The organism is Lentzea sp. NPDC037011, from assembly GCF_055607425.1.
In genome coordinates this window covers 1-115,083 of the sequence record NZ_JBVJRT010000011.1, presented here as the reverse complement: position 1 = coordinate 115,083, position 115,083 = coordinate 1, and the positions used below count along the sequence as shown (strand labels likewise).

General features: G+C 69.3%; 101 protein-coding genes, 3 tRNA genes, 1 rRNA gene, 1 other RNA gene and 2 pseudogenes (1 of these 108 only partly in view). 44 read left to right on the top strand and 64 right to left on the bottom strand.

The window, feature by feature from the left end:
- Positions 1-202: the 5' portion of a hypothetical protein gene (locus ACZ7CH_RS30855; protein WP_360397996.1), read on the bottom strand. It extends 224 nt beyond the left edge of the window; the window shows 202 of its 426 coding nt (coding positions 1-202); its start codon is at positions 200-202; the stop codon falls past the left edge of the window.
- 168 nt (positions 203-370) lie between these two features.
- Here ACZ7CH_RS30855 and ACZ7CH_RS30850 point away from each other — a divergent pair, with 168 nt between their 5' ends.
- Positions 371-1,237, top strand: a complete 867-nt coding sequence (locus ACZ7CH_RS30850; RefSeq protein WP_470375547.1) for a serine hydrolase — start codon at positions 371-373, stop codon at positions 1,235-1,237.
- On the opposite strand, the gene ACZ7CH_RS30845 is transcribed toward ACZ7CH_RS30850, so the two are convergent.
- Together ACZ7CH_RS30845 and ACZ7CH_RS30840 are read right to left on the bottom strand one after the other, a co-directional pair.
- Complete coding sequence (locus ACZ7CH_RS30845; RefSeq protein WP_470375642.1) at positions 1,234-1,566, bottom strand: MmcQ/YjbR family DNA-binding protein; 333 nt, start codon at positions 1,564-1,566, stop codon at positions 1,234-1,236. The two genes, ACZ7CH_RS30850 and ACZ7CH_RS30845, sit on opposite strands and share 4 nt — an antisense overlap.
- An 85-nt stretch (positions 1,567-1,651) precedes the next feature.
- The gene (locus tag ACZ7CH_RS30840; protein WP_470371376.1) at positions 1,652-2,542 is read right to left on the bottom strand and encodes a DMT family transporter; all 891 of its coding nucleotides are present in this window, start codon (positions 2,540-2,542) and stop codon (positions 1,652-1,654) included.
- A gap of 43 nt (positions 2,543-2,585) precedes the next feature.
- Between ACZ7CH_RS30840 and ACZ7CH_RS30835 the strand changes: the two genes are divergently transcribed.
- Genes ACZ7CH_RS30835 through katG form a run of 3 tightly spaced genes read left to right on the top strand, consistent with a single transcriptional unit; the run spans position 2,586 to position 6,702 of the window.
- Positions 2,586-3,950 carry an aminotransferase-like domain-containing protein gene (locus ACZ7CH_RS30835; RefSeq protein ID WP_360397990.1) on the top strand — a complete coding sequence of 455 codons (1,365 nt, stop codon included), beginning with the start codon at positions 2,586-2,588 and terminating at the stop codon, positions 3,948-3,950.
- A 37-nt stretch (positions 3,951-3,987) separates the two neighbouring features.
- Positions 3,988-4,422: a Fur family transcriptional regulator gene (locus tag ACZ7CH_RS30830; RefSeq protein WP_360397988.1), complete on the top strand. Its 435-nt coding sequence runs from the start codon at positions 3,988-3,990 to the stop codon at positions 4,420-4,422.
- An 18-nt stretch (positions 4,423-4,440) separates the two neighbouring features.
- Entirely contained in the window at positions 4,441-6,702 is a 2,262-nt protein-coding gene (katG, locus tag ACZ7CH_RS30825; RefSeq protein ID WP_458434182.1) for a catalase/peroxidase HPI, read from the top strand.
- A gap of 62 nt (positions 6,703-6,764) precedes the next feature.
- On the opposite strand, the gene ACZ7CH_RS30820 is transcribed toward katG, so the two are convergent.
- Positions 6,765-7,802 carry a DUF6461 domain-containing protein gene (locus ACZ7CH_RS30820; protein WP_470375546.1) on the bottom strand — a complete coding sequence of 346 codons (1,038 nt, stop codon included), beginning with the start codon at positions 7,800-7,802 and terminating at the stop codon, positions 6,765-6,767.
- Positions 7,803-8,014: 212 nt separating this feature from the next.
- Between ACZ7CH_RS30820 and ACZ7CH_RS30815 the strand changes: the two genes are divergently transcribed.
- Together ACZ7CH_RS30815 and ACZ7CH_RS30810 are read left to right on the top strand one after the other, a co-directional pair.
- A complete protein-coding gene (locus tag ACZ7CH_RS30815) occupies positions 8,015-9,517 on the top strand; it encodes a glycoside hydrolase family protein (protein WP_470375545.1) in 1,503 nt (500 codons plus the stop codon).
- A gap of 47 nt (positions 9,518-9,564) precedes the next feature.
- Positions 9,565-10,866 carry a hypothetical protein gene (locus ACZ7CH_RS30810; protein WP_470375544.1) on the top strand — a complete coding sequence of 434 codons (1,302 nt, stop codon included), beginning with the start codon at positions 9,565-9,567 and terminating at the stop codon, positions 10,864-10,866.
- 145 nt (positions 10,867-11,011) lie between these two features.
- On the opposite strand, the gene ACZ7CH_RS30805 is transcribed toward ACZ7CH_RS30810, so the two are convergent.
- The gene (locus tag ACZ7CH_RS30805; protein ID WP_360397978.1) at positions 11,012-12,052 is read right to left on the bottom strand and encodes an NAD(P)-dependent alcohol dehydrogenase; all 1,041 of its coding nucleotides are present in this window, start codon (positions 12,050-12,052) and stop codon (positions 11,012-11,014) included.
- A 142-nt stretch (positions 12,053-12,194) separates the two neighbouring features.
- Between ACZ7CH_RS30805 and ACZ7CH_RS30800 the strand changes: the two genes are divergently transcribed.
- Positions 12,195-13,070 carry a helix-turn-helix transcriptional regulator gene (locus ACZ7CH_RS30800; protein ID WP_470375543.1) on the top strand — a complete coding sequence of 292 codons (876 nt, stop codon included), beginning with the start codon at positions 12,195-12,197 and terminating at the stop codon, positions 13,068-13,070.
- Positions 13,071-13,120: 50 nt separating this feature from the next.
- On the opposite strand, the gene ACZ7CH_RS30795 is transcribed toward ACZ7CH_RS30800, so the two are convergent.
- Positions 13,121-13,897, bottom strand: coding sequence for an SDR family NAD(P)-dependent oxidoreductase (locus tag ACZ7CH_RS30795; RefSeq protein WP_470375542.1), 777 nt, complete (start codon positions 13,895-13,897; stop codon positions 13,121-13,123).
- A 76-nt stretch (positions 13,898-13,973) separates the two neighbouring features.
- On the opposite strand from ACZ7CH_RS30795, the gene ACZ7CH_RS30790 reads away from it, so the two are divergent.
- The 6 genes from ACZ7CH_RS30790 to ACZ7CH_RS30765 all read left to right on the top strand — a co-directional run bounded on the left by ACZ7CH_RS30790 (position 13,974) and on the right by ACZ7CH_RS30765 (position 21,816).
- Positions 13,974-14,561, top strand: coding sequence for a TetR/AcrR family transcriptional regulator (locus ACZ7CH_RS30790; protein WP_470375541.1), 588 nt, complete (start codon positions 13,974-13,976; stop codon positions 14,559-14,561).
- A gap of 207 nt (positions 14,562-14,768) precedes the next feature.
- Complete coding sequence (locus ACZ7CH_RS30785) at positions 14,769-18,656, top strand: non-ribosomal peptide synthetase family protein (RefSeq protein WP_470375540.1); 3,888 nt, start codon at positions 14,769-14,771, stop codon at positions 18,654-18,656.
- Positions 18,653-19,573 carry a pseudouridine-5'-phosphate glycosidase gene (locus ACZ7CH_RS30780; RefSeq protein WP_470375539.1) on the top strand — a complete coding sequence of 307 codons (921 nt, stop codon included), beginning with the start codon at positions 18,653-18,655 and terminating at the stop codon, positions 19,571-19,573. Before ACZ7CH_RS30785 ends, ACZ7CH_RS30780 begins: the two co-directional genes overlap by 4 nt.
- Positions 19,570-20,235: an HAD family hydrolase gene (locus ACZ7CH_RS30775; RefSeq protein WP_470375538.1), complete on the top strand. Its 666-nt coding sequence runs from the start codon at positions 19,570-19,572 to the stop codon at positions 20,233-20,235. The genes ACZ7CH_RS30780 and ACZ7CH_RS30775 overlap by 4 nt, the downstream gene beginning before the upstream one ends.
- Complete coding sequence (upp, locus tag ACZ7CH_RS30770) at positions 20,232-20,897, top strand: uracil phosphoribosyltransferase (RefSeq protein ID WP_458434191.1); 666 nt, start codon at positions 20,232-20,234, stop codon at positions 20,895-20,897. The genes ACZ7CH_RS30775 and upp overlap by 4 nt, the downstream gene beginning before the upstream one ends.
- A 13-nt stretch (positions 20,898-20,910) precedes the next feature.
- Positions 20,911-21,816, top strand: coding sequence for an EamA family transporter (locus ACZ7CH_RS30765; protein ID WP_360397962.1), 906 nt, complete (start codon positions 20,911-20,913; stop codon positions 21,814-21,816).
- On the opposite strand, the gene ACZ7CH_RS30760 is transcribed toward ACZ7CH_RS30765, so the two are convergent.
- On the bottom strand, positions 21,798-22,370 hold the full coding sequence (locus ACZ7CH_RS30760) for a dihydrofolate reductase family protein (protein WP_458434192.1): 573 nt from the start codon (positions 22,368-22,370) through the stop codon (positions 21,798-21,800). The two genes, ACZ7CH_RS30765 and ACZ7CH_RS30760, sit on opposite strands and share 19 nt — an antisense overlap.
- Positions 22,371-22,549: 179 nt before the next feature.
- Here ACZ7CH_RS30760 and ACZ7CH_RS30755 point away from each other — a divergent pair, with 179 nt between their 5' ends.
- Positions 22,550-22,753 (top strand): hypothetical protein, encoded by a 204-nt coding sequence (locus ACZ7CH_RS30755; RefSeq protein ID WP_360397958.1) that lies wholly within the window; start codon positions 22,550-22,552, stop codon positions 22,751-22,753.
- Positions 22,754-22,822: 69 nt separating this feature from the next.
- Positions 22,823-23,446, top strand: a complete 624-nt coding sequence (locus ACZ7CH_RS30750; protein WP_470375537.1) for a leucine-rich repeat domain-containing protein — start codon at positions 22,823-22,825, stop codon at positions 23,444-23,446.
- Positions 23,447-23,487: 41 nt separating this feature from the next.
- Here ACZ7CH_RS30750 and ACZ7CH_RS30745 read toward each other — a convergent pair whose 3' ends face one another.
- Genes ACZ7CH_RS30745 through ACZ7CH_RS30725 form a run of 5 tightly spaced genes read right to left on the bottom strand, consistent with a single transcriptional unit; the run spans position 23,488 to position 29,356 of the window.
- On the bottom strand, positions 23,488-24,105 hold the full coding sequence (locus ACZ7CH_RS30745; protein ID WP_470375536.1) for a thioesterase II family protein: 618 nt from the start codon (positions 24,103-24,105) through the stop codon (positions 23,488-23,490).
- Complete coding sequence (gene asnB / locus ACZ7CH_RS30740; RefSeq protein ID WP_360397952.1) at positions 24,083-25,840, bottom strand: asparagine synthase (glutamine-hydrolyzing); 1,758 nt, start codon at positions 25,838-25,840, stop codon at positions 24,083-24,085. Before asnB ends, ACZ7CH_RS30745 begins: the two co-directional genes overlap by 23 nt.
- Entirely contained in the window at positions 25,840-27,432 is a 1,593-nt protein-coding gene (locus ACZ7CH_RS30735) for a non-ribosomal peptide synthetase (RefSeq protein WP_470375535.1), read from the bottom strand. Before ACZ7CH_RS30735 ends, asnB begins: the two co-directional genes overlap by 1 nt.
- 37 nt (positions 27,433-27,469) lie before the next feature.
- On the bottom strand, positions 27,470-28,306 hold the full coding sequence (locus ACZ7CH_RS30730) for a fumarylacetoacetate hydrolase family protein (protein WP_470371389.1): 837 nt from the start codon (positions 28,304-28,306) through the stop codon (positions 27,470-27,472).
- A gap of 12 nt (positions 28,307-28,318) precedes the next feature.
- Positions 28,319-29,356: a beta/alpha barrel domain-containing protein gene (locus tag ACZ7CH_RS30725; protein ID WP_360397946.1), complete on the bottom strand. Its 1,038-nt coding sequence runs from the start codon at positions 29,354-29,356 to the stop codon at positions 28,319-28,321.
- Positions 29,357-29,550: 194 nt separating this feature from the next.
- On the opposite strand from ACZ7CH_RS30725, the gene ACZ7CH_RS30720 reads away from it, so the two are divergent.
- Entirely contained in the window at positions 29,551-30,324 is a 774-nt protein-coding gene (locus tag ACZ7CH_RS30720; protein ID WP_470375534.1) for an SDR family oxidoreductase, read from the top strand.
- A gap of 24 nt (positions 30,325-30,348) precedes the next feature.
- Here ACZ7CH_RS30720 and ACZ7CH_RS30715 read toward each other — a convergent pair whose 3' ends face one another.
- Complete coding sequence (locus ACZ7CH_RS30715; RefSeq protein ID WP_360398254.1) at positions 30,349-30,900, bottom strand: LmbU family transcriptional regulator; 552 nt, start codon at positions 30,898-30,900, stop codon at positions 30,349-30,351.
- Between the two features lie 576 nt (positions 30,901-31,476).
- Between ACZ7CH_RS30715 and ACZ7CH_RS30710 the strand changes: the two genes are divergently transcribed.
- Positions 31,477-33,582, top strand: a complete 2,106-nt coding sequence (locus tag ACZ7CH_RS30710; protein ID WP_360397942.1) for a M6 family metalloprotease domain-containing protein — start codon at positions 31,477-31,479, stop codon at positions 33,580-33,582.
- Positions 33,583-33,640: 58 nt separating this feature from the next.
- Positions 33,641-34,300, top strand: a complete 660-nt coding sequence (locus tag ACZ7CH_RS30705) for a DNA alkylation repair protein (RefSeq protein WP_470375533.1) — start codon at positions 33,641-33,643, stop codon at positions 34,298-34,300.
- Between the two features lie 97 nt (positions 34,301-34,397).
- Here the strand turns inward: ACZ7CH_RS30705 and ACZ7CH_RS30700 are convergent, their stop codons facing one another.
- A complete protein-coding gene (locus tag ACZ7CH_RS30700; protein ID WP_360397938.1) occupies positions 34,398-35,285 on the bottom strand; it encodes a VldE C-terminal domain-containing protein in 888 nt (295 codons plus the stop codon).
- Between the two features lie 124 nt (positions 35,286-35,409).
- On the opposite strand from ACZ7CH_RS30700, the gene ACZ7CH_RS30695 reads away from it, so the two are divergent.
- Complete coding sequence (locus tag ACZ7CH_RS30695) at positions 35,410-38,220, top strand: hypothetical protein (protein WP_470375532.1); 2,811 nt, start codon at positions 35,410-35,412, stop codon at positions 38,218-38,220.
- 11 nt (positions 38,221-38,231) lie between these two features.
- Here the strand turns inward: ACZ7CH_RS30695 and ACZ7CH_RS30690 are convergent, their stop codons facing one another.
- Positions 38,232-38,978 (bottom strand): AfsR/SARP family transcriptional regulator, encoded by a 747-nt coding sequence (locus ACZ7CH_RS30690; protein ID WP_360397934.1) that lies wholly within the window; start codon positions 38,976-38,978, stop codon positions 38,232-38,234.
- A 395-nt stretch (positions 38,979-39,373) separates the two neighbouring features.
- Between ACZ7CH_RS30690 and ACZ7CH_RS30685 the strand changes: the two genes are divergently transcribed.
- Entirely contained in the window at positions 39,374-40,312 is a 939-nt protein-coding gene (locus ACZ7CH_RS30685; protein WP_360397932.1) for a hypothetical protein, read from the top strand.
- A 324-nt stretch (positions 40,313-40,636) separates the two neighbouring features.
- Complete coding sequence (locus ACZ7CH_RS30680; RefSeq protein ID WP_470371393.1) at positions 40,637-42,559, top strand: RICIN domain-containing protein; 1,923 nt, start codon at positions 40,637-40,639, stop codon at positions 42,557-42,559.
- 137 nt (positions 42,560-42,696) lie between these two features.
- Here ACZ7CH_RS30680 and ACZ7CH_RS30675 read toward each other — a convergent pair whose 3' ends face one another.
- Positions 42,697-43,548: an HD domain-containing protein gene (locus tag ACZ7CH_RS30675; RefSeq protein ID WP_470375531.1), complete on the bottom strand. Its 852-nt coding sequence runs from the start codon at positions 43,546-43,548 to the stop codon at positions 42,697-42,699.
- A gap of 237 nt (positions 43,549-43,785) precedes the next feature.
- Between ACZ7CH_RS30675 and ACZ7CH_RS30670 the strand changes: the two genes are divergently transcribed.
- The 4 genes and pseudogenes from ACZ7CH_RS30670 to ACZ7CH_RS30655 form a co-directional block, all read left to right on the top strand.
- A complete protein-coding gene (locus ACZ7CH_RS30670; protein WP_360397926.1) occupies positions 43,786-44,571 on the top strand; it encodes a hypothetical protein in 786 nt (261 codons plus the stop codon).
- Positions 44,568-45,872 (top strand): aminotransferase class V-fold PLP-dependent enzyme, encoded by a 1,305-nt coding sequence (locus tag ACZ7CH_RS30665; protein ID WP_458434212.1) that lies wholly within the window; start codon positions 44,568-44,570, stop codon positions 45,870-45,872. The genes ACZ7CH_RS30670 and ACZ7CH_RS30665 overlap by 4 nt, the downstream gene beginning before the upstream one ends.
- Positions 45,869-46,297, top strand: coding sequence for a Fe-S cluster assembly sulfur transfer protein SufU (gene sufU, locus ACZ7CH_RS30660; protein WP_360397922.1), 429 nt, complete (start codon positions 45,869-45,871; stop codon positions 46,295-46,297). The genes ACZ7CH_RS30665 and sufU overlap by 4 nt, the downstream gene beginning before the upstream one ends.
- Before the next feature lie 592 nt (positions 46,298-46,889).
- Positions 46,890-47,369 (top strand): annotated as a pseudogene (locus ACZ7CH_RS30655) (C40 family peptidase); the annotation flags it as partial.
- Here ACZ7CH_RS30655 and ACZ7CH_RS30650 read toward each other — a convergent pair.
- From ACZ7CH_RS30650 to ACZ7CH_RS30580, 15 genes and pseudogenes are all read right to left on the bottom strand, one after another.
- Entirely contained in the window at positions 47,327-47,953 is a 627-nt protein-coding gene (locus ACZ7CH_RS30650; protein ID WP_470375530.1) for a hypothetical protein, read from the bottom strand. The pseudogene ACZ7CH_RS30655 and the gene ACZ7CH_RS30650 overlap by 43 nt on opposite strands.
- A 76-nt stretch (positions 47,954-48,029) precedes the next feature.
- Positions 48,030-48,263: a hypothetical protein gene (locus tag ACZ7CH_RS30645; protein ID WP_470375529.1), complete on the bottom strand. Its 234-nt coding sequence runs from the start codon at positions 48,261-48,263 to the stop codon at positions 48,030-48,032.
- Positions 48,264-48,378: 115 nt separating this feature from the next.
- Positions 48,379-49,158 carry a transposase gene (locus tag ACZ7CH_RS30640; RefSeq protein ID WP_470375641.1) on the bottom strand — a complete coding sequence of 260 codons (780 nt, stop codon included), beginning with the start codon at positions 49,156-49,158 and terminating at the stop codon, positions 48,379-48,381.
- Positions 49,159-49,302: 144 nt separating this feature from the next.
- Positions 49,303-49,677, bottom strand: a pseudogene (locus ACZ7CH_RS30635) (polymorphic toxin-type HINT domain-containing protein); the annotation flags it as partial.
- 145 nt (positions 49,678-49,822) lie between these two features.
- Positions 49,823-50,239: an Imm10 family immunity protein gene (locus tag ACZ7CH_RS30630; RefSeq protein WP_470375528.1), complete on the bottom strand. Its 417-nt coding sequence runs from the start codon at positions 50,237-50,239 to the stop codon at positions 49,823-49,825.
- A gap of 23 nt (positions 50,240-50,262) precedes the next feature.
- Positions 50,263-57,096 carry an RHS repeat-associated core domain-containing protein gene (locus tag ACZ7CH_RS30625; protein WP_470375527.1) on the bottom strand — a complete coding sequence of 2,278 codons (6,834 nt, stop codon included), beginning with the start codon at positions 57,094-57,096 and terminating at the stop codon, positions 50,263-50,265.
- A gap of 24 nt (positions 57,097-57,120) precedes the next feature.
- The gene (locus ACZ7CH_RS30620; protein ID WP_470375526.1) at positions 57,121-60,543 is read right to left on the bottom strand and encodes a LamG domain-containing protein; all 3,423 of its coding nucleotides are present in this window, start codon (positions 60,541-60,543) and stop codon (positions 57,121-57,123) included.
- Between the two features lie 429 nt (positions 60,544-60,972).
- Positions 60,973-61,197, bottom strand: a complete 225-nt coding sequence (locus ACZ7CH_RS30615) for a hypothetical protein (RefSeq protein WP_470375649.1) — start codon at positions 61,195-61,197, stop codon at positions 60,973-60,975.
- Entirely contained in the window at positions 61,140-61,649 is a 510-nt protein-coding gene (locus ACZ7CH_RS30610; protein ID WP_470375525.1) for a transposase, read from the bottom strand. Before ACZ7CH_RS30610 ends, ACZ7CH_RS30615 begins: the two co-directional genes overlap by 58 nt.
- 94 nt (positions 61,650-61,743) lie before the next feature.
- Positions 61,744-62,589, bottom strand: coding sequence for a DUF4365 domain-containing protein (locus ACZ7CH_RS30605; protein WP_470375524.1), 846 nt, complete (start codon positions 62,587-62,589; stop codon positions 61,744-61,746).
- Between the two features lie 598 nt (positions 62,590-63,187).
- Positions 63,188-63,260 (bottom strand) — tRNA-Ala (locus ACZ7CH_RS30600).
- A gap of 274 nt (positions 63,261-63,534) precedes the next feature.
- Positions 63,535-64,311, bottom strand: coding sequence for a DsbA family protein (locus tag ACZ7CH_RS30595; protein ID WP_470375523.1), 777 nt, complete (start codon positions 64,309-64,311; stop codon positions 63,535-63,537).
- Between the two features lie 46 nt (positions 64,312-64,357).
- Positions 64,358-65,644 (bottom strand): MFS transporter, encoded by a 1,287-nt coding sequence (locus ACZ7CH_RS30590; protein WP_470375522.1) that lies wholly within the window; start codon positions 65,642-65,644, stop codon positions 64,358-64,360.
- Between the two features lie 52 nt (positions 65,645-65,696).
- Complete coding sequence (locus tag ACZ7CH_RS30585; protein WP_360397916.1) at positions 65,697-66,506, bottom strand: GNAT family N-acetyltransferase; 810 nt, start codon at positions 66,504-66,506, stop codon at positions 65,697-65,699.
- Positions 66,499-67,548: a glycosyltransferase family 2 protein gene (locus ACZ7CH_RS30580; RefSeq protein ID WP_470371446.1), complete on the bottom strand. Its 1,050-nt coding sequence runs from the start codon at positions 67,546-67,548 to the stop codon at positions 66,499-66,501. Before ACZ7CH_RS30580 ends, ACZ7CH_RS30585 begins: the two co-directional genes overlap by 8 nt.
- A gap of 26 nt (positions 67,549-67,574) precedes the next feature.
- Here ACZ7CH_RS30580 and hrpB point away from each other — a divergent pair, with 26 nt between their 5' ends.
- Both hrpB and ACZ7CH_RS30570 read left to right on the top strand, forming a co-directional pair.
- Positions 67,575-69,848, top strand: coding sequence for an ATP-dependent helicase HrpB (gene hrpB, locus ACZ7CH_RS30575; protein ID WP_470375521.1), 2,274 nt, complete (start codon positions 67,575-67,577; stop codon positions 69,846-69,848).
- A gap of 94 nt (positions 69,849-69,942) precedes the next feature.
- Positions 69,943-70,545 (top strand): HD domain-containing protein, encoded by a 603-nt coding sequence (locus ACZ7CH_RS30570; RefSeq protein ID WP_470375520.1) that lies wholly within the window; start codon positions 69,943-69,945, stop codon positions 70,543-70,545.
- Here ACZ7CH_RS30570 and menC read toward each other — a convergent pair.
- Genes menC through ACZ7CH_RS30550 form a run of 4 tightly spaced genes read right to left on the bottom strand, consistent with a single transcriptional unit; the run spans position 70,530 to position 74,712 of the window.
- The gene (gene menC, locus ACZ7CH_RS30565; protein WP_470371448.1) at positions 70,530-71,633 is read right to left on the bottom strand and encodes an o-succinylbenzoate synthase; all 1,104 of its coding nucleotides are present in this window, start codon (positions 71,631-71,633) and stop codon (positions 70,530-70,532) included. The genes ACZ7CH_RS30570 and menC overlap by 16 nt on opposite strands.
- Positions 71,630-72,349 (bottom strand): hypothetical protein, encoded by a 720-nt coding sequence (locus tag ACZ7CH_RS30560; RefSeq protein WP_470375519.1) that lies wholly within the window; start codon positions 72,347-72,349, stop codon positions 71,630-71,632. The genes menC and ACZ7CH_RS30560 overlap by 4 nt, the downstream gene beginning before the upstream one ends.
- On the bottom strand, positions 72,327-73,739 hold the full coding sequence (locus ACZ7CH_RS30555; RefSeq protein WP_470375518.1) for an amino acid permease: 1,413 nt from the start codon (positions 73,737-73,739) through the stop codon (positions 72,327-72,329). Before ACZ7CH_RS30555 ends, ACZ7CH_RS30560 begins: the two co-directional genes overlap by 23 nt.
- Positions 73,740-73,767: 28 nt before the next feature.
- Positions 73,768-74,712: a GlxA family transcriptional regulator gene (locus tag ACZ7CH_RS30550; protein ID WP_470375517.1), complete on the bottom strand. Its 945-nt coding sequence runs from the start codon at positions 74,710-74,712 to the stop codon at positions 73,768-73,770.
- 53 nt (positions 74,713-74,765) lie between these two features.
- Between ACZ7CH_RS30550 and ACZ7CH_RS30545 the strand changes: the two genes are divergently transcribed.
- Positions 74,766-75,683 (top strand): saccharopine dehydrogenase NADP-binding domain-containing protein, encoded by a 918-nt coding sequence (locus ACZ7CH_RS30545; RefSeq protein WP_470375516.1) that lies wholly within the window; start codon positions 74,766-74,768, stop codon positions 75,681-75,683.
- Between the two features lie 189 nt (positions 75,684-75,872).
- Here the strand turns inward: ACZ7CH_RS30545 and ssrA are convergent.
- Positions 75,873-76,245: a transfer-messenger RNA gene (gene ssrA / locus ACZ7CH_RS30540) on the bottom strand.
- Between the two features lie 121 nt (positions 76,246-76,366).
- Between ssrA and ACZ7CH_RS30535 the strand changes: the two genes are divergently transcribed.
- Both ACZ7CH_RS30535 and ACZ7CH_RS30530 read left to right on the top strand, forming a co-directional pair.
- Complete coding sequence (locus tag ACZ7CH_RS30535) at positions 76,367-77,605, top strand: sensor histidine kinase (protein ID WP_470375640.1); 1,239 nt, start codon at positions 76,367-76,369, stop codon at positions 77,603-77,605.
- Complete coding sequence (locus ACZ7CH_RS30530) at positions 77,593-78,234, top strand: response regulator transcription factor (protein WP_360397896.1); 642 nt, start codon at positions 77,593-77,595, stop codon at positions 78,232-78,234. The genes ACZ7CH_RS30535 and ACZ7CH_RS30530 overlap by 13 nt, the downstream gene beginning before the upstream one ends.
- A gap of 73 nt (positions 78,235-78,307) precedes the next feature.
- Here ACZ7CH_RS30530 and smpB read toward each other — a convergent pair whose 3' ends face one another.
- The 5 genes from smpB to ACZ7CH_RS30505 form a co-directional block, all read right to left on the bottom strand.
- A complete protein-coding gene (smpB, locus tag ACZ7CH_RS30525) occupies positions 78,308-78,784 on the bottom strand; it encodes an SsrA-binding protein SmpB (RefSeq protein WP_360397894.1) in 477 nt (158 codons plus the stop codon).
- Positions 78,785-78,814: 30 nt separating this feature from the next.
- Positions 78,815-79,717: a permease-like cell division protein FtsX gene (gene ftsX, locus ACZ7CH_RS30520; RefSeq protein ID WP_360397892.1), complete on the bottom strand. Its 903-nt coding sequence runs from the start codon at positions 79,715-79,717 to the stop codon at positions 78,815-78,817.
- A gap of 40 nt (positions 79,718-79,757) precedes the next feature.
- Entirely contained in the window at positions 79,758-80,447 is a 690-nt protein-coding gene (gene ftsE, locus ACZ7CH_RS30515) for a cell division ATP-binding protein FtsE (protein WP_030470385.1), read from the bottom strand.
- Positions 80,448-80,632: 185 nt separating this feature from the next.
- Positions 80,633-81,736, bottom strand: a complete 1,104-nt coding sequence (prfB, locus tag ACZ7CH_RS30510; RefSeq protein WP_360397890.1) for a peptide chain release factor 2 — start codon at positions 81,734-81,736, stop codon at positions 80,633-80,635.
- A gap of 118 nt (positions 81,737-81,854) precedes the next feature.
- Positions 81,855-82,355 (bottom strand): PadR family transcriptional regulator, encoded by a 501-nt coding sequence (locus ACZ7CH_RS30505; RefSeq protein ID WP_360401364.1) that lies wholly within the window; start codon positions 82,353-82,355, stop codon positions 81,855-81,857.
- 340 nt (positions 82,356-82,695) lie between these two features.
- Between ACZ7CH_RS30505 and ACZ7CH_RS30500 the strand changes: the two genes are divergently transcribed.
- Positions 82,696-82,956, top strand: coding sequence for a hypothetical protein (locus ACZ7CH_RS30500; RefSeq protein WP_360401367.1), 261 nt, complete (start codon positions 82,696-82,698; stop codon positions 82,954-82,956).
- Positions 82,957-83,040: 84 nt separating this feature from the next.
- On the opposite strand, the gene ACZ7CH_RS30495 is transcribed toward ACZ7CH_RS30500, so the two are convergent.
- The 3 genes from ACZ7CH_RS30495 to ACZ7CH_RS30485 form a co-directional block, all read right to left on the bottom strand.
- Positions 83,041-83,114, bottom strand: a tRNA-Met gene (locus tag ACZ7CH_RS30495).
- 294 nt (positions 83,115-83,408) lie between these two features.
- Positions 83,409-83,482, bottom strand: a tRNA-Met gene (locus tag ACZ7CH_RS30490).
- A 53-nt stretch (positions 83,483-83,535) separates the two neighbouring features.
- The gene (locus ACZ7CH_RS30485) at positions 83,536-86,550 is read right to left on the bottom strand and encodes a UPF0182 family protein (protein ID WP_470375515.1); all 3,015 of its coding nucleotides are present in this window, start codon (positions 86,548-86,550) and stop codon (positions 83,536-83,538) included.
- A 94-nt stretch (positions 86,551-86,644) separates the two neighbouring features.
- Between ACZ7CH_RS30485 and ACZ7CH_RS30480 the strand changes: the two genes are divergently transcribed.
- Positions 86,645-87,184 (top strand): PPA1309 family protein, encoded by a 540-nt coding sequence (locus tag ACZ7CH_RS30480; protein ID WP_458434226.1) that lies wholly within the window; start codon positions 86,645-86,647, stop codon positions 87,182-87,184.
- A 104-nt stretch (positions 87,185-87,288) separates the two neighbouring features.
- Here ACZ7CH_RS30480 and ACZ7CH_RS30475 read toward each other — a convergent pair whose 3' ends face one another.
- Positions 87,289-88,368, bottom strand: coding sequence for a YlbL family protein (locus tag ACZ7CH_RS30475; RefSeq protein ID WP_470375514.1), 1,080 nt, complete (start codon positions 88,366-88,368; stop codon positions 87,289-87,291).
- A 44-nt stretch (positions 88,369-88,412) separates the two neighbouring features.
- Between ACZ7CH_RS30475 and ACZ7CH_RS30470 the strand changes: the two genes are divergently transcribed.
- Positions 88,413-89,756: a zinc-dependent metalloprotease gene (locus ACZ7CH_RS30470; protein ID WP_458434227.1), complete on the top strand. Its 1,344-nt coding sequence runs from the start codon at positions 88,413-88,415 to the stop codon at positions 89,754-89,756.
- Between the two features lie 73 nt (positions 89,757-89,829).
- On the opposite strand, the gene ACZ7CH_RS30465 is transcribed toward ACZ7CH_RS30470, so the two are convergent.
- Positions 89,830-90,357 (bottom strand): M48 family metallopeptidase, encoded by a 528-nt coding sequence (locus ACZ7CH_RS30465; protein ID WP_360401378.1) that lies wholly within the window; start codon positions 90,355-90,357, stop codon positions 89,830-89,832.
- 195 nt (positions 90,358-90,552) lie between these two features.
- Between ACZ7CH_RS30465 and ACZ7CH_RS30460 the strand changes: the two genes are divergently transcribed.
- From ACZ7CH_RS30460 to ACZ7CH_RS30445, 4 genes are all read left to right on the top strand, one after another.
- Positions 90,553-90,708, top strand: a complete 156-nt coding sequence (locus tag ACZ7CH_RS30460; RefSeq protein ID WP_360401381.1) for a DUF5679 domain-containing protein — start codon at positions 90,553-90,555, stop codon at positions 90,706-90,708.
- A gap of 44 nt (positions 90,709-90,752) precedes the next feature.
- Positions 90,753-91,553 carry a TOMM precursor leader peptide-binding protein gene (locus tag ACZ7CH_RS30455; protein ID WP_360401384.1) on the top strand — a complete coding sequence of 267 codons (801 nt, stop codon included), beginning with the start codon at positions 90,753-90,755 and terminating at the stop codon, positions 91,551-91,553.
- The gene (locus ACZ7CH_RS30450) at positions 91,550-92,863 is read left to right on the top strand and encodes an ABC1 kinase family protein (RefSeq protein ID WP_360401387.1); all 1,314 of its coding nucleotides are present in this window, start codon (positions 91,550-91,552) and stop codon (positions 92,861-92,863) included. The genes ACZ7CH_RS30455 and ACZ7CH_RS30450 overlap by 4 nt, the downstream gene beginning before the upstream one ends.
- Before the next feature lie 101 nt (positions 92,864-92,964).
- Complete coding sequence (locus ACZ7CH_RS30445) at positions 92,965-93,546, top strand: type IV toxin-antitoxin system AbiEi family antitoxin (protein ID WP_470375513.1); 582 nt, start codon at positions 92,965-92,967, stop codon at positions 93,544-93,546.
- A gap of 744 nt (positions 93,547-94,290) precedes the next feature.
- On the opposite strand, the gene ACZ7CH_RS30440 is transcribed toward ACZ7CH_RS30445, so the two are convergent.
- The 4 genes from ACZ7CH_RS30440 to ACZ7CH_RS30425 all read right to left on the bottom strand — a co-directional run bounded on the left by ACZ7CH_RS30440 (position 94,291) and on the right by ACZ7CH_RS30425 (position 98,333).
- The gene (locus ACZ7CH_RS30440; RefSeq protein WP_470371457.1) at positions 94,291-95,163 is read right to left on the bottom strand and encodes a class I SAM-dependent methyltransferase; all 873 of its coding nucleotides are present in this window, start codon (positions 95,161-95,163) and stop codon (positions 94,291-94,293) included.
- 287 nt (positions 95,164-95,450) lie between these two features.
- Positions 95,451-95,777: a WhiB family transcriptional regulator gene (locus ACZ7CH_RS30435; RefSeq protein ID WP_360401396.1), complete on the bottom strand. Its 327-nt coding sequence runs from the start codon at positions 95,775-95,777 to the stop codon at positions 95,451-95,453.
- A 99-nt stretch (positions 95,778-95,876) separates the two neighbouring features.
- A complete protein-coding gene (locus tag ACZ7CH_RS30430; protein WP_470375512.1) occupies positions 95,877-96,119 on the bottom strand; it encodes a hypothetical protein in 243 nt (80 codons plus the stop codon).
- 138 nt (positions 96,120-96,257) lie between these two features.
- A complete protein-coding gene (locus ACZ7CH_RS30425) occupies positions 96,258-98,333 on the bottom strand; it encodes an ATP-dependent DNA helicase UvrD2 (RefSeq protein ID WP_470375511.1) in 2,076 nt (691 codons plus the stop codon).
- Between the two features lie 63 nt (positions 98,334-98,396).
- Here ACZ7CH_RS30425 and ACZ7CH_RS30420 point away from each other — a divergent pair, with 63 nt between their 5' ends.
- Complete coding sequence (locus ACZ7CH_RS30420) at positions 98,397-99,125, top strand: DUF4191 domain-containing protein (RefSeq protein WP_360401405.1); 729 nt, start codon at positions 98,397-98,399, stop codon at positions 99,123-99,125.
- A gap of 115 nt (positions 99,126-99,240) precedes the next feature.
- On the opposite strand, the gene ACZ7CH_RS30415 is transcribed toward ACZ7CH_RS30420, so the two are convergent.
- Complete coding sequence (locus ACZ7CH_RS30415) at positions 99,241-99,714, bottom strand: RDD family protein (RefSeq protein WP_360401408.1); 474 nt, start codon at positions 99,712-99,714, stop codon at positions 99,241-99,243.
- A 169-nt stretch (positions 99,715-99,883) separates the two neighbouring features.
- Between ACZ7CH_RS30415 and glnA the strand changes: the two genes are divergently transcribed.
- The 4 genes from glnA (at position 99,884) to ACZ7CH_RS30395 (ending at position 102,712) form a co-directional block, all read left to right on the top strand.
- A complete protein-coding gene (glnA, locus tag ACZ7CH_RS30410) occupies positions 99,884-101,308 on the top strand; it encodes a type I glutamate--ammonia ligase (RefSeq protein WP_360401411.1) in 1,425 nt (474 codons plus the stop codon).
- A gap of 151 nt (positions 101,309-101,459) precedes the next feature.
- Positions 101,460-101,771, top strand: a complete 312-nt coding sequence (locus tag ACZ7CH_RS30405) for a DUF5919 domain-containing protein (protein WP_470375510.1) — start codon at positions 101,460-101,462, stop codon at positions 101,769-101,771.
- A 146-nt stretch (positions 101,772-101,917) separates the two neighbouring features.
- The gene (locus ACZ7CH_RS30400) at positions 101,918-102,121 is read left to right on the top strand and encodes a hypothetical protein (RefSeq protein ID WP_470375509.1); all 204 of its coding nucleotides are present in this window, start codon (positions 101,918-101,920) and stop codon (positions 102,119-102,121) included.
- A gap of 27 nt (positions 102,122-102,148) precedes the next feature.
- On the top strand, positions 102,149-102,712 hold the full coding sequence (locus ACZ7CH_RS30395) for an inositol monophosphatase family protein (RefSeq protein WP_470375639.1): 564 nt from the start codon (positions 102,149-102,151) through the stop codon (positions 102,710-102,712).
- Positions 102,713-103,075: 363 nt separating this feature from the next.
- Here the strand turns inward: ACZ7CH_RS30395 and ACZ7CH_RS30390 are convergent, their stop codons facing one another.
- The 4 genes from ACZ7CH_RS30390 to ACZ7CH_RS30375 form a co-directional block, all read right to left on the bottom strand.
- Positions 103,076-103,996: a hypothetical protein gene (locus tag ACZ7CH_RS30390; protein ID WP_470375508.1), complete on the bottom strand. Its 921-nt coding sequence runs from the start codon at positions 103,994-103,996 to the stop codon at positions 103,076-103,078.
- Positions 103,997-104,392: 396 nt separating this feature from the next.
- Positions 104,393-104,641 carry a hypothetical protein gene (locus ACZ7CH_RS30385; RefSeq protein ID WP_470375507.1) on the bottom strand — a complete coding sequence of 83 codons (249 nt, stop codon included), beginning with the start codon at positions 104,639-104,641 and terminating at the stop codon, positions 104,393-104,395.
- Positions 104,642-104,713: 72 nt separating this feature from the next.
- Positions 104,714-105,238, bottom strand: a complete 525-nt coding sequence (locus ACZ7CH_RS30380; protein WP_360401426.1) for an NADAR family protein — start codon at positions 105,236-105,238, stop codon at positions 104,714-104,716.
- A 50-nt stretch (positions 105,239-105,288) separates the two neighbouring features.
- Positions 105,289-105,864 (bottom strand): hypothetical protein, encoded by a 576-nt coding sequence (locus ACZ7CH_RS30375; RefSeq protein WP_470375506.1) that lies wholly within the window; start codon positions 105,862-105,864, stop codon positions 105,289-105,291.
- 102 nt (positions 105,865-105,966) lie between these two features.
- Here ACZ7CH_RS30375 and ACZ7CH_RS30370 point away from each other — a divergent pair, with 102 nt between their 5' ends.
- Positions 105,967-106,200 (top strand): hypothetical protein, encoded by a 234-nt coding sequence (locus ACZ7CH_RS30370; protein ID WP_360401432.1) that lies wholly within the window; start codon positions 105,967-105,969, stop codon positions 106,198-106,200.
- A gap of 67 nt (positions 106,201-106,267) precedes the next feature.
- Here ACZ7CH_RS30370 and ACZ7CH_RS30365 read toward each other — a convergent pair whose 3' ends face one another.
- From ACZ7CH_RS30365 to ACZ7CH_RS30340, 6 genes are all read right to left on the bottom strand, one after another.
- Positions 106,268-107,200 (bottom strand): NADP-dependent oxidoreductase, encoded by a 933-nt coding sequence (locus ACZ7CH_RS30365; RefSeq protein WP_458434238.1) that lies wholly within the window; start codon positions 107,198-107,200, stop codon positions 106,268-106,270.
- Positions 107,197-110,091 carry a bifunctional [glutamine synthetase] adenylyltransferase/[glutamine synthetase]-adenylyl-L-tyrosine phosphorylase gene (locus ACZ7CH_RS30360; RefSeq protein WP_360401438.1) on the bottom strand — a complete coding sequence of 965 codons (2,895 nt, stop codon included), beginning with the start codon at positions 110,089-110,091 and terminating at the stop codon, positions 107,197-107,199. Before ACZ7CH_RS30360 ends, ACZ7CH_RS30365 begins: the two co-directional genes overlap by 4 nt.
- A gap of 32 nt (positions 110,092-110,123) precedes the next feature.
- Positions 110,124-110,309, bottom strand: a complete 186-nt coding sequence (locus ACZ7CH_RS30355) for a hypothetical protein (protein WP_360401441.1) — start codon at positions 110,307-110,309, stop codon at positions 110,124-110,126.
- Complete coding sequence (locus ACZ7CH_RS30350) at positions 110,306-111,439, bottom strand: inorganic phosphate transporter (RefSeq protein ID WP_360401444.1); 1,134 nt, start codon at positions 111,437-111,439, stop codon at positions 110,306-110,308. Before ACZ7CH_RS30350 ends, ACZ7CH_RS30355 begins: the two co-directional genes overlap by 4 nt.
- Before the next feature lie 86 nt (positions 111,440-111,525).
- The gene (locus tag ACZ7CH_RS30345; RefSeq protein ID WP_360401447.1) at positions 111,526-112,281 is read right to left on the bottom strand and encodes a type 1 glutamine amidotransferase; all 756 of its coding nucleotides are present in this window, start codon (positions 112,279-112,281) and stop codon (positions 111,526-111,528) included.
- 25 nt (positions 112,282-112,306) lie between these two features.
- Positions 112,307-112,738 (bottom strand): rhodanese-like domain-containing protein, encoded by a 432-nt coding sequence (locus tag ACZ7CH_RS30340; RefSeq protein ID WP_470375505.1) that lies wholly within the window; start codon positions 112,736-112,738, stop codon positions 112,307-112,309.
- Between the two features lie 80 nt (positions 112,739-112,818).
- Here ACZ7CH_RS30340 and ACZ7CH_RS30335 point away from each other — a divergent pair, with 80 nt between their 5' ends.
- Entirely contained in the window at positions 112,819-113,268 is a 450-nt protein-coding gene (locus ACZ7CH_RS30335) for an Lrp/AsnC family transcriptional regulator (protein WP_458434242.1), read from the top strand.
- On the opposite strand, the gene ACZ7CH_RS30330 is transcribed toward ACZ7CH_RS30335, so the two are convergent.
- The 3 genes from ACZ7CH_RS30330 to rrf all read right to left on the bottom strand — a co-directional run.
- The gene (locus ACZ7CH_RS30330) at positions 113,265-114,080 is read right to left on the bottom strand and encodes a GNAT family N-acetyltransferase (protein WP_470375504.1); all 816 of its coding nucleotides are present in this window, start codon (positions 114,078-114,080) and stop codon (positions 113,265-113,267) included. The two genes, ACZ7CH_RS30335 and ACZ7CH_RS30330, sit on opposite strands and share 4 nt — an antisense overlap.
- Entirely contained in the window at positions 114,068-114,895 is an 828-nt protein-coding gene (locus ACZ7CH_RS30325) for a GNAT family N-acetyltransferase (RefSeq protein WP_470375503.1), read from the bottom strand. The genes ACZ7CH_RS30330 and ACZ7CH_RS30325 overlap by 13 nt, the downstream gene beginning before the upstream one ends.
- A gap of 106 nt (positions 114,896-115,001) precedes the next feature.
- A 5S ribosomal RNA gene (rrf, locus tag ACZ7CH_RS30320) occupies positions 115,002-115,083 on the bottom strand; the annotation flags it as partial.

The window sequence follows — 115,083 nt, the reverse complement described above, 5'->3', positions numbered from 1 at the left end:
GCCGGGACGCGATCCCGAACCAGATGCCCGCCACGATGCCGGCGACGATCCCCGACCCGATCGTCCACAACGCCGCGCCGACGTACGGCGCTTCGGCCAACGGCCGTCCATCGGCACCTGTCAGCACCAGCACCACGTACACCGCGTACCCGACCAGGGCGACGATCCCCATGGCCCACGCGCGCTTCTCCTCCACCGCCACGGTCCCGCTCCTGATGTCAAAGAAACCTGACATCATCAAGGTAAAACGAACCCGACACCGTGTCAAACATCTTTGACTCGAAGTCGGGTTCAGCCACAAAACGCGCAGATCGGACGGTCTGCCGTCCGGCGGTCGACGCCACCTGGCCGGGTGTCTAGGGTGCGGCTCATGCTCCGGCCGATCCTCGTTGCGTGCGCGCTCGCCCTGACGGCCTGCGGCGCCGCCGTGACGGCCGAGACCCCGCTCCCCGCTCCCCCGACCGGCGCCGCCCACACCCCTGCCGCGGCGCCGCTCGTGGCCACGCCCCCGGCGTGCCCGCTGCCCGACAGCGGCTTCGAATGCGCGTTCCAGCAGCGCATCCAGGCCGCTCAGCAGTACGCCGAGACCCGGCCCGGCACCGTCGGCATCGTCCTGCGCGACCGTGAGAAAGGTGTGGTCTGGCGCAACGACCACGCCGGTGACGAGGTGTGGACGGCCTCGACCATCAAGCTCGCGATGGCCGTGAACCTGCTCGAACGCCACCGCGCCGGCAAGATCCGCCTGAGCAGCGAAGACCGCCGCCTGATGACGGCGATGCTGCACAGCTCCGACGACGACGCGACCGACGCGCTGTGGAAGCGCTACAGCGGCACGACCTTCAACGCCGCGTTCCCCCGGTACGGCATGACCGGCCTCGTCGCCCAACGCGGCTACACGAGCGCGTTCCCCTACTGGGGCTTTGAGAAGTGCACCGCCGACGACCTGGACCGCCTGGTCAACCACGTCCTCGACCAGGTGAACCCGGATGACCGCGCCTACCTCGTCGAGCAGATGCGCGGCGTCGGCCCCGAACAGCAGTGGGGCGTCTGGGGCCCCGACTCCGGTGTGAAGAACGGCTGGTCGGAGGAGGACAGCGGCTGGGTGATGAACTCCGTCGGCTTCGTCGGCCCCGGCCAGCGGTACACGCTGGCCATCATGAACGACCTCGGCCGCGAGGGCGGCTACGACGAGGGCCGCGCCACCGACACGGAGATCACCCGCATCCTGTTCCGCTAGCCCGCGCGGACACCGCCCGCGAGGTCGGGGACCTGCGCGACCAGCTCCTCCGGCGCGGACAGCCGCCACGCCTCGAAGACCAGCTCGGCCAGCTCGTCGGCCTCGACGCCCTCCAGGTGCACCACGACCCAGCCGAAGCCGCCCGAGGTGAACTGCACCTCGAACACGTCCGGGCGTTCGGCGACCAGCGCCTGCTGCTCGGACAGCGTCTGCCGCAGACCGGCGGTCCGCGTGCGCGGCCAGTAGTAGCCGAACACCTTGCCCCGCACGCGGAAGGTGTCGTACTGCTGCCCCTGCGAGCGGTGCGCCTCGGTGAGCGCGCCCGCGATGTCCAGGAACTCGTCCGGTGTAGCCACTGCCGACCCCCAAAGCCGAAGGGGTGCAGTATAGGGCCGCGGTACGACACCCAGGCGGTCAGCGCACGGCCGGCTCCGGCACGGACTTCGTTGACACCACACGGCTTCGTTGCGTCAGCACCACGCACACGAGCACCACGGCGGCGGTCACGAGCGCGGGCCAGCCGACCGGTTCGCCGAGCACCAGCGCGGCCCAGCCCAGCGACAGCACCGGCTGCGCCAGCTGGAGCTGGCCGATCTTCGCGACACCGCCCGCGGCCATCGCGGCGTACCAGGCGACGAAACCGAGGAACATCGAAACCGTTGTCACGTAACCGAAGTTGAACCACACGGTGCCGGTGGCACGGGAGAAGTCCGCTGTGCACAGCGTGACCGGGATGGTCACGGGCAGCGCGACGACCAGCGCCCAGCAGATCGTGCGGGCGCCGCCGAGCTCGCGGGACAACGCGCCGCCTTCCGCGTAGCCGAGGCCGCACACCACAACCGCGATCAGCAGGTACGCGTCGGCGGTGCCGAACGACCCGGAGAAACCACCGCCGGCCGCCAGGAACGCAAGCACGGCGAGCAGGCCAGCGCCGCTGGAGAGCCAGAACGCGACGGGTGGGCGTTCGTGGGCGCGCAGGACGGCCCAGATCGCGGTCGACATGGGCAGCACGGCGATGACGACGGCGCCGTGCGCGGAGGTCTGCGTGGTGAGGGCCAGGGACGTGAAGAGCGGGAAGCCGACGACGATGCCGGCGGCGACCACGGCGAGACGGCGCACCTGCGCCCTCGACGGCAGCGGCGCACGCGATAACGCGAGGTAGCCGATCGCGAGCAGGGCGGCACCGGCGGCACGGCCGAACGCGACGAACCACGGGTCGAGTCCCTGCACGGCCAGCCGGGTCGCGGGCAACGAGTAGCTGAAGCCCAGCACGGCGAGTGCGCCGAGCGTTACCCCCGGAGGCACGATAACGTTACTCTTGGCTCTCATGAATGAGGATAACGCAGCGATGCGCGTTATCGAGGACCTGAGGGCGGCGGCACGGTCAGGGCGCGCGGGCGACCGGATGCCGTCGGTGCGCGAGCTGATGGCGCGGCACCGGGCGTCGCCGGCGACCGTGCAGCAGGCCATCCAGCGCGTCGCGGCCGAAGGGCTCGTCGAGGTCCGGCCGGGCCGCGGCAGCTTCGTCGCCGCACGCGCGAGCGGGCCGGGCGGGCAGGACCTGTCGTGGCAGTCCGTGGCGCTGGGCGAGGGACGGCCGGGCGAGGACCTGGTGGCGAACCTGGTCGCGGTGCCGAGGCCCGAGGTCATCCAGCTCTCCAGCGGGTACCTCGACCCGGACCTGCAACCCGTGGAGGCGCTCGGCGCCGCGCTCACCAGGGCCGCGCGCCGGCCGGCCGCGTGGGGGCGGGTGCCGGTCGAGGGCAGGGAGGAGCTGCGCGCCTGGTTCGCCAGGGAGGCGGGCGGCGAGCTCAGGGCGGGCGACATGACGGTGTGCGCGGGCGCCCAGGAAGCGCTCGCCACGGTGTTCCGCGGGCTCGGCGGACGGGGTGACACGGTGCTCGTCGAGTCGCCCACCTACCTCGGGGCCATCGCGGCGGCCAGGGACGCGGGGCTGAAGGTCGTGCCGGTGCCCGCCGACGCGGACGGGGTGCGCCCGGACCTGCTCCAGGCCGCTTTCGCGCACACGGGCGCCAAGCTCTTCTACTGCCAGCCGTTGCACGCGAACCCGCACGGCGGCGTGCTGTCCGCCGAACGACGGCCCGAGGTCATGCGGATCGTGGCCGCGGCCGGGGCGTTCCTGGTCGAGGACGACTGGGCGCGCGGCTTCACCGTCGACGGCACGGCGCCGCCCACACTGGCCTCGCAGGACACCGACGGCCACGTCGTGCACGTCCGCTCGCTGACCAAGATCGCCGCACCGGGGCTGCGGGTCGCGGCGATCGGCGCGCGCGGACCGGCCGGGCGGCGGCTGCGGACCACCCGGTCGCGGCAGGACCTGTACGTCGCGGGACCGTTGCAGGAGGCGGCGATCGACTTCGTGACGTCCCCGGCGTGGCGGCGGCACCTGCGCTCGCTCCAGCAGTCGCTGCGGTCGAGGCGGGACGCCCTGCGGACCGCGCTCGCCACGCACCTGCCCGACTTCACGGTCGCGCCCTCGTCGGGCGGCTTGCACCTGTGGGTGGGGTTGCCGGAGGGGCTCGACGACGTGGAGCTGACGACCGCCGCCGCAGCCCGTGACGTGGTGGTCTTCCCCGGACGGCCGTGGTTCGCGGCTGAACCGCCCGGCAACTTCCTGCGTTTGACCTACGGGGGCGCACCGGAGCACGCGCTGGTCGAGGGCGTCCGGCGATTGTCTGACATCACTCAATAACTTGACTCATTCCAGAAAAGCGGGCAGGGTGGCGTTCGTGCCCACGGCTTCCGAATTCGAGCGCATGTTGCGCGGGGCGTCACTGCGGGTGACGGCTCCGCGGATGGCTGTGCTGTCCGCGGTGCACACCCACCCGCACGCCGACACGGACTCGATCATCGGTGTCGTGCGCCAGAACCTCGGCGCGGTCTCCCACCAGGCCGTGTACGACGTGCTCCGCGCGCTGACCGGAGCAGGACTGCTGCGGCGGATCGAGCCGCAGGGATCGGTAGCGCGCTACGAGGCCCGCGTCGGGGACAACCACCACCACGTCGTATGCCGTTCCTGCGGCGCCATCGCCGACGTCGACTGCGCCGTCGGCCACGCGCCGTGCATGGACGCGTCCGACGACCACGGTTTCGTCATCGACGAGGCCGAGGTCATCTACTGGGGCACCTGCCCCGAGTGCACGACCGCCGCGAAGAGTTCCTGAACACCCGGAAGGATTCCTGTGTCAGACAGCACTGACGCCAAGGTGAGCGAGCTGAACGAGGAGGAGGCCGGCGGCTGTCCCGTCGCGCACAGCCGGCGCAGCCACCCCACCGAGGGCGGTGGCAACCGCGACTGGTGGCCCAAGCAGCTCAACCTGCGGATCCTGCGCAAGCACCCCGTGCAGGCCAACCCGATGGGCGGGGACTTCGACTACGCGAAGGAGTTCCTGACCGTCGACCTCGACGAGCTGGCGCGTGACGTCGACGCCGTGCTCACCGAGTCGAAGGACTGGTGGCCGGCCGACTTCGGCCACTACGGCCCGTTCATGATCCGCATGGCGTGGCACAGCGCCGGCACCTACCGCACGCACGACGGCCGCGGTGGCGCGGGCGCGGGCATGCAGCGCTTCGCCCCGCTGAACAGCTGGCCGGACAACGGCAACCTGGACAAGGCCCGCCGCATCCTGTGGCCGGTCAAGAAGAAGTGGGGCCGCAGGGTCTCGTGGGCCGACCTGATGATCTTCACGGGCAACCGCGCGCTGGAGACCATGGGCTTCCAGACCTTCGGCTTCGCCGGTGGCCGCGCGGACGTGTGGGAGCCGGACGAGGACGTCTACTGGGGCCCGGAGACCGAGTGGCTCGGCGGCGACACCCGTTACAGCGGTGAGCGCGACCTGGAGTCCCCGCTGGCCGCGGTCCAGATGGGTCTGATCTACGTCAACCCCGAGGGCCCGAACAGCAACCCGGACCCGTTAGCCGCCGCCCGCGACATCCGCGAGACGTTCGGCCGCATGGGCATGAACGACGAGGAGACCGTCGCGCTGATCGCCGGTGGCCACACCTTCGGCAAGGCGCACGGTGCCGGTGACCCGTCGCTCGTCGGCGCCGAGCCCGAGGGCTCGCTGATGGACGCGCAGGGCTTCGGCTGGATCAGCACGCACGGCACCGGCAAGGGCCGCGACGCCATCACCTCGGGCCTCGAGGTGACCTGGACGCAGCAGCCGACCAAGTGGACGAACCTGTTCTTCAAGAACCTGTTCGAGTTCGAGTGGGAGCTCACCAAGTCCCCGGCCGGCGCCCACCAGTGGAAGCCGAAGGGCGACGCGGGCGCCAACACCGTGCCCGACCCCGAGGACGGCACGCTCAACCGCCAGCCGATGATGTTGACCACGGACCTCTCGCTGCGGGTCGACCCGGTCTACGAGCCGATCTCGCGCCGGTTCGCCGAGGACCACGAGGCGTTCGCCGAGGCGTTCTCGCGTGCGTGGTTCAAGCTGACCCACCGCGACATGGGCCCGATCCAGCGCTACCTCGGCCCGCAGGTGCCGCAGGAGGAGCTGCTCTGGCAGGACCGCGTGCCGGTCCGCGACCACGAGCTGATCTCCGCCGAGGACGTCGCCGCGCTCAAGGCGAAGGTCCTGGAGACCGGCCTGTCCGTCTCGCAGCTGGTCAAGACCGCGTGGGCCTCGGCCTCCACGTTCCGCCAGAGCGACAAGCGCGGTGGCGCCAACGGTGCCCGCATCCGCCTAGAGCCGCAGCGCGGCTGGGAGGTCAACGAGCCCGACCAGCTCGCGCAGGTCCTGCGCACGCTGGAAGGCGTGCAGGAGGCCTTCAACAGCTCCGCGACCGGCGGCAAGAAGGTCTCGCTGGCCGACCTGATCGTCCTCGGCGGTGCCGCGGCGATCGAGCAGGCCGCCAAGGCCGCCGGCCGCGACGTCGAGGTCCCGTTCCTCGCCGGCCGCACCGACGCCACGCAGGAGCAGACCGACGCCGAGTCGTTCGCCGTGCTGGAGCCCAAGGTCGACGGTTTCCGCAACTTCGGCAGCAAGGCCAACCCGCTGCCGTCGGAGTACCTGCTGATCGACAAGGCCAACCTGCTCGGCCTCTCCGCGCCGGAGCTGACCGTGCTGGTCGGCGGCCTGCGCGTGCTCGGCGCGAACCACGGCGGCTCGACGGCCGGTGTGCTCACCGCCAAGCCGGAGACGCTGACCAACGACTTCTTCGTCAACCTGCTCGACATGGAGACGGAGTGGAAGTCGGTCACCGAGGACGAGGAGAACTTCGAGGGCCGCGAGCGCGCCACCGGCGCGGTGCGCTGGACCGCGACCCGCAACGACCTCGTGTTCGGCTCGAACTCCGAGCTGCGCGCCGTGGCCGAGGTCTACGCCAGTGACGACGCCGCCGACAAGTTCGTCGCCGACTTCGTCGCCGCGTGGAACAAGGTCATGAACGCGGACCGCTACGACGTCCACGAGGGTGTCACCCAGCCCGAGAACGGCTGATCGTTCCCACCACACCCGGTGCCCCCGGCCGACTCCGGCCGGGGGCACCGGCGTGTCCGGGGTCAGCCGGCGTGCTGCGGCGGCACCCGAGGCCGTGGATGCCGCAACCGCAGCGCCCGGTGGGCGTTGTAGCGGGCGCCGGCCAGCGCCGCGAGCGGGTCGTCCGCCCGGAGTGCGACGACAGCGGCCCGTGTGTGGGCCCGCGCCTCGACCTCGCGTTCCGCCACGGGTTCGGTGTCGCGCTGACGGACCGCGGCCTGGAGGCGGGCGACCGGGTCGAGGTCCGGGTCCGGTGGTGCGGCGCGGTCCCAGCGCAGCTCCATGACCCGTCGGTAGTCCCGCAGCACGTCGTCGGCCGTGGCCTCGGGTTTGACATCCGCCGCCGCGCAGGCGGTGCGCGCGACCTCCTCGGCCGCGGCGCGGACCTCGGCCTCCCGCGCGGTGGTTGCCCACGCCAGCAGGCCGGGTTCGTTGACGTCGAGCCACTGTCTCGGATCGCTGGGCCGGAACCGCCGCAGGTCGACGACCACGGACGCGAAGTGCGGTCCGGCCGCCCACTGCTCGGTGAGCCGCACGCCCGACACCCGTTCCACGAACGCGAGCGACTCCGCGCACATGCGGTGCGCGTCGTCGAACTCCAGGCCTTCCAGGTACGGCACGAGCGCGGCGGGCCGTTCCTGCCGCAGGACGAAGTCGAACGCCCCGAGCAGCTCACCGTCGTGCGCGAGGCTCAAATTGCTGACCAGATTGACGTTCCAGAACGCCGAGGCCGCCACCGTGCCGGTGGACAGGCGTTCCAGCACCTCCCGATCCGCACCGTGCCACCCGTTGTCCTCGACCAGCAGCACCCAGCCGTCCACCTCGTCGGCGAGGACCACCGGCAGCTCGTCGGGGTGAGCGCCACCGGAGCGCGCGTTCACCTCGACCAGGTCGGCCCTGCGTTCGCCGGGGAGGCCGTCGAAGCGGCGCAGGGCCTCGCCGACGGACAGGCCGCGCACCGCGGTGAGGCAAAGCGCATCGGACGGCAGCAGGCCGCAGGACAGCACCCGGTCGTAGTGGTCGGTCGCGTCGGCGCGGACCACCGGCTCTGGCAACGACATGGGAGCCACGCTGGCACACCGGCGCGGCTCCCGGCTAACCCCGCTGCGCACCCGGTGGTCCCGCAGGCCGTCCGGATCACGGTGTTGCGCAGCGGCGTTGCCCGCGGAACACGGCCTCGCACCCGCTAACCGCAGGTGGACCGGCCGGGCGGGAAACAGCCCGCTACCAGGTTCTTCACCCGTCTGGAGGACTTGATCACTATGATGGGTGCGTGCCCCTGAGTCGCCGACCTCTTCCGCTGCTCGCTGCGCTGGCGCTCCTCGGCGCGGTCACCGCGTGCACCGATGCGGCCGCCGGCGACCCCGTGGCGGTCACGAGCGAGGGCAGGCCGACGCAGACCGGCGCGACGCGCAAGGCACCACCGCCGAGGAACCAGCTGGACCTGAAGACGGAGAACGCCCGGCAGAGCCCCGGTGTCGTGATCGCCGGCTCCGGTGACGCGCCGTACAACTACGGGCCGGCCGTGATGCTCGACGGCGGCAAGGTGCGCGCGTGGTGGTGCAGCCAGCTCAGCGCCGCGCCCCCCGGCGGCGACGACGTCCTCTACAGCGAGGGCGGGGCGCTGGACGGGCCGATGAGCACCGCGGTCCCGGTGTTCTCCGGCAGCGGCACCAGCTTCGACGCCATGCACACGTGCGACCCGTCGCTGATCAAGATCGGCGGCACCTACTACATGTACTACACCGGGGCGGCGCGCGACAACCACGCGAACGGCAGCTCCGTCGGCGTCGCCACCAGCCCGGACGGCCTGAGCTGGTCACGTGCGAACAACGGCCAGTCGATCATCGGGCCGGCCGGTGACGTGATCCGGGAGAACACCTACGGCGCCGGCCAGCAGTCCGCCGTCTACCTCGACGGCTGGGTGTACCTGATGTTCACCGACACCACGGGCCTCGCCTCGCACCAGAACGGCGCGGGCCAGTACGTGCTGCGGTCGAAGGACCCGACGTTCGCCACCGGCGTCGAGGCGCTCGGCCAGTCCGGGTTCCAGCCGGTGCCGGCGACGAACAAGCCGCGCACCCGGTCGGTCGTCGAGGCGTTCAGCGCCGACTGGATGTGGATCGACGCGGCCTCGACGTGGGCCATCGCGCACTCCACCGACGACGGCACGACCGTGACGTTCTGGAACAAGGACTTCACCCGGCACCCGTTCAAGCCGGTGCTCATCCCCGGCATCTGGCGTGAGGGCCCCGGCCTGGTGCGCACGCCGCAGGGCCACGCACCGGTCAACGGCGCCGACCCGTGCGGCCGGGTGGCGCTGGACGTGCTGCGGTCCACGGTCGACGGTCCCGGGAACGCGCCCACGAACATCATCCGCTTCGGCCTCGACGCGGTCGGCCTCAAGGGCTGCACCACGGCGGACGAGGCGAGCGCGCTCAACGGCTTCGCGCTGCCGTCACCGGAACGCACGGTCGACGTGGTCATGGGCGGCAAGGTCGTGCGGTTCGAACGCCGCTCGGTCGCGGAGAAGTTCGCCCGCGCCGTGCTGCCGGACCGCCCGGTCGGCGTCGACCAGCTGAAGGTCGCGGCGCAGGTGCCCGCCGGTGCGCCCGCGGTCGCCAACCCAGAAGGCGTCGTCGGGCTGCTGCTCGAGAACAAGCTGTGGGTGATCGGCTCGGTGGAGGTGGCGACCCTCAACTCGTCGGCGGTCAAGCAGGTGTCCGCTGAGCAGTGGGAGCGCTACGAACGCCACCAGGACCTCGCCGCGCGCTGACCGGTACCTTCACCCCCTGGATTCGGACATGGGGGACAAGAGTGACGGTGACGACGGACAGACCGCGGGCGCTCGCGGACAGCGTGTTCCCCGAACCGGAGGGCGGGCGCGCCGTCACCGGGTACGTGGCCGGTTTCCTGGCCTCGGTGGCGTTCCTGCTGCTCGTCCCGGCCGGCTGGGCGCGCTTAGACCACCTGTGGGCCGAGGACGGCGCGCGGTTCGCCGTCGACGCCCTCCGCTCCCCCGCGCTGCAGAACCTGGCCGACCCGTACGGCGGCTACCTGCACGTGCTGCCCCGGCTGGTGGCCGAACTGGTCGCGCTGCTGCCGCTGCCGTGGACGGCGGCCGGGTTCGCGGTCGCGGCGGCGGTGCTGCGGGCGGTCGTCGCGCTCGTCACGTTCGCGGCGTCCGGCGCGTACCTGCGGTCGACGGCGCTGCGGTTCGTGCTGGCCGCGCTCGTGGTCGTGGTGCCGGCGGGCAACTCCGAGACGTTGAACAACATGGCGAACCTGCACTGGTTCCTGCTGTACGGCGTGTTCTGGGCGCTGCTGTGGCGGACCGCGCCGCGCGTGCCGGTCGCGGTGTTCGTGGTCCTGGCGACGCTGTCGAGCCCGCTGGTCCTCCTGCTGGTCCCGATCGCGTTCGTCCGGCTGTTCCTGCCGCGCCGGGAGGTTCCGGTCGTGTTCCTGGCCGGTGCGCTGGTGCAGGGCGCGGTGGTGCTGTCCGCTGAACGCACGCCGTACTCGCACGACCCGGTCGACACCGTGCAGGTGCTGCTCGCGGCCCTGCTGCGGGTGCCGGTGGTGGCGCTGACCGGGTCGGAACGGCTCGGCCTCTTCTACCCCGCGCACGGCAACCTGGTCGTCCTCGGCGCGCTGCTGGTGACCGGTCTGCCCGTCCTCGCCGCGCTGTGGTGGGGCGACCGCGCCGGGCGGGCGCTGGCCGCGGTCGCCACCTGCTGCAGCGTGCTCCTGATCGGGCTGAGCCTGGTGCTGAACTGGAGCGCGGCGCTGCAGGTGCAGCAGCCGGGCGTGGTGCTCGCCGGGCAGCGCTACAGCGTCGCGCCGGTGCTGTTCCTGTTCACGGCGGTCGCGGTGGGGCTCGACGCGGCGCCTCCGGCCGCGTGGCAGCGGTTCGCCGTGCGGGCCGGGCAGTGGGTGCTCGGCATCCTGCTGGTGTCGAGCGTCATCGGACACCTCCAGGAGCCCGGCACGGTGCTGCGCGGTGTGCCGTGGGACGCGAGCGTGGAACAGGGCCGGGCGCAGTGCGCGGCGAACGCGCCGGAGGCACGGCTGGAGCACGAGCCGGCGGGCTGGTTCTTCGTGCTGCCGTGCGACCGGCTGGGGTGAGGACGCCGGGGTTCAGTGCGCGCCGGCCTGAGCGCCTCCGGCCGGGAGTCTTGCCCGCCCCCGCACCCTCCTTGCTGCTCAGGTCACCCTCGAACAACGCACCCGATCATGAGGATGGAAAAGGCTCGGTACTCGCAGATGCCGGTCAGATCGTGGCGGCGTCGATCACGAACCGGTACCGCACGTCGCTGGCCTGCACCCGGTCGTAGGCCGTGTTGATCTCCTCGGCGGTGATCAGCTCGATCTCCGCGCCGAGGGAGTGCTCCGCGCAGAAGTCCAGCATCTCCTGGGTCTCCGCGATGCCGCCGATCATCGAGCCCGCGAGGGTCTTGCGACCGCCGAGCAGGCCGAACAGGTTGATCGAGACCGGCTCCTCGGGGGCACCGACGTTGACCAGCGCGCCGTCGGTCTTGAGCAGGCCGAGGTAGGCGGTGAGGTCGAGCGGCGCGGACACCGTGGAGACGATGACGTCGAACCGGCCCGCCAGCTCGGAGAACGTGGCCGGGTCGCTCGTGGCGCGGTAGTCGTGGGCACCGAGCTTGAGGCCGTCGTCCTTCTTGCGCAACGACTGCGACAGCACGGTCACCTCGGCGCCGAGCGCGGCGGCGATCTTCACGCCCATGTGGCCGAGACCGCCCAGGCCGACGATCGCGACCTTCTTGCCGGGGGCCACGCCCCAGTGCTTGAGCGGCGAGTACAGCGTGATGCCCGCGCACAGCAGCGGCGCGGCCACGTCCAGCGGCAGGGCGTCCGGGATGCGGACGACGAAGTTCTCGTCGACCACGATCTGCTGCGAGTAGCCGCCGTGGGTAGCCTGGCCGTCCCGGCCGATGGCGTTGTAGGTCATGGTGTTGCCGTTGGCGCAGTACTGCTCCAGGCCGCGCAGGCAGTAGTCGCACTCGCGGCACGAGTCGACCATGCAGCCGACGCCGACGCGGTCGCCGACGGCGTGCCGGGTGACCTCGGAGCCGACCTCGACGACGACACCCGCGATCTCGTGGCCGGGGACCATCGGGAAGATGGCCTCGCCCCAGCCCTCGTTGACCTGGTGGATGTCGGAGTGGCAGATGCCCGCGTACTTGATGTCGATCAGGACGTCGTGCGCGCCGACGGCGCGACGCTCGATCGTGGTGCGCTCCAGCGGTGCCTTGGGTGCCGCAGCGGCGTAGGCAGCGACGGTGCTCATCAGGTTCTCCTCGTCTCGTCGTGTCACCGAGAACACTGCCCCGGTCGCCGGTCGCTACCCAGACACCTGGTTTTCGTACGTCCGCTGTGCCTACCACTGGCAGTAGCAGGCACGGTTCACGCAGGTCAGGGATACTCGGGGCATGACAGTGGACCCACGCACCGAGCTGAGCGAGTTCCTGCGCAGCCGCCGGGCGCGGCTGTCACCCGACGACGTGGGGCTGCCGCGGTTCGGCCGCGCCCGCCGCGTCCCCGGTCTGCGCCGCGAGGAGCTGGCCCAGCTGGCGGGTGTCTCGGTCGCGTACTACACGCGGCTGGAACAGGGCAACGGCCGCAACGTCTCGGCCGAGGTCTGGGACTCGATCGCCCGCGCCCTGCGGCTGTCCGACGCCGAGCACGCGCACCTGCGCAACCTCACGCGCAGCCGCACCGGCACGAAGAAGAAGGCGCAGCGCTCGCACGTGCGCCCGGCGTTGCAGCACCTGCTCGACAACGTCGGCGTGCCCGCGTACATCGGCGGCCGGCGTTCGGACGTCCTCGCCTGGAACCCGATGGCCGCGGCGTTGTTCGGCGACTGGTCCGAGCTGGAGCCGCGCGAGCGCAACTGGGGCCGGCTGATCTTCCTGCACCCGTCCTACCAGGAGCTGTTCGCCGACTGGCAGAGCAAGGCCGCCGACGTCGTCGCCTTCCTGCGGATGGACGCCGGGTGCTACGCCGACGACCCGGAGCTGGCCGCGCTGGTCGGCGAGCTGTCGTTGAAGAGCGCGCTGTTCCGCAAGCTGTGGGCCAAGCACGACGTGAAGGAGAAGTCCTTCGGCACCAAGGTGTTGCGGCACCCGCTGGTGGGCGAGATGACGCTGGCGTACGAGACGCTGCGGATGCCCAGCGAGCCGGAGCTGTTCTTCACCACCTACCACGCGGAACCGGGTTCGGCGTCCGCGGAGGCGTTGCAGCTGCTCGCGAACTGGGGCCGGGACGCGACCAGGGCGGGCACGTCGGTGCACCACCACCAGTCGTGAAAAGGCTGCCGCGCACCGGAACCGTCGCCTGGCCGCAGGGCACCTGAGCCTCAGGCCGACAGCGCGGCCATCGCCCTGACCGCCTGCCGCCTGCTGACCAGGCGCGACAGGCTCACCAGGACCCGGTTCGCCCGCCCGACCGCGATGCTCGGCGGTGGGTTGCGCCGGTCCAGCGCCCGCAACGCCGTGCGCACCACCAGCTCCGGCCCGACCTTGCGCGCACCGCCCGAGGCCTGCTCGCCGGCGACGGCGAAGAACTCCGTCTCGGTCGCGCCGGGTGAGAGCGCGAGCACCCGCAGGCCGCTGCGCCGGTGCTCCTGCCACAGCGCCTCGGTGAAGCTCAGCACGAACGCCTTGGCCGCGCCGTAGACCGCCATCCGCGGCGTCGGGTGGTAGGCGGCCATGCTCGCGACGTTGACCAGCACCCCGCGCCCGGACGCCACCAGCTCGCCGAGGAACGTCCTGGACAGCTCGACCACCGCGGAGACGTCGAGCGCGATCTCGGTGCGCAGCCGTTCCACGTCCTCCTGCGCGAACGGCCCGTACGTGCCGAACCCGGCGTTGTTGACCAGCCCGGTCAGCGTGAGCCCGCGCGCCCGCAGCCCGGCGGCCAGCTCCGGCACGGCGTCCGGCTGGGTGAGGTCGCACGGCAGCACGGTGACCTCGACACCCTTCAGCTCGGCGGCCAGTGCCTCCAGCCGCTCCGCCCGGCGCGCCACCAGCACCAGGGCAGCGCCCCTGCGGGCGAGCTCACGGGCGAACTCCGCACCGATCCCGGCACTGGCACCGGTGACGAGGACGCGAGCACCTCGGTAGTCGATTGTCACTTCTGGGCCTCCCTGGCATCGAGTGCCAAGCTAGCACCAGATGTCAGGAGTGCGCCACGGCACTAGGGTTGGCGGCATGTCAGAGCGCCTGTGGGACCGCACCCGCCGCCGCGTCCAAGAGGAGGTCGTGGACGCCGCGCTGGCGTTGTTCCTGGAGCAGGGCTTCGAGGAGACGACGGTCGACCAGGTGGTGGCGGCGACCGGGATCTCCCGGCGCTCCTTCTTCCGCTACTTCGGCTCGAAGGAGGACATCGTCTTCGGCGACCTCGCCGAGCAGGGGCCGGTGATCCTGGCTGCGCTGCGCGCGCGTCCCGACGACGAGCCGATCTGGGAGGCGCTGGCGCACGCGTTCGAGGTGATCGGCGAGCACACGAGCCCCGAACGCGGCGCCGCGATCGGGCGGCTGGTCGCGACCACCCCCGCGTTGCGCGCCGCCCACCTGGAGAAGCACCTGCGCTGGCAGGAGGCGCTGGCCCCGGAGGTCGAACGCCGCGTCGGCACCGGTGGCGCCCCGGCCGGCCTCGTCGGCGAGGCGATCGTGGCGACCCTGCTGGCGTGCCTCGACGCGGCCAGCACGGTGTGGCTGCGCCAGGGCGGCGGCGACCTCGACGAGCTGCGCCGGCTCACCTGGCAGGCGCTCGACGCAGTCCGAAGTGGACGATGACCGGGCCTTCCACGTCGGCTTGACGCCCTCACCGGCCCGCACGGGCCGGACCGACCGTCCTCAGTGGAACGACCCTGGGCCCGACGTGCCGTGACGGCCTCGTCTCGGCACGTCCTCCAGACGGATTCGAGGCGCCGTTCGTACGTTTTCCACCGCACTGGGCTCTCGTACCCATTGGTCACCACCGACGCCTTGGGGGCTTCTCGCATGCCGAACGCAGCTTCAGTCGACGGGACGCAGCGCGACGGCGGGTGCCTGCCCGACCTGCTGCGCAAGCAGGTCGAGGAGCACCCCGACCGCACGGCCGTGGTGTTCGGCGACAGCAGCCTCAGCTACGGCGAGCTGTTCGAGCAGAGCTCCGCGCTGGCGACGCACCTGCGCAGACTGGGCATCACGGCCGACGACTGCGTGGGCATGTTCGTCGAACCGTCGCTGGACCTGGTGGTCGGCGCGTGGGGCATCCTCTGCAGCGGTGGCGCGTACCTCCCGCTGAGCCCCGAGTACCCGGAGGAACGCCTGCGGTACATGATCGAGCACTCGCGCACGAACGTCGTGCTGACCCAGCCGGAGCTCAAGGCCCGCCTCGCGGAGCTCGCGCCGAGCGGCACCAGGATCGTCACGCTCGCCGACTGCGACGAGGCGTTCGACGACGGCTTCAGCCCCGCGCACGACAGCCTCGCCTACATCATCTACACCTCCGGCAGCACCGGCAGGCCCAAGGGCGTGATGATCGAGCACCGCAGCATCGTCAACCAGATGCTGTGGCTGCACGACGCGCACGGCATCGACGGCACGAAGCGCGTGGTGCAGAAGACGCCGATGAGCTTCGACGCCGCGCAGTGGGAGATCCTCGCACCGGCGGTCGGCAGCACGGTGGTGATGGGACGGCCCGGCATCTACCGCGACCCCGAGATGCTGATCGGCACGATCCGCGAGCACGACGTCACCACGCTGCAGTGCGTGCCGACGTTGCTGCAGGCGCTGATCGACACCGAGGAGCTCCACACCTGCACGAGCCTGCGGCAGATCTTCAGCGGCGGTGAGGCGTTGTCCCGCACGCTCGCGGTCAGCGCGACCGCCACCATGCCGGACACGCAGCTCGTCAACCTCTACGGGCCGACCGAGACGACGATCAACTCGTCGTCGTTCACCGTCGACCCGGCGCAGCTGGCGAACGCCCCCAAGTCCATCTCCATCGGAGCGCCGGCCGCGAACACCACCTACCTGGTGCTCGACGAGAACCGCGACATGGTGCCGCTGGGCGAGATCGGCGAGCTGCACATCGGCGGCCTCCAGGTCGCCCGCGGGTACCTGCACCAGCCGGAGCTGACCGCGGAGCGGTTCGTGGACGGCATGTTCCGCACCGGCGACCTGGTCACGCAGAACCCGGACGGCACCGTGCAGTTCGCCGGCCGCGCCGACAGCCAGGTGAAGCTGCGCGGCTACCGGGTGGAGCTCGACGAGATCCGGCTCGCGATCGAGACGCACGACTGGGTGCGCAACGCGGCGGTCGTCGTGAAGTCCGACGAGCGCACCGGGTTCCAGAACCTGATCGCGTGCGTCGAGCTGAACCCCAAGGAAGCCGCGCTGATGGACCAGGGCAACTCCGGTGCCCACCACCAGTCGAAGTCCTCCCGGCTGCAGGTCCGCGCGCAGCTGTCGAACCCCGGCGTGCGCGACGACCTCGGCGGGCGCGAGGCGTTCGAGCTGCCCGGTGAGGAGGCGTCCTGCCTGCAGCGCAAGGTCGTGTTCTCGCGCAAGTCCTACCGGTTCTACGAGGGCGGCGCGGTCACCGCGGCCGACCTCGCCGCGTTGCTGGGCCGCCAGGTCGACGCGACCGGCTCGAAGGACCCGAAGTCCGTGCGGTTCGCGGAGCTGGGCGAGATCCTGCGCTACTTCGGCGCGCACTACAGCGACCAGCGGCTGCTGCCCAAGTACGGCTACGCCTCTCCGGGTTCGCTCTACGCGACCCAGATCTACCTGGAGCTGCACCACATCGCGGGCCTGCCGGCGGGGTTGTACTACTACCACCCGCTGCGCCACCAGCTCGTCCGGATCGCCCAGGTCGAGGAGCAGGAGCCGCAGGTCAAGCTGCACTTCATCGGGCGGAGGGCCGCCATCGAGGGCGTGTACCAGAACAACGTCCAGGAGGTCCTGGAGATCGAGACCGGCCACATGGTCGGCCTCTTCGAGGAGGTCCTGCCCGGCTACGGCCTCGACCTGCGGGCCGCCGCGCACACCCCCGAGATCAAGGACCTGCTCGACGTCGCCGACGAGGACCACTACCTCGGCACGTTCCAGCTGACCGCCCACACCGGCCCGCGCACCGACGACGCCGTCGACGTCTACGTCCAGACCCACCCCGGCAAGGTCGCGGACCTGCCCGCGGGCCAGTACCGCTACCGCGACGGCGAGTTCGAGCGCGTCTCGGACGAGCTGGTGCTGCGCAAGCACGTCATCGCCATCAACCAGGCCGTGTACGAGCGGGCCAGCTTCGGCGTCACGGTCGTCAGCCGCACCACCGAGCCGTGGCGCGAGTACGTCGACCTCGGCCGGACCATGCACCGGCTGTCCGCCAACGACGTCGACCTCGGTTTCATGTCGTCGGGCTACAGCTCCAAGTCCGGCAACGACCTGCCGTCGGCCAAGCGCATCAACGGCGTGCTGGCCGACCTCGGTGAGGCGCCCGGCCCGTCGTACTTCTTCCTGGGCGGCAAGGTCTCCTACGCCCAGCGGCGCAGCCCCGGCATGAACGAGGACGTCGTGCACATGAAGGGACCGGCCGAGCTGATCCGCGACGACCTGGTCAACTTCCTGCCCGACTACATGATCCCGAACAAGGTCGTGGTGCTGGACGCGTTGCCGGTCACCGCGAACGGCAAGATCGACGTCAAGGCGCTGGAGAAGTCAGACAAGACCAACGCCGACGACAACGACCGCCCGTTCGTCGCCCCGCGCACCACGACCGAACGCCGCGTCAGCGAGCTGTGGAAGAAGCTCATGAAGCGCGAGACCGTGTCGACGCACGACGACTTCTTCGAGACCGGCGGCAACTCGCTGATCGCGGTCGGCCTGGTCAACCGGATCAACAAGGACTTCGGCACCTCGCTGCCGTTGCAGGTGCTGTTCGAGTCGCCGACGATCGAGCAGCTGTCCCGCCGGGTCGACGGCGTCCACGAGGGACCGATCTCCCGGCTCGTGCCGATGAGCTCCGGCGGCACCGGCGCACCGGTGTTCTGCTGGCCCGGTCTGGGCGGCTACCCGATGAACCTGCGCACGCTGGCGAGCAAGTCGGAGAAGACGTTCTACGGCGTGCAGGCGCACGGCATCAACGAGGGCGAGACGCCGTACCGCACCATCCGCGAGATGGCCGCCGCCGACGTCGAGGCGATCAAGAAGGTCCAGCCGGAGGGCCCGTACACGCTGTGGGGCTACTCGTTCGGCGCGCGGGTCGCGTTCGAGACGGCGCACCAGCTGGAGCAGGCCGGGCACGAGGTGCGCACCCTGTTCCTGATCGCGCCGGGCTCGCCGAAAGTCCGCGACGAGCGCGACAGCAACGAGGCCGCGTACGACAACAGGGCGTTCGTGACGATCCTGTTCTCGGTGTTCGCGGGCAGCATCACCGACCCGCGGCTGCAGCGGTGCCTGGAGGTGGCGCGCGACGAGGAGAGCTTCGCCGGGTTCGTCAGCGCCGAGTTCCGCGACCTCGACCCCGAGCTGGTGCGGCGGATCATCCGGATCGTCACCGAGACGTTCTCCTTCAAGTACACCTTCAGCGAGCTCGCCGAACGCACGATCACCGCGCCCATCACCATCTTCAAGGCGCGGGGCGACGACTACTCGTTCATCGAGGGCAGCGAAGGTTTCTCTGCAGTGCCCCCCGTCATCGTCGACCTGGAGGCGGACCACTACAGCCTGCTGCGCGAGCCCGACATCGACGAGCTGATGACCGCCATCGGCCAGTCGCAGGTGCGCCGGCAGGTCGAGCTGCACGCCGCCGCGCACGTGCCGGTGCTGCTCACCGACGAGCAGATGTCCGAGCTGATCGAGGCCGTGACCAAGGCGGTCACGCTGGCGATCGGAGGTAGTTCGTGAGCATTCCCCTGGTGTACAGCGAGGAAGTGGCCGAGGCGATCACCGCCGGACAGCCCGTGGTGGCGTTGGAGTCCAACGTCATCACGCACGGCCTGGACTACCCGGACAACGCCGAGACCGCCCGCAGCGTGCAGGACGCCGTGCGCGCGGGCGGCTCGGTGCCCGCGACGATCGGCATCGACGGCGGCCGCATCCTCGTCGGCATGACCGACACCGACATCGAGCGGTTCGCGTCCACACCGAAGATCCCGAAGGTCAGCAGCCGGGACCTGCCGATCGTGCTGGCCCGCGGCGGCATGGGCGCCACGACCGTCGCGTCGTCGGTGATCGCCGCCGAGCTCGCCGGCCTGAAGTTCTTCTCCTCCGCGGGGATCGGCGGTGTGCACCGCGGCGCCGAGCGGACGATGGACGTGTCGTCGGACCTGATCCAGTTCACCCGCTCGAAGGTCGCCGTGGTGTGCGCGGGCGCGAAGAACATCCTGGACCTCGGGCTCACCCTGGAGTTCCTGGAGACGCACTGCGTGCCGGTCGTGTCCTACCGCTCCGACGACTTCCCGGCGTTCTACTGCACCTCCAGCGGGTTCCGCAGCCCGCACCGGATCGACGACCCCGCGGTGCTGGCGCGCGCGGTCGAGAACCACTGGTGGCTCGGCGGCCCCGGCTCGTTCCTCGTCACCACACCCACGAAACCGGGGGACGCGATCGACGGCGATGAGGTCGAGTCGGTGATCGCCGAGGCGGTCGAGCGCGCCGAACGCGAGGGCGTGACCGGACAGGCGATCACGAAGTACCTGATGAAGGCCGTCGAACGCGCCACGGAAGGCCGTTCCGCCAAGGCGAACACCGCGGTGCTGGTCAGCACCGCCGAGGTCGCCGGCGAGCTGGCCGCCGCCCACGCGAGGGAGTTCAGCCGATGAGCCGCCGCTGCGTGGTGTTCGACCTCGACGGCACGCTGGTCGACACCCCGACCGGGATCGTCACGACGTTCGCCGCCGTGTTCGCCCAGCTCGGACTGCCCACTGCGGACTCGGGCGCGATCCGGTCCACGATCGGGCTGCCGCTGCCGGCGGCGTTCGCGAAGCTGCTGGGCGTCGCGGCCGACGACCCGGTGGCCGCCGACTGCGTGGAGCTCTACCAGTCGACGTTCCGCCGGATCGTGCTGCCGATGGCCACCCGGCTCGTGTTCCCCGGCGTGCACGACGGGCTGGAGGAGCTGGCGGACGGCGGTGTCCTGCTCGCCGTGGCCACCAGCAAGTTCATCGCCAACGCCGAGGCGCTGCTCACCGCGGCCGGGCTGCGCGAGCACTTCGCCGTCGTCGTCGGCGCGGACCAGGTGTCCGCGCCGAAGCCCGACCCCGCGTCCGGGTTCGTGGTGCTCGACGCGCTGGACGTGGCCGCGGCGAACGCGGTGATGGTCGGTGACACCACCCACGACGTGCTGATGGCGCACGCCGCCGGGATGGCGTCGATCGGCGTGACCTACGGCGTGCACAGCGTCGAACAACTGCTCAGCGCCAACCCCACCTGGCTCGTCGACTCGTTCGCCGGGGTCGTGGCCGCTGCCAAGGAGTGCCCGTGATCTCCATCGAGGCCTACCTCGAGAAGAACGTCCACCTGTTGCCGCAGACCAACCAGCTGCGCGCGATGCACACGATCGTCCGCGACCGCGAGGTGTCGCGCGAGGAGTTCGTCTTCTACACCGAGCGCATCATCCGGCTGCTCGTGGAGGCCGGGCTCGACCTGCTGCCGTTCACACCGCGCGACGTCACCACCCCGGTCGGCGCGACCTACCACGGGTTGCGGTTCGCGGAGGACCTCGTCGGCGTCCCGATCGTGCGGGCGGGCGAGAGCATGGAGGCCGGGCTGCGGGCGGTGGTCAGGGGCGTGCGGATCGGCAAGATCCTCATTCAGCGCGACAAGGTGACCAAGCTGCCGAAGCTGTACTACTCGGCGTTGCCGGAGGACATCGCGTCCCGCCAGGTGCTGTTGCTCGACCCGATGCTCGCGACCGGTGGCACCGCGCTGGCCGCGGTTCAAGTGCTGCTCGACCACGGGGTGCTAGAAGAGAACATCGTGTTCGTCACCTTCATCACGGTGCCCGAGGGCATCGAGGCGGTGTGCTCGCGCTACCCGCGGGTGCGGATCGTGACGTCCGCGATCGAGGAACGGCTCAACGAGAACGCCTACATGCTGCCCGGCATCGGTGACTTCGGGGATCGGTTCTTCGGCACCGACAAGTGACGGGGGCAGTGCCATGAAGGGCAACCGACTGCTGGCGGACTCGGCGACCACCGCGCTGGCACCGATGATCTGGGGCAGCACCTACCTCGTCACCACCCAGCTGCTGCCACCGGACCGGCCGCTGCTGGCCGCGGTGGTGCGCGCGTTGCCGGCGGGGCTGATCCTGTTGCTGTTCGGGCGCATCCTGCCCACCGGCATCTGGTGGTGGCGCGCGCTCGTGCTGGGCACGCTGAACATCGGCGCGTTCTTCTTCCTGCTCTTCGTCGCCGCCTACCGGCTGCCCGGCGGGGTCGCGGCGCTCGTCGGCTCGGTGCAGCCGATGGTCGTGCTGGTGCTCGCCGCGCTGCTGCTGGGCGACCGCGTCCGGCTCCCCCACCTGCTGGCGTGCCTGGCCGCTTCGGCGGGGGTGGCGCTGCTCGTGCTGAAGGCGACGGCGCAGCTGGACGTCGTCGGCGTGCTGGCGGCGCTGGGCGGCGCGGTCTGCATGGCGTCGGGCATCGTGCTGACCAAGCGGTGGCAGCGGCCGGCCGAGGTCAACGTGCTGCTGTTCACCGGCTGGCAGCTCACCGCGGGCGGGATCGTGCTGCTGCCGGCCCTGTTCCTGCTGGAGGGCCTGCCGAGCACGATCAACGGCACCAACGCGCTCGGCTTCGGCTACCTGATCGTGCTCGGGTCGCTCTTCGCCTACTCGGTCTGGTTCCGCGGCACCGACCGGGTGCCGGCGATCGGGCTGTCGTTCCTGGGGTTCTTCAGCCCGCTCGTCGCCACCCTGCTGGGGCTGGTGTTCCTCGGTCAGACGCTGTCGCTGCTCCAGCTCATCGGCGCGCTGGTGCTGATCGGCTCGATCGTCCTGGTCCAGCTCACCCCGGCACGACCGGTGGCCGTGCCGGAGCGCGAGCGTCAGCGCGTGACGTCGTAGACCAGCTTCTGGATGCCGTTGGAGTAGGACTCGCTCTCGACCAGCGTCAGCAGCTGCTTGTCCTTGTCGGTCTCGCTGAACAGCCGCTTGCCCGCGCCGAGCAGCACCGGGAACACCAGCAGGTGGTAGCGGTCGATCAGGCCGGCGTCGGACAGGCTGCGGTTCAGCGTCGCGCTGCCGTGGATCGAGATCGGGCCGCCGTCGGTCTCCTTGAGCGCGGCCACGTCGTCGAGGGAGCGCAGGATCGTGATGTCGCCCCAGTTGCCGACGAGCTGGTCCTCCTCCAACGTGCTGGAGACGACGTACTTCGGCATCGCGTTGTACCGCGGGAAGTAGTCGAGCGCCGGCCACACCGGGGAAAACGCCTCGTAGCTGACCCGGCCCATCATCATGGCCGCGGCCTCCTCCTGCTCACGGCCCTTGATCTCGTAGGCGGCCTCGTCGAACGCGATGTCCTTGAAGGTCCAGCCGGAGCTGCGGTGGCCCGGCTCGCCGCCGGGGGCCTCGACGACGCCGTCGAGCGAGACGAACGCGGTGGCGATCAGGGTGCGCATCGATCTTCTCCTCAGGTGCTCCGGTGTGCTCTCACCAGCACGTCGATCGGGAGCGGCCGCGATCGACACGCGAATCCTGCCTGATTTCCCCGTGAACGACCGGTCAGGAATCGAGAAGCGCGGACCGCACCCGTGCTCATACCGTTGACCTCGACAAACACCCGACTGGGAGGTTCGAGATGAGCAAGCGGATGCGCCGGTTCCACCGCGTCGTGAGCATGGTCTTCATGGTCACGGTCGTCTTCACGGCAGTCGCGCTGACGGTGGACAGCTCGGTGGTGTGGGTGTCGTACGTGCCGCTGCTGCCGTTGTTCGTGCTGATGGCCACCGGCGTCACCATGTGGTTCCGCCCGCGCCGCCGAGCCGCCCAGGCCCAGGTCTAGCCGTTCGGCGTGCAGGGCAACCCGGTTGATCCCGACGGGCCGAACGGTGGCAGCGATACCCTGCCCGTCATGGGGGAGACCGAGGACGGGTGCCGGTGCGTCGACAGGACCCGGCAGCTCGTGCGCTTCCACCCGGACCGCCAGAACCCGGCGTCACCGGGCTGGCTGCACCTGCTGGAGGTGGTCGAGGAGGCCGCGGCAGACGGGCGCGCGTTGTTCCGGCCGTTGCGCGAGCTGAGTCCCGTGGAGCAGCACCAGATCATCACCCTGCCGCCCACGATCGCGAAGCTGACGGCGGTCGAGGTGCTGGACCTGCGCGGGTCGAACCTGGTCCGCGTGCCGCCGGAGATCGGTGCCATGACGAGCCTGCGGCGGTTCGACCCGCACACCTCGCACCGGCTGCACTGGTTCCCGTACGAGCTGACCCGCTGCCGGAACCTCACCGAGAGCCGGGTCAGTGTGGACGCGCTCTACGCGGGCCACGTGTTCCCGGTGCTGGTGCCGCCCACGACCGACCTCTCCCGCCTCGACCCCGGCACGCACGGCACCGAGCACGTCCGCGCGTGCAGCGTGTGCGACGGCCCCGTGACCGAGCTGCACCAGCGCTGGGTCGTGCGACACGTCGCCGAGGTCCTGGTGCCACTGCTGGCGAACACCTGCTCGCCCGCCTGCGCAGCCAAAACCTCCCCCTAGCCCCTCCCTTGCTGCCCAGGCAGATGCCAGGAGAGGGCTGGTCAGAGCAGGTCGGGGGCCTCCAGCAGGGCTGAGTGGCCGCCGGGGAACTCGGTGCGGGTGAACACGCCCGTGGTCACCTCGGCCCATGCGGCGACACCGGCCGGGGACGTCAGGGGGTCCTCCTCGCCGTGCGCGGCGAAGACCGGGCACCGCAGCACCGGGTGGTCCGACGGCCGGAACTCGCCCAGCAGCGTCATGTCCCGCGCCGCGGTCTCCACCACGACGTCACGCCACTCCCCCGCGACGAGCCCCGGCGCCACCCGCTCCAGGTACGCCTCGGTGTCCGAAATGGACTCCGGTGCCACGGAATGCCGGGACGGTGCAACGGCTCCGAGCACCACCAGCCGTTCGACGGCGACACCGGAGGTCTCCAGCACCCCGGCGACCGCATAGGCCACGTAGGCGCCGAAGCTGTGCCCGACGAGCACCGGCCGTTCCCCTGTCACCTGCGCCGCGCACGCCTCGACCAGCGCACTGAACGACGCCGCCGGCGCGCTGCGCCCGAACCGCCCCGGGTACTTCACCAGCGTCCCCGAGCGCAGCAACGCCCGGCAGTCGCTGCCGTAGGACCCGGCACCGGGGAAGACGAACACCTCAGACCCGCAACCCGAGCTCATCCACCACCATCGCGATGCTGATCGCACTCAACCGGAAGTCGAACTTGTCCGTGCCCGGCGCGACGGTCAGGGACCCCGGCGCCAGCACCCCGCTGGCCACCACGAGCTCCTCCCACCGCGCCCACGTCACCGGGTCCACGACGGAGTCCAGGTCGTAGGCGGTGAACCCGTGCTTGCCCCGGTTCAGCACCGAGTCCGGCACGATCCCGCGGTAGGCCGACCGCAGGCACGCCTTGCCCTCGAAGTCCGCCACCTTCTCCGCGTCCGGGACCCGCAACGCCGCCGCCACCACGCCGTTGCCCAGGAACGGGTACCGCCCCTCGACCGAGTTCCGCATGACCATCGCGTCACCGTGGTCGCCGAGCAGGTGCCCGGACAGCTGCACGTGCACGTCCGCGACCGACCGCAGCTGCATGGGCGAGAGCGAGCGCACCTCGTCGTCGCTGAACGGGATCAGCCGCGAGCGCCAGAACTCCGCGCCCCGCAGGGCTTCCTGGACCTCCGGCGCGAGGAACGCCGTGCGGCGCGAGGACACCTTGTCCCAGTTCACCTCCCACGCGAAGTCGGCCCTGCCCCAGGCCTGCTCGTTCTCGTCACGACCGGGCCGCCGGCCGCGGCCAGCGCTGTCGAACGCGTAGGAGTCGTAGCCGAAGAACAGCTCGTCGGCGCCCTCACCGGACACCACGCCCTTGATCCCGGCGGACCGGACCGCGTCGGCGAGCATCATCGCGGCGACGTTGTAGGTCTCCCGCTGCGGGAAGCAGCAGTGCCGCACCATCTTCTCGAACGACGCGGTGATGTCGGAGACCCCGCACCGGATCTGCTCGTGCTTGGTCTCGGCGAGGGCGGCGACCTCGCGCTGGAACCGGCCCTCGTCGAGCGACGGGTCGTCGAACACCACCGAGAACGTCCTCATCGGACGGTCCACCAGCGACGCCGCCTCCAGCACGATCGCCGTGGAGTCGAAGCCACCGCTGAGGTACGCGCCGATCTCCACGTCCGCGTGCAGCCGCGCCGACACCGACTCGCGCAGCGCCGACCGCAGCTCCTCCGCGGGCACCGGGTCCTCGGTGAAGTCGCCGTAACGCCAGTACCGCACGGTCTCCACGCCGTCGGCCGAGATCCGGACCGCACATCCCGGCGGCACCGCGGACACACCGTGCACCAGCGTCCTGGGCGCGACGACGTTGCCGAGCGAGAAGTACTGGTCCACCGCGGTCACGTCGACCCGCCACGCCTGCCCCGCGCACTGCACCAGCGCCTTGAGCTCGGAGCAGAAGTGCACGGACGAGCCCACCGCCGTGTAGTACAGCGGGCAGACGCCGAACCGGTCGCGCGCCAGGTACAGCGCGTTCTCCGCCCGGTCGAACACCACCGACGCGAACTGCCCGTCGACCTCCGCCAGCCCCGCGATGCCGTGTGCCGCGACGAGGTCGGGGATCACGGCGACGTCCACGCCGTTGGCCGGGTCGGTGCCCAGCCGCGCCTTCAGCGCACGGGCGTTGTAGATCTCGCCGTTCGTCATCGCCACGAACCGGCCGCCGCGGTCCTCCGCCGGCTGCCAGCCGTCGACCAGTCCGGTCATGCCGAGCCGGCCCAGCTTCACCGCCAGCGTCGGCGTGTTCAGCGAGTACGTCTCGTCCGGGCCGCGGTGCACGAGCCGGGTGTGCATGGCCGCGGCGACACCGCGGTCGACCTGGCCGTCGGGCGCGAACGTCCCGCACACGCCGCACATCAGGCGCTCCGCTCGCGCAGCGCGGTGGTGAGCGACTTCAGGTTCTCGGCGCGCAGCACGTCCCGCACGCCCGCGTCCATCCAGCCGAGCCTGCGCAGCTCGTTCACCAGCACCACGGTCGAGGCCGAGTCGCCGCCGATGTCGAAGAAGTTGTCGTCCAGGGAGGCGTCGGAGACACCGGTGAGCTGCCGGGCCAGCGCGAGCACCCGGTCCTCCGGCAGATCGGTCACCGCCGCCGCCGTCGTCGTGCGCGCGGCCCGCAGGGCGTCCCGGTCGACCTTCCCGTTGGGCGTGTACGGCATCTGTTCGATGCGCGTGACCACCGACGGCACCTTGTAGGGGTCGAGCACCGCTTCCAGATGGGCGCGCACGGCCCGTTCGTCGACCGTGCCGACGAAGTAGCAGACCAAGGCGTCCGCGATCTCGGAACCGTCGTGCGACTCGGCCGTCACGACCGCCTCGACCACGCCCGCCAACCGGCAGGCGGCGCTCTCGATCTCACCGGGGTCGAGCCGATAGCCGCGGACCTTCAGCTGCCGGTCGGCGCGTTCGACGAAGTACAGCCGCCCGTCGCGTTCCTCGACCACGTCACCGGTCCGGTAGGCGCCCTCGAAGCGCTGCACGCCGTCGGCGGTCAGGTACCCGATCGCCACGCTGCGCCCGATGATCACCAGCTCGCCGCGGGAGGCCGGGTCGCCGGGGCGCGGCACGACCTCGTACCCGCAGTCGCCGACGACCTCGCCCAGCGGCACGGTCTCCGTGTGCAGCGCCGGGTCGAGCACGTCGCTCAGCAGGTTGCAGACGGTGGTCTCGGTCAGCCCGTAGGCGTTGTGGAACGCCGCCACCGCCGACCACTTGCCGACCAGCGCCGGACGGCACGCGCCACCGCCGTTCACCACGTGCCGCAACGACATCGAGCCGGTCGGCTCGGTCGCGGTCAGCGCGAACGGCGTGGTCTTCAGGTGCGTGATCCGCAGGTCCTCCAGCGTGGCCTGCAGCACCGGGCCCGGCGCCAGCCGCGACTCGTCCACCACGACCAGGCAGGCACCCGAGGTGAGGGTCCAGAGGATCTCGGTGACGCAGCCGTCGAACGTGAGCCGCGCGAACTGCAACGTCCGGCAGTCCGGTGTGAGCTCCAGCCGCCGCACGTGGTCGGCGATCATCCGCGCCAGCGGGTCCACCGCGACCAGCACGCACTTCGGCTCACCGGTCGAGCCGGAGGTGTGGATCGCGTAGGCGGCCCCGGTCTGCCCGACCGCCCGCTTCTCGCCGGGCACCTCGACGAGCTCACCGCCGCGGGCGAGCCACGCGACGCCGAGCGCGGCGACCTTCTCCGCGTTCGACGTGCTGTCGCGCGGGTCCAGCACCACGAACGGCCGGCCGGACGTCAGCGCACCGGCCAGCGCGACGATCGTCGCGGCACCGCGCGCGGCCTCGACCCCGACGAACTCGCCGGGAGCGGTGCACGCTTCGAGCTGTCCCGCGAACGCCGCGACGCGGTCGCCGAGCTCGCGGTAGGTGATCGTCTCGGCCGCCGTCTCGACGGCGGCGCGATCGGCGTGCTCGACGAAGGCACGCCGGATCGCGTCCACGATGGAAAGCTGCTCAACCAACACGCCTGTCGCCCCTTCACGGTGCCTGTTTGACGGTGTGCACGAGCGTTCCGACCCCCTCGACCACCGCGCGTACGGAGTCGCCCGCGGAGATCACGGCGGCACCCGGAGTTCCCGTGCAGATGACCGTGCCGGGTGCGATCGTGCGGCCGGCGGTGAAGTACTCCACCAAATAGCCGAGGTCGTAGAGCATGTCGGAAACAGGTGCCGAAGACATGACTTCCCCGTTTCGCACGGTCGACACCTGAATTGTCGCGAAGTCGGTGATCTCGTCCACCGTGACGAGTTGCGGACCGACGCTGCAGAACGTGTCGAACCCCTTCGCCCACGGGATGTACCGCGGATTCTCCCGGATCACGTCCTCCGCGGTCATGTCGAGAACCGCGGTGACCCCGACGACGACGGAAAGCCATTCGTCGCGCCGCACGTTCTTGCACTCCGTGCCGATCACGAGACCCAGCTCGGCCTCGGCGGTGACGCGTTCGCTCTGCCTCGGCAGCTCGATCACACCGCCGTTGCCGATCAGCGCGTTGTCCGGGCGCAGGTAGGAGCCCGGACCGGACTTGGGCTGCTCGGTCAGCAGGTCCTGGGAGTGCTTGCGGTAGTTGAGCCCGGCGCCCCACACGGGGCCCTGGGCGATCGTGGCCGCGTCGCCCAGGTCGAGCTCGACTGCCCGGTCGGCGAGGGCTGCGACCTGCGCTTCGAGCTCCGGCCGGTGGTCGGGGACGAGCAGGTCGACCAGGCGCACCGGCTCCTCGTAGCCGGGGATGAGCGACAACGGCACCCAGCGCCCGTCGGGCAGGCCCGCGTGGACCTCGTGGCTGATGCCCGTGCTGAACCGCGCCAGCTTCACGGCGTCTCCCCCTCAGGCCCGAGCGCCGACGGTCGCGGGCGCGGACAACAGCTCGGCGGCGGCCCTGATGTCGGCGCCGTCGATGCTGCGGGTGGCCAGGCCGGCGGCCTTCTCCATCACCGACGCCGGGTCCAGCCGGTGCTGCTCGCACAGGTCCTCGACCAGCTGGTAGTAGTTCGAGTGCACGCCCAGCACACCGCCCAGGACCTGCATGTTCCGGTTGTCCGGCAGCACGTCGAGGTGCTCGCGGCAGAACTCGGCCATCCGGGACAGCTCGCGGTAGTCGTAGCGGTCGTCGCCCTTGACCTTGAGGATGCCGGCGAGCGACTCGGTCTCGGCGTTGCCGGAGCCGCGGCCGAAGCCGTGCAGGGTGCCGTCGACGATCGACGCGCCGGCCGTGAGCGCCGCGATGCTGTTGGCGTTGGCGAGGCCCAGGTTGTTGTGGCCGTGGAACCCGACGACGGGGAACGACCGCTGCACGACGGTGACGTAGCGGTGCACGTCGCTGGGCAGCATCGAGCCGTAGGAGTCGACGACGTAGACGCCCGCGACCTCCCGCGGCACGGCCTTGAGCAGGTCCGGCAGGGCCTCGTAGGGCGTGGAGCTGGACTTCATCAGGTTGAGGTAGACCTGACCGCAGATCTCGGTGGCCCTGCGCAGGTAGTCGAGGTTGGCCGCGACCTTCTCGGCCTCCATGCCGACGCGCACGAAGCTCATGCCCGCCCCGACCAGCTCGGACATGGTCTCCAGGCGGCTGAACGACGGCTGCGCGAACACGCCCCACGTCGACGACCGCAGGTGGGTGCCCGCCAGCTCGCACCAGCGGCGCAGCGAGATGCTGCCCGGCCGGTTGCCCGCCCGTTCCGCCTCGTACCCGACCCCGTGCGCGATCTCGATCTTCTGGATCGGGGTCGCGTCCAGCCGGCACATCAGTTCGACGACGAAATTCTCGTCGAACTGGAAATCGACGGCGTAGGAGCCGTCTCGCAACGTCGTGTCGAGAATTTCACTGGTCAACGGCAGCAGCAGTGGGTCGTATTCGGCAGTCATATCCATTCCCATAATCAGGTCGGGTGGTGACAAATGCCTAGCACGCGTTATCGCGAGGCCGCAACAAATAGCGCTCGTTCCACACCTCTTCCGGTCCTGCCGGTTGTCCTGTCGGCAGGACGCCGGTTGCACGTACCCCGGCGCACTGATATTCAATCCAACAACTCGCCGATTTCATGTTTGGAGTGGAACCCATGGATCTCGGACTGACCGGGCGCACCGCACTCGTGTGTTCGTCGACCGGCGGAATCGGTGAGGCGGTGGCCCGTGCGCTCGCCGCGGAGGGGGCCGGCGTGGTGGTCTGCGGCCGCCGCGGCGACCGGGCGCGGGAGGTCGCCGCGTCGTTGCCCAGCGCGGTGGGCGTGGAGGTGGACCTGACGGCACCGGACGGCCCTGCCGCGCTGGTCGCCGCGACGACCGAGCGGTTCGGGCCACCGGACGTGCTGGTGCTCAACGGTCCCGGGCCGCGCCAGGGCCCTGCGCACGGGGTGGACGTGGCCGACGCCGACGGCGCGCTGGACGCACTGCTGCGCCCGCACCTGCGGCTCGTCGCGCTGTGCCTGCCCGCGATGCGGGACCGCGGCTGGGGCCGAATCCTCGCGGTCGGCTCCAGCGGGGTCGCCGCGCCGCTCGCGAACATGGCGCTGTCGAACCTCGGCCGGGCCGCGCTCGCCGGGTACCTCAAGACGCTCGCCGGCGAGGTGGCCGCGGCCGGCGTCACCGTGAACATGCTGCTGCCCGGCCGCATCGAGACCGACCGGCTCGCCGCGGTCGACGCCGCGAACGCCGAGCGGTCCGGCCGCACCGTCGCCGAGGTCACCCGTGCCTCCCTCGCCACGATCCCGGCCGGCCGCTACGGGCGCCCGGAGGAGTTCGCCGCCGCGGCCGCGTTCCTGTGCGGTGAGCCGGCGTCCTACATCACCGGCACGGCGCTGCGCTGCGACGGCGGACTCGTCCGCAACCTGTGACAGCCGCCGGCGCCGGGCCGTCGCTCAGGAGACGACCCGCAGCCCCTGCCCCGAGCTCAGCGTGCGCTCGGCGGCCCGGTCGAGGTTCGTCACCAGCCACTGCTCGAAGTCCTGCCCGACCACGTCCGCCGCCTGCCGCCAGGTCTCGATCCGGTCCTGCGGCAGACTGATGCGCGAGTCGGCCGAAACCTCATTTCCGGAGTCTTTTTCGCCGCGAATGGCGGAACGCAGCTGCCGGGTGGTCCAAGAATTCATCTCCGCTTGGCTGAGCAGGTATTCCTGGACATCAGCCGGCAGGGAGGCGACTTCCGCGTGGTGTTGAAAGGTCAACGCCGGACGCCGCCGGTGCAAATCGAACCGACCGGCCACCCAGGCGTAGTTGCGCAACGTCTGATAACTCAGACCGACCGCCCGCACCGCGTGCTGGTAGCGCTCGGAGTAGTGTTCTTTGCCGAACACGAGCCAGTCCCCCAGCGACCACGCCGAGGAGTCCACGAGCTCGGCCAGCCTGCGACCTGCCCGCTCCCACTCGTCGAAGCTCAACGCCGTGGGGATGCGCAGCCCGACCCGTGTCATCATCACCTGGTCATCGCTTCGACCTGCACGGTTGGCCGCAGCCCTGCGCCCTCGGACGTCTCCAGAGCCCATGACGTGTCCCCCTCCTCGTCACTTCCGCCGACCTCGTTGTCAACGCGCACCGACCACCGCCGCGGCCGTGCGGACCATGAAGGCGAACCGGACCGTTGACCGGTCAACCCGTAAATACAACTGCAGTAACGCGGCCGTGGCAGCCCGTCCGAATAGGCGAAACAATCCGACGAACTCCGCCCCAGCAGTCGTCAAAGCTCTTGGATCCGAGAGTAGAGGCTGCGCAGAACACTGACAAGGAAGCTCCGCCGGTGGTCAGAGGGCAAATTCCGCGTGGAGCGTCCGCATTCTTCAGGCCACTGATCGACGGGGCAACTCCAGCTTCAGTGAGCCGAAAAGGCTCTACTGTGGACGGCTTCCCACGAGCGGCTTCACCCCGGTCGTGCGGGGCCGAACCTCCCCTGTGGAGGGCGTCGGGCACCGTTCCGCTGTGTCAACTGGCAACGCGGCCACCCGACGCCAGGCCGTGGTGACGGCACCGCGGTCTGCACCACGGTGGGTGGTATGGACCGCACACCTGCACGTCGCCGGAACCGGCGTCCGTTACTGCTGGTCACCGCGTTGCTCTCGGTCGGCGGACTCGTCGCCGGCACCACCGGCGTGAGCGCTGCTCCGCCCGACGAACCCCTGCACCACTGGCAGTTCGACCACTGGCCGCAGCAGCAGCCGTGGCAGCAGTCGCGCGACGCCGCGAGAGTGGCCGCGCACGCCGGACTGCCCGGCCCGATCGACCCGCAGAACTGGGTCAACCCCGACCACATGACGTGGGAGGGGGACTACCGCAAGATCCCCGGCACCACCTGGGCCGACCCCTCGAAGCGGGGGTCGGTGCGCACGTTCAAGGGCGCCCTGGTGCTGCTGGACTACCCGAACCAGCCGTTCGTCGTGACGCAGCCCGAGCACTCCACGGTGTTCGGCAACCCCAGCGCGGAGGCCAGCGGCGTGCCGCGCGAGCAGGTCGCGCAGTTCTACCAGGACTTCCTCAACAAGCCGAACGGCCTCAACCGCGGCCACACCGTGCACGAGTACTGGATGGAGACCTCCGGTGGGCGCTACGGCGTCGACCTGAAGGCGTTCGGCCCGTACACGATGCCGGGCAAGGACCACGAGTACGCCATGGAGTTCCAGGGCGGCACCGGCTGCCCGGCCGGCGACACGTGCACCCGCGACATCCGCACCGACGGCCGTGCCGCGTGGGTGGCCGACGTCGGCGCGGAGGTGCCGGCGGGCTACGACTTCACCTACTACCTGTCTGCGGGCCAGGACGAGTCGGGCACCTGGCAGGAGTTCGGGATGATGAAGTTCCGCACCAGGGAGGACGTCACCGACGACTTCGGCCCGCCGGACCCCGCGCTGCCGAACTGGTCGCGCACCCGGTACGTGGACTGGACCTCGTGGGCGGCGGGCTCGTCGATCTGGCCGAACGCGGGCGGCGGCTCGTCGACCCAGGCCGAGAGCTCCGGCCAGGGCGTCTACGCGCACGAGCTGAGCCACCTCCTCGGCATCGGCGACAACTACAGCAACCCCTACGGCAGCCCGCCGCGGCGTGACTACTCCGGCCCGTGGGACATGCTGTCGCGCGGCTCGTTCAACGGCCCCGGCGGCCCGCACTCGCGGTGGACCATCCCGGCCACCGGCGGTGCGTCGCTGGGCGCGCAGCAGACCCTGCGCAACAAGATCAAGCTCGGCATCGTCGACGAGCAGAACGTCCTGCGGCTGTCGCGGGAGGCGCTGGCCGGCTCCGGCACGGTCATCGCGAAGGTCACCGCCCGTTCCGTGCAGCCCGGCGCGACCGGCCTCACCGGCGTGAACATCGCGATGAACGCCGACCGGTCGCCGACCTGCACCGTGTCGGCGAACCCGTTCTGCGACGGCGGCGGCTACAACAACTACACGCTGGAAGTCGTCGACCGCATGGGCGCCGACTCGTTCACCCCTGACTCCGGTGTGCTGCTCGCGAAGACCAAGAACGCCGACGCCGCACCGTTCACGTGGGTCGTCGACGCCAACCCGCAGGACATCGGCATGACCGACTACGTCCTGCCGGACGGCACGAAGGTCCCCATCACCGTCGGCGACTACCGGCAGCTGTCGGACGCGTTGTTCCACGCGGGCACCAATTCCGGCAGCGAGTTCGAGTACGTGGACCAGGCCAACCGCCTGCACTTCTACGTCCTCGACGTGCAGCGCGACGCCGCGGGCGTGCTGTCCTACACCGTCGCCGTCCGCTCGCTGGACGGCGCCGGCCCGCAGCAGCGCGGCGTGCGCGTGACGCCCACGGCGGCCCGCACGGGCTCGGACGGCGTGGCCACGTGCCGGTTCCCGTTGACCAACACCGGTCGCGCGGCCGCGGCGGGCGGCCACCCCGAGGACGTCACCCAGTACCTCGGCGGTGACGTCTACCGCGTGTCCGCCACGGTCGCGGACACCGGCTGGACCGTGTCGCTGCCGAACGCGCTCGCGACCGCGAAGTTCGGCGGCCGCGTGGACGTGCCGGTGCACGCCAAGCGCGACGGCGGCCCGATCACGTCCAAGGTGACGCTCAAGGCCACGTCCGAGAGCAACCCGGCCAGGACCGCGACCGCCACCTGCACGGTGGTCGGCCGCTAGCCGCACGACCCGTTCGTCACCGACGTATTCTGTTGTCGGTGACGAACGGGAGGCTGCGATGACGGTGACCGGGGTGCTCGACAGGCTGGCCGCACTGGAGGACCCGAAAGCCCGTGCCGTGAACGAGAAGCACGGCGACGACCACGGCGTGAACCTCGGCAGGCTCCGCGCTCTGGCCAAGGAGCTCAAGACCCAGCAGGACCTCGCCGTGCAGCTGTGGGCCACCGGCGACACGGCGGCGCGCCTGCTGGCGTTGCTGATCTGCCGCCCCAAGGCGTTCTCACGCGCCGAGCTCGACACGATGCTGCGCGAGGCGCGCAAGCCCAAGGTGCACGACTGGCTCGTGAACTACGTCGTCAAGAAGAGCGCTCACGCCGAAGACCTGCGCGTGACGTGGATCGACGACCCCGACCCGGTGGTGGCGAGCGCCGGCTGGGCGTTGACCGTCGACCGGGTGGCGAAGAAACCGGAGGGCCTCGACCTCGACGGGCTGCTGGACGTCGTCGAGGAGGAGCTGCGCGCCGCCCCGGACCGGTTGCAGTGGGCGATGAACCACTGCCTGGCGCAGATCGGCATCGAGCACCCGGCGCTGCGGCAGCGGGCGATCGACATCGGCGAACGGCTGCAGGTGCTCAAGGACTACCCGACACCACCGAACTGCACGTCGCCGTTCGCACCGGTCTGGATCACCGAGGTGGTGCGCCGCCGGAACGCCTGAGCGACGCGGCAAGGGGAGCACCCGCGACGGGCACTCCCCTTGCACAGCACCGGACCAGGTCGACGTCCCCCCTGCCGGACGTCAGCTGTCCGGCAGCTCAGTCACCGTGCGGGTTCTGCACGGAGACGTGGACGTGGTCGTAGTGACCGCCGGTGACACCGCTGCCCGCGGTGTAGTCGCGCCAGCCCTCGGACGAGCGGGCGACGCTCCAGATCTTGCCCTGCCAGATCACGTAGCGGACGTCGAGCTTCGCGGCGTGCTTCTGCAGCCAGCGGGCCAGCTTCCAGCCCTGCTCCTTCTGCGCCGCGCTCGGGTAGGAGCCGATGGCGTTGGAGATGGTGCAGTCGAGCGCGTTGCCGGTGTTGTGGTTGCTCGTCGACGGCTCGTAGCTGCGGTAGTCACCGACCCAGCAGTCCTTCTCGCCGGTCAGCGACCGGATCTGGTCGTCGATGAACTGCGTGCGCTTGGTGGCCTGCGGGGCCCGCGCGGTGGCCGACGGGTGCGGGTTGGTCGCCGGGGTGCCGTAGGAACCGCTCGGCGGCGGGGTGCCGCCACCGCCGTCACCCAGCTTGTGCGCGGCGTTCTCGTTCTTGAGCTCCGAGTTCAGGTTGACCTTGCCACCGGCGGCGATGGTCTGCCGGGGACCGGCGTAGCCGCTGTTGAAGTAGACGGTGACCGGGCCGCTGGTGCGGTTCCAGACCGAGGCGGCCTCGTTCTTCACGCACAGGCCCTTGCCGTTGCCCGCGCCCTTGAAGTCGTAGCAGCTCGGCTGTTCGTCGCCGTAGTCGGGAACGGAGGTGGCGAAGTCCGACACCGAACCGGCGTGGTCGCTGTTGTAGTACAGGCAGAACTCGCCCGCCTCGCAGGAGCCGTTGCGGGCGGTCGCCGCGTTGGCCGTGGCGGCGCCTGCGGACACGCCGACCAGCGCGCCCATCAACGCCACGAAAGTGATCCTCTTGAGCGCCGAGAGCGCTGACTTCCTCATGGCCATGAGAATTGCGACGCGCGCTGACACTTCCCTGACACCGCGTGCCAGCGCGGTGTCAGCGGGTCACCGGACGCGCTTCCGCCGGGAAAACGGGTGGCACGCGTGCGCGATGATGGTGCCGATGACGACTCGACTGGCATTCGGCGTGACGGCCGGACCGGGGCTCGGCTGCTGGCCGGTCCCGTCGGGCGGACCGCCCGTGCCCGGCGCACCGGTCGCACTCGGTCCCTCCGGTGCCGCTCCCGCGGCCGTCCGCGCCGCGACCGGCCGGCTCGACCGGCTGGTGCGCCAAGGCGGTGAGGTCGCGGCGGGTGCGGGCGTCGACCTCGGTGGCGGTTTCCACTCGGCCCGGCTCGCGGGGGCGCACGGCGACCGCCGCGACGCGGTGCTGGCCGCGCTGCGGTGCCTCGGTGCCGACGGCGCGCACCGGCTGGGTGACCGGACCGCTGTGCTGGTGGCGTTGTTCGGCGAGCAGGTCACCAAACGGGTCGGCGCGGCGGCGCACCGGGCGGTCACCGACGGGCGTTGGGCCGCGGTGCAGCTGGCCTCGGCGGCGTCCGACCTGCTCGGGCCGGAACAGCTGGAACGCGTGCTGGACCTGCGTGCGCCCGAGGACGTCGACCCGTTCCCGCGCGGCGCGGCGTCCACTGTGGCCGGTCACCTGTCCCGCGTGCTGGCCGCGTACCCGAAGCCGCGCAGGCTGAAGCTCGTCCTCGACCTGTGGGACCACGTGTGCGGGCTGCTGCTGGACCGGCAGCGCCGGGCCCGCCTGGTGGCGTCGCAGGTGCGGACGGAGCGGCTCGACGAGCTCCGCGAGCGCCACCGCGAGCACTTCGACGCCAAGATCGTGCAGCACCTGACCTGGGACCTCAGCGGACAGCCGGTGACGCTCGCCAACGCCGCGCGCTGGCAGCCGCCGAAGTGGTGGACCGCCAGCGAGCTCGAACACCTGCTGCACGACGCCATCGCGGCGACAGCGCTGCTGCGGTTCGCGCGGACGATGTCCGACGAGGGTTTCGCGGTCGCCGTGGACCGGCACCGGGCGGAGCTGGTCGCCGCCGACGCCTGTCTCAACGAGAGGAGCCGCACGGCGGCCACCCACCGGCCCGACGGCGCGTACAACCACCCGGCCCGGCCAGGCGCCTACGTCCACCGGATCGTGCTGGAAACCGGTCCCGACCGGACGGTCAACGCGCGGACCGAGGGCAGGGTGCGCACGTACACCGCCATGGCGCGCAACTACGGCGTTGTCGTGTTCGAGGCCGTGGAGAGGTTCCTCGACAGGCTGTTCCAGCCGCTGCACCACCCTGGCGAGGGCGATCCGGGGCGGTCGCCGCAGCTGGCCGGGTGGCGCCGGGAAGTGGGGTACCCGCGTGCGCCGCAGAGCTGGGAACAGCCGCCGCTGGCCGACACGCGCGAGGAGGCCCCCACCGCACCGCTGGCCCAGCGCCTCGCCGGCGCCGATCCGGCCGACGTCGAGCTGCCGCACGACCTGCTGTGGTTCGCGGACCTCGCCGACGCGCTGGCACCGTTCCACGGCGGCGACTCCGCGACCGTCCGGCACGAGCACCCCCACCCCACCGTCACCTACGACGACGCGCCGGCACAGCCGGGCACCACCTCGCTGCCGCTCGCCGTGGCCGAGGTGGCGCAGCTCGTGATGTTCGGCGCGGTGCCACCACCGCGCTGCGGGAGCTGGGCGGAGCTGGTCACCGGCGTCACCTCCAGCGCCGTGATCGCCGAGGCCGACACCGGCGTGTTCCCCATCCCGCCCGGTGTGTCCGCTGTGGACGGTTCGACCGTCGCGGGGCTGACCGTGGAGCTGGGTCGCGAACCGCGGCAGCTGGCCGAGTGGTCCGGGTACATGGGCAACTGCATCGGCGAGTCCTGGTACGCCGACCAGGCGCGCAAGGGCCACTGCGTGCTCATGGCCCTGCGGGCTCCCGACGGCCGCATCGCCGCGAACCTCGACGTGCGCCGCCACACCGCGGGCTGGCACGTCCACGAGCTGCGCGCGCGGTTCAACGACACCGTCGCGGACGAGCTGGAGCAGCAGGTCAGGAAGTGGGTGGAGCACCTGCCCGCGCCCCGGCCGCCGGAACCGGAGCCGGTGGTGCCCGTTCCCCCGGTGCGCGTGCGGGGCGGCTCCGCCCGCCGGTCCGCCGCGGGAAACCTGCCCGCCGAGCTCGTCCGCGCCCTGACCGCCGCCGTGGAACGGGAGCTGGCCGGCAAGTCGGTCGTGACCGCCCGGCGGACCTACGCCGAGCTGGCCCGCGGTCTCGGCCGACCCGGTCCCGCCGACTTCGAACCGGACGCGGCCGTGGTGGCGTTGAAGCGCGTGGACGACCACGTGGACCTGGTCCGCGCGGCCCTCGCCGACGGCCTCGCCGCGACGACCCTGTGGCAGGCCACGCGCGTCCGCCCGCTGGCCGCCGCGGTGCACCGGCTCGACCAGGAGCTGCGCGACCACGAGCGGCTGCACGCCCTCACCGGCGGCGCACCGCTGCCGAGGACGTTGCGCGCTCTGGTGCGCCGCCCCGAGATCGCTCCCGCCCACGCCCTGGACGTCGTGGCGCGGTCGGTCCGCGCGGCCATGGGCGAGCTGCTCGGTGACGCCGCGCTGGCGCGTTCGGTGGCCCGTCGCCCGTCCACGGAACTGGTGTGCGCGCTGGCGATCGCGACCACCTGCTCGGAGTCCACAAAGGACACGGTCGTGGTGGCCGGGCCGAGGAAGACGACGGTGCCCGGTTTTCCCCCGAGCGACCTGGCCGACCCGCGGGGGCCGTGGCAGCAGGCGTTGCCCGCGGCCGCCGACCTCGGTGCGCCCGTGGACCTGTTCTGGTCGAAGATCGCCGAACACGGCCTGCTGATCCCGGCCGCGGTGCTGGGCAAGGGCGGCTGGCCCGCGCTGTGGGCCCGGCTGCACCGCTGACGGGTACCGGGTCACAACGCCGCCTGCGACGCCACCAACCGGGTCATGTGCGACGACGGCGCCACCCCCAGCTCGCGGTGCAGCAACGCCCGGTAGTGCTGGTAGTGCCGCAGCGCCGACCCGCAGTTGCCCTGGGCCAGGTGCGCCGCGACCACCGTGCGGTGCGCGGTCTCCCGCACCGGGTCGATCGAGATCGCCGTGAACGCCGCCTCCAGCGCAGCCAGGTGCGCACCGGCCGAGATGAGCCGGTGGGCGACCGCCTCCAGCGCGTGCAACCGGACCTGCTCCCAGCGCCGGCGTTCGGGTGCGAGCCACTCGTCGGCCCAGTACGGCAACAGGTCCCGCGACAGCGCGGCGACCAGATCCCCCGCGGTCGCCGGGTCGACGGTCGCGGCGGGACCGACGACGCGGTGGGCCGCCTCGATCGCCCGGCAGAAGTCGACGGTCAGCGCGGGCGACGGGCGTAACCGGTCCACGGAGCACTCGACGACCGGCCGTTCCGTGGCCCTGCGCAGGTGCCACAGCGCCTGCCGCACGTTCGCGGTCGCCCGCTGCCTGCGGCACTCCGGCCACAGCTGCTCGGCGACGGCCTGCCGGCTCACCGCCTCGCCGTGGTGGATCGCGACGTAGGCCAGCAGCCGTTGCGCGCCCTTGGGCAACGGGACGTCCCCGCTTCCGGTGAGCAGCTCGAACCGGCCCAGCACCACCAGCCGCACCCCCGCGCCCCCGGCTCGTCTGCCACCTTCCGCTTCGGTCATCGTCGTCCTCCCCGCGAGCACCGGCGCCGTCGCCCCACGATCCGAGCATCGCCCGGAAGCGTCTCCGTGGCATCTCCCGCCCGACTGCCGCGGCGTCCGCCCCGGCGCCGCCGGACCGCCGTCACTCAGTCGTGCGCGGACTTGACCCATACCTTCGTGGTCACCCGTCCGGGTAAGAACGGCAACGGCGCGTCACCAGCCCCCGGGGACCCCCGTCGGCACCTGTACCGCCAATGGCCCAACGGAACCCGCCTGGCCCAGTCCAGCCCATCGAGTGACGGCGACGGCACGGCGACACCCCCTCGTGCGGCGCGGCGACCGGTCGGAGACGGCAGCGCCGGAGCGTGTGTCCACGGGGTCGCACCGGCCCCGTCACCACGACCGAGGAGTGCACCATGGCCGACGGCCAGTTCAAGACGGTCTCGATCCACATCGCACCGGACGACCTCAAGACCCTGAAGGACAACAAGTACAACCTGTGCTTCGCGAAGAAGGTGAACGGCACCTACAACGTCGTGTGGCAGTCGGCCGACAGGTACCTCTCGAAGAACACCTTCTCGTGGCAGCCGCTCTACCGGCTCTTCGGCAGCAACGGCTTCCAGGGCGACGTGGCGGTGAGCGTCTCGACCAACGACGTCGCGATCGGCCTGGGCGACAAAGCGGTCCTGGACGACGACGGCCTGCTCCACGACGCCGTCACCGGCGGCCTGAGCACGGGGATCACGCTGGTCAACCAGTACGGCAAGATCCACCCCGGTCTGTCGTCGTACTCGACGGACATCCACGGCAACGGGTCGACGACCCCGATCTACGTCGCCGAGAAGGAGATCGTCCTCGGCGAGGACGTGCTCACGCCGGCGGAGGTGGTCCAGGTGTGGTTCGAGCAGAAGATCACCACGAGCACGATGTTCAGCGACGCGCGGTCCAACTCGGTGGAGGTCGACCTCAGCTCGGCCAACTCCGCGACCCGCCTGTACAGCGGGGGCAAGTGGACGACGCCGGCCCAGTCCCAGGCGTTCGGGGTGGACCCGAAGGTGATGCTGACGATCATCGCCGGTCTCACCGCGGCCGTGGTCGTGGCCGACCTGACGATGAAGATCGCCTCGAAGCTCACCGGCGTCTACCGGGACGTCAAGGTGAACGTCACGACCACCGGCGGGAACAGCGTCAAGATCGAGTACAGCGAGCAGCCGCGCCTCTCCGGCGCCAGCCTGGTCCAGACGCAACAGCTGCTGCTGAACCCGACGGTGGTCGACCAGCTCACCGAGTTCGCCGTCGAGGCGTTCGCGCAGTCCGGGGTCGGCTACTCGTCGCTGCAGGCGCACGCGGCCTGACCCCCGGCAGCCGGCCCCTCCGCCCGCCCCGGCGCGGGGGCCGGCTGCCCGGCGCCGTCAGGTCCGCTCCAGGTGGTGCTGCCGGTGCGGCGTGGTCAGGACGTCCTGTCACTGCGCCAGGGCTTGTGCGAGCACGTCGAAAACGGCTCGATCAACGCGTCCCAGAGGTCACTCCGGGTTGTTCGGCGGTGCAGCCGATCCCGCTGTCCCCGGCAGGCAGGTGTGACAAGGGGAGGTGACACACCTCCGGGTGACCCTTCTGGTGGGGCAGGGGCGAACGTGTTGCCATCGGTCGGGTAGTCCAGCCGTGGGAAGTGGGCAGTCATGCAGAACTGGCACTCGTTCGTGGTGAGCGACCTGTCCGAGCCGACCGGCACGAAGTTCGTCCTGGACCTGGCCAACGCCGACGGCCAGCCGTTGACGCCGCTGGTGCTCAACCCGCTGACCTCGACGCCGGCGCCGCAGGGTCCACGGCCCAACCAGCTGTGGTGCGTCGACGGCAACCTCCTGGTCAACCGGCTGAACGGCCTCTACGCGAACGTCACCGCGAACCTGACCGCGCCGGGCACGCAGGTCATCGCCTGGCACGGGAACGGAGGGGTCAACGAGGTCTTCACCCTGACCGACGGCGCGTTCATGAGCTCGCTGGGCAACGGGACGCTCGCGCTCACCGTTCAAGGCGGGTCGACCGCGGCGGGCACCCCCGTGGTGGTGGACAGCTGCACCGGGTCGCCCGCGCAGACCTGGACGCTGTGGCCGGCCTACCCGGTGCAGGGCATCCTGGGGCTGCCGACAGGGCAGTTCCCCGCCTACACCGGCGGCCAGGGCACCGCCTACGACTCGATCAACGAACAGCTCCAGCAAGCCGAGCTGCTGCCGCGCACGATGACCGTCGAGCAGTCCTACAGCAACCTCACCATCAGCCCGCTCACGCTGTCGCTGTTCATCAGCTCCTCGGCCACGTGCCCGACGGGGGTGTCGGCGACCGACTGGAGCGCGGTGGTCACCTCGCTGCAGCAGCAGCTCAGCCTGGCCGACGACATCCAGCGCCTGTTCGGCGAGCTGACCGGGTTCATCAACTCGTTCTTCATCAACAGCGAGGCGTTGCTGGACGAGCTGGGCGCGGACGTGGGCCTGGGGTCCCAGTCGCACACCGCCGCCACGGTCCTCGCCCTGGTCGAGGGCACCGTCTACACCGCGCTGTCGGCGCTGGGGCCGGTGGCCTCGGTGGTGGCGAACCTGATGAGCACGGCCTACAACGTCTACGAGACGACCACGAAGAACCCCCTGGCGACGTTCGAGGGCGCGTTCGCCGACCTGTGGGGCGCGCTGAGCGAGGCCTACACCGGCATCTTGGCGGCGGCCGGGTCCACGGAGACCTCGGTCCTGCAGAGCTGGGCCCAGATGCAGGCCTTCCAGTCGGGCATCGCCGATGGCGAGCTGAACTGGTCGGCCGAGCTGACCGGGCAACTGGTGGAAGCGGCCACGCCCGGCTACTCGCTCGCGATCATGCAGGCGCTGGTCCCGTCCCGGTACGGCAACCAGCTGTGGGCGCAGTACCCGCGGTCGCAGGGCCCGGTCGACGGTCCGCAGGGCGCGCAGTACAGCGTCGCCCTGCCCGGCGGGGTCTACGACGTGAACCTGCTGGCCTCGGGCGCCTCCTCCGGCGACTGCCCCAGCGAGGCGGCGCTGGCCGACATCTGGAACAACGGCGCGGTGCCGCAGGACGTGTTCGGCAACCAGAACGGGTGGAACCTGTACACGCACTACCAGGACTGCGACGCCAACACGCTGTACACGACGATCTGGAACCAGACCCCAGACGACCTGTCGGTGACGGCGTGGACCTGGAACCAGACGAGCTTCGTCGCCGGTGCGGCGACCCGGCCGTTGGCGGCGTGGTCGAGCATCACCTACGGCACCACCAACGAGACCACGAACACCGATGTGGGCTTCAACGTCTTCAACCCGGCCGTGTCGACGTCCACCCCGGTCGCGACCTTCCACGGGCACATGGACGTGGCGGTGCTCAAGGCGGGGAACGTGTCGGTGACGGCACAGTCCACAACAGACGACTACCAGCTGGTGAACACCCAGTGCGCCAACGGTTCTTTCCACAGCGCGCAACCGGGCCTGATCCAGATCACCGTCACCACCGACACGGTGACCAACGGCACGCCTCCGGCTGTGCAGTTGGTGACGCACCACGGCGATCGACGTGCCCCGGTAGGGTCGCCGACCCCGTAGCGCCGCTGAACCTGCTCACGGGCCGGAAGCCTTCCCGCGGACCTCGGAAAGCCTGCCGCAGGACCAGTTGACCCTTGCAGAACAGAAATTCCCGGCTCATCACACCGATTCCACTTCAAATTCGACAAAAACGCAGACTAAGCGCCCTTGACGACGAACTGCCCGTTTTCGACCGCAGCCGCGCGAACCCGCTGATACAGCTCGGTGAGCGTCGCACTCACCGACACCCGCGGGAGCTGCAGGTTGTCCAGGTCCTCAGCGGTAGCGCTCACATCCGACCACCCCTGCCCCGTCAGGTGCCGCATCAGCGCCGGGTTCAACCGGTCCACCGCCCGCACGAGCCGCGCCTCCACCGTTTCCGCTGCCTCGTGCTCGTGCCACACCGCGAGCATTTCGGAGGCAATGGGTTCCGGGAGGGAACCGAATCGTTCCTGAGCCGACTGCTCCTCCGCCAACGCCTTCTGCCGCTTGGCTTCCGCGCTGCCCTCGGCGGCACCGTCGGTGCGCCAGGCGGAGGGGTCGCCGGTGTCGATCTCGACGAGGTCGTGCAGGAGACACATCTTGATCATCTTGTCCAGGTCGACGGGTGCGTTGAACTCGCGCTCGAACTCGTCGCGCAGGAGCCAGCAGATCAGGGCGAGGTGCCAGGAGTGCTCGGCCACCGACTCGGGCCGGTCGGGGGTCGCCAGGTTGTGCCGCTCGACCTCCCGCAGGCGCGCGGAGAACTGGATGAACGAGTACAGGCGATCAAGGGTGGAGGTCACCGGGCCGAGCGTAGAGCAATGCCGGCCACCGCGTGTTTTCTCCTGACGAGGAATGACATAGCCCCGGTTTCCTCGATCAGCATCGGAGAGTAGTGCAGAAGACCACCCTTCCGGGGCAACGGCGTGAGAAATTCCTCGTGCACATGAATCAAGAATCACGCTGAGTCGCAAGATGGATTTCAGGCTTACCTGTTCTGGCCGGAAGAAGCGGTCGGCCCGACTCAAGAACTCACTCGTCCAGCCCTATGCACATAACGGACGACAAGGACAACACAACCGCTCGTTCACAGGTCGCGCTAGCTTGGGGGAAGAGCGCCTCGGTGCGCCACCAGCCTCCACTGGAGGGCAGGCGGCGAGAACGCATGCTGCCGTGGATGACAACACGAAACCGTGTCACCACGAGGGGGAATTCGAATGGCCAAGGTTTATGACGCTGAGTTTCTGCGCGCCCACTTGCCGGGTGTGTCCAACCGGGTGACGACGCTGCGCGAGTGCCTGGAGCCCGGGAGCCTGTGGCAGCCGGTGCTGCAGCTGACCATCGTCACCGACATCGACGGGGAGCCGCACGTCCTCAACGGCACGCGCCGCGCCTCGGCGAACCGGACGCACCCGAACGTGGTCAGCACGCCGACGAGCATGCTGCCGGTGCCGCTGGCCTCGGCGATCCTCGACGACAGCAAGGGCTCGCTGGAGGAGGAGCTGCCCCTGCTGCTCGACGAGGTGCGCTCCGACGACCTGCGGGTGGTCGCCCGCTACGCCGAGAACGACGTGCGCCCGGTGCCGCGCACCGCGGAGGCGCTGCCCTACGCCGTGGCCGACCTGTTGGCCCGCAAGCTGGGCTGCGGCACCGCGCTCGAGCACGCCACCGCCGAGGAACCGCTGGCCACCTGCTCGCTGTCCATGGTCGGCGGCGGGTTCAGCTACGCCGCGGACGGCGACCTGGACGAGGACGGCCTGGCCGAGCCGCTGTTCGAACCGCTGCTGATGTTCGGCGTCGTGGTGCGCTGGCAGGACCCGGCGGTCTTCCCGGAGCGGACCGAGTCCTACGACGGCATCGTCTGGACCCGGCTGCCGGACTACCAGGAGGGTGTGCGGACCAAGCGGATCGAGGCGTTCAACCCGAAGTTCGCCGAACCCGACTACATCGCCGACGCCGACGAGATCAGCGTGTGCGTGCGGGGCCTGTGCCTGCAGACGGCGAACATCATCATCGAGTCCGGCACCGTTGACCACAGGACGGTCTCATGACCGCCGTCGACCGGACACCCGCCCTCCCCCGCCTGGACTCCCGGAGCGTCCGGGCCGACTTCCCGCTGCTGACCGCCTCGGACGCGAGCTCGCTGGTCTACCTCGACTCCGCGGCGACGACCCAGCGCCCGCGCGCCGTGCTCGACGCCGAGCGCGAGTTCCTGGAGCACTCCAACGCCGCGTGCCACCGCGGCGCGCACCGGCTCGCGGAGCAAGCGACAGCCGCGTACGAGGACGCCCGCACCACCGTCGCCGCCTACCTGGGCGGGGACCCCTCCGAGGTCGTGTTCACCAAGAGCGCCACCGAAGCGATCAACCTGCTCGCGTTCTCCCTCGGCTCACCCGGCACCGGCGCGGACAGCCTGTCGATCAGGCCCGGCGACGAGGTCGTCGTCAGCGAGCTGGAGCACCACGCCAACCTCGTGCCGTGGCAGGAGCTGTGCAGGCGCACCGACGCCACCCTGCGGTACATCCCCAGCACCACGAACGGTTGTCTCGACCTCACCGTGCTCGACGAGGTGATCGGCGAGCGGACCGCGCTGGTGTCGGTGACCCTCCAGAGCAACGTCACCGGCGCGGTCACCGACACCGCTCCAATCGTGCGCGCCGCCCGCCGAGCGGGAGCCCTCGTCGCGGTGGACGCCTGCCAGGCCGCAGGCCGGATACCGATCGACGTGCGCGCGCTCGACGTGGACTTCCTCGTGCTGTCGAGCCACAAGATGCTCGGGCCGAGCGGCATCGGCGTGCTGTGGGGCCGGTTCGACCTGCTGGAGCGGATGCCGCCGTTCCTCACCGGCGGCTCCATGATCGAGACGGTCACGCTCACCGGCGCCACCTACGCCGACCCGCCGCGCCGCTTCGAACCCGGCGTGCCACCGGTGTCGCAGGCCGTCGGGTTCGCCGCGGCCATCGGCTACCTGCAGGGCCTGGGCGAACAGCGGGTGCTCGACCACGAGGTCGAGCTGACCGGATACGCGCTCGCCGAGCTGCGGGCGCTCCCCGGCGTACGCACCCTCGGACCCGACGACCCAGCGCGCCGGCCCGGAATCATCAGCTTCGTCGTCGACGGGGTGCACGCGCACGACGTGGCGCAGATCCTCGACGACGACGACATCGCGGTGCGGGCAGGTCACCAGTGCGCATGGCCGCTGCACCGGGCCCTCGGCGTCACAGCGACCGTCCGCGCCAGCGTGCACGTCTACAACGGACACGACGACATCGACCGCTTGGTCAGCGGCGTGCGGCGGGCCCGCGAGTTCTTCGCCGCGCAGGGGTTCATCGACCTGGAGGAGCACGCGTGAAGCTCGACGACCTCTACCGGGACGTCATCGCCAAGCACTACCGCCTGCGCAGCGGCCACGGCCTGCAGGACGAGTTCACCGCGGAGGTGCACAAGGTCAACCCGTCCTGCGGCGACGAGATCACCCTGCGCCTGCGCCACCACGACGACATCGTTGACGAGCTGAGCCACGAGGTCGCCGGCTGCACGCTGAGCCAGGCGTCGGCGTCGGTCATGCACACCCTGGTGATGGAGGCGAAGACCGCGGACAGGGTCGCTGAACTGCACGACGCGGTCCGCGACTTCCTGCGTGGCGCAACTCCGGAGCCGCCGGCCTCGGTCGGCGCGATGGGCGCTTTCGAGGCCGTGCGGTCCACCGGAAGCCGCGTACGTTGCGTCCTGCTTCCGTGGCAGGCCCTCACCGCTGCGCTCAAAAGCGTCAGGTAGTTGGTTCATGGCCACGACTTGAGTGTGCCTTGTGGACGGCGAGGCGGAGGTCAGCGCGAAGGCAGAACGCGGACGCGCAGCGCTGCGCTTTCCGGCGTGGCGCGAGGCAGGCGTACCTGTCGCGATCAGCGCCGGACGCCCAGCGCTGCCGTGTCGAAGGTGGAGTCCAAGCAGGCCTCGACGTGGATCAGGGCCGCTTGTCGCGGGTGATGTTGCATCTGCGGTAGGCCGCCTACCGCGCCGGTCACGCGTGTGTGCGCGAGGCTCTGGACGCGTCGTTGCCCTCGGGACACGGTTTCCGCTCGACGATGCCGCCGCCCCCGGTGGGACCACCCCGACTTCGTCCTCGCCCGCGTCGTCGCCGTCACCTCCGCCGGGGCCGGCCGATGCAGTTCCTTGCCCCGACCTTCAACGGCGTTGTCGCCGCACACCAGATCCCGCCCGGCGACGCCAGCCCACCCTCGCGGCACAACCTGCACGACGCCATCCACGCCGCGGCCTTCCTGCTCTGCGACGAAGGCGTCGGCGAGGCGACCTGCGAGCGGCGGTCTTTGCCTGCAACTACGCCGACTGGTTCGTCGACAAGGTCTTCGAACAGGCTGCCAAGTATGTCGAGGCCGCCGCGACCAGCGTCGGCAACGGTGACTGCGGCGCCATCCACGCACCCAACGCCATCATCCTCGCCGCGATCAACTACGCCTGCGGGCAACGAGGTCTGCCCCACGCGTGGTGCGGCAACGGCCCTGACGGCGGACATGCCGGCTTCGACTGCTCCGGACTGACCAAAGCCGCCTACGCCGCCGCCGGAGTGAACCTGCCCCGCGCCGCCCAGATCCAGTTCGACGCGGGCCCGCGCGTCCCGGCCGAGCAGCCACTGTTGCCGGGCGACCTCGTCTTCTACGGCACACCCGGCAACATCCACCACGTCGGCCTCTACACCGGCGGCGGACTCATGATCAACGCCCCCACCTTCGGCCAGCCAGTACAAATCGACAACTACCGCTGCGCCCGGCAATCGGTCCAGCCAGCTCAGCGCAAACGCTTCATCAGCTCCTCCATGCCGTCCAGATAGGGCATCCCTTCACGCTCAGACCTATAGGCGACAGTTCTATACGTGCTCACAGCGGTGCCCGAGTCAGCTGAACGCAACTCTTCGAGGTCGCGGACCTGCTGCTGAAATTGGGTTGTCAACCGGTCCCATGTGACCACCTCGTCCGCAGTTTCCTCGGCCCACACGGAGTCCACTTCCAGTGCACCCATCACAGCCTGAAGGTGTTCGTCGGATGACGAGTTCTTCCATCCGTTCAGAGTTGCGGTTACAGCGGTGACCACCTCTACCGTGACTGCTTCCGGAAGATTGAACTCCGACCGGCCGTGAATCTTGGAGAGGTCGGAATCCAGACCCTTCAAGGCTGTGTTGACGACCGGTTCCACCTTCTCGAAGGTCAGATCTCCCTCTCCTCGGAGCAACCGAGCGATGCCCACGAGGGCATCATGCGCCGCGCCATGCCCCCGAACAGTCTTCTTCATCTCGCTGTACACCTGGTAGACAGGGAGCACGCGGTGCACTGCGGCCAGCGAGAACGCGGTGAGCCTGGCTTCGTCGAGCTCACTGCACCCTCTCTTGATCACGTCGATCTTACCGGTCGAAAGCACCCGATCATCCTTCCTCGTATCCTCGGGATCACTCCCAAACGGCCGTTCTTGGTTCCGTGATCGTCGCACCTGCGGCTCAGAGCACATCTCGACAGTCCGAGCAGAACGGTCGGCTGGCGATGATGGCACCAGGTTGCAGATCGAGGTGCTCAGCCGCCATGAGCAGTTTTACCTCGGCATGCTTCCCGTTGCTCATGGAGATCGCCAGTTCGCCCGCATCGAGTGCGTTGGCACGTTGTCCGAGCGACAGGTTGCTGCGTGCGCCGACCGCCGCAAGATCGATGCCGCCTTCAGCACGGTCTGCATGCAAGCACACTGGTCGTCCGGAACCGCTGCGCGGCCGGATACAGAAGGCCGTGCAAGTCATCAGTCCGACCAGTTAGATGATCAATTTCAGCATGACCTGTACCGAGCCTTTTCCATCCTCATGATCGGGTGCGTTGTTCGAGGGTAAGGATGGCGCGGGCGTAGGTGGTGACTCGTTGTGGGCTGGCGCGGACTCGGGTGAGGACGCGCCAGCTCTTGAGCGTGGCGATGCCGCGTTCGACCCGGCAGCGCACGGCAGAATGGGCGCGGTTGGCGGCGGGCCGGCCGGGGGTGAACTCATTTTTGTAGCGGCGGTAGGGCAGGTGAACGCCCTCGCCGGCGCCGATGTAGCCGCAGTCGGCGATCAGCTGCAGCCCGGCCTGGCGGCAGGTGTCGAAGATGCCGTGGGTGCGGGCGGCGGTGAGGTCGTAGACCGAACCCGGTAGCCCTGTCGAGACCCAGGCGAGCTGCCCGTAGGGGTCGGTGAGTACCTGCAGGGTGATGCCGTGGCGGCGGACTTTCACGCTGTAGCAGGCTTTCTGGCGGTCGCGGTCACCGGCGCGGTCGATGCGGATGACGGTGCCGTCGAGCAGCGCGTAGTTGGAGAACGAGCCCGCCAGCCTGATGACGGCCTGGGCGAAGCTGGGTGCTCGTGCGGCGAGCAGGTCGGTGGTCTCGCGGATGTAGCGATAGGCGGTGGCCAGGCCGATGCCGAACCCGCTGGCCAGGCGCTGGTAGGTGTCGCCGTTGCGCAAGTGCGTCGGCACGAGCAGGGCTTGACGGTGGGCGGGCAGGCGCCGCCAGCGAGAGCCGATGCTGGTGCGGTGGCGGCGGATCAGCCGAGCGACGTAGCCCAGGGTGCGATTGGACAACGTGATCGCGGACGGATAGAACAACACACGAAGCTCCTGGTCGGCATCGGTGGATCTTGGTCGTGATGCCAGTGCTGCCAGGAGCTTCGCCATGTTCACGGCCGTCTGCCACACACCGATCCGATCTTGTGACCAGCAAGAACAGGATGGAAAAGGCTCACCACAGTTGTGCACCAGGACCGAAGTGACGCCGACTACCACATGGTAGGTGTGCACGCCGTCAATCGTTAAGTCATAGACCGGCTGAATGCTCTCGTGTCGCTCCACCGAGGACGCAACTGGTTGCGACCCGTCCGGAGCGCGGAGGTGCTCGCCAGCCTTGAGCATGCCAAATTTGGCGAAGTTACCGCGATCCTCCACCCATACCGGATGCCACGAGGTCGCTTCCACCGATCCGCTGGCCGCTGACAAGCGAGTCATGTCGCCTTCGTCGGTGTAGATGATTGTGCCCACGACTTCCCGATCCGAGGTTTCTCCCGATGCCGGGTCGGTCGCCTTGACCCTTTTCCTCAATCTGAATCTAATCGATCGGTTTTGACGACTCATCGGCCATCAGCACGCGTGTCCCGGCCACAAACTGTGCAGATCACACGACCCGCTCTTGCCGCCGAGCTTGCGCATCGCCTTCTACATATCCAGAAGTACACAAGTCCCGCTGACCAGCAGTCAACGGGACTTGCTGGGCAGCTACTTAACCAGCAGGTGGGGCTTCCGTCGATCCCAGCCCAAGGATCGTCGGCCTCTTCTCCACTGCACCCCACGCCAGGATATTCCGCAGCCTCGGCGAGAAGTCACTCAAGTCGACCTCAGCGTTGGCGAGATCGATCTCCACCGACGTGTCGACTCCCAACGCTTCGGCGTCCACAGGCGTGAATGCGAGGGAAAGTTGCAGGCCGACGAGCTCCACAGTTCGCAGACCGCCGTAGACGGTCGCCCCTCGTTCGGTCGAGATGTTGTAGGAGTCCATCCCGTTCTCTACGTCTTGCTCGTCTGGCTCGTCGAAGGAGGACCGCTGAAACGAGAACGAACGCGGAGTTCCGGACTCGTCGACACCGGCGATGGCTACTTCGAGCGCTTCTTCATCCTCGTAATCCTCGAAGTAACCCACCTGCACTGCAGTAACACGCATCGCTAAGACCTTCCTCTTCCCTTTCCTGCAATCCAGGACCCGGAACCCTTGCTTCCGTCCCACTCATAAGTGACGCTGACGCCGAGCTCACGGACCATCCTATTCATCGCACCCTTACATCTCGTACAGGGCGGGTACTGCCCTCGCATCAGCACTGAGTCTCCCGCCTGCAACGGGTGCTGGTTAAGAAATGGGTCGTCCGGCAGCGACACCTTGGGCCCCGTCGAGGCGCCAGCCATGCGTGAGAAGCGGTGCTCTGTGTGGGTGAAGGCGGAGCTGTCCGGATACCCCAGAGATGCCTCCTCAGCGGTCATATCTCCGCTTTCGAGCTCCTTGCTCAGCTTCGGACTTCCATCAGCCGCCGTCACGTCGACCTGGCAGATATGCCCGTTGCCTCCTGTGTTGTGATTCAAGACAGCGGCGGAGCCGAACTCAACGTAGTAGGTGTGGATGTTATCGACCGTGAGGTTGTGGACTCGCTCTCGTTCGGTCCGCTTTCGGATGGAGATGACACTAACCCTCGAGTTTTCTGCGGTCTGCAGTTCCGAGCCGACCTCAACGGCGCCCGCGACCATCCAGGTGTGCTGCTTAGGAAGCCAGAACGGATGCCCTTCTGTTGCCGTCACCGTCCCAGTGGCGTCACCTGCGGCGCCATCGGTGTCGACTGTGATCTCCACCAGGTGCTTTGCGCCCTGACCTATGATCGTACGTACAACTTCTTGGGCAGCGGACTCACCTGTTTCAGGGTCAGTCGACCAAACTTGATCGCCTACCTCAACCTGCTCGATCGGCTTTCGCTCCCCGTCGGCTAACAACACCTTGGTGCCAGGCATAAAGCTGTTACAGCCGGGATCCTTACCGATCTTGCGCATCGCGTCCAGCGCGACTTCCTCAGCCTTGGCGGCAATCTCTTCGACCCGCCGCAGCACCGCCTTGGCCTTGGAGATCACCGCGGCCATCGACGCCACGGCTTTCACAGCCTTGTAGCCGGCTTCGATGACCTTGCCGACCTTGCCCCACGGCACCAGGTTCATCACCAGACCGCCGCAGGCCCAGATGTCGCCCTTGGTGAAGCAGTCGACGATGTCGTTCCACCCGGAGATGTCCTTCAGCATCTCCCAGGCCACTTCCTTGATCACGTCCCACTTCGACTTGTGGGCGTTGCGCTGTGCCTCGGCGTAGTCCTTCTCGCTGATCCCGGCCTGCTGCAGTGCCGCGCTGCGCGCCTGGCGCTTGACTGCCGACTGCTGCTGGCTCGCTCGAGCCTGCTGCTGGAAGAACCGCCGGTCACTCTGGTAGTCGGCCTCGTTGGCGTAGTTCTCCCGGCCACCGCCGCACAGGATGCCGTCCGGACCGCACTGACCACCCGCCAACAAGCCTGTCGGATCGGAGAACGTCACCGGGCTGTTGTTGCTGTAGGCGTACCCGTTGAGCTGCTGAGGGTCGTTGTTGTCGATGATCGGGTCCGCGGACAGGAAGCGCCCGGTCGACGAGTCGTACAACCGCGCACCGACACGCGTCAGACCCGACTCCTCCCGTGTGCCGCCAACGAACCCGTTGGTGTTCGGCCATGCCACGGCACTGCCCCGGTTTTCGCCGAACGGTGTCTGTCGGCGAGAGGTGACCGCCAGGTTGTTCGCGGGTACCGACTGGTTGCCGGGGGTTACCGCCGCCATCTCCGTGCCCTGATGATCGGTCAGCAGCCACTTCAAACCAGAGATCGAGTTCCGCTGCGCCACCACATGCCCGTTGTGGCTGTAGTACCGCGTCCACGACGGAGTTGTGGTGCCCTTCTCCAGCCGGATCTCCTGGCCGAACGCGTACACCGTTGTGGCGGAGGGCTCGCGGGCGATCAGCCGGTTGCCGTCGGCGTCGTAGAGGTACGTCGACTCCTTGCCGTCGGCGTTCTTCACCTTCGACACGCGGCCCTCGGCGTCGTACTCCAGCGTCTGGGTGTTGCCGGAGATCTTGCGCGAGGTCGTGTTCCCGGAGGCGTCGTAGCCGAACGTGTCCAGGGACGTGCCGTTCGGGCCGGTCGTGTCGACCTTGGTCACCGTGTGCGGCTGTGGGCTGCCCGCTGCGGGGTAGGTGAAGGTGTTCACCGTGTCGCCTGCCGCGGCGTGCTGCGTTTGAGTCAGCCGGTTACCGGTCTTGTCGAACGTCCACGAGTGCCAGTACTTCGCCGCGCCGCCCAAGGCAGACGCGGAACGCGTCGCGGTGCAGTCACCGGAGCCCGGTGTCCACGCCTCGGTCATCCGTCGCAGGTAGTCGTAGGCGAAGCATTGGATGTCCGGTGGGCCGCCAGCCGGCGTGTCAGCGACTCGGGTGATGTTGCCGGAGGGGTCGTAGCTGTAGTTGCGGTCGGCGATCCGGTAAGCCGTTTCCGTCTCGCGGTCGGCGATCGTGCGTTCCAGCCTGCGGGTGCCTTCTTCGTAGAAGTTGGTCACCCAGAGGTTGTACTCGCTCCCGCTGTCGTCGTAGGTCTCACGCAGCACTTCGCCGAGACTCGAGTAGTTGGTCTCCGTGACGTACTGACCGAGCCCGCCGATGGTGGTCTCGGGCAACCCGTAGCTGTTGTAGAGCGTCCCTACCGATTCGCCCGGGACGATGGTCTTTCCGCCCGAGTTCACGTCCAGGTACGTCATTCCGCGGAACTTGCCGGTGTAGGTGTACTCCTGACGGCTCTCGTAGGTCGTGCCCAGGACGCCCTGCGCCGCCGAAGGAATGATGACCCGTTCGCCTTGAGCGCGACCGGCTTCGTCGTAGCCGACGACCTTGCGCGTGTAGGGCTGCCCGTCGATCCACTTGCGCGACAACGTCAACATGCCACGGCCGTTCAGCTTGCCGGTGCTGTCCACGGACGTGTCGTACTGCCACTCCGCGAGCTTCGTGCCCGACGTGGACCCGATGTAGGACGCGGTTTTGCGGCTCAGTGCGTCGTAGGTGAATGCGATCTCGCGGCCTTGTCCGTCCTTGGTCTTGAGCACGCGTCCTGCGGCGTCGTACACCGTCGAACTGTTGCCGGTGTCGGGGTCGGCGGAGGCGATCTTGCGACCGCGCAGGTCGTAGTTGTGCCGCCAGGTGTTGCCGACCGGGTCGGTCACCGTGGCGAGCTGGCCGGCCGGGGTGTAGGTGTACTTGGTGGCGTCGAACGCGGTGCCGAGGCCGTTGGTGTACTGCCTTTTCTCGGTGGTGCGGCCTTGTGCGTCGTTGATCAGCGTCGTCGCGGCCGCGCCCTGAGGTGGCGTGGTGTGGACACGGTCACCACCGTAGGAGGTGGTGGTGCGCCACTGCTCGATCGCCTTCTTGCGGTAGATCGACGCGGTCGGCCGTTCCATGCCGTCGTAGGTGGTGATGGTCTGGTTCGGGACCTCGTTGTCGAACACACCGGCGAGCACGGAGCTCGGCGCGGTGTTGTTCCAGTATGCGCCGTTCTTCTTGTACGGCAGGCCTCGTGAGTCGTAGAAGGTGTCGGAGATCAGTCGTCCGCCCGCAGGTGACGGGGACTGCGTCTGCCGTTCTCGGTGCAGGCCGTCGTAGAGCGTGTACGAGGTGAAGTAGGTCTTGCCGTCGTCCTGCAGACGTTTCGCGGCCACCACGCTGGGCTTGTCGGTGTTGTAGGTGTACACGAACTCGGCGTCGGCCTGCTGGGTCGCCTTCGAATGGCCGGGCGTCCACGCCTTGATCAACCTGCCCAGAGCGTCGTAGGCGAGGTCCGCGCGCCGGCCGTTTGCGTCAACCGAGGCCGTCGAGACTCCCCAGGCCGGCTCGAAGTAGCCGGTGGAGACGTGACCGAGCGCGTTGGTGCTGGTGACCTGGGTCAGCGGGCCGGTGGCCGGTGAGTAGGTCGTGGTCGTCTTCTGCTCGGTGGCGTCGGTGACCTCCCTGGGACGGCCGTAGGCGTCGAAGGTCGAGGTCGATGCGGTGACCCACTTCTTGCCCGTCTCGTCCCAGGAGTCGAGCACCTCGGCTTTGGTGATGTCCCCTTTCGTGGGTGCGCTCTCCCAGGCCTGACCGTCGTAGGACGACCGGACGATCGACAGGATCGTCGAGGCGCTGGCCTGTACGGTGCACAGACCCTTGACCGTCTCCACCTCTGCCGCATAAGTCAGCATCCACGCCGCGTTGTTGCGGAAGAAGGTGGTGCGCGCGCAGGACTCGTCACCGGTGATCGCGAGGTCGCCGTGGTCCTCGGTTTTCGTGACGATGCCGACCGCGTCGTAGGTCTTGACGACCTTGGTGCGCCGCCACTGGCCATTTTCGAGCAACGTGCGTCCCCGTACCGCTTCGACGTTGCTCAGCTGTGCTTTCCTGCCGTCAGCGCCCGTGGCGGTGATGGGGCTCAGCCACGGGTCGTTCACCGACGCCGAGACGAGCTGCCCGTTGTTGTACTGCCGGGTTTCCCGCACGAAGCCCTGCAGCCGCTGCGCGTCCTGGACCGGCTCGCCCTCGCTGGTGGTCACCGTGCGACCGTCCATGCCGCGGAAGTACACCGTCTCCGCCACGCTCTGCGTCGAGCCTGGCTCGCCTTTGACCGTGCGCACGGTGCCGTACCCGCGCCACTGCGACCACGTTCGCCGGCTGGCTTCGGCGAAGTCGTTCTCGTCGTAGTGCCACGCCGGATCGCCGACGTAGTCGTAGTGCGTCTTGATCAGCGAGGAGACACCGGTGCGGTCGTCGTCGACGACATCGGTGACGACGTACTTGTGGAAGTAGTGGAGCTGGGGGTCGACAGCACCTTCAGGCGTCCACCACGTCGGATAACAGCGCAGTGTGTTCGACTCGGGTGCGGCCGGCATCCGAGAGCCGGGCACGCAGTCCCGGTCGCTGTACTTGATCTGGGTGTACGCGCCGGATTCGGTGGTGATGCCGTTGATGCGGTACCTGGTCAGCGGCGGGTAGTTGTCCGCGCCGCCGTCGACCCGGTTCGCCATCGCGATCCGGTCGAACGTCGTCGGCGGCAACGCGGTCGAACCACCGAACAACCCGGTGTGGACGATCGACTTCAGGTTCATGGCCGGTGACGTGCCGTCGCCGGTGCCCGGGAAGTCCTGGTTCAGCGTCCACGAGTCGACGTCGGAGAACCCGCCGCTGCCGTTGCCCACCTGGGTGGTGATCTTGGTGAGCCGCTTGCGGGTGAAGAACGTCGGCGTCAGCCGGTTGGTGCACTGCTCGCCCGCGTTGCAGATCTGGTCTGCGGGCACGTCCGGCCACGACGACGCGGTCGAGGAGTTGAGCTGACCCGGATCGCAGGTGACCGCCCCGTTGGGCAGACAGCGCTCGGCGACGTCGAACAGGACCTTCGCGCCCGGAGTGCCGTAGTAGCCGTTGTCACGCAGTCCGTACTCGATGCGCCGAAGCTGCCCACCGCGCACGTACGGAGTGCCCTTGGCCGGATCGGCGTTGCGCCCGTAGTGGTTGGTCTCCGGCTCGTAGTAGTACGTGGTGACGTTGCCGTGCGGATCAACCGAGTAGGAGAGGTTCCAGCGGTAGGCCTGCTGGCACCACGACGCGTCGAACGTGCCCTGGTTGCAGGGCTCGTCCGCGTGGTTGCCGTACACGGGCTGGGTCCAGGCGGACTTGGTCTCCGGCTTGCCGGCCTCCCAGCCGGGGAGCCGGTTCAGCCCCAGGAAGTGCTGGGTGCCGTCGGTCGTGGTGACCTTCCAGTACTCGCCGTTGTCGTCACCGTTCACAGCGTCGTACAGGTGCTCGATGCGGGCACCGTCGTCGTTCTTGGGGCGCCAGACACCGGTGTCCTTGTCCTTGACCAGTTGTCCGGACACGCCGACCAGGCTGATCGTGGCGTTGTCGGTGGCCCAGCACTGGTCACCGGTCTTGGTCTGGCCGTTGTTGCCGCCGAGGTCGAGACCGCACGGCTTGTACTGGCGTTCGATGAAGCCGCCCGGCGAGACGTCCCAGCCGTCACCCACGATCGAGGCCTGGTTGTTGGTCGCAGACGTCCGGCCGTCCAGGCTCTGCGCCGAATAACCGAGCGACACCGAGGGAGCCGAACCGCCGATCGCCGGTGGAACGCGCATCGGGTAGCCGTAGGTGAAGTCGCCAGACGACCCGCCCGAGTTCCACGACCCCGCAGGGGCCAGCGACGTGGCAGCGAAGGAACCGTTCCCACTCGACGGTGCGGCCGTGGCGGCCAGTACCATCAGTCCGGAACCGGCCTGCCTGTCGGCTGCCTCGGCGGGGGTGAAGTCCGCCGAGACCTTGCTCGCTTTGATGTCGTTGGCCCCGCCAGGCAGAGGAAGGGCACGACGGCACTCCGCCTTGTCCGGCGTTGACAGTGCACAGGCCGGCAGCGACACCAGGTGCAGGCGCGAGGCGTAGTCACCACCGAACGCCGACGCGAAGCCGCGGTAGTCGACATCCACCCGCAGCGGGATGCCTGCCGAGCCACCTGTGTCCGACAGGCTGAACACGACACCGTTGAGCCCGAGCTTTCGAGCGGCGTCCTGCCCCTTGACGTTCAACCGCATCTTGGTCGGCTTCGCCGACCTCGCGGCGGCCACGTCGTCCTTGTGGCGTAAGGAAACAATGCCCGTCGCCGCTCTCACAGCCGCTGCCTGTCCCGTGGCGAGCTCGACGTCGGCTTGTGCCTCCGCCGGCCACGCCGGCGGATCGACCTTCGTCACTGCGACCTTCGCCGCCGCGTCCTCCAGGTTCGGGCGTGACGAGACGGCGGTTGTCGGCACCGACCTGTCCTGCTGCAGCTCGGGCAGCTTCCAGTCGTACCGGTTGGGCCCGGCGGCGGCGAGCGCGTCCTGACCGGACGAGAGCACCAACGACAGCACCACCAAGAGCGCCGTCCACTTTCTTCTTCTCACGGCAGGTTCCTCAATCAGTGGTGGTCAGAAGTGCAGGGTCGCCCGGTACAGCGAGTCGATGTGCGTGGCGGACAGGACACCGGAGTAGACGCGGGCGTCGTCGATGTCGCCTCTCCACAGGTCCGACCGCTGTCCGCCCCAGATTCCGCGCCCCAGCCACAGGTCACCTGACCCGTTGAACGTCTGAGCCACTGTCGCCGGGGCACTCTGCTTGACGCCGTTCACGAAGAGGGTGACCGTGTCGCTGGTCGCGTTGTACGTGGCTGCGAGATGCACCCACTTGTTCGCCTCTGCCGTGTGATCGGAGAGCGCGTAAACACCGTCTCCTGCCGGCGTCCTCGCAAGCGTGAAGCCCCACTTCCGGGTCTCCGGCCGATAGCCGAGGAGGAACGGCGAATGGGTTGCGTCGCCCATGCCGACAGCGGCACGCGCGTACTCGTCGGGTCCGGCGTGCCGCATCCAGGCCGACACGGTGTACGACCGGTCTGTGCGCAGATTCGCCGGACGCGCACCGGTCACCTCACCGGACAGGGGAACACCGACCTTGAGCCACTTGTCCTTGCTGGTGAGCACCTGGTTCGGGTCATCGGGGTCCACAGGTGTGCCCGACCACGCCGTGCCGCCGGAAAGCGCGGCGTTCTGCCCGGTCACCTCGTCCTTCGTCGCCGTGCCCGAGCGCTCGTCGAGGTTGTAGTGGGCGCGCAACACCGTGAAGTTGTTCTGGTCAGCTGCTTCCTTCGCACTCAGCACCCGATCCCACACCTGGAGGTGGTCGACGCGGCCGGACATCCTGTTCACCCGGTTGCCGTTCCACTTCGCCGCGCCGGCGACGAACGCACCGGTCGCGCCGAAGAGCGTCGCGTCGGCGGTGCCGTCCAGCTTCCCGTCGACGTACAGCTTCAGCTTGCGCGAGTTCGGTTCATAGGTTCCGACCAGGTGGGTCCACACGTTCGCTTGCGGAAGCGTCGACGAGACAGCGCGGGCCACTGCAGCGTCGTTCTTGTCCTCCATAGCCGCGCTGAACACCCAGCGGCCGACGTCAGGCGAGTACTGCAGGTAGAAGCTGCTCGCGAAGGCACCGTCCTGACTCGCGACCGCGTAGACGCCGTTGGTGTTGTCGAGCTTGGCCCAGGCCGAGACCGAGAACGCCCGTGCGGTGTTCACCGAGGATGTCGACGTCGAGGCGAACGAGTTCGTAGTGTTGACCAAAGCGTTGTTCGCGTAGCCGGGTCCAAAGGCCGCACCGTTCAACGCGAGCGGGCGGCCGGCGCCGGTGATGTCGGCCGCGGTGCTCCCACCGCTCTCGTCGAAGTTCCACGCCGACACAGGTCCGATCGGGTCCGCGACGTTGAACACGTACTTCTGCGGCACTCCTGCGCTGTTGCCCGCGCGGTCGAACGCCTGTACGTACAAGGTGTTGGTGCCACCCTCGGTGGGCGTGATCGGCACGTCCACCACACCGCTCGACGTCGAGACCAGGACTTTGCTGTCGACAGTGTCGCGTCCCAGCGACCAACCGTACCGAACGACGTCCTGAACACCGTTCGGCCCAGTGTTGCCGTTGGGCGAGAACCTGAAGATGCCGGTACGGCCAACGCTTCCGTGGAAACCACTTGTGGGGTAGTCCGCCGAGAAGACCAGAGGCGTGTTCGGCGCGATCGTGTCGACGGTGAACTCGCAGTCACGTGTGCGAAGTGATCGAAGACCACCGTCACCGGCATACATCGACCAGACGAAGACGCCGTTCTCGGCGAGCGTGTCCGGCGGCACGGTGACCTCCGCGTACGAACCGGACGGTACGTCCAGGGCATAGATTTCTTTCAGGAACGTGCCGTTGCCTGAGGTGCCGCGGTACAGGGCGAAACCCGAGTCGCGCAGGAGGTCACCGTCAGGATCAGATACAAGAGCACGCAATCTGGGCGTGCGTGTGGCCACAACCGGTCGGTTGTCGCCCGTGACGCAAGGCAGCGCGTCGGAGGCGTTGTTCCCCCACGCCTCCATGCCGAGGTTGACGGGCAGGTTCGGATACGAGTTGTAGTGCACTTCGAGGTACGGGTTCAGATCGAACCGGCGCCAGCCCTTGTCGACCACGTTCTCGTATTTGCCCTTGAACATGAACGTCGCGAGGTCGGAGCGCGCTGCTGCGGCCTTCACGACGGCTGCTTTCGCGTCGAACTCCGCAAGTCCGTCCGTGGCACACACCCTCGGGTTGTTGCGCGCGTTGTTCTCCGACAGCACCTCCCTCCAGGCAGGCTGGTTGTTCCAGGTGGTGTACTCGCCGATCTCGTTGGTCGACACCAACTCGGTCGGATCCGGCGAGCACGAGTATGACGAGATCACCTTGGCACTCACGACTGCGCTGTGGATGAACTTGCCCTTGAGCGCGTCGGTCCTCATCTGGAAGTAGGTGCGAGAGATGCCCGCCACCGTCGCGCCCAGCTCGCCCTTGTTGAGGTAGCCGGCCTTGAGGTCGCCGAGCTGCCCACCTGTCTTGTCGAAGTTGCGAGCGTCACTCCACTCAGGTGGTGACTGGACCACCGCGTGATGCGCCTTGCTGCACGAGGTGCAGTAGTAGTCCGGGTCCAGCCGCACCGGGTAAGTGGTCCGGGGATCGATGAGGAACGACTGGTCAGGCGTCACCGAGATCGTGTCGGCGCCGACGTCGACGCCCATCACCGCCTGCCGCGCCGCTTCCGAGGAGTCCCACATCCGGGACGCGTCCCCGCCGAACACCTGATTGCCATCCCCATCTGTGACGACGAGGCCGCCGCCCCCGCCGGCGGACTTCGCCACACGGGCTGCCGGCGTGTCCTTGGTGATCGTGGTGTTCTTCGTGTGCGACTTGAAAGTGATCTTCTTCAGATCTGGGTTCTTCGCAGCGTCGGCGTTCTTGATGACGAGGTTCTGCGCGAAGCCCGTCAGCGCCACTTTCACCTCGAGGTCCACGCCGGGGAACACCTCGGGATAGGTCACGAGCCCACCGGAGATCCGCGCAGGCGGCAGGTCGCGGTCCCAGCCGAAGCCGACCTCGGCCGTACCCTTCACCAACTTGGCAACAGGCTCGTCGGCTGAACCAGGACCTCCTGCGCTGAACGACATCGTCACCGGCGCCGCCTTCGGCGCGAGTGAGCCATCCGCCTGTGGAGCAAGATCCAGGTTGACGGCGACCCACGCGTCGTTCTGCTTCACCCGCACCGGATGCGTGTACTCGACCAGCGTGCGCGTGCCGTCCGGGTTCGCCTTGACTTCCGCGGTCTCGGTGGTCTCCGATCCGATGACGATCGACTGGCCGCTCTGCTGCGCGAGCCTGTGCGCACCCGCAGCGTCCGCCACCTGATCCGGGGCGGACGCAGCCGCCGGCGCCACCGAACCGACGAGCCCCCCGGTCATCATGCAGGCAGCAGTGAATGCGGGCAGAGCAAAGCTCCGCCCTCTGGCGGTGATCATGAACTTCCCCCCGCTGCCGGAACTCCGGCAGCCCCCTCCGACGATGGTCCCCCGACCCGTGCTGGAGCACTATGACCGAGATCGACGGGAAACGGAATGCCTCCAGACGGGTCAACGTCTGCTCACGGAGCGAATACATGCGTACACACACCGAGAGTGGTGGCCGAGATCACCAAGTCGGATACGCAGTAGAGACGTAGCCCTCCGTGAGCATGGACAGGCGAAGGTGAGGTTCCCCGAGAACTCGGAGGGTTGATTACCTGGCTCCGGCGGGGGACGCAGGGGTGGATGGATTGTGTTGATCAGCGTGCCAGGCGGCCTTGTACTCGTCGGCGCTGAGCCAGCGAGCTCTTTCTGGATGCGCTGGGTGTTGTACCAGCCGTCGATGTAGCTGAAGATCGCGTTCTCGGCCTCGTCGCGGGTGCGCTACTAGTTGCGGTACACCAGCTCGATCTTCAGCATGGAGAAGAAACTCTCCATCAGCGCGTTGTCGTAGGAGTCGCCGACCGAGCCCATCGACGGCAGGATTCCATTGTCCGCCAGACGTTGCGCGAAGCGGATCGAGGTGCAGGTCGAGCCGTGGTCGCTGTGGTGGATCAACCCGCCGTCGCGAACTTCGCGGGACCAGAGGCCGTACTCCAGGGCGCCGAGCACGAGGCTGGTGTCGCAGCGATCGCTGGTCTTTTCAGCCGACGATCGGGTTGGAGAACGCATCTCACACCGCGGCGAATCAAAACACTCCCTCGCCGGTGGGAATGCGGGTGGCGTGGGCGACCCACAGCCGGGTCGGAGCCAGCGCGGTGAAATCCCGGTTGACCAGGTCCGGTGCAGCTGTGGCCCGTGGGTCGCGGCGGGTCGAGGGTGTTCTGCACTTCCTGCGCAAGAACGCGCCCTGCAGCTCGTGGCTGCGCATCAGCCGCTCGACCCGCTTGCGTGACATCCGGATCCCGGTCGGCCTCGTCCTGCCGGATCCAGTTGCGCGACGCTTTGTGATGGACCCCGAGCTGCTCGGCAAGCCGGCGGATCACCGGCTTCGAATCCGACTCCCGGTACAGCCGGATCGCACGAGCCCTCAGCTCGTCAGGGTACTTCTTCGGTGGCGCCACGGACGACTCCCTTCAGGTCCCATCGGACCATGCTTGAAAGTCTCCGAGCTACCGGAAGAACCCCAGATGGCGCCGAAGACAGCCGACCAGGTGCCTAGCCCCAGGAAGCGGTTGCACGCTGGAAGTGTCGGCGAACCGCTTCACGGTCTGGTCCTGCCACGAATTCGGCGCCATCGAACTCCGCGTAGGAAGGGTTGTTCTTGATCACGGGTGACAGCAACACGCGCCATGTGTCGGGATGGACGGTGAGCAGCCCTGCATCGAACAGCTTGTACACATCACCTCGCAGCAGAACCTGGTTGTCCACAGGGATTCTTTCGGCGTCTGCGAATGACACGAGATGAGCGACCTTGAGCAGGTCCGGCAGACACGGGCCAGTCACGGCGCACGCCGAGCCGTAACGACGCAGCAGCGCACCCCGCAGCAGTGCTTGGCCCAACCGCACCCGGACAAGGTGCTGCCGCTCAGGAAGTTGCTCCACGATCTGCTCAGTTTCCCGGTCGCGTCGAGGCACAGGGCGATTCTCGGCGATCGCCTGCAGTGCTTCGCGAGAAGAACCGTCGAGCACCTGCGCCTGTGGAACGAGCACCTTCTTGCCATCACTCGATGTCGAGACCACGGTGTCATCGTTGACGAGTTGCCAATAGGCGCACTCGGTCCGTGGGTCGTACAGGACGATCACCACCGGAAGGCTGTAACCGTTCCAGTACCTGGCATGCCGCCCGCTTGCGTAGTACCACCACCCGTCCGGCCCAGGATGGCGAAACCAGCTCACCCCTGCTTTGATCTGCACAGCAAGCAGCCGCCCGGTCACGTCCACGCCGTCGTCAACCTCGACATGAGCGTCGATTCCGTTGTCCTGCTCGGTAAGAGATCGAAAGACCCAGCGCAGTGACTCGGCGACCGCGAGTTGCACCCTGGCGACGCCGATGGCTTCCATCCGTGCATTGTCGTCACGGGCCATGCTACGAATCAGCCCTTGGCGATCGCAGTGAACTCGCGCACCAGCCCGTGATCACTAACACCCGGTTCAAATCGCCGAGTGAGCCCGCGTGACACAACTCGAACGGCTTGTCGGCAAGCTCGGCGAAGTCCTCCTGCGGCGGCATTCGGCGGGGGCTGCGTTTGGCCGCGGAACAGACTGCGTCGGCTCCGGCTTCGATGGCGGCGGTAGTGCATAACCCGTACAGCGTCACCAACACATCCGGCACCCTAGTGCCATGGAACGCACGGGGTGCGGCACACATGGACAGCCTGCACGACGCTGCCGTGAACGCCGACTGCGCCACGGAACAGGGACCCAAAGGGTGGCACAACCGGCGCGACCCCGGCGACGGTCAACGGCCGTCTAGAAGATCCCAGCAAAATTCCACTCAGATGGGCGACAGGCACCTGGAGCAGGACCGTGACCCTATTTCGCGGGTCGCAGGCTCGTGCTCCAGTTAGCCATGCCACCGTCTACGGTGGACGAAAACGAAGATCGCCCGCCGAACCTGTTTGCGCAGGTCAGCGGGCGATTCTCGTACTATATTCAATTGTGGAGCTGAGGGGACTCGAACCCCTGACCCTCACACTGCCAGTGTGATGCGCTACCAGCTGCGCCACAGCCCCTTGAAGGTCCACGTTCCCGGCTGGTTTCCCTGCCGTTCTCGTGTGCCAATACCGTACAACATCGGTGCCACAAGATGAAAATCGGGGGTCCCGAACCCCCATCCGCCCTGGTAGACCCCGGTCCAACCCACCCGCAACCCCAGTTTCACCCCAGCTCCCGACCCCCGAAGACCGAAGTGACTCGCAGCACACTCACGAACAACCGAAGGCCAGCGAGAACGAAGACGCCCGGCCCCCACGAACGAACGGGGACCGGGCGCTGTCAGCGAGGGGCTTACTTGAGCAGGTCGGCCAGCCAGTTGTCGTTGGCCGCCATGTCCACGCGGGAACCGTTGTGCGCCACGGTCGGCGTGCCGAAGCCGCCGTTGTTCTTCAGGGCGTCGTTGGCGCTCGTCTTCGACATGAGGTCGGTGAGCGGGGCCTTGTAGGTGTCGTTCTGCACGCACGTCTCGAAGGCCGGGTCGGTGATGCCGAGGTCCTTGCCGAGTTTGATCAGCTGGTCCTTGGTGTAGCCGGGGCCGCCCTCCTCGGGCTGCTTCGAGTACAGGGCCGCGTGGAACTCGTTGAACTTGCCGACGTCGGCGGCGCAGAGGCCCGCGTTGGCCGACAGCGAGGAGTAGCCGGCCGGCTTGGAGAGGCGGTCCAGCATCGGGAGGATGTTGTAGCGGATCTTGAGCTTGCCGTCCTCGACCGCGGTCTTGAGGTCCTTGCCGTAGATCTCCTCGAACTGGCCGCAGGCCGGGCAGAGGAAGTCCTCGTAGACGTCGATGGTGGTGGTGGCGCTGTCCTTGCCCACGACCACGACGTTGTTGTCCCGCACCGACGGCGCCGAGATGACCTTCTCGGCGGGGGCGGCGGGGATCGCGCCGTCCGTCGTCGAGTCGCCGGACTTCTGCTGGTAGATCACGTAACCGATCACGGCGACCGCCAGCACGGCCACCACGGCGATGCCGGCGATGACCTTCGTCCTGTCCCCGCCCGACTTGCGAGCCTGGGTCACCGCACGCGCGGCCTGCTTCCGTTTCCGTGCACTGCGCTCTGCTCCACCCACGGGGGCGAGGGTAGCGATCCAGGCTGAAAAGAACCTGAGTACGCGCTCACGCTTCCGGGTGGCGTGGTTTGCCGCCGACGCGTTCGCCCAGTGGGACCTCGGCCGTTTCGTCGAGGGCGCCGCACTCCGGTGCCACGGCCGCGGCCGTGTGCTCCTCCTCGTGTGTGGGCAGGGTCTCGGGGGCGATGAGCCAGAAGACGACCGACAGCAGCAGTGCCGCGCCGGTGACGGCGAACGAGGCCTCGAAGCCGAAGGTGTCGGCGAGGACGCCCGCGGAGATCGGGCCGATGATGGCGCCCAGGTCGGTCACCATCTGGAAGCCGGCGAGCACGGGGCCGCCGCGGCCGCGGGCGCCCATCACGTCGGCGACGACGGCGTTCTGCGGCGGGTTCAGCAGGCCCGCGCCCATGCCCGCGATCAGCGAGGCGGCCATGAAGTCCCAGGTGCCGGTGGTGAAGCCCATCCAGATCGTGGTGACGCCGCTGACCAGGAGGCCCGCGATGGCGACCGGCTTGCGGCCGCGGGTGTCGGCGATGCGGCCGGAGAGGAACAGCATCGCGGCGTTGCCGGCGGCGAACACCGACATCGAGATGCCAGCGACGGCGGGGCTCTGCTCCAGCGCCTCGATCACGAAGACCGGCACCAGCGAGATGCGCACGCCGAACACGGCCCAGCCGTTGGCGAAACCGGAGGCCAGTGCGGCGTGGTAGGCGCGGTGGCGCATGGCGTCCATGAACGGCATGTGGTCGGCGCCGCCGGACTGGTCCAGCGCCGCCAGCGTCGACTTCCGCAGGAAGAACCAGACCACGAACGCCGCGACGCACAGCAACGCGCCGTACGACACGAACGGCACCCAGAGACCCAACGGCACGAGACCGGCGCCGACGATCGGGCCCGCCACGTTGCCGACGAGGAACCCGGCCGCCCACATGCCGGAGGCCCGCCCGCGCATGGGCGCCGGGGTGATCCGGATGAGCAGCGCGAGCGCGGCGACGGTGAACATCGTCGACCCGATGCCCGCGAGGGCCCGCCAGCCGAGCATCTCGAAGTAGCTGCCGGAGAACCCGGCCATGGTGGTGCCGGCCGCCACGATCAGGATGCCGACGATGTAGATGCGCGGCTCGCCGAACTTGTTGACGAGGATGCCGCTCAGCGGCGCGAACGCCAGCCTGACCCCCGCGAACACGCTGATCAGGATCGCGATGGCGGTGTGCCCGACCCCGAACGTCGCCGCGAACACCGGCAGTACCGGTGCCACGATCCCGAACCCGATGGCGATGATGAAACTGGCCGCGACCAGTACCCAGACCTCTACCGGCAAGCGCTCGCGCACCCCATGCCTCCCTTAGCCCTGCTAAGGATATGTCACGCGGCAACTAAACACTTCAATCGAGCAGCTCATCCACCCTGCGTACGTATGCCGTCACGGGATACATCGCGACGAACCCGCACGCCTCGGCGAAGCGCTCCCCCGGACCCTCGTCGACCTGGGAGGCCACCAGCGCCGCACCGGCCGAGCGCAGCGCGGCGACCGCGGAGACCACCAGCGACCGCCCCACGCCCCGGCGGCGACGGGCCGGTCGCACCACGCACTGCTCGACCAGGCCCACGCCGCGCTCGGCGAAGCCGGAGGCGAACCCGCCGATCCGCTCGCCGTCGTCCACGACCAGCAGCAGGCACCGCGGGTCGTCCAGCCGGTGGCCGAGCCACTTCTGCAGCCGCGCCCGGTTGCCCACCAGCTCGTCGGACAGCAGCTCGACGATCCCCGGCAGGTCCGCGTCCTCCGCCCGCCGCACCCCCTCGGCGACGACGGCACGGCCGCGGTGCACCACGGTCTGCAGCTCCTCGACCGCGTACCAGCCGGAGTCGTCGGCGATGCCCTCGATCTCGTCCACTGTCGTAGGTGACGCGTAGACCACGGCCTCGGCCCGCCCGACGTCCGCGAACGTCTGCTCCAGCCGCAGCAGCGTCGAGGCGACCTCCACCGAGGACCCGTCGAGCGCGCAGCCGAAGTTCCCGGTGGGCAGCGGGTTCTCCCGATTGATCACGACGGCGGCGCAGCCGACCCGCCCGACCTTGCCGTACCGGACGGCACCGGACGCGAGCCGCGCGCCCTCGACGAGGATCGCGAGCGACCGCGACTGGTACGGGTCGAGCAGGTCCGGGTCGTCCGGGTCGCGCAACGGGTCAACCAACGCGGCGGTCCTTCCACCTCGCGCCGGGTCGCAGCGCACAGTCCAGCAGGAACACCCCGATCGTCGCCCATGCCAGCGGTGCCAGCACGGCGGAGGCCTCCGGCTGCCCGACGCGCTTCACGAACTCGCGGTGCGACGCGGCCTGCGCGGCCCAGGCGAGCCACGACCACGGCGAGCGCCACCGCAGCACCGGGACCAGCCCGTACGCGAGGTGCAGCAGCCCGGCGGCGGCCAGCAGCGGCCGTGCCCGCGCCCCGAACATGTCGCGGAACGCCGGCTGGATGCTCTTGCGCAGCGACCGCCAGGTGTCCCCGAACGTGTCCAGGCCCGAGGTCGTGAGCAGTGCCGACGCGTCGACGAACCGCACGAACCCGCCGGTGTCCCTGATCAGCGTCGCCATGCCGACGTCGTCCGCGTGGTTCCCGGCCAGCGCCTCCCAGCCACCGGCCTTCTCGAACGCGGGCCGCCGCACGAGGACGCAGTGCCCGACCGCGAGCGCCGTCGGGCCCTTGCCGTCCGGCGGCGAGCCCTCGAACACCAGCGTGTTGAACGCGGGCAGCAGGAACCACCACGCCGGCCCGGTCCCCCGCCCGGACGACGAGATCAGGTCCGCGCCCAGCTCGGACGCCGTGGCCACGAGCCGGCCAATGAGGTCAGGTGCGCAGGTCATGTCCGCGTCGACGAACAGCAGCCACTCCTCGTCCCGCACGGCCTGCGCGCCCAGGTGCATCGCGTGCACCTTGCCCGCCCACCCGGAGGGCGGTCCCGGCGACGTGACGACCTCGGCGCCGTGCGCGAGCGCGACCTTCGCGGTCGCATCCGCGGAGGCGTCGTCCACGACCACCACGCGCACCCCCGGCTGTCCGACCAGGCCGGGCAGCAGCGACGGGAGGGTGGCCTCCTCGTCGCGCGCGGGGACCACGGCCAGCACGGAGGCGGTCTTCGAGGACTCCGACACCATCGGCACGTGCTTCCACTGCGCCACGTTCCGCGCGGATCGCAGTGCGGACAGCACTCCGGACACCACACCCAACAGCACCATGCCACCACCCTGACACACTCAGGAACGTGCACCTGCCCGATCTCCCGGTGAAGTCCGTCCTGCCCGAGCTCCTGCGCACGCTGGAGGACCACGGGTCGGCGGTCCTCGTCGCACCGCCGGGCACCGGCAAGACCACGCTGGTGCCGCTCGCCCTGCCCGGCAAGGTCGTCGTCGCCGAGCCGCGCCGCATCGCCGCCCGCGCCGCCGCCGCGCGCATGGCGAGCCTGCTGGGCGAACCGGTCGGCCACACCGTCGGCTACTCGGTCCGCGGTGACCGCAAGACCAGCAGGCACACCCGCATCGAGGTCGTGACCAGCGGCCTGCTCGTCCGCCGCCTGCAGCACGACCAGGAGCTCACCGGCGTCGGCACGGTGCTGCTCGACGAGGTCCACGAGCGCCACCTCGACGCCGACCTGCTGCTCGCGCTGCTGCTGGACGCCAAGGCGGGCCTGCGGCCGGACCTGAAGCTGCTCGCCACGTCCGCGACCGTTGCCGCCCAACGGCTCGCGGACCTGCTCGGCGACGCACCCGTCCTGCACACCGCTGCCCGCACGTTCGACACGGCGATCACCTACGTGCCGCCGAACCGCAACGAGCGCATCGAGAACACCGTCGCACGCGCGATCAACAAGGCCTTGTCCGAAGTGGATGGTGACGTGCTCGCGTTCCTGCCCGGCGTGCGCGAGATCAACCGCACCGCGAGCCTGCTGAACGCCGACACGGTGATCTTGCACGGCCAGCTCAAGGCAGCCGTCCAGGACGCCGCCCTCACACCGGGTCAGCGGCAACGGGTCGTGCTCGCCACCAGCATCGCCGAGTCCAGCCTGACCGTCCCCGGCGTCCGCGCCGTGGTCGACGCGGGGCTGGCCCGCGTCCCCCGCGTCGACCACCGCCGCGGTCTCGCCGGTCTCGCCACGATCCGGGTGTCGCAGGCCGTCGCCGACCAACGCGCCGGTCGCGCCGGGCGTGAGGCTCCCGGCCGGGTCTACCGCTGCTGGCCGGAGCACGAGCACTCGACGCTCCCCCGCTACCCCGAACCGGAGATCCGCACCGCCGACCTGACCCGGCTCGCGCTGGAACTGGCGGTGTGGGGCACCCCGGACGGCTCCGGCCTGAACTGGTGGGACGCCCCGCCGGAGGGTGCGCTGAAGGCCGCCCAGGAGACGTTGCACTCCATCGGCGCGCTGGAGGACACCGAGCGCCGGGACCGCATCGCGAGCGCCGGCCTGCACCCGCGCCTGGGCCGGGCGTTGATCGACGGCAGCGCGCTCGCGGGCAACCGGACCGCCGCCGAGGTCGTGGCGCTGCTCGACGACAGCTCCCACCCGAGCACGACCGACCTGGCGACCGCCCTCAAAGCCCCGGGAAAGTGGCGCCAGGAGGCCAAGAAGCTCGAAAAGCTCGGCACGAACCCGCACGGCAACGGCGATCCCGCCCTCGTGGTCGCCCTCGCCTACCCGGAACGGCTCGCGAAGCGCCGGTCCAAGAACAGCACCGTCTACCTGATGGCCAACGGCACGGCGGTCGAGCACGACAACGCGCACTCCCAGTGGCTGGCGGTCGCGATCGCCGACCGCGAACCGGGCAGCAAGCACGGCCGCATCCGCCTCGCCGCGCCCGCCGACGAGGAGCTCGCCGTCACGGCCGCCCAAGCCCTCGTGCACACCGAGGACGACATCCGGTGGGAACGCGACGTCGTCGCGAACAGCGTCCGCAAGCTCGGTGCGATCACCCTGGACGAACGCCCGCTCAACGACCTGGCCAAGTCGCAGCAGGCACTGCGCATGGGTCTCGAAGCCGAGGGGCTCGGCCTGCTGAAGTGGACCGACGCCGCCAAGCGCCTGCGCGAACGCATGGCGTTCCTGCACCGCACCCGCGACTGGCCGAGCGTCGACGACGAGAGCCTGATCGGATCGCTCGACCTGGGGAAGGCGAAGAAGCGCTCCGACCTGGCCAAGATCGACACCGTGCAGGTGCTGCGGAACCTGCTGCCGTGGCCGGAGGCGGCGGAGCTCGACCAGCTCGCCCCGGAGCGCATCGGGCAGGGCAAGGTCGACTACACCCAGGACACGCCCGCGCTGCACGTCCGCATCCAGGACGCGATGAAGTGGGCCGACACCCCGAAGATCGCGGGCGTCCCGGTGGTCGTGCACCTGCTGTCCCCCGCCGGCCGTCCGACCGCGGTGACCAGCGACCTCAGGTCGTTCTGGCGCAACGGCTACCTGCGCGTGCGCAGTGAGCTCAAGGGCCGCTACCCCAAGCACCACTGGCCGGAACGCCCCTACGACAAGAGCAGGTGACCGTGGCGCACACAGCGATCTTCCCGCTGCCGGAGTTCCAGCCAGAGGGCGGCAGCAGCGCCGCCGCGGACGTCGTCCAAGAGGAGCTGGCGCGGTGAGGCGGATCTGGGACGACGCGGTCCGGGCACTGGGCGGCACACCGGACGCGGGCGACCTGGTCGAACGCTACGCCGAGCCGCACAGGGCCTACCACAACACGTTCCACGTGGCGTCCGTCGTGCGCGACTCGTCGGAGCTCGCGGACGCCTTCGCGTTCTCCGTCGAGGAACGGGCGGTCCTCACCCTCGCCGCGTGCGCGCACGACGTGATCTACGACGGGCGACCGGGCGAGGACGAACGGGCCAGCGCGCTGTGGGCCCGCGAACGCCTCGCGGGGCTGGCGGAGGAGCACGTCACGCGCGTGGAGGCGTTGGTGCTGGCCACGATCACGCACTCGTCCGACGACCCGCTGGCGCACGTGCTGCTGGACGCCGACCTGGCGATCCTCGGTTCCGAGCCCGAGCACTACGAGCGCTACCGGCAGGCCGTGCGCCGCGAGTACGCGCGCTACGACGAACCGGCGTGGCGCGCGGGCCGGGCGAAGGTGCTGAAGGCGTTGCTGGAGCGCGAGGACCTGTACGTCACCGAGCCCGCGCGGCAGCGGTGGGGCGCCGCCGCGCGGAGCAACCTGGCCCGCGAGCTTCAGTCCCTGGCGTAGAGCACGCGGGTCGCGGTGGTGAAGCGCCGCAGCACCTCTCGAACCGGCTCGACCCCGATGCCCGGCCCGCTCGGCACCTGCATGAACCCGTCCCGCAGCTCGAACGGTTCCGTCACGTCCTCCGCGAAGTAGCGGCGCGACGCCGACACGTCACCGGGCAGCGTGAAGCCGGGCAACGCGGCCAGCGCGAGGTTCGGCCCGCGCCCGACACCGGTCTCCAGCATCCCGCCGCACCACACCGGGACCCCGTTCGCCACGGCGACGTCGTGGACGCGCCGGGCTTCGAGGTAGCCGCCGACGCGGGCGGGTTTGACGTTGACGATCCGGCACGCGCCGAGCGCGATGGCGGTGGCCGCGTCCCTGGCCGAGGTGATCGACTCGTCGAGGCAGATCGGTGTGCGGAACCGTTGGGCCAGCAGGGCGTGGCCGCGGAGGTCGTCTTCTTCCAGCGGCTGTTCGATGAGCAGCAGGTCGAACTCGTCGAGCCGGCGCAGGTGGTCGGCGTCGGCGAGGGTGTACGCGGTGTTCGCGTCGACCTGCAGCAGGACGTCGCCGAAGCGCTCGCGGACCGCGCGGACCGGGTCGACGTCCCAGCCGGGCTCGATCTTGAGCTTGATCCGCGCGTAGCCCTCCGCCAGGTAGCCCTCGACGTCGTCGAGCAGCTCGGGGACCGAGTCCTTGATCCCGACCGAGACACCGGCGGGCACCCTGTCGGTGGTGGCGCCCAGGAACGTGCCGATCGGCATCCCGAACGAGCGCAGCTCGGCGTCCAGGACGGCGGTCTCCAGCGCGGCCTTGGCGAGCTTGTGGCCCTTGACCGCGTGCGTCCTCGGCCCGACCTCGGCGGCGGTGACCTCCGGTGTCACGCGGGGCACGAGGTGGTCGGCCAGCACCAGCTCCGCCGCGGCGACGAACTCCGAGCAGTACAGCGGTTCCGGATCGGCGGCGAACTCCGACCAGCCCTCCGCGGTGTCCGTGACGACCCGCAGCAGGAACGTGTCCTTCGTCGTCATCGTGCCGAACGACGTGCGGAACGGCGACACCAGCGGGATCGCGACGTGCAGCAGCTCGACCCGCTCGATCCTCATCCGGCCACCTCCAGCTCGTACCAGCCGTCGCGGGACATCGAGGTCGCGACGTACCCGCGTTCGAAGGCGTCCAGGAACACGTCCCGCACCGCCGCGCGCCACTCCTGCGCCTGCTCCGGCGCTTCCTTGCGCACCCGCACGACGTCGGCCGGCACCCGGCACCAGATCCGGTCGCCGTCGGTGCGCCGCAGCGGCCCGCCGTCCGGGGCGGTCGCCGTGACCTCGCCGCGCGGTTCGGACTCGTGCGGCTCCCGCGCGCCGGTCAGGTCCCACCGCACGGTGAGCCGGTCGGACTCACCGGTGTTCACGCCGTCGTTCATCGGCCCGTAGAAGTCCACCGCGTACTCGGTGACGACGGCGCCGAGCTTCACCAGGTTGAACCGGGCGTTGCGCGCCACCAGCGGGTCGTAGGTCCAGCGCATCGACCGCGCGCCCAGGCCGACCGCCCAGTCGCGTTGCGCGAGCTTCAACGGCAGCCCGGCACCGGGGCGGGCCGCGGCGATCATCGAGTACACCGACCCGTCCGGGCAGAACAGCCCGGTCGTGGCACCGACCAGCTCGTCGCCGTCGAACGCGCCGATCGTCGCGCCGCCCGCGTGCCGGATGCAGTGCAGCGTCTCGGTGGACAGCACGTCGAGGCTCGTCTCCCAGACGTCGGCGTAGTACCGCGCGACGCGGGCGATGCCCGGGACGTCAGTGATCGCTCGAAACCTCAAGGCGGGCCTTCCGGACGCTGTAAGCGAAGTAGATGACGAACCCGAGCGCCATCCAGGCGAGGAACGCGACCCAGGTGTCCAGGCCGAGGCTGAACATCATGTAGACGCAGAACGCGAGCCCCAGCAGCGGCGTGACCGGCGAGAACGGCACCCGGAAGCTGCGCGGCCGGTCGGGCTCGGTGCGCCGCAGGATGATCACGGCGATGTTGACCAGCGCGAACGCGAACAGCGTGCCGATGCTCGTGGCGTCGGCCAGCGACCCCAGCGGCACGAGCGCGGCGAGCACCGCGATGAACAGGCCGACGACGACGGTGTTGATGAACGGCACCCCGGTGCGCGGGCTGAGCTTCGCGAAGATCGACGGCACCAGCCCGTCGCGCGACATCGCGTACAGGATGCGCGTCTGTCCGTAGAGGACGGTCAGCACCACGGACGTCGTCGCCACCACGGCGCCGATCGAGAGCAGGATCGGCCAGATGGCGCCGTCGACGTTGTCGGTCAGCACCCGGCTGAGCGCCGCCTCGGTGCCCTCGAACGCCTGCCACGGCATGGCGCCGACGGCGGCAAGCGCGACGGCGCAGTACAGGGCGGTGATCACGACGAGCGAGATGATGATCGCGCGCGGCAGGTCGCGCTGCGGGTTCTCCGCCTCCTCACCGGCGGTGGAGGCGGCGTCGAACCCGATGTAGGAGAAGAACAGGGTGGCCGCGCCCGCGCTCATGCCGGCGAGCCCCAGCGGGAACAGCGGCTGCAGGTTGCCCGCCTTCAACGCCGTGAACGCCACCGCGCAGAACATGACCAGCGCGCCGATCTTCACGTACACCAGGACCGTGTTCGTCCGGGCGCTGCCGCGCGCCCCGCCCAGCAGCACCAGCATCGAGATGACGACGACGAGCACGGCCGGGACGTTGACGATCCCGCCGTCACCCGGCGGCTGGCTGAGCGCGTCCGGAATCCGCAGCCCGGTGACCAGGTGCAGCAACTCGTTGACGTATTGGCCCCAGCCGACCGCGACCGCCGCGACGGACACGCCGTACTCCAGCACGAGGCACCAGCCGCAGACCCAGGCGACGATCTCGCCGAGCGTGGCGTAGGTGTAGGAGTAGGAGGAGCCGGACGCCGGGATGAGCCCAGCCAGCTCGGCGTAGGACAGCGCGGAGAACAACGCGGTGATGCCCGCGAGCACGAACGAGACGACGATCGCCGGTCCCGCCAGCGGCACGGCCTCGCCGAGGACGACGAAGATGCCGGTGCCCAGCGTCGCGCCGATGCTGATCATGGTGAGGTGGCCGACGCCGAGCGTGCGCCGCATCTCGCTGCCGGGATGGGTCAGCTGGTCGATCGGCTTGCGCCGCAACACCCGCGCCCCGATGCGCTGTCCGTTGCTCATCCGGCCAACATAACGCCCTGCTCGGGGACTACCTGCCACCCACCGGCCGGAACGTGCGGCGGTATGTGTCCGGCGGCACACCCACGGTGCGGTGGAAGTGCCGGCGCAACGTCGTCGCCGTCCCCATCCCCGCCGCCTCCGCGATCAGGTCGACGCTGTCGTCGGTCAGCTCCAGCAGCTCCTGCGCGCGCCGGATCCGCCGCATGTGCAGCCACTGCAACGGGGTGGTGCCGGTGACGGTGCGGAACAACCGGGTGAGGTGCCGCGAGCTCAGACCGGCCTGCCTGGCCAGGTCCTCGACGGTGAGCACCTGGTCGAGCCGTTCGCTCGCCCAGTCGAACAGCTCGGTCAGCGGGTGCCCCTCCTCGGCGGGCACCGGGGCGAGCACGAACTGCGCCTGGCCACCGTCGCGGTGCGGTGGGACGACCAGCCTGCGCGCCGCCGTGTTCGCCGCCGCCGCACCGTGGTCGCGGCGGATCAGGTGCAGGCTCAGGTCGATCGCCGCCGCCTTGCCCGCCGCGGTGAGCACCTGGCCGTTGTCGACGTAGAGCACGTCCGGTGCGACCTCCACCCGCGGGTACCGGCGGGCGAGCTCGTCGGCGTGCGCCCAGTGCGTGGTGGCGCGGAGCCCGTCGAGCAACCCCGCCTCCGCGAGCACGAACGCGCCCGTGCACAGCGAGGCGATCCGCGCGCCCTTCGCGTGCGCCACCCGGACCGCCTCGATCAGCCGCCGGTCGACCGGCCCCTCCCAGTCGGCCACCGCGGGCACGACGACGGTGTCCGCCTCGTGGAGCCGGTCGAGCGGCAGGTCGGGCTCCAGCGTGAACCGGCCGACGCGCACCGGCCCGTCACCGCAGACGACCACCCGGTAGCCGAGCTGAGGCGCGGTGAAGATCTCGTAGGTCGCGGTCAGCTCGAAGTGCAGCATCCCGTCGGTCACGGCGAACGCGAGCATGTCCGGAATTGTACGCATCGTGTCGTTCCAGACACTGGGCAGCGAGCGCCGCCCTGGCTTGAATTGCCGTCATGGGACACCACATCGCGGTCTACGGCGCCTCCGGCCTCACGGGCCGGTTCATCCAGGCGGAGCTGGAGAAGCGCGGCTTCACGCCGCTGCCGTTCGGCCGCGCGCAGGCCACCGCCGACGACCCCGCCGCTCTCGACCGGGCGCTGACCGGTGCGGACGCGGTGGTCAACGCGGCCGGTCCGTTCGCCGTGACGGCGCTGCCGCTGATCGCCGCCGCCGAACGCGCCGGCATCCCGTACGTGGACGTGGCCGCCGAGATCGAGGCGAACGCCGACACGTTCGCCCGCGGTGCCGCGGTCCCGGTCGTGCCCGCGATGGCGTTCTTCGGTGGCTTGGCGGACCTGCTGGTCACCGCCGCGATGGGCGACTGGCCCGACGCGTCCGAGGCGCACGTCGCCTACGGCCTGAGCGGCTGGCAGCCGACGCCCGGCACGCTCGCCGCCGGTGCGGTCTCCCGCGACCGCCGGGGTGGTCGGCGGGTCCGGTTCCGCGACGGCCGGCTCGAGCACCACGACACCGCGTCACCCACGTCGACCTGGGACTTCCCCAGCGGGCCGCGGGAGGTGGTCGGTGAGTTCTCGATGGCCGACATCGTGACCGTGCCCAGCCACCTCGCCATCCCGTCGGTGACCTCGTACATGTCCGTCACCGCGGCCCAGGCCCTGGCCGCCGCCACTCCCCGCTCCGAACCGGAAACCTTCGAGGTGGACGTGCGCGTACACCGAGGTTCGGAGGAACGCCGCTTGTCAGTCGCAGGCCGCGACATCTACGCCGTCAGCGCCCCTCTGGCCGTGGAGGCGGTAGACCGCCTGCTCACCGGCCGGTTCCGGATCACGGGAGTGGCCTCGGCGGGCGCAATGTTCGACGCCGAGGACTTCCTGTCCGCACTCTCCGACGTCTTGCTCCTGTCGGCGTGAGGCTGCCAGCGTGAGGGCTGTCGACCTAAGGCCACTCAGCGCCGACCCTGCTCGGGAGCCTGCGCGATGGCACTCGGGGTGTGCGTGAGGGCGCTCAGCGCCCGAACTGCTCGGGGGTCTGGGGGTCGCCCCCCAGATGAACACCCGGAACGAGAAACGACGAGTGCTCTCCACGAGCACTCGCCGTCCGAGTGGAGGTGCCGGGAATCGAACCCGGGTCCTGTGGCGGTTCATCAGGGCTTCTCCGTGCGCAGTCCGCTCTGCCTCTGCTTGACCCCATCAGTCACGCGGACGAGCTGATGTGACGGGCCCAGTCGCTGTGAGTTTCCCGAACAGTCCCCGCGACCGGGACTGCAGGTAAGCCCTCTAGCTGATGCCGGACTCTAGGCCGAAGGCACTCCTAGGCCGACAGCGTTGCTACTCGCCTCAGGCGGCGAGAGCGAACGCGCGCTTGTCGTTAGACGTGGCGCTTATTGGTTTGCGATGACGCTTGCGGTGGTCTCTCGCCTGCACCGGCACGCTTCCCCTGAATCAACGTCCACAGTCGAAACCGTTCACCCCCTCGTCGTGGTGCACCTAGCATAACGGCCGCTGCCACCGAGTTCTTCCCGAGGCAGGTAGGGCTGTCCCCACCACCGGCTGACTGGTTGGCCGCATGGTCCCTGACCAGCGACAACGACAACATGGACGTCATGAGGAAACCGAACGCGCTCGCAGCCGGGTTCTACCTGCTGACCAACCTGGTGACCGGCATCTTCTGGTTCACCCTCACCGTCGTGCTCACGGTCGTCGGGTTCTCCCTGTCCGTGCTGTGGGTGGGCCTGCCGATCCTCTGGCTCGCGATGCAGGCGGTGCGGGCCGGCGCGACGGTGGAACGGGCGTGGGTCGGTGCGGCGCTGCGCACGGACATCCCGGTGCCCTACCGGGCCCGGCAGCCGGGCACGCTGTGGCAGCGGTGGAAGGCCCAGTTCACCGACCCCGCCACCTGGCGCGACTTCGGTTACCTGCTGCTCCTGCTGCCGGTGGGGGTCCTGGAGTTCGGCGCGGTCCTCACGCTCTGGACGGTCGTGGCGGCGTTGGCCGCGGTGCCGTTCTGGATCAGCTACGCGCCGTTCGCGGTCGTCGTCGGCGAGCTCTGGACCATCGACTCGTTCGCCTCGGCGTTGCCGATCGCGGTGCTCGGGCTGGTGTTGGTCCCGTTCGCGGTCATGGGCACGAAGGCGCTCGGCGCGCTGCACGGCCGGTTCGCCCGCGCCATGCTCGGGCCGACCCGTGCCGACGAGCTGGCGGTCGAGGCGGAACGGCTGCAGTCGAGCCGGGCGCGCGGGGTCGAGGCGGCCGAGGCGGAGCGCCGGCGCATCGAACGCGACCTGCACGACGGCGCGCAGCAGCGGCTCGTGGCCGTGGCGATGGGGCTGGGCCGGGCGAAGTCGAAGCTGGACAGCGACCCGGAGGGCGCGGCCGAGCTGATCGCGGAGGCGCACGCGGACGCCAAGCTCGCCATCAAGGAGCTGCGGGACCTGGCACGCGGCATCTACCCGTCGGTGCTCGGCGACCGCGGTCTCGACGCGGCGCTGTCCGCGCTGGCCGCCCGCGTGCCGATCGAGGTGGACCTGCAGGTGGACGTCGACCCGCGGCCGCCGACGGCGGTGGAGAGCGCCGCGTACTTCACCGTCGGCGAGGCGCTCACCAACATCACCAAGCACTCCACCGGCACCAGGGCGACCGTGCGGGTCAACCGGATCGACACGGGCGTGCTGGTCGAGGTCACCGACAACGGTCAGGGCGGTGCGGAGCTGAAGGCGGGTGGCGGGCTCGCCGGGCTCGCGGACCGGGCTGCGACCATCGACGGTGTGGTTGTCGTCGTCAGCCCCGCTGGAGGGCCGACCGTGATTCGAGCGGAGTTGCCGTGCGCGTGGTGATCGCCGAGGACTCGGTGCTGCTGAGGGAGGGCGTGCAGCGGCTGCTCGCCGACGAGGGCATCGACACCGTGGCGGCGGTGGAGAACGGGACCGACCTGCTGGACGCCGTGACCGAGCACCGGCCCGACCTGTGCGTGGTGGACGTCCGCATGCCGCCGACGTTCACCGACGAGGGGCTGCGCGCGGCCATCGAGTGCCGCCGCCGCCACCCCGGGCTGCCGGTGCTGGTGCTGTCGCAGTACGTGGAGGAGCGCTACGCCGTCGAGCTCCTCGCGGGCGGTGCGAGCGGGGTCGGCTACCTGCTGAAGGAACGGGTGGCCGACGTGAAGGAGTTCGTCGACGCGGTGCGGCGGGTCGCCGACGGCGGCACGAGCATCGACCACGAGGTGATCACGCAGCTCATGGTGCGCAGCAAGAAGAGCCCGGTCGACTCGTTGACTCCGCGCGAACGCGAGGTGCTCGGCCTGATGGCGCAGGGCCTGTCGAACACGGCCATCGCCGGCACGCTCGTGGTGTCCGACGGCGCGGTGGAGAAGCACGTCGGCAACATCTTCGCGAAGCTCGGCCTGGAACCGTCGAACTCCGAGCACCGGCGGGTCCGCGCCGTCCTCGCCTACCTCGACAGCTGAGGCGAACGCCGGAACGCCCGGCTCCCGCGGTGCGGTGGGCCGGGCGTTCTCGTCGGTGCGGTGCTGGACGGCGTCAGTAGCGGCCCTTCAACGCCCGCCCGTGCGCCCGTGCGATCTCACGGTTCGCGTCGCGCTTGGCGATGTCCTGGCGCTTGTCGTAGGACTTCTTGCCCTTGGCGAGGGCGAGCTCGACCTTGACGTAGCCGTCCTTGAAGTACATCTGCAACGGGACGAGCGACAGACCGGACTCCTTGGTCTTGCCGATCAGCCGTTCGATCTCGTGCTTGTGCAGCAGGAGCTTCCGCTTGCGCCGGACCTCGTGGTTCGTCCAGGTGCCCGCGACGTACTCCGGGATGTGCAGCGCGTGCAGCCAGATCTCGCCGTCGTCGACCTGGGCGAAGGCGTCCACGAGGGACGCCCGTCCCATGCGCAGGCTCTTCACCTCGGTGCCGACGAGCTGAATGCCCGCCTCGTAGGTGTCCAGAATGGCCCAGTCGTGCCGAGCCTTGCGGTTCGACGCGATGACCTTCTGCCCGCGTTCCTTGACCATGGCGACAACTCTACGTGGTCGGTAAAACTCTTAAAGCCGCACGTAGAGCCGCAGCGTGACGTAGCCGGTCGTGGCCGAGATGAGGATCGCGACCAGGAACAGCCACGGCGAGACTATGAGGATGTCCAGGTAGCCGACCGGCGGGATGATGCCCGACTCGGTGAGGTTGCGGGTGATGCGGTCGAGGAAGAACGCCTTGAACAGCACCAGGCCGGCGACCGCGGTGACCGCGCCGATGATGCCCGCGACGACCGCCTCGATGAGGAACGGCAGCTGCGTGTACCAGCGGGTCGCGCCGACCAGGCGCATGATGCCGACCTCGACGCGGCGGGTGAACGCCGACACCTGGATGGTGTTCGAGATCAGCAGCAGTGCCGCGAACGCCTGGATGAGCGCCAGGATCAGCGCCACGTCGCGGAAGCCGTTGAGGCCGTCGAAGAACCGCTCCAGGAACTTGCCCTGGTCGTCGACGCCCTTCACGCCCGGCTTGCCCTCGAAGGCGTTCTTGATGACCTCGGTGCGTTCCGGGTCTTCGAGCTTCACCCGGAACGTGGCCGGGATGGCCTCCGGCCGGGCGAGCTTGAGCAGCTCCGGCTGGGCCTCGAAGATCTGCTTGAAGCGCTCGAAGCCCTCGTCGCGGTTCTGGTACACCACGGACTCGACGCCGGAGGTCTGGTCGAGCTGGGACCTCAGCCCCGCGCACGGCTGCTGGGTGCAGTCCTTGTCGTTGGCGCTGACGTCGTTGGTCAGCAGGACCGAGACCTCGAGCTTGCCCGCGTAGTTGGCCTGCATCTTGTCGACCATGCGGACGACGAGCAGGCCACCGCCGAGCAGCCCGAGCGAGATGGCGGTCGTGAGGATCATCGCGATCGTCATCGTGACGTTCCGGCGAAGTCCGGTGACGACCTCGCTGAACACGAAGCTGGTACGCATCGGGGGCGGGGTTCCTTGGGGGGTCGGGGATTAGGAGCGCTTAGCGGCCGACGCCGTAAACGCCGCGCGCGTCATCACGGACGACCTTGCCGTACGACAGCTCCACGACCCGGCGGCGCATCGAGTCGACGATGCCGTGGTCGTGGGTGGCCATGATGACGGTCGTGCCGGTGCGGTTGATCCGCTCCAGCAGCAACATGATGTCCTGGCTCGTGTCGGGGTCCAGGTTTCCGGTGGGCTCGTCGGCGATCAGCACCAGCGGGCGGTTCACGAACGCGCGGGCGATCGCGACGCGCTGCTGCTCACCACCGGAGAGCTCGGTGGGGAACCGGTCCTCCTTGCCGTCGAGGCCGACCAGCTGCAGCACCTCGGGCACCACCTTGACGATGGTGTTGCGGGGCTTGCCGATGACCTCGAGGGCGAACGCGACGTTCTCGGCGACCGTCTTCGTCGGCAGCAGGCGGAAGTCCTGGAACACGCAGCCGATGGACTGGCGCAGGCGGGGGACCCTGCGCCGCGACATCTTGGCGACGTCGAAGTTGGAGACGTAGACGCGTCCCCTGGTCGGCACCTCTTCGCGCAGCAGCAGGCGCAGGAACGTCGACTTGCCGGACCCGGAGGGCCCGATCAGGAAGACGAACTCGCCCTTCTCCATCTCGACGGACACGTCGTCGAGCGCGGGACGCGTGGAGGTCTTGTAGACCTTGGAAACGTGTTCGAGACGAATCACGAGGCGCGAGTCTACCCATGGCCGCGGTAAAGCCCCCGTTCCGGTTAACTTCCAGCCCCGGAAAGGCGGTTCTCCTCCCCCACACGGCGTGGTCGGTTCAGCACAACCGGTGGACGAAAGGGCACGTTCGGACCATCGGACGGCCCGGACGTGCCCTTCGCCTCAGCTCACACCGCGGCTGCGGCTCACGCTTGCTGGGACTGCTTGCGCCAGCGGATGCCGGCTTCGAGGAAGTCGTCGATCTCACCGTCGAGCACCGCGGACGGGTTGCCGACCTCGTGGTTGTTCCGCAGGTCCTTGACCATCTGGTACGGGTGCAGCACGTAGGAGCGCATCTGGTTGCCCCAGCTGGAGCCGGAGTCCTTGAGCGCGTCCATCTTCGCCTGCTCCTCCTGGCGGCGCCGTTCGAGCAGCTTCGCCTGCAGGACGTTCATGGCCGTGGCCTTGTTCTGCAGCTGCGAGCGCTCGTTCTGGCAGGACACGACGATGCCGGTCGGGATGTGCGTGAGGCGCACCGCCGAGTCGGTCGTGTTGACGCCCTGGCCACCGGGGCCGGACGAGCGGTACACGTCGACGCGCAGGTCCTTCTCGTCGATCTCGACGTGGTCGGTCTGCTCGACGACGGGCACGACCTCGACGCCGGCGAACGACGTCTGGCGGCGGCCCTGGTTGTCGAACGGCGAGATGCGCACGAGGCGGTGGGTGCCCTGCTCGACGCTCAGCGTGCCGTAGGCGTAGGGGGCGGTGACGCGGAAGGTGGCGGACTTGATGCCGGCCTCTTCCGCGTAGGAGGTGTCGAAGACCTCGACGCCGTAGTTGTGCCGCTCGGCCCAGCGGGAGTACATGCGCAGGAGCATCTCGGCGAAGTCGGCGGCATCGACGCCACCGGCTTCGGCGCGGATGGTGACCAGCGCGTTGCGCTCGTCGTACTCGCCGGAGAGCAGTGTGCGCACCTCGAGGCTCGCGATCTCGTCGCGCAGCTTCGCCCTGTCGGTGTCCGCGTCGGCGGCGGCGTCCGCGTCCTCGGCCTCCTCCGCGAGCTCGTAGAGCAGCGGCAGGTCGTCGAGGCGTTCCCGCAGGCCGGTGATGCGGCGCAGCTCACCCTGCTTGTGCGAGAGCTGGCTGGTGACCTTCTGCGCCTTCTCCTGGTCGTCCCAGAGGTCGGGGCGGGCTGCCTGCTCCTCCAGATCCGCGACCTGGGCACGCAGGGCATCGAGGTCCATCACCGCCTCGATGCTGCTCAGGGTGGCGGAGAGGTCCTTGATGTCTGCTTCGACGTCCGGATTCACAGCAGAAGATTACGCCAATACCGGTCACCAGCAGCGACCGGCCGTGGAACTGGTGCAGGTAGTGGCGTCTGCAAGTACCACCGACCCGTTGTCGGTGGTACTTGCAGACGCCCCGACCTCAGCCCGTGGGGATCGCGTCCAGGAACTTGAGGACGGCCTTCGCGTGGGCCAGGCCGAACTCGGCCACCGCCTTCGCGTAGGGGTCCTCCGCGGTCTTGGCGGCGCTGCGGGCGCTCTCCTGCTCGGCCCCGTACGTGGTGCGCGCCGTGGCGACCAGCGACTCGCGCTGCTTCGCCGTCAACGAGCCGGCGTGCACGAGGCGCAGGATCAGCGGGCTGCGCAGGTGGTCGGGGCCGGGCTCGGACAGCAGCCAGTTCTTGAAGGCCTTCTTGCCCGCCGCGGTGAGCACGTACTGCTGGCTGGAGCGCGGCCCTTGCTTGCCGAGTCGCAGCAGGCCCTGGTCGGCCAGCGCGGGCAGCTCGCGGTACACCTGGCTGCGGGTGACGCTGAAGAACGCTCCGAAGCGCTCCCCGGCCTCCGCAACCAACTGGCCACCGGTCTTGGGTCCGTCGTGCAGCAGCCCGAGCAGGGCGGCTGCGGTCGCATTCAGGTCTGACACAACGACAACGTTCCCACGTCCGGGGGAGGCTGTCCACAATGGTCAGCCGTTCTGTCCACTGTGGCTGATCACCGGGCTAGTCCGATGGGCCATGCGGAGCAACGAAAAGTCTCGCTGAGTAAGCGGCAGTTTTGGCGCCTCACGCGTTTGGCCGCTTGACCGTCCGTGTCCATCCCGGATGGAAAAAGCCTTTCGCACAAGCGAAACTTCCCCGGCCTCACCCGATCGGCGGCACTGCTCTCACCGGCCGAAGCCACCCGAATGGACGGACGTGGGCTGCCGTCGCACGACCCGGTGATGTCGGCTCCGGGGTCTTTCCTCCGGCGGGAAGCCTGGAAAAATGATCATCGCCCTCAGCGGGCGTCAGCGGCTGGACAGCGGAGGTCGGGGAACCATGGGCATGAAGATGAAGTGGCTGGACCACAAGAAGGTCGCCATGCACACGCGTGCGTGGGTGACGGGTGGGATCCCGGAGCAGGCGGGCAAGGACGAGTGCATGGTGTGCGGGAAGCAGATCCGCAAGCACCGCACGGTGAGCGGCGAGGGCCGGATCTGTTCCAGCATGCTGTGCGCCCAGTACTGGGCGGAGAACATGACCTGAACCGCCCGGCCCGCTCGGCCGGATCAACTTGCTCGGAAATACGAAGAAGGCCCGGAGTCCTAGGACTCCGGGCCTTCCATCTAGTAGCGGGGACAGGATTTGAACCTGCGACCTCTGGGTTATGAGCCCAGCGAGCTACCGAGCTGCTCCACCCCGCGCCGCTTCTAGCTTGTCTTGCTGTCTTGCTGTTGTAGGTAGAACTCTACACCCTCGAAAAACCCCTTTTCCACCACCCCCCTCTAACCGCATTTCCCCAGCTCAGCCCCAGTGTCGGCCCATCCCGGCTCAATCCCGACTCAATCCTGGTCCCGCGCCCACCTTCTCAAGGCGCCGCCTCGGGGTTCGGGGGTCCGGGGGCGAAGCCCTCCGGGTGGGATTTGGGGGCTTCGCCCCCAATGAAAATACGAAAAAGCCCTGTCTGCGTCCTCCGCAGACAGGGCTCTCCCACTTTGTAGCGGGGACAGGATTTGAACCTGCGACCTCTGGGTTATGAGCCCAGCGAGCTACCGAGCTGCTCCACCCCGCGTCGGTATGAACAGAACCATACGCGGGGTGGAGCGGGGAATGCAAATCGGGTGGTCAGCCGGACGGTGTGGGGCTGGGCACAACCGAGGACTGGCCGGTGGGCGGCGGTGAGGCCGACCCGGTGCTGTACTGCTTGAACCTCTTCGAGGCGTCGTCGAGGCGCTGGTAGGCCTGGCCTAGCTCGGCGAAGTTGCTGTTCTGCTGCGCCCGCTTGATGTCGGCGAGCGCCGCGTCGATGTCGTTGACCGCCTTCTGCAGCTCCGGGCTGAACGTTCCGCCGGTGTTGCCGGGTGTGGTCGGCGTCGGCGGCGGCGTGGAGGTCTGGCCGTTGCCGTTGTTGTTGTCGCTCGGCGGCGGCACCACGGCCCCCGCCCCGCTGAGGACCTGTTCGAGCGCCTCGTTGAGCGTGGACGCGTAGCCGACCCGGTCGCCGTACCAGACGAGGACCTTCGACAGCTGCGGGAACGACGTGTTGTTCGACGCGCGTTCGATGTAGACGGGTTCGACGTAGAGCAGCGCGCCGCCGACCGGGAGGGTCAGCAGGTTGCCGTAGACGACGGTCGTCTTCTGCTGGGTGAGCAGGTTGAGCTCGCGGCTGACGTTGTCCGAGGTGAGGAACTGCGTCTGGATCTGCTGCGGGCCCTTGGCGTCGGTGTTGAGCTGCAACACGCTGATCTTGCCGTAGTTGTCGGGGTCGGAGGACGCCGAGACGTAGGCGGCCATGAACTCCCGGTTCTCGCGCACGAGCGGGCTGGTCAGCTGGAAGCTGACCTTGCTCTGGTTGGCCGGGTCACCGGCCAGCACGTAGAACGGCGGCTGGGCGTCGCGGCGTTTCTTCGCCTCGGCCTGCTGGGCGTCGGCGGAGGTCACGTTGTCGATCGTGGGGTCCTGCGCCGGCGCCCAGTAGGAGACACCGGAGTAGAAGTCCGACGGCGACGAGACGTGGTACTTCGACAGGATCTGCCGCTGCACCTTGAACAGGTCCTCGGGGTAGCGGAAGTGCTCGCGCAGCTCCGGCTTGATGTCGCCGGCGGGCTTGACCGTGCCGGGGAAGACGCCCATCCACGCCTTGAGGACGGGGTCCTTCTCGTCGATCGCGTACAGCGACACCGTGCCGTCGTAGGCGTCCACAGTGGCCTTGACCGAGTTGCGGATGTAGTTGACGGGCTTGTTGACCTGCGAGATCACCACACCGTCCGCTGTGAGCGAGTCGTTGGTGGCGTCACCCAGCGGCGTGCGCTGCGCGTACGGGTAGTTCTCCAGCGTGGTGTAGCCGTCGACGATCCAGGTGATGCGGCCGTTGATGACGGCGGGGTACGGGTCGCTGTCGACGGTCAGCCACGGCGCGACGGCCTGCACGCGGTCACGCGGCGTGCGCTTGAACAGGATCTTCGACTCGTCGGCGATCGACTGGTTGAAGAGGATGTTCCGCTCGCCGTAGTAGGCCGCGAACGCGAGCTTGTTGAACAGGCTGCCGATGGGCACGCCGCCGCTGCCGGTGTAGGTGTAGGACTTGGCATCGGTGTCGTACTCGGCCGCGGAACCGGCGGGCCGGCCGCCGACGATCGAGTAGTCGTTCGTGCCGAACAGCTCGCCGTAGTACGTGCGCGGCTGGTCGACCTTGATGCCGTTGGCGACGTTGCCGACCTCGCCGTTGGGCTTGACCTCACCGGTCTTGAAGTCGGGGTAGCCGCCGTTGGACTGGTCGGCGATCTCGTTGACCTTGTTCGCCTCTGCGTAGACGAAGCCGTTGCCGTGGGTGTAGATGAGGTGCTGGTTGATCCAGTCGCGCTGGCCCTGCGGCAGGCTGTCGAGCTTCAGCTCGCGGACCGCCACGATGTAGTCGCGCAGCTTGCCGTCCACTGTGTACCGGTCGACGTCGAGCTTGCTCGGGAACCCGTAGAACGGCCGCAGCTGCTGGAACTGGGTGAACGTGCGGCCGAGGACCGCCGGGTCGAGCAGGCGGATGTTGCCGAGGGTGGCGGCGTCGTTGGTCTTGATCTGGTCGTTGGCGACGTTCTGCTTGCCCTCGTAGGGCTTCGTCTCGACCTTGTCGTCGGTCAGCCCGAAGGCCTGCCGGGTCGCCGCGATGTTGCGGGTGATCGACTCGGCCTCCTTCTGGATGGCGTTCGGCTTGACCGAGAACTGCTCCAGGACCGCGGGCCACGCCGCGCCGACCAGGACGCTGGACAGCACCAGCAGCACGGTCGCGATGGCGGGCAGCTGCACGTTGCGCATGAACGCGCCCGCGAAGAACGCCACGGCGCAGAACACGGCGATGCACAGCAGGATCAGCTTGGCCGGCAGGACCGCGTTGAGGTCGGTGTAGCTGGCGCCGACGAACTTCTCGTTCTCGTGCAGCAGCAGCTCGTACCGGTCGAAGAAGTACGCGACCGCCTTCAGCAGCACGAACGTGCCGGCGACCAGTGCCAGGTGCAGCCGCGCCGGACCCGAGAGCTGCCCGCCGCGACCGGCCAGCCGGATGCCGCCGAAGAGGTAGTGCGCGATCACCGCGCCGATGAACGACACGGCCGTGGTGATGAACAGCCACGACAGCAGCCACTCGTAGAACGGCAGCTGGAAGGCGTAGAAGCCGATGTCGTGGCCGAACTGCGGGTCGGTGATGCCGAACGGCTGACCGTTGAGGAACAGCTGGACCTGCTGCCACTCGGCCTGCGCCGACGCGCCCGCGATCAGCCCGACGAACACCGGGATGCCGATCGAGAACAACCGCATCCGCCGCATGACGACGGTGCGGTAGCGCGCCACCGGGTCGTCCGGCCCCGACACCGGGACGAACACCGGCCGCGCCCGGTAGGCGAGCCAGAGGTTCAGCCCGACGATGCCGCCGACCACGACCCCCACGGCCAGGAACAACCCCAGCCTGGTGAGCAGCACTGTGCTGTAGACGTTGCGGAATTGGACCTCGCCGAACCACAGCCAGTTCACGTAGGTGTCGAGCAGCCGCGATCCCGTGATGAGACCGAACAGGAGCACGACACCCACGATGAGCAGTATTCGGCTGCGCCGGGACAGTTTCGGCAGTCCGACCGGAGGCCGTGTGGCCACGAGGCACGCTCCTGGATCGCGGTAAATCGATACGTACGTTTAGTCCAACTCTACGGACGACGCCCTGGGTTCCCGTGAAGTGCGCCGTCTTACGATGACACGCGTGTCAGCGAGTGAAACGCCAGCGGTCGTCCTCCCGACGGTCGCCCGCGAGGTAGAAGAGTTCGTAGCGGCCGGCGGCTGGGAGCAGCCCCCGCAGCTCTTCGCCCTCGTGGCGACGTCCGACCTGATCGCCCAGCAGCCAGAGCTCCGCGCCCAGCTCGACCCGGCGGCCTCCCCGCTGACGCCGATCGCCCAGGACGCCCTCGAAGGCGACCTGGCCGACGCGCTCGCGGGCATCGAGTGGCCCCCGGCCGTCACCGGGTGCGCACTGGCCCAGGAGATCGTCGTCCTGCCCCCGGAAGCCGAGACCGAGCTGCACCACGGCGAGCTCGACGACGAGGCGGCCCGCAGGTTCGCGGCCGAGCACCCGTCCCGCCGCGAGGCGCGCCTGGTCGCGGCCGTTCTCAGGGACGGCACGGTCTCCTGCGTGCTGCGCCTGCGCGGCACGGTCGAGGTCCCCGAGGAGTTCGTCGAACACCCCGAGCTGGCCCCGAACCTCACCGACGCGCTGCTCGCCACGCTGCGGCCCTAGTCGTCACGCCTCCAGGCTGGCACAGCCCCGCCGTGTGATCACGGCGGGGCTGCGTTCGTGCTGTTCGCCCGTGGCTGAAACCGTCAGGTCAGCGGGCCCGCGGGTCAGCAGCCCGGCGTCGGCTGGCCCTTGTTCAGCGCCTCCAGCGACGAGACCGCGTCCTTCAGGTTCTCGACCTTGATCAGCGTGAGGCCCTCCGGCGCCTGCTGCTTGGCGTCCGTGCAGTTCTGGGCGGGCACGAGGAACGCGGTCGCCCCCGCCTCCTTCGCCGCCACCATCTTGAACGCGATGCCGCCGATGGGCTTCACCGCGCCGTCGCCCTGGATCTCGCCGGTGCCCGCGATGGCCTTGCCGCCGTTGAGCTCACCGGGGGTCAGCTTGTCGACGATCGCCAGCGCGAAGATCAGGCCGGCCGAGGGGCCGCCTACGTCCGACAGGCTGATCTTGATCTTGAACGGCACGTCGGCGCGGTCGACGGGCGAGATGCCGATGAAGCCGGACGGGCGGTCGTCGGGGCGCTGGCCGAGGGTGAGCTGGGTCGACTTCGAGGTGCCGTCCTGCTCGAAGGCGACCTCGATGCGGTCGCCCGGCTTGGTGTTCTCCAGCGCGGCGCTCACGTCGGCGGCGCTCTGCACCTGCTTGCCGTTCACCGCGATGATGCGGGCGCCGAGCGGGATGACGTTCTCCGCGGGGCTGCCCTTGGTGACCTGGTTCGCGACCACCTTGCCCGGATAGCCGAGGTAGTGCAGCGCGGCGACCTCGGCGGAGGTCTGCGACTCGCTGAACGCCTGCTCGTTGTCGCGCTGGACGTCCTCCTCGGTCTGGCCGGGCTTGATGAAGTCCTCCTTCGGCGCGAGGGCGTAGCGGCCGGACAGCCACAGGCCCAGCGCGCCGAAGAGCGACAGGTCGTTGGTGAGCGAGACCGTCGTCATCCGCAGGGTGCCCTGCGTGGGGAACGTGTTCTGGCCGTCGATGGACACGACGTCGGCGTCCTTGACCTTGCCGAGCACGTCGTAGGTGGGGCCGGGGCCCAGCGCGACGTACGGAACCTGGGCGAACCCGCCCGCTGTTCCGAGGATCGCCACGACCAGGAAGCTGGCGATCAGCGTCCACGTCCGGCGGGTCAGTCCGCGTTCCCTCGGCGGGGGCACGGGAGCGGGTGCGGTCGTGACGGTTTCACTCACGGCTGAACAGCGTACGACCATGTCGATCCGCGTACGGTAGAGGCATGAGTGACGTGCCGTTCGGGTTCAGCCCGCACAACCCCGACGACAAGGACGGGCAACCGGGGGACAACCCGTTCGACTTCAACCAGCTGGGCAACATGCTGAGCCAGCTGGGCGCGATGCTGAGCAGCGCAGGGACGTCGAGCGGGCCGGTGAACTACGACCTCGCGAAGCAGATCGCGTTCCAGCAGCTGTCCTCCTCGCAGACCACCGTCGGGTTCGCCGCCGACCAGTCGGGCGCGGTCACCGACGCCGTGCACCTGGCCGAGATGTGGCTCGACCCCGTCACCTCGCTGCCCGCGGGCACCCGCACCACGCAGGCGTGGACCGCCCGCGACTGGATTGAGCGCACCATCCCGACCTGGCAGCGGCTGTGCGACCCGGTCGCGCAGCGCATGTCCGGCGCGTGGGTCGAGGCGATGCCGGCCGAGGCCAAGCAGGCCGCGGGCCCGTTGCTGTCGATGCTCGGGCAGATGGGCGGCATGGCGTTCGGGTCCCAGCTCGGCAACGCACTGGCGCAGCTCGGCGCCGAGGTCCTCACCTCGACCGACGTCGGCCTGCCGCTCGGCCCCGAGGGCACGGCCGCGCTGCTGCCGGCGAACATCGAGAAGTTCACCGAGGGCCTGGAGCGCCCCGCCTCCGAGGTGATGGTGTTCCTCGCCGCCCGCGAGGCCGCGCACCAGCGCCTGTTCACGCACGTGCCGTGGCTGCGGCAGCGCCTGCTCGACACCGTCGAGGAGTTCGCCAAGGGCATCAAGGTCGACACGTCGGCGCTGGAGCAGCTCGCCGGCCAGATCGACCCGTCGAACCCGGCCTCCATCGAGGAGGCCATGGGCTCCGGTCTGCTCGAACCGCAGACGACCCCGGAGCAGAAGGCCGCGCTGAACCGGTTGGAGACCCTCCTCGCCCTCGTCGAGGGCTGGGTGGACGTCGTGGTCGACGCCGCTGTGGCCGACCGGCTGCCCGGTGCGCCCGCACTGCGCGAGACGCTGCGCCGCCGCCGTGCCTCCGGTGGCCCGGCCGAGCAGACGTTCGCCACACTCGTCGGCCTGGAGCTGCGGCCGCGGCGCCTGCGGGCCGCCTCCGCGCTGTGGAAGCTCGTCGGCGACCAGCACGGCGTCGAGGTCCGCGACGGCGTGTGGGAGCACGCCGAGCTGATCCCGACCACCGAGGACCTGGACGACCCGCTGGAGTTCGCCGAGCGGCTCGCCAACACCCGCAAGGCGCTCGAGGACCCGATCGCCGAGCTCGAGCGCACCATGCGCGCCGAGGACGGCGAGAAGGCCACCGAGGCGACCCCGGAGTCGGACGAGCCGCAGGACGGCGACAAGCCCAAGGACAGCTGAGCCCGAGGGCACCGGTCAGACGTGCGAAGCGCCCGGCGGGCACACCCCGCCGGGCGCTTCGCGTTGCTGAAGATCAGTCTTCCGAGAGGCCCAGTCCGGCCGCGGCCGAGATGCCCTCCAGGTAGCCCATGGCCCGCTCGGACTTCGGGTAGCGGTGCACCCACTCCCAGAAGTCCTTGCCGTGCCCTGGGACCAGCAGGTGCGCGAGCTCGTGCACCAGCACGTAGTCGAGCACCCACGGCGGCACGTCGCGCAACCGCTCGGACACGCGGATCGTGCCCTCGGTCGGTGTGCACGACGCCCACCTCGTGCGCATGGGCGGCACCCAGCGCACGCTCACCGGGTCGGCGAGCGAGTCCAGGTATCGCACCGACAGCTCGGCGCACCGCGCCATCAGCGCCTCGTCGGACGTCCGCGCAGGCGACTTCCTGCGCGTCTCACTGCGCTGGAGGCGGCTCAACATCTCCGCCACCCAGTGCTTCTCTTCCCCCTTGGTCATCCGTGCCGGCAGAAGGACGACGACGGTGTCGCCCTCCCGGTACGCGCTGACCATGCGGCGGCGCCGGGAGCTCCGCCGCACCTCCACCCGCGGTTCGGCCATGCAGTAACCGTAATCGGCGGCACCGACAATTTTGGGCCCCCAACCGGCCGCAGGCGGGCACCCGGCGGGTGAAGTTCCACCGAACGGCGGCTGGACACGCGCGAGATCGACATGCGCGGGATCACCGCCTCGCAGAGGTACCGTCGCGCCAAGGTCCCCGAGTGTGTCCGCACTCACAACTGCAAGGGAGGGGCTGTGGCCGAGAAGTACAACGGCTACTGCGTCAAGTGCCGGGAGAAGCGCGACTTCGACGGCAATGTCGAGGAGACCAACGGCCGGCGCATGGCGAAGGGCACCTGCCCTGTCTGCGGAACGAAGATGACGCGGATCCTCGGCAAGTCCAAGGTCTGACGTTTCCGCTGGCAGGGGGCACCGCCCCCTGCCAGTCTTCCGTTGTGGACACACGCCCCCGAGTGCGCAGCGGCCTGCCCGTGGTGCGCCGCGGCCCCGGCGTCGTGCAGGTCGGCACCGACCCGAAGCACGCCGTGGTGATCGACGAGCTGCCCGACGCCCTGGTCGACGAGCTGCTCGTCCTCGACGGCCGCCACACCCTCGCTGAACTGGGTGAAAGACTCCGCAGCCGCGGTGAGGACCCGGCCCTGCTGACCACCGTCCTGGAATCACTCGACCAGGTGGGACTGCTGGAGTCCCCCTCCCCGTCCAGGGGTGCCACGGCCGCCGTGTTCGGCTCCACCCACCTCTCCCTCGCGATGACGTCGCTGCTCGCCGAGTCCGGTGTCCGGCTCGCCCACCACGCCGACCTCGTGGTGCTCGCCGCGACCCTCGTCCCCGATCCGGCCGTCGTCTCCGGCCTGATGGCCGCCCGCACACCTCATCTGGCCGTGCGCGTCCGTGAGGGCGTGGGCATCGTCGGCCCGCTCGTGCTGCCCGGCCGCACCAGCTGCCTGAACTGCGCGGACCTGCACCGCACCGACCACGACGAGGCGTGGCCGGCCATCGCCGCGCAGCTCGTGGGCAAACCCGCCTCCTACGACGTCCTGTTCGCCTCCGGCACCGCCGCGCTCGCCGTCGCGCAGGTGCTGGAGTCGCTGCGCCACGTCCGCGGACCCGAGCAGGCACCGCCGCCAGTGCTCAACGCCACTCTCGAGCTGGACCTGGTCACGGGGGTTGCTGAGAGGCGGAGCTGGTATCCGCACCCTGACTGTCAGTGCAGCGCACATACCATGGCCGGGTGACCGAGATTCCGCGCAAGGCCGTGCAGCGCACCGCCAAGCTGGCGAGCCTCCCGCTCGGGGTGGCGGGCCGGGTGGTCGGCGGCTGGGGCAAGCGACTGACCGGACGCGCAGCCGACGAGGTCAACGCCGAGGTCACCGCCAAGACCGCCGAGCAGGTGTTCGCCGTCCTGGGCCAGCTCAAGGGCGGCGCCATGAAGTTCGGCCAGGCGCTCAGCGTGTTCGAGGCGGCCGTGCCCGACGAGCTCGCCGCCCCGTACCGCGAGGCGTTGACGAAGCTGCAGACCGCCGCCCCGCCGATGCCCGCCCGCACCACCCACCGCGTGCTCGCCGAACAGCTCGGCGCCTCCTGGACCAAGCGCTTCCAGTCGTTCGACGACGACCCGGCGGCCTCGGCCTCGATCGGCCAGGTGCACCGCGCCGTGTGGCACGACGGCCGCGACGTGGCCGTGAAGGTCCAGTACCCCGGCGCCGACGAAGCCCTGCGCGCCGACCTGAAGCAGCTGCTGCGCTTCTCCCGCCTGCTGCAGGCGGTCATGCCCGGCACCGACGTGCGCCCCCTGCTGGAGGAACTGCGCGACCGGTACCTGGAGGAGCTCGACTACCGCGACGAGGCCGCCAACCAGCGCGCCTTCGCCAAGGCCTTCGACGACGACCCGCACGTCGTCGTCCCCCGCGTCATCGCCTCGTCGCCGAAGGTGATGGTCACCGAGTGGACCGAGGGCGTGGGCCTCGCGAAGATCATCCGCGAGGGCTCACCCGAGGACCGCGACCGCGCGGGCCAACTGCTGTCGGAGTTCCACTTCTCGGCCCCGTCCCGCTCCGGCCTGCTGCACGCCGACCCGCACCCCGGCAACTTCATGCTGGGCGCCGACGGCCGCCTGCGCGTGATCGACTTCGGCGCCGTGGCCCGCCTCCCCGACGGCCTCCCGAAAACCCTCGGCCGCATGACCCGCCTGGCCCTCGACGGCCGCCCCGACGACCTGGTCGACCTCCTGCGCACCGAGAACTTCATCCGCGAGGGCATGTCCCTCGACGGCGAGGACGTCCTGGGCTACCTGGCCCCGTTCGTCGAACCGCTGCGCACCGAGTCGTTCCACTTCACCCGCCGCTGGCTGCAGTCGCAGGCCGAACGGGTCGGCGACCTGCGCAGCCCCGACTCCCAGACGGGCCGCTCGCTGAACCTGCCGCCGCAGTACCTGCTGATCCACCGCGTGACGCTGGGCGCGACCGGCATCCTCTGCCAGCTCGACGCCCACGTGACCGCGCGCGAGATCGTGGCGCGGTGGCAGCCGGGCTTCGAGGAGCCGTGAGCCGGCGGCCTCTCCACTCCGTCGAGTGAACATGGCGGAAGTTGTCCACAGCTTGCCTCCGAGGTCCCTTCCCCCACCGGTGTCTGCCCCAAGCTTGTCCCATGCCCATCACCACGACCGCTGACCTGCGCAAATCCGGCCTCTCCTCGCGGGAGATCCTCCGCCGCTGCCTACCGTCCGGCCCCTGGCAGTTCCTCCTGCCCGGCGTAGTCCTCCAAAAGCCTTCACCGCCTACCCGCCTGGACCGCCTGCACGCAGCCCTGTCCTACGCCGGCCCGTCCTCCGTGATCACCGGCGCCGACGCCCTGACCCGCCAGGGCGCCCGCCTCCCCCTACCCCGCCACATCCACGTGCTGGGCACCCAGAACACCCGCCGCTCCCACCCGAACCTGCTCCTCGAACGCACAACCCGCCCACCCACCGTCATCCACCACGACGGCCTCCGCCTGGCCTCCCCGGCCCGCGCAACCCTGGACCTCATGCGCCGCGAACAAGACGCCCGCGCGGTCGTGGCCGCACTCGACGCCGTGGTGGCCGCGGGCCTGTGCACGCCGCGCGATCTGCACGAGGAGCTGGAGCTGAGCCCTCGCCGCGGAACGGCGCTGGTCAGGCAGGCCTTACAGCACCTGTACCCGTTCCCCCTCAGCGCGCCCACTTCTGACTGCCCGGATGGGTCGCGTTGACCTGCCTGGTCAATGGTCTGCGTTGCTTGGGTCTTCGTTGCTTGCGGCGTGCGTTGCGCGTGGTCGTGCCCTGCCGCGACCGCTGCACGCTGGCTCTCGATCTCTGCCTCGCCGCTGCCAGCACCTATTCGGCCACTCTTTCGAGTGAAGCCGGTCCGGATTCCCGTTCTCGCTCGCCCGCAATGGGGAAGCGCGCGTGAGGCGGCCAGCCCCCGCAGGAACGAAGACAGCACCCGACACGCCTCAAGCCGACACGAACCAGCCAAGCCCGAATACGACCGCCGGACCAACAACGCCCACGCCGACGCCCACCACTCAGCTCGAACAGCCGTCCCTACAGCCCACCCGCGCGAACCGACCAAGCTCGCTCAAGGCAGCGAGCCCCACGCAAGCCGGCCAAGCTCACCCGTACCGACCCAGCCAACGCCAGCCCAGCCAACGGCCAGCCCAGCCAACGGCCAGCCCAGCCCAGCCCAGTCCACGCAAGCCAACCCACGCAAGCCAACCCACTCAAGCCAGCCCGGCTCACGCAAGCCAGCCCACCACCAAGCCAGCCAGCCTCACCCGCACCAGCCGTTCACCGCCAGTACTCGTCCGGCAACTTCCCCTCGATGTCCCGCACATGCGCCTTCGCGCACGCGTGACACAACCACCGAACCGTCCCCCCGATCCGCTCCGACGACCAGGCCAACAGCTCCAGCTCAGAAACGGACGCCCGCGACCGCCCGCACCTGTGGCACGCCGTCACCGCCGCCGTCCCACGTGGACGGTGTCGGTCTCCAGCAGGAACACGTCCTCCCGAGCACCGACGTACTCGGAGTCCGCCGGGTTGAGCAGGCGGCGCAGAGCGTCGCGGTCCGCGGGGTGCAGGTACGGGCCGGTGATCTCGGCCAGCCACGTCAGGCGGTCCACCGCCCAGTCGCGGACCTGCTGCTTCGCCGGGGCCGGGTGGTCGACGACGAAGCTGAAGGAGCCGATGTCGCCGAGGCCGGCGTCGGCCAGGGCGACGTTCCAGCCGACCGGCAGGCGGACGGAGCCGGCCATGTTCTCGCGCATCGAGACGAACCACTCGGCGCGGGCCGCGGCCATGCGGTCCGGGAGGCCGGGGTCGCCGACGCCGAGGTCCCAGGGCAGGAAGCGGGTTTCGAGGCCGCCCTCGGCCAGGGCCAGCCAGCCGCCGGGGGCCAGTGCGGAGGCCAGGCGGCGCATGCCGCGCAGCTGGTCGGGGAGGTGGTGGATGACGCGGGAGGCCCAGATGAGCTCGACCGGGCCCGTGAAGGAGAGCGGGTCTTCCGCGGCGAGGTCGGCGAGGACCGGCTTCACCGAGACCACGCCCTCGCCCTCGGTGCGGGCGGCGGCGCAGGCGGCGTCGAGGAGTTCGGGGGTGGCGTCGACCAGGACCAGGACGCCGCCGCCGTGGTCGCGGAGTGCGGCGACCAGGGGGACGGACATCGAGCCGGCGCCGCAGCCGACGTCCATCACGACGGGTGAGTCCGGGAGTGGTGCGACGAGTCTGCGGGCGACCGCGGACAGCGCTTCGGCCTGCAGTGCGCCGTAGCGCCTCATGCCCGAGAGGCGGGACGACCAGTCGATTCCGTCGTGGGTGTGGTGCGGCACAAAGGAAGACGGTACGGAGGAACGGCCGAGGCCGCCATCCACCTTCTCGTGGACGACGGCCTCCGCTCGTGACTGTCAGAGGTCGAGGCGAGCTGCTCTGCGTCCCGCCCATCGCGACAACCTGCGCCAACGTTGCGCTGACGCGAGGCGGTTCGCCAGGCGTTGCTCTTCCGCGTACCTCTGGGCTTCTTGTATTCGTATCCGCACGAGTTCTTCTTGCAGAGACATGGGGTGCAGTCCTTCGTTCGTGTACGCGGGCATTGCGTCGAGATTGATCACCGAGGTGTTCACGCCGCCGCCTCCGTCTTGTCCGAAGAAGCCACTGCCGCCGCCGCGTCCTTGCGCGGACGGCCACGGGGCCGCTTGCGAGCGATGACGACACCGCGCTCGAAGATCTCGCCACCCCAGACACCCCACGGCTCGTGCCGCGCGAGGGCTCCCGCGAGGCACTCGGCGAGCACCGGGCAGGTCCCGCAGAAGGTCTTCGCCTTCTCGAGCTCCGCCGGGGCGTCCGCGAACCAGAGGTCGGGGTTGTGGGTGCGGCAGGGCAGGTCAAGCCCCTCCGCGAGGTCCGGAAGTGTCTCGCCGGTGAGCGGGACAGTCGCGGTCAACATCAGGTTTTTCTCCTTGTGTGGGGTACAGCAAAAAACACGAAGGCCGCGGACTCTGTGCGAGTCCGCGGCCTTCGTGAGCCTGGTGGTCCTACGACCCCTCTATGGGGTCGGCAGGAGCCTTCTCACTTGATGCGCGGACAGCGCATTCGTGTAGTTGGGAACGTCATCGACGGTTGGGCGCAGGACCGGCTGCTCCACGAGCAGTCCGGTGGCGCGCTCACGGCCCAGCAGTTCCGCTGACCTGTGGGCAGACTTCTGCCACATGGCCGGAGCGGTTGCGGGCGCACAGAAGCGCTCGGTCACGGGGAGGCCGAGTGCGCGCGAAATTTCGAACTTCTTCACGATCGGCACCTCCCTCGGAGAGCTCTCTGCGAGCTGAGTAGTAGTTCTTCTTCCCCAGACGGGTCCTCCGGACCCGGCATGAGCAGGTTATGACCCCGTACCTGGGGCGTGCAACCTATTTAACGAAACTTGTCCCGATCAGGTGGCCGAGTCGCCCACACCGGCCCTCACCAGGCCCAACACGTCGTTGCCGAACCTGTCGAGCTTCGAGGCGCCGATGCCCGAGATCGCGACGAGCCCGGCCGAATCCCTGGGTCGTTGCTCCGCGATCGCCATCAGGGTCGCGTCGGTGAAGACGACGTACGCGGGCACTTTCAGCTCGCGCGCCCGGCCGGCCCGCCACCGGCGCAGCGCTTCGAGGAGTTCTTCGTCCACATCGGACGGACAGGAGCGGCAGCGGCCGAGCTTGATGGCCTGCGCTTCGTTGAGCGTCGAGGAGCACAGCCGGCAGGTCGGCTTCTCCTTCTTCATCAACGGAGGCCGTTGGGATGCGGCACCGGCCGGTACGCGTGCCGCGGGGTGGCTCTCCGGCACGAGGTTGTAGAGAAAACGGGAACGGCGTCGGTACTTACGGCCGCCCGCTGCGCGCGACAACGCCCACGACATCCAAAGGTGTTCACGCGCGCGCGTGACGCCTACGTACAGAAGGCGGCGTTCTTCTTCGACCTTCGCCTCGTCGCCGTCGGCGTATTGGATCGGCATAGTGCCCTCGACGAGTCCGACGAGGAACACGGCGTCCCACTCCAGGCCCTTCGACGCGTGCAGCGACGCCAGCGTCACGCCTTCGACGGTCGGCGGGTGCTGTGCCTCGGCGCGCATGTCCAGTTCCGCGCAGAACCGCGGCAGGTCGGCGTCGGGCACGGTGGAAGCCAGCTCCTCGGCGAGCTCCACGAGGGCGAGCAGCGACTCCCAGCGTTCGCGCGCGGACCCGCCCGTGGGTGGCTCGTCGGTGAGGCCGACCTTCTCCAGCAGCGAGCGCGTCACGTCGGGCAGGCTGCCGCTCATCTCGCCGGCCGAGCGCAGTGTGATCATCGCCTGGCGCACCTCTGCGCGTTCGAAGAACCGCTCGCCGCCGCGCACGAGGTACGGGATGCCCTGCGCGGCGAGCGCCTGCTCGTAGACCTCGGACTGGGCGTTGACCCGGTAGAGGATCGCGATCTCGGACGCCGCCACGCCCTCGTCGAGCAGCGTCTTGACGCGCCGCGCGACCGCGTCCGCCTCGGCGGGTTCGTCGTCGAACTCGTGGAACCGCGGCGCCGGGCCCTCCGGTCGCTGCCCGATGAGGTTGAGGCGGGAGCCGGCCGGGCGTCCACGGGCCCACTTGATGACCTCGTTGGCCAGTCCCACGACCTGGGGCGTGGAGCGGTAGTCGCGCTCCAGCCGCACCACCACGGCCTCGGGGAAACGGCGGGGGAAGTTGAGCAACGGCTGCGGCGAGGCACCCGCGAACGAGTAGATGGTCTGGTTCGCGTCACCGACGACGGTCAGGTCGTCGCGGCTGCCGAGCCACGCGTCGAGCACGCGCTGTTGCAGCGGCGTCACGTCCTGGTACTCGTCGACGACGAAGCAGCGGTAGCGGTCGCGGAACTCCTGGGCGACCTCCGCGTTGTCCTCCAGCGCGGCCGCGGTGTGCAGCAGCAGGTCGTCGAAGTCGAGCAGCATCGCCTCGTTCTTGAGCTGCTCGTAGGTCAGGTAGAGCTTCACGACCTGCTCGGCGGGCGCCGGGATGTCGCGTGCGGCGCGGGAGGCCGCGAGCGGGTAGTCCTCCGGGGTCAGCAGCGACGCCTTCGCCCACTCGATCTCGCTGGTGAGGTCGCGCAGCGCGTCGGTCTCGGTCGGCAGGCCCAGGCGTGCGGCGGCGCGGGCGACGACGCGGATCTTCTGGTCGACGAGTTCCCAGCGCGGCCCGCCGATGACGCGCGGCCAGAAGTAGCGCAGCTGACGGGAGGCGGCGGCGTGGAACGTCACGGCCTGCGCGCCGTGCACGTCGAGCGAGCGCAGCCGGGTGCGCATCTCCCCCGCGGCGCGCTTGGTGAACGTGACGGCGAGGACCTGCGACGGGGCGACGTGGCCGCGTTGGCACAGGTAGGCGATCCGGTGGGTGATGGTGCGCGTTTTGCCGGTGCCGGCACCCGCGAGCACGCACACCGGGCCGCGTGGAGCCTCGACCGCTGCACGCTGTTCCGGATCAAGACCCTCCAGCAACGCGTCCATAGCCGGGCAGTCTCGCAGACGGCCGATGCAACTCCGAGACCAGCGCGCCGTATCCTGGTGAGCATGGCTGGTAAGCAGGACAAGGCGGCTGCCAAGGAAGCGGCGAAGGTTCGCCGCGCGGCATCACGTGAGCGGCGCAAGCAGATCTTCGAGGCGTTCAAGATGCAACGCCGCGAGGACAAGGCGCTCATCCCGCTGATGCTCGGTGCGCTGCTGGGCGTCACCGCGATCGCCGTGGTCCTGGGCCTGGTCTTCGACGCGGTCTGGATGTTCGTGCCGCTGGGCATCGCGATCGGCGCGCTGCTGGCCGTGATCATCTTCGGCCGCCGGGTGCAGAGCAACGTCTTCCGCAAGGCCGACGGCCAGCCCGGTGCCGGTGCGTGGGCGCTCGAGAACCTGCGCGGCCGCTGGCGGGTCACCCCCGCCGTCGTCGGCACCACCCAGCTCGACGCCGTGCACCGCGTGCTCGGCCGTCCGGGTGTGGTCCTGGTCGCCGAGGGCGCGCCGCACCGGGTGAAGCCGCTCCTCGCGCAGGAGAAGAAGCGCATCGCCCGCGTCGTCGGCGAGACCCCGATCTACGACTTCATCATCGGCTCCGCCGAGGGCCAGGTGCCGCTCAAGAAGCTGCAGTCGACGTTGATGAAGCTCCCGCGCAACATCACGACGGCCCAGGTCGAGACGCTCGACGCCCGTCTCGCGGCGCTCGCGAGCCGCGGTGCCGCGCTGCCCAAGGGCCCGATGCCGCAGGGCGCGAAGATGCGCAACGTCCAGCGCACGCTGCGCCGCCGCTGACCTCGGTCACCACGCCACGCACCACAGCACCAGCACCAACCAGCACCAGCACGCGAGAAGGCCCGGCACACCTCGTGCGCCGGGCCTTCTCGCTGTTCAGGGGGTCTCTTGCGGGCTATCTGACCTTGATGACGACGGTGCCGGCGGCCTTGTCGTGCAGGCAGCGGCCGTCCGAGTCCCAGACCAGCGCCGGGATCAGCGGGAAGATGAGGACCGTCCGCAGCAGCGCGCGCGGCAGGTGCACGAACGCCTTGCCGTCGATGCGCGCCACCCGCAGGCCGAACACGGCGTGACCAGGGGTGAAGCCGAAGAACGCCACGGCGACGACCGTGATGACGAACCAGGCGAGCAGGCTCCAGTTGCGCGGCAGCTCCGGGCGCGTGAACAGCGCCGCGACCCCCGCGGACAGGAAGAAGTCGAGCAGGATGGCGAACGTGCGCCGCCCGACCGAGGCGATGGAGCCCGGCCCCTTCTCCGGGAAGCCGTGCCGCTCGCCACGCCAACGCTGCTGCTTGCCGTCGTTCGAGTCCTCGCCCGGTTCGAGTACCGAGCGGGGTCCTGACAGCCACGAACCGGTCCACCTGCTCACCCCTCCAGAGTAAGGCCGTGCTCAACGGGTGAGGACCGGCAGGTCGTCTTGCCCACTCGGACGGCCCCGTTAACACTGGCGAAACATCCGAGTGACGGACGGGCAACACCGCCGACATACGGTCGCTCGTGATGGCCAGCCGTAATCCATAGCCAAGGAGTCGACGAGGGTGTTCAAGAATTCCGACGAGGTGCTGAAGTTCATCACCGACGAGGGTGTCAAGTTCGTCGACGTGCGGTTCAGCGACCTGCCCGGCGTGATGCAGCACTTCACGCTGCCGGCCAAGGCGTTCGACGCCGACGCGATCGAAGAGGGTCTTGCCTTCGACGGCTCCTCCGTGCGTGGCTTCCAGTCGATCCACGAGTCGGACATGCTGCTGCTGCCCGACCTGTACACGGCGCGTGTGGACCCGTTCCGCATCGAGAAGACGCTGATCGTCAACTTCTTCGTGCACGACCCGTTCACGCGTGAGGCGTACAGCCGTGACCCGCGCAACATCGCGCGCAAGGCCGAGCAGTACATCACCGACTCGGGCATCGCGGACACCGCGTACTTCGGTGCCGAGGCCGAGTTCTACATCTTCGACTCGATCCAGTTCGACACCACCGGGAACTCCTCGTTCCACAAGATCGACGCGGTCTCCGGCTGGTGGAACACCGGCCGTGAGGAAGAGGGCGGCAACCTCGGCTACAAGGTCAAGTACAAGGGCGGGTACTTCCCGGTCACCCCGAACGACCACTACGCCGACCTGCGCGACCAGATGGTCCTCAACATGGAGGCCCAGGGCTTCACGGTCGAGCGCGCCCACCACGAGGTCGGCACCGGCGGCCAGGCCGAGATCAACTACAAGTTCAACACGCTGCTGCACGCCGCGGACGACCTGATGCTGTTCAAGTACATCATCAAGAACACCGCCTGGCAGGCCGGCAAGACCGTCACCTTCATGCCGAAGCCGCTGTTCGGCGACAACGGCTCGGGCATGCACACGCACCAGTCGCTGTGGAAGGACGGCGCGCCGCTGTTCCACGACGAGAGCGGCTACGCGGGCCTGTCCGACACCGCCCGCCACTACATCGGCGGCATCCTGCACCACGCGCCGTCGCTGCTGGCGTTCACCAACCCCACGGTGAACTCCTACCACCGCCTGGTCCCCGGCTACGAGGCCCCGGTGTCGCTGGTCTACTCCCAGCGCAACCGCTCGGCGTGCGTGCGCATCCCGATCACGGGCAACAACCCGAAGGCCAAGCGCATCGAGTTCCGCTGCCCCGACTCCTCGGGCAACCCGTACCTCGCGTTCTCGGCGATGGTCATGGCGGGCCTCGACGGCGTGAAGAACAAGATCGAGCCGCCGGCCCCGATCGACAAGGACCTCTACGAGCTGCCGCCCGAGGAGGCCCGCGACGTCAAGCAGGTCCCGGCCACCCTCGACGCGGTGCTGGACAACCTGGAGGCCGACCACGAGTTCCTGCTCGAGGGCGGCGTGTTCACGCCGGACGTGATCGACACCTGGATCTCGTACAAGCGCTCCGAGGAGATCGACCCGCTGCGCCTGCGTCCGAACCCCTACGAGTTCGCGCTGTACTACGACGTGTGATCGGCGCGGGGCTTTGACCAGCGGTTCCGCCGGTTGAAGCCCCAGCCAGGCCGCTTCCAGGAGAGGCCTTCTGATCGACCGACGGCCGAGGGCCGGGCGACTGTCTCAGTCGCCCGGCCCTCGGCCGTCGTGTCGTACCGTCCACGTGCTGATGCGGGAGATCTACATGGGTGGCCTTTCGCTGAACATGTTCTGCCAGCAGTACTCGGACCGGAGCATCCTCGACGCGATCGAGCAGGGCATGATCATCAAGGCGTTGTTCCTCGACCCGAACGGCACCTACACTATGGCCCGCGAGCGTGAGGAAGGCTTGCCGGATGAGCACCTCAGCACCCTCACGCGCTTGAACATCGAGGCGATCCGCCGTTTCGGCTCGAAGGTGTCGGCGAGCGCAACGGGATCACTCGGGATTCGCGTTTACGACAAGCCGCTTCGCTTCAACATCACCATCATTGACCAATGAGAATGTGTGGTGCAGTCGTACTTGCCGGACGCCCGCGAAGTTGAGTCTCCAACGATAGTCATTAAGAACGAGACTATGCCTGGTCTCTACACGACGTTCGCCTAGGTCTTCGACTCCACGTGGGACCGTGCGCGGGAGGTTGCTTGATGCAACAGCTCGACCACCTGGCGGACGTGGCCAGGTGTGCTGTCCAGATCGGAACCGAGCTGATCAAGACCACTCGCCCGCACACCGTCACCGAGAAGACCGACCGTGACACCTTCACCGAGGTGGACGTACGGATCGAGCACGAGGTCCGCGCCTTTCTCGCCGAGGCGACGCCGGAAATCGGTTTCGTGGGTGAGGAGTAGGGACGCAGCGACGCCAGTACCGACAGCCTGTACCTGTGGGGGCTAGACCCGATCGACGGCACCGCCAATTTCGTTCATGGTGTGCCCCCGTGCGGTGTCTCTCTGGCGCTGCTCCAGGGTGACCGCACGGTGATCGGAGCGATCTCGCTTCCCTACTTGGATCTTCACTACTCCGCCGTTCTTGGCGAAGGCGCATTCGTCAACGGGACGAAGCTCAAAGCAAGCAAGACAAACGAACTGTCCAAGTCGATCGTGGCGATTGGCGACTACGCGTTGGGTGAGGAGGCCGCCAACAAGAATCGCCAGAGGATCGCCCTCACCGCCGAGCTTGCCGCCCAGGTTGAACGCGTTCGGATGTTCGGATCCGCCGCACATGATCTCGCGTGGTTGGCCGAGGGGCGCGTTGATGGTGCGGTGGTCATGTCTAACAAGACCCTCGACCTTGCCGCAGGCATCCTCCTTGCGCGTGAGGCCGGGACACTTGCCTTGGACAGTTCGGGCGATGACCACACGATGACTTCCGCGCACACGATCGCCGCAGCACCAGGTATCGCCAACGAACTTGTGTCGCTCGTCCAGTCGGTGCTTTAACCGCCCAGTAGCAGCGACGCTGTCGATCAGGATTCACTGCTGAATTCAACTCTATGGGATCAAGGCACCGCCTGCGGCGACGCAGCCGGTCCCGCCTTACGTTTGCACCGATTCCCCGCATCATGGCACGCCGGGCTCCCGCCCCGCTCCGCCTGTCGGCCGCGCGCGGAATCGGCACACATGGTCGGGACGGCGGCACGCCAGCAGACATGAGTTGCAAGCAAACTACTTCCAGCTGCCGCAGTCGGGACGATCGCGCGGTCACATAACTACCAGCGCTAGGCACGGCGATCGACTGCCGCGACGGCTAGGCCGCCTTGCCATCGAATTAGTTACCAGGCGCGTCGTCGACGGATACATCAATTAGGCGTCTTGCGGACCATCCGCATCGCTTGGAGGCCTTCTGTACGAAGGCTTGTCGGTAATATGCGTGATGAGCGCCTCAGGATAATCAATCGCACGCGACTTCAATTCATTTGCCAGAAATTCGACTTTATCCCTGATGTAGTCGTCAAGCATATCATACGAGGTTATATCAATATTGAACTTCCCTTTAAGGTTCTTCGTTTTTATATCCCGCACAACGGTGGTCCAAGGCACTTTTTGCACATGAGGTGAAGCCGCATGACTGGTGTCGACATTAAAGATCGGACCGTTGGTCACCAGCAACGGAAAACAAAGATCTACATGAGCCCAGTCATTTCCCTTCCGCCACTCGTCGTGCTTTTCTCCCCACTGAACGGCTCGAAGCGCCTTAGCGAGCGGGTACACGATTGAATCAAAAACAGAAGAGTTGTTCGCGTTCCAATCCCCGCCTTTTCTATCAAGACGAACAAGCTGAGTTCCGTAAAAGCTGCGCAAACTCGCCGTCGCCAAATCCAGCTCAAGCCATTTCCAGACAGGAACTATATGCACGAACCTATCGCGCATGTATTGAATATCCTTAAATCGAAAACGGTACTCTTCCGGCGCTCGACGGATTTCGCTTTCGTTGGGCGGTCCACCTATTGCTACATATGGGTTTTCAGTATTTTTGCACTCTACAATAACTCGCACCCCGATCGATTGACGGTATTCATTACTCACATAGATCGATCGATACGCCAGGATGTCAACCTCCCGCGATTTCCCCTCATCGGGATCTTCATATCCAAAGCCTACGGTACAACTGTACGAACGCCCTTCAAGGCGACGGGCTACCTGCTGTTCGAACAAGAATCCAGTTTTTGATAGAGCATCGAGAATTTCACTACCATTCGGCTCACTATTCGACCGCTGATTCATTAAGCTATCTTAGCAAACGTGACATGCGCTTGACCTTCTCCGTCATGTACGTCGCGATATTGGTCGCGTTTATTTAGCGTCTCTCAACGTGTGCGCCGTTTGACCAGCTAAACGAGTGTCTCGGCACCTCCGCAACCGGGCATATAGGTGCTGGCGTGACGTAGTGAACTGGAGGGCTACATCGCCAGGCCGTCTCCAGGCCGCCGGACGTGGGTGAGCGACGGTCAACGATGATGAACGTCGAAAGGAAACGAGCAGGTCAGGCATGATGCGGCAGGATGAACCGCAGGTAGCCGCACATCGTTGGCTGTACTACGACGTGTGATCGGTGCTGTGAGCCAGTAGTTCACGACGAGGGCCGGATGACTGGGAACAGCCACCCGGCCCTCGTCCCGTTCACGCCCCGAGCAACGTCGCACTGGACCCGTTCACCCCGTCACGGACGTCGGTCACCACGACGTCGGCCTCCCCGCCGGTCGGCAGCCGGATGCGGGCCTCGCCGGCGCTGAGCGCCTCGGCGGACGTGGCGGCGCCGGACAGGGCCCAGACGCCCCCGGTCACCGCCTCGATCACGTCCACCCGGTCCAGCTCGGCCGTGCTGCCGTCCGGGTAGACGAGCCGGGCCGGTCCTGAGTAGCTGAACATGGTCTCTCCCGTTCGTCCGCGGCTGCGTTCTGCGGCTGCATGAGAACGAACGGGCCGTGACGGGTCACGGGTTCAGCTCGGCCTTGAAGACTGTCCGGAGAGGACGGCGAGCTGGGTGCGCACCTCCATCAGGGCCTCGCCGAGCAGGTTCAGCCCCCGCCACGACGACGGGTCCGCCGCGCGCGGGTCGTCCGCGGCCAGGCCGATGCCCCACACGCGGTCCAGCGGGCTGGCCTCGACGAGCACTCGGGTGCCGGTGCCCAGCAGGTACGCGGACAGGGCGGGGTCCTGGGAGAACTTCGCCAGGTTGCCGGTGACGACGATCTCCATCCGGGTCGCGACCCACTCGTCGTCGGAGAAACCGGTGACGACACGGCCCAGGGCCTTGGCCTCGGCGGGGGAAGCGGCCTGGAGGACTCGGGTGGCGACACCGGAGTCCCCGAACAGCAACGCTTTGCGCCACATCATGTAGTGCTCGGCGGACGCAAAGCGTTGCCCGTCAACGACGAACGAGCACGGCCACCACTGGGAGAGGCAGCCGCGGCCGATCGTGCCGTCGCGTTCGGGCTGGTGGCCCCAGAAGAACAGGTACTTCACGTGGCCACGGTAGCCCGGTCAACGGTCCGGGTCGCCGGGGTTTTCGGCAATCACTTCGGGAGCGGGATACCGGCGACGGAGACGGCGGCGCCGGTCGGGGCGAACTGGCCGGAGATCGACGAGAACGTCAGCGTGAGCGAGTTCACGCCGGCGCCGAGCTTCTCGTCGAGGACGACGGTGCCCGAGGTGGAGCTGCCCTGGGTGACGGGGCCTTCCCACTTGCTGCTCGCGGCGGTGTAGGTGCGCTTCAGGTCGTCGAGCACGGCGATGCCGTCGACGGGGAGGGTCATGCGGGCCTGGGACGCGTTCGTCGCTGTCACGAAGAGTTTGATGCGGCCGTTCGCGGCCTCTACTCGGGTGACCTCGATCGTGAGCATGCCGCGCTGCTGTTTGAACGAGCCGGTGGTGACCTTGACGTCGGCGGACGGCTCGGTGGTATCCAGTGCGGCGTCCGGGGTGGAGAGGTCGTCCGCGGTGGTCGTCGTGGTCGTGACGTTGGGGTGCGCCGCGGAGTTCTCGCCGCTCAGCATGAACTGGATCACTCCGAGCAGTGCGAGCACGACGGCAGCGACCGACCCGATGGCGATCACCGTCTTACCTCGGCGCGTGACCCTGCGATGCTGCATGACTTCCTCTGTTCAAACCCCCGCGACAAGGCACAGCTCCCCCACTGAGCGCAGCCAGTCTCATCTCGATCGGGTGAAACGTCAATGCGCTAGGGTCCGCGCGTGTCTGAAGATGTCGCCGAGTTCACGGCCCCGCAGCTGCTCACCACGCAAATCGTCGACTCCGCCGCCGAGGCGATCGAAGCGGTCCAGGCCGCTGACGTGCTCGATCTCGGTGTCCGGGTCTACAACCGCCTCGTGCCCGACGCCGAAGACGGCGAGTCGCTGGAGGAGGAGTGGGTGGTCGAGGTCTACAGCAACGCTCCCGCAGTCGACCCCGACGAGGACGAGGACTGAGCAGCACGAAGGGGGCACGCCGCCCCGGCGTGCCCCCACACCTCGTTCTCCTGCCCGCACCGCCGGGCTAGACCGTCAGCACGACCTTGCCGCGCACGTGGCCGCCGTCCAGCAACCGGTGTGCCGCAACCGCTTCCGCCAGCGGGAACGTCCGCTGCACCTCGACCTCCAGCGCGCCGGCGGCGACCAGGTCGACCAGCCACTGCGTCTGTTCCGCGTTCGGCCGCGCCCACGTGTTCGTCACACCGTGTTCCAGTGCCCGCGGCCCATCCACAATGGACGTCATCCGCGCCCGGTCGCGCACCAACCGCAACGACTGGTCGAACGCCACCCCGCCGACGTTGTCGAGCACCGCGTCGACCTTGCCGTCACCGCCCACGAGCTCGGCCACCGCGTCGACCAGCGCGTCTCCGTACGCGACCGGTTCGGCGCCCAGTGACCGCACGAAGTCGTGGTTGCGCGGTGACGCCGTGCCGAGCACCCGCGCGGCACCCAGCTCACGGGCGAGCTGCACCTGCAGGTGGCCGACACCGCCCGCGGCCGCGTGCACCAGCACGACATCTTCCTCGCCGGCGCCGACGGCCTTGAGCGACTGCAACGCCGTCAGCCCGGCCAGCGGCAACGCGGCCGCCGTCACGAAGTCCACAGTGGATGGCTTGCGCGCGACCACGCGGTCCGGCAGCGAGATCAGCTCGGCGTAGGCACCGAACTGCACGTGGTCCTTGCGGGCGTAGGCGAGGACCTCGTCGCCGGGTTGCCAGTCCCGCACGCCGATCCCGACGGCGCGCACCACACCGGCCACGTCCCAGCCGGGGATCAACGGCGTGTGGTGCGGCATCAGCCCCCGCAGGTACCCGGCGCGGATCTTGGAGTCCACCGGGTTCACCCCCGCCGCTTTGACCTCCACCAGCACCTGGTCGGGGCCGAGCAGCGGATCGGGCAGGTCCTGCCACGTCATGACCTCGGGGTCACCGAACTCGGTGAGCGCAATCGCCTTCACAGTCCCTCACCGTAGAAGACACGCTCCGCCACCGCACGGGCACGGCGGGTGGTGCGGCGGTACTCCTCCAGGAACTCGCCGGGGTCACCGCCGGGCGGGTACCCCATGACGGAGGCGACGGCGACCAGGTCGCGGCCCGAGGTCGGCAGCTGGTCGGAGGCCTTGCCGCGCACCAGCGTCACGGCGTTGCGGGCGCGCGTCGCGAGGTTCCACGCCGTGGTCAGCTCGGTCGCGTCGTCCTGGGTCAGCAGTCCCGCCTCCACCGCGGCCGCCATCGCCGCCATCGTGGACGGTGTGCGCAGGCCGGGCACGGCACCGGAGTGCTGCAGCTGCAACAGCTGCACGGTCCACTCGACGTCGGCGAGCCCGCCGCGGCCGAGCTTGGTGTGGGTGCTGGGGTCGGCGCCGCGCGGCAGCCGTTCGGCGTCGACCCGCGCCTTGATGCGCCGAACCTCCCGCACCGATGCCGCGTCGAGCCCGTCGGCCGGGTACCGCAGCGGTTCGATCAACGCCTCGAACTCCGCTCCCAGCGCGGTGTCGCCCGCGATGAACCGGGCCCGCAGCAGCGCCTGCTTCTCCCAGATCTCCGCCCACTTGCCGTAGTAGGCGCGGTAGGAGTCGAACGTCCGCACGAGCGGTCCCTGCCGCCCCTCCGGCCGCAGGTCGGCGTCCACCTGCAGCGGCGGGTCCTGCGAGGAGGCGCCGAGCAGCCGCCGGATGTTCTCGACGACGCCGCTGGCCCACTTCGCGGCCTCGGCGTCGGTCACGCCCTCGAACGGCCGGCACACGAACAGCACGTCCGCGTCCGAGCCGTACCCGAGCTCCCGGCCGCCGAGCCGGCCCATGCCGATCACGGCCAGCGCCGCCAGCGGTTCACCGGCGGACCGCACGGCCGCGTCGAGCGCGCTCTGCAGCACCGCCACCCACACCTCGGACAGCGACACGCACACCGTCTCCAGCGGCATCAGGCCCAGCAGGTCGGCCGCGGCGATGCGCAGCAGCTCGTGGCGCCGCAACGACCGCGCGGCCGCTACCGCCCGCGCCAGCTCGGGGTGCCGCGAAACGGCGCTGCGCAGCGGGTTGCCGACGGTCAGCGGGTCGCGTCCGACCAGCGCCTCGGTGTCGGCGAGCAGCCGCAGCACCTCCGGTGCGCGCACCAGCAGGTCCGGCACCAGCCGGGACGTGCCGAGCAGCACCGCGAGCCGTTCGACGACGGCACCCTCGTCCCGCAGCAGCCGCAGGTACCAGGGTGTCTCCGCGAGCGCCTCGGACACCTTCCGGTAGGCGAGCAGCCCGCCGTCCGGGTCGGGTGTGCCGGCGAACAGGTCGAGCAGCACGGGCAGCAGAGCGCCCTGGATGCGCGCCCGCCGGGACATGCCGTGGGTCAGCGCCTGGATGTGCCGCAACGCGCCGTCGGGTGAGGTGTAGCCGAGCGCGGCGAGCCGGGCCACCGCCTCCTTCGTGGTGAGCCGCAGCGCCTCGGTCGGCACGCCGGCCACGGCCTGCAGCAGCGGCCGGTAGAACAGCTTCTCGTGCAGCCGCCGGACCTGGTTCGCGTGCCTGCGGAACTCCGCGAGCAGCACCTGGCCCTCCGAGCGCTGCCCGTCGGCGGCCAGCCCGATGGACCGGGCGAGCCAGCGCAACGCCGCCGTGTCGTCGTCGGCGGGGAAGAGGTGGGTGCGCAGCAGCCGTTGCAGCTGCAGCCGGTGCTCCAGGGTGCGCAGGAAACGGTACGAGCGGCCGAAGTCCGCGGCGTCGTTGCGCCCGACGTACCCGCCCTTGCCGAGCGCGGCCAGCGCGGCGGTCGTCGCCTGGATCCGCAGCTCCTCGTCCGAGCGCCCGTGCACGAGCTGCAGCAGCTGCACGGCGAACTCGACGTCGCGCAGCCCGCCGCGGCCGAGCTTCAGCTCCCGTTCGGCGAGCCCGGTCGGGACGTGGTCCTCGACGCGGCGGCGCATGGCCTGCACGTCCTCGACGAAGTTCTCCCGCTCGGCCGCCGTCCACACGTACGGGCGCACGACGTCCAGGTAGGACTGGCCGAGCTCGGCGTCACCCGCGACCGGGCGCGCCTTCAGCAGCGCCTGGAACTCCCAGGTCCGCGCCCACTTCCTGTAGTAGGAGGCGTGCCCGTCGAGGGTGCGGACCAGCGCGCCCGCCTTGCCCTCCGGGCGCAGCGCCGCGTCGACCTCGAAGCACGAGTGGCCCGCGATCTGCATCATCGTGCTGGCCAGCCGGGTCGCCACGCCGAGGTCGCCCTCGGCGACGAACACCACGTCGACGTCGCTGACGTAGTTCAGCTCGTTCGCACCGCACTTGCCCATCGCGATCACCGCGAGCCGGCACTTCTCGACGCCGCTCACCTTCTCCCCGGCCAGCTCCAGGGACCGCCGCAGCGCCGACACCGCGAGGTCGGACAGCTGCTCGGCAACGGTGTCGTACGGCACGTACGGCAGGTCCGGTTCGACCACGTGCGCCACGTCGTTGGCCGCGATGAGCAGCAGCTTCGCCCGGTACTCGGTGCGCAGGACGCCCTCGGCGGGCAACGTCACGTCCACCGGTCCGGTGAGCGAACGCCACCGGTCCGGGTTCACGACGAGGAAGTCCGACAGGGCGGTCGAGGAGCCGAGCACCGCGAGCAGCCGGCCGCGCACGACGACGTCGGTGTGCAGCGCCTCCGACAGCGGGGCCCAGTCGGCGACCTCTCGCAGCCGTTCCAGGCCGCGCAGCGCGAGGTCGGGGTCGGGGCAGCGGGAGAGCGCGGCGAGCACCGGTTCGGCACCGTCCGCGGGACGGCGGTCGGCGTACAGGCCGAGGCCGCGCAGCACTTCCTCGCTGCGCGGCTCGGTGAGCCCGAATCTGGCTGGTGAGGCGGCGCGACCTGGTTCGCTCATCACGAACCAACCTAGTCGTCGCGCGGCTGGAACTAGAACACGATCAGGGAGAGCCCGTAGAGCACCACGGCGACACAACCGGCGAAGCTCGCGTACGCACCGGCCTTGCGGTTGCCCGACAACGCCCGGATGCCCACGACGAACAACGTCACCACGAGCACGGTGACCAGCAGCGTGGCACCGAAGACCTGCAGCAGCGCGACCCAGTTGACGGTCATGCCGCCACCTTGTGCAGCTCGGCCTGCGCGGCGACCTCGTCGACGATGTGCTCGGGCTTGACCGGCTCACGCCGCGACAGCACCCAGATGCCGATCGACACAGCGCCACCGATCACGGCGACGCCGATGACACCCGCGGTGCCGCTGGAGGCCCACTTGCCGGCGATGGCGCCGACGATGCCCGCGGCGGGCAGCGTGAGCAGCCAGCCACCGGCCATCTTGCCCATGGTGCCCCACTTGACGCCGCGGCGGTCGCGGCCGAGACCGGAGCCCATGATGCCGCCGGACGCGACGTGCGTGGTGGACAGCGCGAACCCGAGGTGCGACGACGCGAGGATCGCGGTCGCGGTCGACGTCTGCGCCGCGAAGCCCTGCGCGGGCTCGATGGTGGTCAGGCCGCGGCCCAGGGTGTGGGTGATGCGCCAGCCGCCGAGGTAGGTGCCGAGCGCGATCGCGACACCGGCGCTGATGATGACCCAGGTGGGAGGGGCCGAGCCGGGGGCGAGCGAGCCGGACGTGATCAGCGCCAGCGTGATGATGCCCATCGTCTTCTGGGCGTCGTTCGTGCCGTGCGCGAGGGACACCAGCGACGCCGAGGCGACCTGCCCGACCTTGAAGCCGGTGTGCGAGACGCGCGGGTCCGCAGCCTTCTTGAGCCGGTAGACGACGATCGTGGCGATGGCCGCGACGAGACCCGCGACCAGCGGCGCCACGATCGCGGGGACCAGCACCTTGTCGACGACCTTGGCGAAGTGGATGGCGTCCACGCCGGAGGAGACCCAGGCCGCGCCGATCAGTCCGCCGAACAACGCGTGCGACGAGCTCGACGGCAGGCCGACGTACCAGGTGACGAGGTTCCACATGATCGCGCCGACCAGCCCGCCGAAGATGATCGCGGGCGTGATCTTGGCGTCGTCGACGATGCCACCGGAGATGGTCTTGGCGACCTCAACGGACAGAAAAGCGCCGACGAGGTTGAGCACCGCCGACAACGCGACCGCCGTGCGGGGCTTCAGCGCACCCGTGGCGATGGAGGTGGCCATGGCGTTGGCCGTGTCGTGGAACCCGTTGGTGAAGTCGAAGATGAGAGCAGTGACAACGACGATGATCACTACAAGAGCGGGATCCACAATGATCCTCCGGCTGGATCGAACAAGCTGTCCAGGAGGTTACGGTACCGCCAACGGAGGAAGTCTTAAAACCTACGAAAGTAACGTCACACCAACGGAAGTTGTGTCCTCAAACCGCCCACGGGCGACAGTTCTCCCCGCACCAACATGGCGAATCTGCGCACGAACGGGTGCCAGACCTCTTCGAAGTCGCGGTGCGCCTCGGCGAGAAACTCGGGGTCGAAGTGGTGTGATCGTGCACACGCCGCGGATTCAGGGTCTTTGGCCGCCCAGTTCAAGACGATTTCCGGAGTCGTCTCGATGTGGAACTGCAGGCCATAGGCACTCGTTCCGACCCGAAAGGCTTGGTTCGGGTATTTCGGGGACGCCGCGAGCAGTTCCGCGCCGGGCGGCAGCAGGTGCACCTCGTCGTTGTGGAACTGCAGCACGTCCGGGGTGAACGGCAGGTCCGCGAACAGCGGGTCGTTCGCCGCCACGTCCCGCTTGGCCACCAGCAGGACCCCGACCTCCGGCCCCTTCGGGCCCTTGCGCACCTGCCCGCCGGTGGCCGCCGCGAGCAGCTGCGCCCCCAGGCAGATGGCGAGGGTCGGCAGCCGCTTCGCGACGGCGCTCGACAGCAGTTTCCGCACGTCGGCGAGCCACGGGTGGTCGAGGTCGTCCAGTGCGCCCATCTCACCGCCGAGGCAGATCACGCCCTGGTAGCCGTCGAGGTTCGCCGGTGCCGGCGTCTCCGGCAGCATGACCAGGTCGAGCTCGACGCCGTCGGCCAGGAGCCAGTCGCCCAGCTTGGCCAGCGGGTCGGACTTCGAGGGCTGCAGCACGAGCAAACGCGGAGACGTCACACCGGTGAGCCTATGTCGGCTGGGCTCAGCAATGACACGCGACCTTCGAAACACCTGCCGCGACCTGACCGTCTCCCTCGACCGGGTATCCCGCCTGCTCCCACGCGGTGATGCCGCCGGAGAGCCGCTTGACCCGGTAGCCGCGCCGGGCGAGGGCGAGCGCGCCCTTGGTGGCGGCGTTGCACTGGAAGCTCTCGCAGTAGCAGACGTAGACCAGGCCGGGGTCGAGGTCGAGCTGCTCGGGCAGGTCCCGGTGGGGCAGGTTGATGGCGCCGGGGATGCGCTTGCGCGCGAACGCCTCCGGGGCGCGGGTCTCGACGAGCACGAACCCGCGTGCGGTGCCGTCCACCAGGTCGCGGTGCACGTCGTCGGGGTCGGCCTCGAACGCGAGCTCGGCGGCGAAGAACGCGGCGGCGGCCTGCGGGTCGGCGGCGGGGAAGCGCAGTGCGTTGGTCATGGTGGTGATCCTGCTGGTCAGCGCCACCGGTGGACATGCGGAAGTCCAGGCGTTGCGGGCGTTGTGCCTATGATTTCCAGGTGGAACTCGACGCCCTGGACTGGAAGATCCTCGCGTTGTTGCAGCAGGACGGGCGGATGTCGTTCACCGCGCTGGCCCGTGAGGTGTCGCTGTCCGCGCCCGCGGTGACCGAACGGGTGCGCCGGCTGGAGGCGCTCGGGGTGATCACCGGGTACACGGCGGTCGTGTCGCCGGCCCGGCTGGGACTGCCGATCGAGTCGATCGTGCGGGTGCGGGTGCGGTCGCTCGACACGCCGCGGTTCCGCTCGCACGTGCTGGCGCTGCCGCAGGTCCGCGACGCCGACCACGTGACCGGTGACGACTGCTGGCTGCTGCGCGTGGTGTGCCGCTCGATGATCGAGCTGGAGGGGCTCGTCGAGGTCATGCAGCGCTACGGCGACACGACCACGTCGCTGGTGTTCTCTTCCCACGTGCGCAACCGGCCCGTGGAGTCGGCGCTGTTCGACTAGTCCCAGCTGTGCTCGGACCAGTCGGAGACGTGCCGGAAGCCGATGCCCCGGTAGACGGAGTTCGCCGTCGGGTCGTGGACATCCGCGGTCAGCACCACGTGGTCGGCGCCCTCTTGCCGTGCCCACCGGCTGATCGCGGCGGTGGCGGCGGCCGCGTAGCCGTGCCTGCGGTGCTCGCGCGGGGTGAAGACCGGTCCGACGCGTGACACGCCACCGACCGGGGTGGTGCTCGCCGCCCAGGACACCGGTACACCGTCGACGAGCCACAGCACGTGGCCCGCGGACATCCACCGGCTGTCCAGCGCCCGTTGCGCGGCCACCTCGCGGGGCAGCCCGTCGAGCTCCTCGACGAAGTCGGTCCACCAGCCGGTGACGAGGTCGTCGTCCGCGGCGGTGGCGAGGCGGGCCGCACCGGGGACGTCCGGTTCGACGAGCTCGCCCAGCCGGTAGAGCCGCAGGACGTAGACCTCACGACCGCCGGGACGCCACAGCGCGCGGAACGCGTCGACCCGGTCCCGGGGGCCGGTGACCTGGCTGACCTCCGGGTCGTGCTCGCGCACCGCGGCCACCACCGCGGGGGCGGCGACCGGCGGCATCGCGGCGACGTGCAGCGGGCGGCCGGCCATCCTGGTCACCGCGCCGACCACCGTTCCGTTCTCGTGCAGGGAGAGGAGCGTGGCGGCACGGCGGTGGCCGCGGAGGGCGGCGTCGACGGCGGTGAGGTGCACGCTGTGGTTGACGGGGTCGGCTTCGAGGAAGGCGCCGGCCGTGGCCACGAACCCGGTGATGTCCTGGTGGGTCAACGCTTCCACGTGTGCTCCGTCCAGTACTCGACCGGCGCGTAGCCGATCCGCTGGTAGATCGAGTTCGACGTCGGGTTGGCGAGGTCGGCGAAGAGGACGACCGCGGTCGCACCCCGACCGGTCGCCCACTGCGTGATCATGGCGGTCACGGCAGCGCCGTAGCCGTGGCGGCGGTGTCCGGGTGGCGTGTAGACGGGTGCGACGCGGGTCATGCCGGCGATCGGGGCGCTCGCCGCCGCCCACGCGACGGGTGTGCCGCCGGCCTCCCAGACTGCATGACCGTTGCCGAGCCGCAGTGAGCTCCGCATGATCTCCTCGGCCGGCTGCACGGGCGCGTTCGGTGACGCCTCCTCGGCGAACGCCTTCCGCCACCGCGCGAGGAGCGGCACGTCGTCCTCGGTCGCCATCCGGCCGGAGCCCGCGACCGCCGGGGGCGCCAGGGTGCCCAAGCGGTAGAGGCGGGTGGACATCGTGACGCGGAACGGCCGTCCCCACGCTGTGGCGAACGCCTCGGACTTCTCGCTGGGCCCGGTGACGCCGGGGAGGTCCGGGTCGACCTCCCGCAGCCGGTCGACCGCGAGCTCCAGCGCTTCGAGCGGCAGGTCCGCGGTCTGCACCACCCACGGCAGGGTGCGGATGACGGAGCCGACGAGCTCGCCGCGGTCGTGGAAGGTGATCAGGGTCGGCGGCCGGTTCGGGTCGGGGTGCCGGCGGGCCCGGTGGAGTGAGGTGAGAGCGACGGTGTTCCGCACCGGATCGGCTGCGAGCCGATCGTGCGCGATGGCGTCGAACGACGCCTGGTCTGGGTACACGACCGCGTCCATGGCTCCATGAGACCAGGGCCCGCAACCGAAAAAGATGCGGACATGGCAGAAGACCCCTGCGGGGAGCACTCGAGGTGCTCGACCCGCAGGGGTCTTCTGTACGTAAGTTCGGCGGCGACCTACTCTCCCACACCGTAACCAGTGCAGTACCATCGGCGCAGAAGGGCTTAACTACCGGGTTCGGAATG

Coding starts and splice junctions, on each gene's coding strand:
- ACZ7CH_RS30850 (WP_470375547.1), top strand. CDS start 371: ATGCTCCGGCCGATCCTCGTTGCGTGCGCGCTCGCCCTGACGGCCTGC.
- ACZ7CH_RS30835 (WP_360397990.1), top strand. CDS start 2,586: ATGCGCGTTATCGAGGACCTGAGGGCGGCGGCACGGTCAGGGCGCGCG.
- ACZ7CH_RS30820 (WP_470375546.1), bottom strand. CDS start 7,802: ATGTCGTTGCCAGAGCCGGTGGTCCGCGCCGACGCGACCGACCACTAC.
- ACZ7CH_RS30805 (WP_360397978.1), bottom strand. CDS start 12,052: ATGAGCACCGTCGCTGCCTACGCCGCTGCGGCACCCAAGGCACCGCTG.
- ACZ7CH_RS30800 (WP_470375543.1), top strand. CDS start 12,195: ATGACAGTGGACCCACGCACCGAGCTGAGCGAGTTCCTGCGCAGCCGC.
- ACZ7CH_RS30790 (WP_470375541.1), top strand. CDS start 13,974: ATGTCAGAGCGCCTGTGGGACCGCACCCGCCGCCGCGTCCAAGAGGAG.
- ACZ7CH_RS30785 (WP_470375540.1), top strand. CDS start 14,769: ATGCCGAACGCAGCTTCAGTCGACGGGACGCAGCGCGACGGCGGGTGC.
- ACZ7CH_RS30775 (WP_470375538.1), top strand. CDS start 19,570: ATGAGCCGCCGCTGCGTGGTGTTCGACCTCGACGGCACGCTGGTCGAC.
- ACZ7CH_RS30765 (WP_360397962.1), top strand. CDS start 20,911: ATGAAGGGCAACCGACTGCTGGCGGACTCGGCGACCACCGCGCTGGCA.
- ACZ7CH_RS30760 (WP_458434192.1), bottom strand. CDS start 22,370: ATGCGCACCCTGATCGCCACCGCGTTCGTCTCGCTCGACGGCGTCGTC.
- ACZ7CH_RS30755 (WP_360397958.1), top strand. CDS start 22,550: ATGAGCAAGCGGATGCGCCGGTTCCACCGCGTCGTGAGCATGGTCTTC.
- ACZ7CH_RS30750 (WP_470375537.1), top strand. CDS start 22,823: ATGGGGGAGACCGAGGACGGGTGCCGGTGCGTCGACAGGACCCGGCAG.
- ACZ7CH_RS30745 (WP_470375536.1), bottom strand. CDS start 24,105: ATGAGCTCGGGTTGCGGGTCTGAGGTGTTCGTCTTCCCCGGTGCCGGG.
- asnB (WP_360397952.1), bottom strand. CDS start 25,840: ATGTGCGGCGTGTGCGGGACGTTCGCGCCCGACGGCCAGGTCGACCGC.
- ACZ7CH_RS30725 (WP_360397946.1), bottom strand. CDS start 29,356: ATGACTGCCGAATACGACCCACTGCTGCTGCCGTTGACCAGTGAAATT.
- ACZ7CH_RS30720 (WP_470375534.1), top strand. CDS start 29,551: ATGGATCTCGGACTGACCGGGCGCACCGCACTCGTGTGTTCGTCGACC.
- ACZ7CH_RS30715 (WP_360398254.1), bottom strand. CDS start 30,900: ATGACACGGGTCGGGCTGCGCATCCCCACGGCGTTGAGCTTCGACGAG.
- ACZ7CH_RS30710 (WP_360397942.1), top strand. CDS start 31,477: ATGGACCGCACACCTGCACGTCGCCGGAACCGGCGTCCGTTACTGCTG.
- ACZ7CH_RS30705 (WP_470375533.1), top strand. CDS start 33,641: ATGACGGTGACCGGGGTGCTCGACAGGCTGGCCGCACTGGAGGACCCG.
- ACZ7CH_RS30700 (WP_360397938.1), bottom strand. CDS start 35,285: ATGAGGAAGTCAGCGCTCTCGGCGCTCAAGAGGATCACTTTCGTGGCG.
- ACZ7CH_RS30695 (WP_470375532.1), top strand. CDS start 35,410: ATGACGACTCGACTGGCATTCGGCGTGACGGCCGGACCGGGGCTCGGC.
- ACZ7CH_RS30690 (WP_360397934.1), bottom strand. CDS start 38,978: ATGACCGAAGCGGAAGGTGGCAGACGAGCCGGGGGCGCGGGGGTGCGG.
- ACZ7CH_RS30685 (WP_360397932.1), top strand. CDS start 39,374: ATGGCCGACGGCCAGTTCAAGACGGTCTCGATCCACATCGCACCGGAC.
- ACZ7CH_RS30680 (WP_470371393.1), top strand. CDS start 40,637: ATGCAGAACTGGCACTCGTTCGTGGTGAGCGACCTGTCCGAGCCGACC.
- ACZ7CH_RS30665 (WP_458434212.1), top strand. CDS start 44,568: ATGACCGCCGTCGACCGGACACCCGCCCTCCCCCGCCTGGACTCCCGG.
- ACZ7CH_RS30620 (WP_470375526.1), bottom strand. CDS start 60,543: ATGATCACCGCCAGAGGGCGGAGCTTTGCTCTGCCCGCATTCACTGCT.
- ACZ7CH_RS30605 (WP_470375524.1), bottom strand. CDS start 62,589: ATGGAAGCCATCGGCGTCGCCAGGGTGCAACTCGCGGTCGCCGAGTCA.
- ACZ7CH_RS30580 (WP_470371446.1), bottom strand. CDS start 67,548: ATGGTGCTGTTGGGTGTGGTGTCCGGAGTGCTGTCCGCACTGCGATCC.
- menC (WP_470371448.1), bottom strand. CDS start 71,633: ATGAGGATCGAGCGGGTCGAGCTGCTGCACGTCGCGATCCCGCTGGTG.
- ACZ7CH_RS30555 (WP_470375518.1), bottom strand. CDS start 73,739: ATGAGCAACGGACAGCGCATCGGGGCGCGGGTGTTGCGGCGCAAGCCG.
- ACZ7CH_RS30550 (WP_470375517.1), bottom strand. CDS start 74,712: ATGCGTACAATTCCGGACATGCTCGCGTTCGCCGTGACCGACGGGATG.
- ACZ7CH_RS30545 (WP_470375516.1), top strand. CDS start 74,766: ATGGGACACCACATCGCGGTCTACGGCGCCTCCGGCCTCACGGGCCGG.
- ACZ7CH_RS30535 (WP_470375640.1), top strand. CDS start 76,367: ATGGACGTCATGAGGAAACCGAACGCGCTCGCAGCCGGGTTCTACCTG.
- smpB (WP_360397894.1), bottom strand. CDS start 78,784: ATGGTCAAGGAACGCGGGCAGAAGGTCATCGCGTCGAACCGCAAGGCT.
- ftsX (WP_360397892.1), bottom strand. CDS start 79,717: ATGCGTACCAGCTTCGTGTTCAGCGAGGTCGTCACCGGACTTCGCCGG.
- ACZ7CH_RS30500 (WP_360401367.1), top strand. CDS start 82,696: ATGATCATCGCCCTCAGCGGGCGTCAGCGGCTGGACAGCGGAGGTCGG.
- ACZ7CH_RS30480 (WP_458434226.1), top strand. CDS start 86,645: ATGACACGCGTGTCAGCGAGTGAAACGCCAGCGGTCGTCCTCCCGACG.
- ACZ7CH_RS30470 (WP_458434227.1), top strand. CDS start 88,413: ATGAGTGACGTGCCGTTCGGGTTCAGCCCGCACAACCCCGACGACAAG.
- ACZ7CH_RS30465 (WP_360401378.1), bottom strand. CDS start 90,357: ATGGCCGAACCGCGGGTGGAGGTGCGGCGGAGCTCCCGGCGCCGCCGC.
- ACZ7CH_RS30445 (WP_470375513.1), top strand. CDS start 92,965: ATGCCCATCACCACGACCGCTGACCTGCGCAAATCCGGCCTCTCCTCG.
- ACZ7CH_RS30435 (WP_360401396.1), bottom strand. CDS start 95,777: ATGTTGACCGCGACTGTCCCGCTCACCGGCGAGACACTTCCGGACCTC.
- ACZ7CH_RS30425 (WP_470375511.1), bottom strand. CDS start 98,333: ATGGACGCGTTGCTGGAGGGTCTTGATCCGGAACAGCGTGCAGCGGTC.
- ACZ7CH_RS30420 (WP_360401405.1), top strand. CDS start 98,397: ATGGCTGGTAAGCAGGACAAGGCGGCTGCCAAGGAAGCGGCGAAGGTT.
- ACZ7CH_RS30405 (WP_470375510.1), top strand. CDS start 101,460: ATGCGGGAGATCTACATGGGTGGCCTTTCGCTGAACATGTTCTGCCAG.
- ACZ7CH_RS30400 (WP_470375509.1), top strand. CDS start 101,918: ATGCAACAGCTCGACCACCTGGCGGACGTGGCCAGGTGTGCTGTCCAG.
- ACZ7CH_RS30390 (WP_470375508.1), bottom strand. CDS start 103,996: ATGAATCAGCGGTCGAATAGTGAGCCGAATGGTAGTGAAATTCTCGAT.
- ACZ7CH_RS30385 (WP_470375507.1), bottom strand. CDS start 104,641: ATGTTCAGCTACTCAGGACCGGCCCGGCTCGTCTACCCGGACGGCAGC.
- ACZ7CH_RS30375 (WP_470375506.1), bottom strand. CDS start 105,864: ATGCAGCATCGCAGGGTCACGCGCCGAGGTAAGACGGTGATCGCCATC.
- ACZ7CH_RS30360 (WP_360401438.1), bottom strand. CDS start 110,091: ATGAGCGAACCAGGTCGCGCCGCCTCACCAGCCAGATTCGGGCTCACC.
- ACZ7CH_RS30355 (WP_360401441.1), bottom strand. CDS start 110,309: ATGACCGTCAACTGGGTCGCGCTGCTGCAGGTCTTCGGTGCCACGCTG.
- ACZ7CH_RS30340 (WP_470375505.1), bottom strand. CDS start 112,738: ATGACCAACGCACTGCGCTTCCCCGCCGCCGACCCGCAGGCCGCCGCC.
- ACZ7CH_RS30325 (WP_470375503.1), bottom strand. CDS start 114,895: ATGGACGCGGTCGTGTACCCAGACCAGGCGTCGTTCGACGCCATCGCG.